Origin of the sequence: Candidatus Mycobacterium wuenschmannii (assembly GCF_030252325.1) — a bacterium.
Taxonomy (GTDB): domain Bacteria; phylum Actinomycetota; class Actinomycetes; order Mycobacteriales; family Mycobacteriaceae; genus Mycobacterium; species Mycobacterium wuenschmannii.
In genome coordinates this window covers 4965389-5079537 of record NZ_CP126981.1, presented here as the reverse complement: position 1 = coordinate 5079537, position 114149 = coordinate 4965389, and the positions used below count along the sequence as shown (strand labels likewise).

The 114149-nt window shown below is 66.8% G+C and carries 111 protein-coding genes, 1 tRNA gene and 2 pseudogenes (2 of these 114 running past the window's edge); 45 read left to right on the top strand and 69 right to left on the bottom strand.

Features of this window, described 5'->3' with window-relative positions:
- Together PT015_RS24505 and PT015_RS24500 are read right to left on the bottom strand one after the other, a co-directional pair.
- A pseudogene (locus PT015_RS24505) lies at positions 1 to 421 on the bottom strand (SDR family NAD(P)-dependent oxidoreductase); it reaches 450 nt to the left of the window's first position.
- On the bottom strand, positions 418 to 1032 hold the full coding sequence (locus PT015_RS24500; RefSeq protein WP_285187900.1) for a TetR/AcrR family transcriptional regulator: 615 nt from the start codon (positions 1030 to 1032) through the stop codon (positions 418 to 420). The pseudogene PT015_RS24505 and the gene PT015_RS24500 overlap by 4 nt, the downstream one beginning before the upstream one ends.
- A gap of 44 nt (positions 1033 to 1076) precedes the next feature.
- On the opposite strand from PT015_RS24500, the gene PT015_RS24495 reads away from it, so the two are divergent.
- Both PT015_RS24495 and PT015_RS24490 read left to right on the top strand, forming a co-directional pair.
- Entirely contained in the window at positions 1077 to 2213 is a 1137-nt protein-coding gene (locus PT015_RS24495) for a phosphotransferase family protein (protein ID WP_285187899.1), read from the top strand.
- Entirely contained in the window at positions 2214 to 3338 is a 1125-nt protein-coding gene (locus PT015_RS24490) for a hypothetical protein (RefSeq protein WP_285187897.1), read from the top strand. It abuts the gene before it with no gap.
- Here PT015_RS24490 and PT015_RS24485 read toward each other — a convergent pair.
- Positions 3335 to 4333 (bottom strand): TIGR03617 family F420-dependent LLM class oxidoreductase, encoded by a 999-nt coding sequence (locus tag PT015_RS24485; RefSeq protein ID WP_285187895.1) that lies wholly within the window; start codon positions 4331 to 4333, stop codon positions 3335 to 3337. The genes PT015_RS24490 and PT015_RS24485 overlap by 4 nt on opposite strands.
- A gap of 100 nt (positions 4334 to 4433) precedes the next feature.
- Between PT015_RS24485 and PT015_RS24480 the strand changes: the two genes are divergently transcribed.
- Positions 4434 to 5780: a flavin monoamine oxidase family protein gene (locus PT015_RS24480; protein WP_285187894.1), complete on the top strand. Its 1347-nt coding sequence runs from the start codon at positions 4434 to 4436 to the stop codon at positions 5778 to 5780.
- 9 nt (positions 5781 to 5789) lie between these two features.
- Here PT015_RS24480 and PT015_RS24475 read toward each other — a convergent pair whose 3' ends face one another.
- Entirely contained in the window at positions 5790 to 6746 is a 957-nt protein-coding gene (locus PT015_RS24475; protein ID WP_285187893.1) for an alpha/beta fold hydrolase, read from the bottom strand.
- Between the two features lie 243 nt (positions 6747 to 6989).
- Here PT015_RS24475 and aceA point away from each other — a divergent pair, with 243 nt between their 5' ends.
- Entirely contained in the window at positions 6990 to 9275 is a 2286-nt protein-coding gene (gene aceA / locus PT015_RS24470; protein WP_285187892.1) for an isocitrate lyase ICL2, read from the top strand.
- Positions 9276 to 9340: 65 nt separating this feature from the next.
- On the opposite strand, the gene PT015_RS24465 is transcribed toward aceA, so the two are convergent.
- From PT015_RS24465 to PT015_RS24455, 3 genes are read right to left on the bottom strand one after another with little or no spacing between them, the layout of a single operon-like run.
- Complete coding sequence (locus PT015_RS24465) at positions 9341 to 10240, bottom strand: NAD-dependent epimerase/dehydratase family protein (RefSeq protein ID WP_285187891.1); 900 nt, start codon at positions 10238 to 10240, stop codon at positions 9341 to 9343.
- Between the two features lie 14 nt (positions 10241 to 10254).
- Positions 10255 to 11709: a CATRA conflict system CASPASE/TPR repeat-associated protein gene (locus PT015_RS24460; RefSeq protein ID WP_285187889.1), complete on the bottom strand. Its 1455-nt coding sequence runs from the start codon at positions 11707 to 11709 to the stop codon at positions 10255 to 10257.
- A gap of 2 nt (positions 11710 to 11711) precedes the next feature.
- Positions 11712 to 12464, bottom strand: a complete 753-nt coding sequence (locus PT015_RS24455; protein ID WP_285187887.1) for a CATRA system-associated protein — start codon at positions 12462 to 12464, stop codon at positions 11712 to 11714.
- A 129-nt stretch (positions 12465 to 12593) separates the two neighbouring features.
- Between PT015_RS24455 and PT015_RS24450 the strand changes: the two genes are divergently transcribed.
- A complete protein-coding gene (locus PT015_RS24450; protein WP_285187885.1) occupies positions 12594 to 13349 on the top strand; it encodes an SDR family NAD(P)-dependent oxidoreductase in 756 nt (251 codons plus the stop codon).
- On the opposite strand, the gene PT015_RS24445 is transcribed toward PT015_RS24450, so the two are convergent.
- Positions 13346 to 15073 carry an acyl-CoA dehydrogenase family protein gene (locus PT015_RS24445; RefSeq protein ID WP_285187883.1) on the bottom strand — a complete coding sequence of 576 codons (1728 nt, stop codon included), beginning with the start codon at positions 15071 to 15073 and terminating at the stop codon, positions 13346 to 13348. The genes PT015_RS24450 and PT015_RS24445 overlap by 4 nt on opposite strands.
- Positions 15074 to 15231: 158 nt before the next feature.
- Between PT015_RS24445 and PT015_RS24440 the strand changes: the two genes are divergently transcribed.
- Positions 15232 to 15783 (top strand): hypothetical protein, encoded by a 552-nt coding sequence (locus tag PT015_RS24440; protein WP_285187881.1) that lies wholly within the window; start codon positions 15232 to 15234, stop codon positions 15781 to 15783.
- Here PT015_RS24440 and PT015_RS24435 read toward each other — a convergent pair.
- A complete protein-coding gene (locus tag PT015_RS24435; RefSeq protein ID WP_285187879.1) occupies positions 15780 to 17231 on the bottom strand; it encodes an aldehyde dehydrogenase in 1452 nt (483 codons plus the stop codon). The genes PT015_RS24440 and PT015_RS24435 overlap by 4 nt on opposite strands.
- Before the next feature lie 9 nt (positions 17232 to 17240).
- Positions 17241 to 17945 (bottom strand): SDR family NAD(P)-dependent oxidoreductase, encoded by a 705-nt coding sequence (locus tag PT015_RS24430; RefSeq protein ID WP_285187877.1) that lies wholly within the window; start codon positions 17943 to 17945, stop codon positions 17241 to 17243.
- 74 nt (positions 17946 to 18019) lie between these two features.
- Here PT015_RS24430 and PT015_RS24425 point away from each other — a divergent pair, with 74 nt between their 5' ends.
- The 5 genes from PT015_RS24425 to PT015_RS24405 all read left to right on the top strand — a co-directional run bounded on the left by PT015_RS24425 (position 18020) and on the right by PT015_RS24405 (position 22219).
- Positions 18020 to 18985 (top strand): TIGR03621 family F420-dependent LLM class oxidoreductase, encoded by a 966-nt coding sequence (locus PT015_RS24425; protein ID WP_285187876.1) that lies wholly within the window; start codon positions 18020 to 18022, stop codon positions 18983 to 18985.
- Between the two features lie 97 nt (positions 18986 to 19082).
- Positions 19083 to 19979, top strand: a complete 897-nt coding sequence (locus tag PT015_RS24420) for an enoyl-CoA hydratase/isomerase family protein (protein WP_285187875.1) — start codon at positions 19083 to 19085, stop codon at positions 19977 to 19979.
- Positions 19976 to 21277 carry an aromatic ring-hydroxylating oxygenase subunit alpha gene (locus PT015_RS24415; RefSeq protein ID WP_285187874.1) on the top strand — a complete coding sequence of 434 codons (1302 nt, stop codon included), beginning with the start codon at positions 19976 to 19978 and terminating at the stop codon, positions 21275 to 21277. Before PT015_RS24420 ends, PT015_RS24415 begins: the two co-directional genes overlap by 4 nt.
- Positions 21277 to 21603: a hypothetical protein gene (locus PT015_RS24410; protein WP_285187873.1), complete on the top strand. Its 327-nt coding sequence runs from the start codon at positions 21277 to 21279 to the stop codon at positions 21601 to 21603. Before PT015_RS24415 ends, PT015_RS24410 begins: the two co-directional genes overlap by 1 nt.
- A 61-nt stretch (positions 21604 to 21664) precedes the next feature.
- On the top strand, positions 21665 to 22219 hold the full coding sequence (locus PT015_RS24405) for a TetR/AcrR family transcriptional regulator (protein ID WP_285191265.1): 555 nt from the start codon (positions 21665 to 21667) through the stop codon (positions 22217 to 22219).
- Here the strand turns inward: PT015_RS24405 and PT015_RS24400 are convergent.
- Positions 22216 to 23418, bottom strand: coding sequence for a cytochrome P450 (locus PT015_RS24400; RefSeq protein ID WP_285187872.1), 1203 nt, complete (start codon positions 23416 to 23418; stop codon positions 22216 to 22218). The two genes, PT015_RS24405 and PT015_RS24400, sit on opposite strands and share 4 nt — an antisense overlap.
- 204 nt (positions 23419 to 23622) lie before the next feature.
- On the opposite strand from PT015_RS24400, the gene PT015_RS24395 reads away from it, so the two are divergent.
- The 5 genes from PT015_RS24395 to PT015_RS24375 all read left to right on the top strand — a co-directional run bounded on the left by PT015_RS24395 (position 23623) and on the right by PT015_RS24375 (position 26608).
- Entirely contained in the window at positions 23623 to 24018 is a 396-nt protein-coding gene (locus PT015_RS24395; RefSeq protein WP_285187871.1) for a hypothetical protein, read from the top strand.
- 64 nt (positions 24019 to 24082) lie between these two features.
- Entirely contained in the window at positions 24083 to 24799 is a 717-nt protein-coding gene (locus PT015_RS24390) for a glycoside hydrolase (protein WP_285187870.1), read from the top strand.
- A 70-nt stretch (positions 24800 to 24869) separates the two neighbouring features.
- Positions 24870 to 25121 (top strand): hypothetical protein, encoded by a 252-nt coding sequence (locus tag PT015_RS24385; RefSeq protein ID WP_285187869.1) that lies wholly within the window; start codon positions 24870 to 24872, stop codon positions 25119 to 25121.
- Positions 25122 to 25139: 18 nt separating this feature from the next.
- Positions 25140 to 25886 (top strand): glucose 1-dehydrogenase, encoded by a 747-nt coding sequence (locus PT015_RS24380; protein ID WP_285187868.1) that lies wholly within the window; start codon positions 25140 to 25142, stop codon positions 25884 to 25886.
- Positions 25883 to 26608: a chymotrypsin family serine protease gene (locus tag PT015_RS24375; RefSeq protein WP_285187867.1), complete on the top strand. Its 726-nt coding sequence runs from the start codon at positions 25883 to 25885 to the stop codon at positions 26606 to 26608. Before PT015_RS24380 ends, PT015_RS24375 begins: the two co-directional genes overlap by 4 nt.
- A gap of 6 nt (positions 26609 to 26614) precedes the next feature.
- On the opposite strand, the gene PT015_RS24370 is transcribed toward PT015_RS24375, so the two are convergent.
- From PT015_RS24370 to PT015_RS24285, 18 genes are all read right to left on the bottom strand, one after another.
- The gene (locus PT015_RS24370) at positions 26615 to 27853 is read right to left on the bottom strand and encodes a cytochrome P450 (RefSeq protein WP_285187866.1); all 1239 of its coding nucleotides are present in this window, start codon (positions 27851 to 27853) and stop codon (positions 26615 to 26617) included.
- Between the two features lie 74 nt (positions 27854 to 27927).
- Positions 27928 to 28596 carry an NUDIX domain-containing protein gene (locus PT015_RS24365; RefSeq protein ID WP_285187864.1) on the bottom strand — a complete coding sequence of 223 codons (669 nt, stop codon included), beginning with the start codon at positions 28594 to 28596 and terminating at the stop codon, positions 27928 to 27930.
- Positions 28597 to 28601: 5 nt separating this feature from the next.
- Positions 28602 to 30101 (bottom strand): nicotinate phosphoribosyltransferase, encoded by a 1500-nt coding sequence (locus PT015_RS24360; RefSeq protein WP_285187862.1) that lies wholly within the window; start codon positions 30099 to 30101, stop codon positions 28602 to 28604.
- Positions 30098 to 30994 carry a phosphoribosyltransferase family protein gene (locus PT015_RS24355; RefSeq protein WP_285187860.1) on the bottom strand — a complete coding sequence of 299 codons (897 nt, stop codon included), beginning with the start codon at positions 30992 to 30994 and terminating at the stop codon, positions 30098 to 30100. Before PT015_RS24355 ends, PT015_RS24360 begins: the two co-directional genes overlap by 4 nt.
- Before the next feature lie 72 nt (positions 30995 to 31066).
- Positions 31067 to 31294, bottom strand: a complete 228-nt coding sequence (locus PT015_RS24350; RefSeq protein WP_285187859.1) for a hypothetical protein — start codon at positions 31292 to 31294, stop codon at positions 31067 to 31069.
- 33 nt (positions 31295 to 31327) lie between these two features.
- A complete protein-coding gene (mug, locus tag PT015_RS24345; RefSeq protein WP_285187858.1) occupies positions 31328 to 31837 on the bottom strand; it encodes a G/U mismatch-specific DNA glycosylase in 510 nt (169 codons plus the stop codon).
- Between the two features lie 45 nt (positions 31838 to 31882).
- Complete coding sequence (locus PT015_RS24340; RefSeq protein ID WP_285187856.1) at positions 31883 to 32338, bottom strand: DUF5078 domain-containing protein; 456 nt, start codon at positions 32336 to 32338, stop codon at positions 31883 to 31885.
- 89 nt (positions 32339 to 32427) lie between these two features.
- Positions 32428 to 32838 (bottom strand): hypothetical protein, encoded by a 411-nt coding sequence (locus PT015_RS24335; protein WP_285187855.1) that lies wholly within the window; start codon positions 32836 to 32838, stop codon positions 32428 to 32430.
- A 140-nt stretch (positions 32839 to 32978) separates the two neighbouring features.
- Entirely contained in the window at positions 32979 to 33803 is an 825-nt protein-coding gene (locus tag PT015_RS24330; RefSeq protein WP_285187853.1) for an isocitrate lyase/PEP mutase family protein, read from the bottom strand.
- A complete protein-coding gene (locus PT015_RS24325; RefSeq protein WP_285187852.1) occupies positions 33793 to 34362 on the bottom strand; it encodes a hypothetical protein in 570 nt (189 codons plus the stop codon). Before PT015_RS24325 ends, PT015_RS24330 begins: the two co-directional genes overlap by 11 nt.
- Positions 34359 to 36632 (bottom strand): putative bifunctional diguanylate cyclase/phosphodiesterase, encoded by a 2274-nt coding sequence (locus PT015_RS24320; RefSeq protein ID WP_285187851.1) that lies wholly within the window; start codon positions 36630 to 36632, stop codon positions 34359 to 34361. Before PT015_RS24320 ends, PT015_RS24325 begins: the two co-directional genes overlap by 4 nt.
- A gap of 101 nt (positions 36633 to 36733) precedes the next feature.
- A complete protein-coding gene (locus PT015_RS24315; protein ID WP_285187850.1) occupies positions 36734 to 37537 on the bottom strand; it encodes a crotonase/enoyl-CoA hydratase family protein in 804 nt (267 codons plus the stop codon).
- A gap of 255 nt (positions 37538 to 37792) precedes the next feature.
- Positions 37793 to 38434 carry an SOUL family heme-binding protein gene (locus PT015_RS24310; protein ID WP_285187849.1) on the bottom strand — a complete coding sequence of 214 codons (642 nt, stop codon included), beginning with the start codon at positions 38432 to 38434 and terminating at the stop codon, positions 37793 to 37795.
- Between the two features lie 155 nt (positions 38435 to 38589).
- Complete coding sequence (locus PT015_RS24305; RefSeq protein WP_285187847.1) at positions 38590 to 39333, bottom strand: GAF and ANTAR domain-containing protein; 744 nt, start codon at positions 39331 to 39333, stop codon at positions 38590 to 38592.
- A gap of 390 nt (positions 39334 to 39723) precedes the next feature.
- Positions 39724 to 41151 (bottom strand): hypothetical protein, encoded by a 1428-nt coding sequence (locus PT015_RS24300; protein ID WP_285187846.1) that lies wholly within the window; start codon positions 41149 to 41151, stop codon positions 39724 to 39726.
- Between the two features lie 20 nt (positions 41152 to 41171).
- On the bottom strand, positions 41172 to 41873 hold the full coding sequence (locus PT015_RS24295) for a hypothetical protein (protein WP_285187844.1): 702 nt from the start codon (positions 41871 to 41873) through the stop codon (positions 41172 to 41174).
- A 763-nt stretch (positions 41874 to 42636) separates the two neighbouring features.
- A complete protein-coding gene (locus PT015_RS24290; protein WP_285187842.1) occupies positions 42637 to 42966 on the bottom strand; it encodes a hypothetical protein in 330 nt (109 codons plus the stop codon).
- 195 nt (positions 42967 to 43161) lie between these two features.
- A complete protein-coding gene (locus tag PT015_RS24285) occupies positions 43162 to 43665 on the bottom strand; it encodes a hypothetical protein (RefSeq protein WP_285187841.1) in 504 nt (167 codons plus the stop codon).
- Between the two features lie 30 nt (positions 43666 to 43695).
- Here PT015_RS24285 and PT015_RS24280 point away from each other — a divergent pair, with 30 nt between their 5' ends.
- Complete coding sequence (locus tag PT015_RS24280; RefSeq protein ID WP_285187839.1) at positions 43696 to 44313, top strand: hypothetical protein; 618 nt, start codon at positions 43696 to 43698, stop codon at positions 44311 to 44313.
- Positions 44310 to 45563 (top strand): DUF262 domain-containing protein, encoded by a 1254-nt coding sequence (locus PT015_RS24275; RefSeq protein ID WP_285187838.1) that lies wholly within the window; start codon positions 44310 to 44312, stop codon positions 45561 to 45563. The genes PT015_RS24280 and PT015_RS24275 overlap by 4 nt, the downstream gene beginning before the upstream one ends.
- Before the next feature lie 131 nt (positions 45564 to 45694).
- Here the strand turns inward: PT015_RS24275 and PT015_RS24270 are convergent, their stop codons facing one another.
- The 4 genes and pseudogenes from PT015_RS24270 to mobF all read right to left on the bottom strand — a co-directional run bounded on the left by PT015_RS24270 (position 45695) and on the right by mobF (position 52364).
- A complete protein-coding gene (locus tag PT015_RS24270; protein WP_285187837.1) occupies positions 45695 to 47392 on the bottom strand; it encodes an AIPR family protein in 1698 nt (565 codons plus the stop codon).
- 195 nt (positions 47393 to 47587) lie between these two features.
- Positions 47588 to 48427 (bottom strand): hypothetical protein, encoded by an 840-nt coding sequence (locus PT015_RS24265; protein ID WP_285187835.1) that lies wholly within the window; start codon positions 48425 to 48427, stop codon positions 47588 to 47590.
- Positions 48424 to 49479, bottom strand: coding sequence for a DNA adenine methylase (locus tag PT015_RS24260; protein ID WP_285187833.1), 1056 nt, complete (start codon positions 49477 to 49479; stop codon positions 48424 to 48426). Before PT015_RS24260 ends, PT015_RS24265 begins: the two co-directional genes overlap by 4 nt.
- 85 nt (positions 49480 to 49564) lie before the next feature.
- Positions 49565 to 52364, bottom strand: a pseudogene (gene mobF, locus PT015_RS24255) (MobF family relaxase).
- A 430-nt stretch (positions 52365 to 52794) separates the two neighbouring features.
- Between mobF and PT015_RS24250 the strand changes: the two are divergent.
- Both PT015_RS24250 and PT015_RS24245 read left to right on the top strand, forming a co-directional pair.
- Positions 52795 to 53025, top strand: a complete 231-nt coding sequence (locus PT015_RS24250) for a helix-turn-helix domain-containing protein (RefSeq protein WP_285187832.1) — start codon at positions 52795 to 52797, stop codon at positions 53023 to 53025.
- On the top strand, positions 53022 to 54380 hold the full coding sequence (locus PT015_RS24245) for a site-specific integrase (protein ID WP_285187831.1): 1359 nt from the start codon (positions 53022 to 53024) through the stop codon (positions 54378 to 54380). Before PT015_RS24250 ends, PT015_RS24245 begins: the two co-directional genes overlap by 4 nt.
- An 11-nt stretch (positions 54381 to 54391) precedes the next feature.
- Here PT015_RS24245 and PT015_RS24240 read toward each other — a convergent pair whose 3' ends face one another.
- The 4 genes from PT015_RS24240 to PT015_RS24225 form a co-directional block, all read right to left on the bottom strand.
- Positions 54392 to 55723, bottom strand: a complete 1332-nt coding sequence (locus tag PT015_RS24240) for a Shedu immune nuclease family protein (RefSeq protein WP_285187830.1) — start codon at positions 55721 to 55723, stop codon at positions 54392 to 54394.
- A gap of 148 nt (positions 55724 to 55871) precedes the next feature.
- A tRNA-Met gene (locus tag PT015_RS24235) sits at positions 55872 to 55945 on the bottom strand.
- Between the two features lie 60 nt (positions 55946 to 56005).
- Positions 56006 to 58975 carry a UPF0182 family protein gene (locus tag PT015_RS24230; protein WP_285187829.1) on the bottom strand — a complete coding sequence of 990 codons (2970 nt, stop codon included), beginning with the start codon at positions 58973 to 58975 and terminating at the stop codon, positions 56006 to 56008.
- A gap of 75 nt (positions 58976 to 59050) precedes the next feature.
- Positions 59051 to 60073, bottom strand: a complete 1023-nt coding sequence (locus PT015_RS24225) for a YlbL family protein (RefSeq protein ID WP_285187827.1) — start codon at positions 60071 to 60073, stop codon at positions 59051 to 59053.
- 79 nt (positions 60074 to 60152) lie between these two features.
- Here PT015_RS24225 and PT015_RS24220 point away from each other — a divergent pair, with 79 nt between their 5' ends.
- Genes PT015_RS24220 through PT015_RS24210 form a run of 3 tightly spaced genes read left to right on the top strand, consistent with a single transcriptional unit; the run spans position 60153 to position 63794 of the window.
- Complete coding sequence (locus tag PT015_RS24220) at positions 60153 to 61535, top strand: zinc-dependent metalloprotease (RefSeq protein WP_285187825.1); 1383 nt, start codon at positions 60153 to 60155, stop codon at positions 61533 to 61535.
- 35 nt (positions 61536 to 61570) lie between these two features.
- Positions 61571 to 62407 (top strand): cyclodehydratase, encoded by an 837-nt coding sequence (locus PT015_RS24215; protein WP_285187823.1) that lies wholly within the window; start codon positions 61571 to 61573, stop codon positions 62405 to 62407.
- A gap of 46 nt (positions 62408 to 62453) precedes the next feature.
- Complete coding sequence (locus PT015_RS24210; protein WP_285187821.1) at positions 62454 to 63794, top strand: macrolide-binding ATPase MABP-1; 1341 nt, start codon at positions 62454 to 62456, stop codon at positions 63792 to 63794.
- 18 nt (positions 63795 to 63812) lie between these two features.
- Here the strand turns inward: PT015_RS24210 and PT015_RS24205 are convergent, their stop codons facing one another.
- The 3 genes from PT015_RS24205 to PT015_RS24195 all read right to left on the bottom strand — a co-directional run bounded on the left by PT015_RS24205 (position 63813) and on the right by PT015_RS24195 (position 66588).
- A complete protein-coding gene (locus tag PT015_RS24205) occupies positions 63813 to 64076 on the bottom strand; it encodes a WhiB family transcriptional regulator (protein ID WP_285187819.1) in 264 nt (87 codons plus the stop codon).
- A 112-nt stretch (positions 64077 to 64188) separates the two neighbouring features.
- Positions 64189 to 64335: a hypothetical protein gene (locus PT015_RS24200; protein WP_285187817.1), complete on the bottom strand. Its 147-nt coding sequence runs from the start codon at positions 64333 to 64335 to the stop codon at positions 64189 to 64191.
- A 147-nt stretch (positions 64336 to 64482) separates the two neighbouring features.
- Positions 64483 to 66588, bottom strand: coding sequence for an ATP-dependent DNA helicase UvrD2 (locus PT015_RS24195; RefSeq protein WP_390888057.1), 2106 nt, complete (start codon positions 66586 to 66588; stop codon positions 64483 to 64485).
- 75 nt (positions 66589 to 66663) lie between these two features.
- Here PT015_RS24195 and mrx1 point away from each other — a divergent pair, with 75 nt between their 5' ends.
- A complete protein-coding gene (gene mrx1, locus PT015_RS24190; protein ID WP_285187816.1) occupies positions 66664 to 66918 on the top strand; it encodes a mycoredoxin Mrx1 in 255 nt (84 codons plus the stop codon).
- Here the strand turns inward: mrx1 and nudC are convergent.
- The gene (gene nudC, locus PT015_RS24185) at positions 66915 to 67838 is read right to left on the bottom strand and encodes an NAD(+) diphosphatase (RefSeq protein ID WP_285187815.1); all 924 of its coding nucleotides are present in this window, start codon (positions 67836 to 67838) and stop codon (positions 66915 to 66917) included. The genes mrx1 and nudC overlap by 4 nt on opposite strands.
- Positions 67839 to 67847: 9 nt before the next feature.
- Entirely contained in the window at positions 67848 to 68915 is a 1068-nt protein-coding gene (locus PT015_RS24180; RefSeq protein WP_285187813.1) for a potassium channel family protein, read from the bottom strand.
- A 39-nt stretch (positions 68916 to 68954) separates the two neighbouring features.
- Between PT015_RS24180 and PT015_RS24175 the strand changes: the two genes are divergently transcribed.
- Entirely contained in the window at positions 68955 to 69350 is a 396-nt protein-coding gene (locus PT015_RS24175; RefSeq protein ID WP_285187811.1) for a DoxX family protein, read from the top strand.
- Positions 69351 to 69508: 158 nt separating this feature from the next.
- Here PT015_RS24175 and PT015_RS24170 read toward each other — a convergent pair whose 3' ends face one another.
- Together PT015_RS24170 and PT015_RS24165 are read right to left on the bottom strand one after the other, a co-directional pair.
- Positions 69509 to 72808 (bottom strand): ATP-dependent helicase, encoded by a 3300-nt coding sequence (locus PT015_RS24170; protein ID WP_390887901.1) that lies wholly within the window; start codon positions 72806 to 72808, stop codon positions 69509 to 69511.
- On the bottom strand, positions 72805 to 75924 hold the full coding sequence (locus PT015_RS24165) for an ATP-dependent helicase (protein ID WP_285187807.1): 3120 nt from the start codon (positions 75922 to 75924) through the stop codon (positions 72805 to 72807). Before PT015_RS24165 ends, PT015_RS24170 begins: the two co-directional genes overlap by 4 nt.
- Positions 75925 to 75986: 62 nt before the next feature.
- On the opposite strand from PT015_RS24165, the gene PT015_RS24160 reads away from it, so the two are divergent.
- Positions 75987 to 76766, top strand: a complete 780-nt coding sequence (locus PT015_RS24160) for an alpha/beta fold hydrolase (protein ID WP_285187806.1) — start codon at positions 75987 to 75989, stop codon at positions 76764 to 76766.
- Positions 76767 to 76768: 2 nt separating this feature from the next.
- Positions 76769 to 77071 (top strand): MGMT family protein, encoded by a 303-nt coding sequence (locus PT015_RS24155; RefSeq protein ID WP_285187805.1) that lies wholly within the window; start codon positions 76769 to 76771, stop codon positions 77069 to 77071.
- Between the two features lie 90 nt (positions 77072 to 77161).
- Here PT015_RS24155 and PT015_RS24150 read toward each other — a convergent pair whose 3' ends face one another.
- From PT015_RS24150 to PT015_RS24140, 3 genes are all read right to left on the bottom strand, one after another.
- A complete protein-coding gene (locus tag PT015_RS24150) occupies positions 77162 to 78016 on the bottom strand; it encodes a TIGR02569 family protein (RefSeq protein WP_285187803.1) in 855 nt (284 codons plus the stop codon).
- Positions 78017 to 78085: 69 nt separating this feature from the next.
- Positions 78086 to 79243, bottom strand: a complete 1158-nt coding sequence (gene moeZ, locus PT015_RS24145) for an adenylyltransferase/sulfurtransferase MoeZ (protein ID WP_285187802.1) — start codon at positions 79241 to 79243, stop codon at positions 78086 to 78088.
- Positions 79244 to 79253: 10 nt separating this feature from the next.
- The gene (locus tag PT015_RS24140; RefSeq protein ID WP_390887900.1) at positions 79254 to 80309 is read right to left on the bottom strand and encodes a DUF3152 domain-containing protein; all 1056 of its coding nucleotides are present in this window, start codon (positions 80307 to 80309) and stop codon (positions 79254 to 79256) included.
- A 160-nt stretch (positions 80310 to 80469) separates the two neighbouring features.
- Here PT015_RS24140 and PT015_RS24135 point away from each other — a divergent pair, with 160 nt between their 5' ends.
- A complete protein-coding gene (locus PT015_RS24135; RefSeq protein ID WP_285187800.1) occupies positions 80470 to 81126 on the top strand; it encodes a TetR/AcrR family transcriptional regulator in 657 nt (218 codons plus the stop codon).
- Here PT015_RS24135 and PT015_RS24130 read toward each other — a convergent pair.
- Complete coding sequence (locus tag PT015_RS24130) at positions 81113 to 81361, bottom strand: DUF3107 domain-containing protein (protein ID WP_285187799.1); 249 nt, start codon at positions 81359 to 81361, stop codon at positions 81113 to 81115. The two genes, PT015_RS24135 and PT015_RS24130, sit on opposite strands and share 14 nt — an antisense overlap.
- A gap of 324 nt (positions 81362 to 81685) precedes the next feature.
- On the opposite strand from PT015_RS24130, the gene PT015_RS24125 reads away from it, so the two are divergent.
- Positions 81686 to 82177, top strand: coding sequence for an MmpS family transport accessory protein (locus PT015_RS24125; protein WP_285187797.1), 492 nt, complete (start codon positions 81686 to 81688; stop codon positions 82175 to 82177).
- A gap of 4 nt (positions 82178 to 82181) precedes the next feature.
- On the opposite strand, the gene PT015_RS24120 is transcribed toward PT015_RS24125, so the two are convergent.
- Complete coding sequence (locus PT015_RS24120) at positions 82182 to 82877, bottom strand: ferritin-like fold-containing protein (protein WP_285187795.1); 696 nt, start codon at positions 82875 to 82877, stop codon at positions 82182 to 82184.
- Between the two features lie 342 nt (positions 82878 to 83219).
- On the opposite strand from PT015_RS24120, the gene PT015_RS24115 reads away from it, so the two are divergent.
- Both PT015_RS24115 and PT015_RS24110 read left to right on the top strand, forming a co-directional pair.
- Entirely contained in the window at positions 83220 to 84734 is a 1515-nt protein-coding gene (locus tag PT015_RS24115; protein ID WP_390887899.1) for a DEAD/DEAH box helicase, read from the top strand.
- A 19-nt stretch (positions 84735 to 84753) separates the two neighbouring features.
- Positions 84754 to 85968, top strand: a complete 1215-nt coding sequence (locus PT015_RS24110; RefSeq protein WP_285191262.1) for an Rv3212 family protein — start codon at positions 84754 to 84756, stop codon at positions 85966 to 85968.
- A 59-nt stretch (positions 85969 to 86027) separates the two neighbouring features.
- Here PT015_RS24110 and PT015_RS24105 read toward each other — a convergent pair whose 3' ends face one another.
- On the bottom strand, positions 86028 to 86828 hold the full coding sequence (locus PT015_RS24105; protein ID WP_285187793.1) for a ParA family protein: 801 nt from the start codon (positions 86826 to 86828) through the stop codon (positions 86028 to 86030).
- Between the two features lie 222 nt (positions 86829 to 87050).
- Here PT015_RS24105 and PT015_RS24100 point away from each other — a divergent pair, with 222 nt between their 5' ends.
- Genes PT015_RS24100 through PT015_RS24090 form a run of 3 tightly spaced genes read left to right on the top strand, consistent with a single transcriptional unit; the run spans position 87051 to position 89216 of the window.
- On the top strand, positions 87051 to 87650 hold the full coding sequence (locus PT015_RS24100; protein ID WP_285187791.1) for an acid phosphatase: 600 nt from the start codon (positions 87051 to 87053) through the stop codon (positions 87648 to 87650).
- Entirely contained in the window at positions 87640 to 88737 is a 1098-nt protein-coding gene (locus PT015_RS24095) for an isochorismate synthase (RefSeq protein ID WP_285187790.1), read from the top strand. Before PT015_RS24100 ends, PT015_RS24095 begins: the two co-directional genes overlap by 11 nt.
- Positions 88734 to 89216 carry a GNAT family N-acetyltransferase gene (locus PT015_RS24090; protein WP_285187788.1) on the top strand — a complete coding sequence of 161 codons (483 nt, stop codon included), beginning with the start codon at positions 88734 to 88736 and terminating at the stop codon, positions 89214 to 89216. The genes PT015_RS24095 and PT015_RS24090 overlap by 4 nt, the downstream gene beginning before the upstream one ends.
- On the opposite strand, the gene PT015_RS24085 is transcribed toward PT015_RS24090, so the two are convergent.
- A complete protein-coding gene (locus PT015_RS24085; protein ID WP_285187787.1) occupies positions 89168 to 89599 on the bottom strand; it encodes a hypothetical protein in 432 nt (143 codons plus the stop codon). The genes PT015_RS24090 and PT015_RS24085 overlap by 49 nt on opposite strands.
- Positions 89600 to 89755: 156 nt before the next feature.
- On the opposite strand from PT015_RS24085, the gene PT015_RS24080 reads away from it, so the two are divergent.
- Together PT015_RS24080 and whiB1 are read left to right on the top strand one after the other, a co-directional pair.
- On the top strand, positions 89756 to 90724 hold the full coding sequence (locus PT015_RS24080; protein WP_285187786.1) for a diacylglycerol/lipid kinase family protein: 969 nt from the start codon (positions 89756 to 89758) through the stop codon (positions 90722 to 90724).
- Between the two features lie 262 nt (positions 90725 to 90986).
- Positions 90987 to 91241, top strand: a complete 255-nt coding sequence (whiB1, locus tag PT015_RS24075) for a transcriptional regulator WhiB1 (protein WP_285187785.1) — start codon at positions 90987 to 90989, stop codon at positions 91239 to 91241.
- Positions 91242 to 91305: 64 nt separating this feature from the next.
- On the opposite strand, the gene PT015_RS24070 is transcribed toward whiB1, so the two are convergent.
- Positions 91306 to 92820, bottom strand: a complete 1515-nt coding sequence (locus PT015_RS24070; protein ID WP_285187784.1) for a sensor histidine kinase — start codon at positions 92818 to 92820, stop codon at positions 91306 to 91308.
- Between the two features lie 29 nt (positions 92821 to 92849).
- On the bottom strand, positions 92850 to 93065 hold the full coding sequence (locus PT015_RS24065) for a biotin/lipoyl-binding carrier protein (RefSeq protein ID WP_285191261.1): 216 nt from the start codon (positions 93063 to 93065) through the stop codon (positions 92850 to 92852).
- A 339-nt stretch (positions 93066 to 93404) separates the two neighbouring features.
- Here PT015_RS24065 and PT015_RS24060 point away from each other — a divergent pair, with 339 nt between their 5' ends.
- A complete protein-coding gene (locus PT015_RS24060; protein WP_285187782.1) occupies positions 93405 to 94064 on the top strand; it encodes a hypothetical protein in 660 nt (219 codons plus the stop codon).
- Positions 94065 to 94130: 66 nt separating this feature from the next.
- Entirely contained in the window at positions 94131 to 94205 is a 75-nt protein-coding gene (locus PT015_RS24790; RefSeq protein ID WP_011728008.1) for a 50S ribosomal protein bL37, read from the top strand.
- Positions 94206 to 94269: 64 nt separating this feature from the next.
- On the opposite strand, the gene rsrA is transcribed toward PT015_RS24790, so the two are convergent.
- Together rsrA and PT015_RS24050 are read right to left on the bottom strand one after the other, a co-directional pair.
- Positions 94270 to 94545: a mycothiol system anti-sigma-R factor gene (gene rsrA / locus PT015_RS24055; protein WP_285187781.1), complete on the bottom strand. Its 276-nt coding sequence runs from the start codon at positions 94543 to 94545 to the stop codon at positions 94270 to 94272.
- Positions 94542 to 95210 carry a sigma-70 family RNA polymerase sigma factor gene (locus tag PT015_RS24050; protein WP_390888056.1) on the bottom strand — a complete coding sequence of 223 codons (669 nt, stop codon included), beginning with the start codon at positions 95208 to 95210 and terminating at the stop codon, positions 94542 to 94544. The genes rsrA and PT015_RS24050 overlap by 4 nt, the downstream gene beginning before the upstream one ends.
- Before the next feature lie 252 nt (positions 95211 to 95462).
- Between PT015_RS24050 and PT015_RS24045 the strand changes: the two genes are divergently transcribed.
- Positions 95463 to 96311 (top strand): SDR family oxidoreductase, encoded by an 849-nt coding sequence (locus tag PT015_RS24045; RefSeq protein ID WP_285187778.1) that lies wholly within the window; start codon positions 95463 to 95465, stop codon positions 96309 to 96311.
- Between the two features lie 43 nt (positions 96312 to 96354).
- Positions 96355 to 96840, top strand: coding sequence for a YbaK/EbsC family protein (locus tag PT015_RS24040; protein WP_285191260.1), 486 nt, complete (start codon positions 96355 to 96357; stop codon positions 96838 to 96840).
- Here the strand turns inward: PT015_RS24040 and PT015_RS24035 are convergent.
- The gene (locus PT015_RS24035; protein ID WP_285187777.1) at positions 96831 to 97670 is read right to left on the bottom strand and encodes an enoyl-CoA hydratase/isomerase family protein; all 840 of its coding nucleotides are present in this window, start codon (positions 97668 to 97670) and stop codon (positions 96831 to 96833) included. The two genes, PT015_RS24040 and PT015_RS24035, sit on opposite strands and share 10 nt — an antisense overlap.
- Positions 97667 to 98254, bottom strand: a complete 588-nt coding sequence (locus PT015_RS24030) for a TetR/AcrR family transcriptional regulator (RefSeq protein WP_285187776.1) — start codon at positions 98252 to 98254, stop codon at positions 97667 to 97669. The genes PT015_RS24035 and PT015_RS24030 overlap by 4 nt, the downstream gene beginning before the upstream one ends.
- A gap of 74 nt (positions 98255 to 98328) precedes the next feature.
- Here PT015_RS24030 and PT015_RS24025 point away from each other — a divergent pair, with 74 nt between their 5' ends.
- Positions 98329 to 99738, top strand: coding sequence for a phytoene desaturase family protein (locus PT015_RS24025; protein ID WP_285187775.1), 1410 nt, complete (start codon positions 98329 to 98331; stop codon positions 99736 to 99738).
- On the opposite strand, the gene PT015_RS24020 is transcribed toward PT015_RS24025, so the two are convergent.
- Both PT015_RS24020 and PT015_RS24015 read right to left on the bottom strand, forming a co-directional pair.
- Positions 99729 to 100595, bottom strand: a complete 867-nt coding sequence (locus PT015_RS24020) for a 3-hydroxyacyl-CoA dehydrogenase family protein (RefSeq protein ID WP_285187774.1) — start codon at positions 100593 to 100595, stop codon at positions 99729 to 99731. The two genes, PT015_RS24025 and PT015_RS24020, sit on opposite strands and share 10 nt — an antisense overlap.
- Entirely contained in the window at positions 100592 to 101350 is a 759-nt protein-coding gene (locus PT015_RS24015; RefSeq protein WP_285187772.1) for an SOS response-associated peptidase, read from the bottom strand. The genes PT015_RS24020 and PT015_RS24015 overlap by 4 nt, the downstream gene beginning before the upstream one ends.
- Positions 101351 to 101428: 78 nt before the next feature.
- Here PT015_RS24015 and aroA point away from each other — a divergent pair, with 78 nt between their 5' ends.
- Positions 101429 to 102709, top strand: coding sequence for a 3-phosphoshikimate 1-carboxyvinyltransferase (aroA, locus tag PT015_RS24010; RefSeq protein WP_285187771.1), 1281 nt, complete (start codon positions 101429 to 101431; stop codon positions 102707 to 102709).
- Complete coding sequence (gene rsgA, locus PT015_RS24005; RefSeq protein WP_285187769.1) at positions 102706 to 103686, top strand: ribosome small subunit-dependent GTPase A; 981 nt, start codon at positions 102706 to 102708, stop codon at positions 103684 to 103686. The genes aroA and rsgA overlap by 4 nt, the downstream gene beginning before the upstream one ends.
- On the opposite strand, the gene PT015_RS24000 is transcribed toward rsgA, so the two are convergent.
- On the bottom strand, positions 103683 to 104171 hold the full coding sequence (locus PT015_RS24000) for an SRPBCC family protein (protein ID WP_285187768.1): 489 nt from the start codon (positions 104169 to 104171) through the stop codon (positions 103683 to 103685). The genes rsgA and PT015_RS24000 overlap by 4 nt on opposite strands.
- 19 nt (positions 104172 to 104190) lie before the next feature.
- On the opposite strand from PT015_RS24000, the gene PT015_RS23995 reads away from it, so the two are divergent.
- The gene (locus PT015_RS23995; RefSeq protein WP_285187767.1) at positions 104191 to 105219 is read left to right on the top strand and encodes an LLM class flavin-dependent oxidoreductase; all 1029 of its coding nucleotides are present in this window, start codon (positions 104191 to 104193) and stop codon (positions 105217 to 105219) included.
- A gap of 66 nt (positions 105220 to 105285) precedes the next feature.
- Here the strand turns inward: PT015_RS23995 and PT015_RS23990 are convergent, their stop codons facing one another.
- The 6 genes from PT015_RS23990 to PT015_RS23965 form a co-directional block, all read right to left on the bottom strand.
- The gene (locus PT015_RS23990) at positions 105286 to 105819 is read right to left on the bottom strand and encodes a hypothetical protein (RefSeq protein ID WP_285187766.1); all 534 of its coding nucleotides are present in this window, start codon (positions 105817 to 105819) and stop codon (positions 105286 to 105288) included.
- 9 nt (positions 105820 to 105828) lie between these two features.
- Complete coding sequence (locus tag PT015_RS23985) at positions 105829 to 107115, bottom strand: fatty acid desaturase family protein (protein ID WP_285187765.1); 1287 nt, start codon at positions 107113 to 107115, stop codon at positions 105829 to 105831.
- Positions 107116 to 107199: 84 nt separating this feature from the next.
- Positions 107200 to 108351, bottom strand: a complete 1152-nt coding sequence (locus PT015_RS23980; protein ID WP_285187762.1) for a ferredoxin reductase — start codon at positions 108349 to 108351, stop codon at positions 107200 to 107202.
- 81 nt (positions 108352 to 108432) lie between these two features.
- Positions 108433 to 108948 (bottom strand): DUF6912 family protein, encoded by a 516-nt coding sequence (locus PT015_RS23975; RefSeq protein WP_285191259.1) that lies wholly within the window; start codon positions 108946 to 108948, stop codon positions 108433 to 108435.
- Positions 108949 to 108955: 7 nt separating this feature from the next.
- Complete coding sequence (ppk2, locus tag PT015_RS23970) at positions 108956 to 109783, bottom strand: polyphosphate kinase 2 (protein ID WP_285187761.1); 828 nt, start codon at positions 109781 to 109783, stop codon at positions 108956 to 108958.
- 15 nt (positions 109784 to 109798) lie between these two features.
- Positions 109799 to 111199, bottom strand: a complete 1401-nt coding sequence (locus PT015_RS23965) for a WS/DGAT/MGAT family O-acyltransferase (protein ID WP_285187760.1) — start codon at positions 111197 to 111199, stop codon at positions 109799 to 109801.
- 213 nt (positions 111200 to 111412) lie between these two features.
- Here PT015_RS23965 and PT015_RS23960 point away from each other — a divergent pair, with 213 nt between their 5' ends.
- Complete coding sequence (locus PT015_RS23960; protein ID WP_390888055.1) at positions 111413 to 111889, top strand: Rv3235 family protein; 477 nt, start codon at positions 111413 to 111415, stop codon at positions 111887 to 111889.
- Positions 111890 to 111909: 20 nt separating this feature from the next.
- Here the strand turns inward: PT015_RS23960 and PT015_RS23955 are convergent, their stop codons facing one another.
- The 3 genes in view from PT015_RS23955 to secA are tightly spaced (at most 5 nt apart) and all read right to left on the bottom strand, a layout consistent with a single transcriptional unit that may run on beyond the window.
- On the bottom strand, positions 111910 to 113049 hold the full coding sequence (locus PT015_RS23955) for a cation:proton antiporter (protein WP_285187758.1): 1140 nt from the start codon (positions 113047 to 113049) through the stop codon (positions 111910 to 111912).
- A gap of 4 nt (positions 113050 to 113053) precedes the next feature.
- Positions 113054 to 113536, bottom strand: coding sequence for a cation:proton antiporter regulatory subunit (locus tag PT015_RS23950; RefSeq protein WP_285187756.1), 483 nt, complete (start codon positions 113534 to 113536; stop codon positions 113054 to 113056).
- A 5-nt stretch (positions 113537 to 113541) separates the two neighbouring features.
- A protein-coding gene (gene secA / locus PT015_RS23945) for a preprotein translocase subunit SecA (protein ID WP_285187754.1) crosses the window boundary here: on the bottom strand, positions 113542 to 114149 show its final stretch. It continues 2194 nt past the right edge of the window; only the last 608 of its 2802 coding nucleotides appear in the window; the start codon falls outside the window, past its right edge — the gene reads right to left on this strand; the stop codon is at positions 113542 to 113544.

Here is a 114149-nt window from a genome sequence, read left to right as displayed (position 1 = left end):
GCCGAGCGGCGTACCGAGTACCGGCGGGAAGTCTGCTCTCGCGCCGCCCACGGCCGCCCGAGCCGTCTTGGGCCGCGCCTCGTCACCCGGCTTCGGCGGCCGGCCGGGGGCGGTGAACGCCGCGTTGTTGACCAGAATGGTGATCGGGCCCAACGCATCTCGGGCCTCGCCGACCAAGCGGGCAATGTCGTCGCGGTCGAGCAGGTCGGCCCGGATCGGCAACGCACGCCCGCCGGCCGCCTCGATCTCGGCGACGGTCTCTCCGATCGTGCCGGGAAAGCCTTTCGTCCCATACCTTTTCGGTGCGCCCGACCACCGCGACGGAAGCCCCCTCGGCGGCCAGCGCCAAGGCGATCTCGCGACCCAGCCCGCGGCTGGCGCCGGTGACGATCGCGGCGCGCCCGTCCAGTCGTCCGGTCATCGGCCCGACCCTACTGTCACGCCGTGCACGAGGATCGCGGTGGTCTGGTCGACCCACGCCTCGTCGAGCGGTTGATCGGGGCTGAGCAGCATGCGCAGCAACGTCGATCCGCCGATCAATTCGATCAGCCGGTCCGGGTCGACGTCCGGATGCACCTCGCCGCGGTGTACCGCCTCACCGAGTCGCACCCGCACCGCGGCGAAGAGACCCTCGAACCGCGACATCACTCGGGCATTCAACTCGGCATCGGCGCTCATGTCGGCGACCAGGCCGGGCAGCGCGGCACGCACCACCGGGGTGGTGAACACGTCGCGCGCGGCCGCGATCATCGCCCGCAGGTCGGCCGCCATTCCGCGGGTCGGTCCGACCAGTGCCGTCGGCGCTGTCGGGAAAGCCGCCTCGTGCACCAGCTCGGCCTTGCTCGACCAGCGTCGGTACAGCGCGGTCTTCGTCGTCCCCGCCCGTTCGGCAACGGCGGCAAGCGTCAAATTCGAATACCCGATGTGCACAAGCAGATCCGCCGTCGCGGCCAATATGGCAGCGTCGATACGCGGGTCCCGGGGCCGCCCGGCGCCCGAAGCCTTGTCAACCGAGGATGGGTCTGCTTTCATAACGCTACCCACCGTATCGTAATTGCCTCAGCGAAGAGGGCCCTATGCCGAATGAACCTGTGCTCGATCAAGTCGACAAGCTGCAACGCTCGAGCCGCGACAAGACCACGCTGCCGGCGGTGCTGTCGAAGTGGATGTCGACCGTGCTCGCGGACGGCGTTACGCCGGAGATCACCGTGGAGAGCGGCATCGACTCGACCGGCATGTCGTCCGAGACGATCATCCTGACCGCCCGCTGGGAGGAAGACGGCACACCGGTCACCCAGAAACTGGTGGCGCGGGTCGCGCCGACCGCCGAGGACGTGCAGGTGTTCCCGACCTACCGACTCGATCACCAATTCGACGTCATCCGCAAGGTCGGCGAGATCACCGACGTCCCGGTGCCACGCGTGCGCTGGCTGGAACCGTCCGGTGAGGTGCTCGGGACGCCGTTCTTCCTGATGGACTACGTCGAGGGTGAAGTGCCGCCGGACGTCATGCCCTACACCTTCGGCGGCAACTGGTTCGCCGACGCCCCGAACGAAAAGCAGCGCGAACTCCAGGACGCGACGGTCGAGGTGCTGGCCAAGCTGCACTCGATTCCGAACGCGGAGAAGGCCTTTGGCTTTCTCGTCGACGAACAGCACGGTGACACCGCCCTGCGCAAGCACTTCAATTGGGTGAAGTCCTGGTACGACTTCGCGGTGCCCGACATCGGCCGGTCACCGCTGCTGGAGCGGACGTTCACCTGGCTGGAGGAGAACTGGCCGACGGAGGCGGACGCCGGCACGCCGGCGCTGCTGTGGGGCGATGCACGCGTGGGCAACGTGCTGTACCGCGACTTTCACCCGGTCGCCGTGCTGGACTGGGAAATGGTGACGCTCGGCCCGCGTGAGCTCGACGTCGCGTGGATGATCTTTGCGCACATGGTCTTTCAGGAGCTGGCCGGCCTAGCGACGCTGGAAGGCCTGCCGGGTGTCATGCGCGAAGAGGACGTCCGCGACACCTACAAGCAGCTGACCGGGGTCGAGATCGGCGACCTGCATTGGTTTTACGTGTACTCGGGCGTGATGTGGGCGTGCGTGTTCATGCGCACCGGCGCACGACGGGTGCACTTCGGCGAGACCGAGAGGCCCGACAGCGTCGAATCGCTGTTCTACCACTCAGGATTGATGAAGCGTCTCATCGGAGAGGATCAGTAAATGCCGCATGCACTGGGCCCGCTCGACGAGTTCCCGGTACACCAGGTTCCCCAGCCCATCGCGTGGCCGGGTTCCTCGGACCGCAACTTCTACGACCGTTCCTACTTCAACGCCCACGACCGCACGGGCGACATCTTCGTCATCAGCGGCATCGGCTACTACCCCAACCTCGGGGTGAAGGACGCCTTCCTGCTCATCCGGCGCGGCGACACCCAGACCGCGGTGCACCTCTCCGACGCCATCGACCAGGACCGGCTGAACCAGCACGTCAACGGCTACCGCGTCGAGGTCATCGACCCGCTGCACAAGCTGCGCATCACCCTCGACGAAACCGAAGGAATCGCAGCCGATCTCACCTGGGAGGGCCTGTTCGACGTCGTCCAGGAGCAGCCGCACCTGATGCGTTCCGGCACCCGGGTGACGCTGGACGCCCAGCGCTTTGCCCAGCTCGGCAGTTGGAGCGGCCGGATCGTGGTAGACGGCAAGGAGATTCCGGTCGACCCGAAGACGTGGATCGGCAGCCGCGACCGGTCCTGGGGCATCCGGCCGATCGGTGAGGCCGAGCCCGCCGGCCGGCCCGCCGACCCGCCGTTCGAGGGCATGTGGTGGCTGTACGTGCCGATCGCCTTCCAGGACTTCGCGATCGTGCTGATCATCCAGGAGGCGCCGGACGGGTTCCGCTCGCTCAACGACTGCACCCGGATCTGGCGCGACGGCCGCGTCGAGCAGTTGGGCTGGCCGCGCGTCAAGATCCACTACCGCTCGGGCACCCGCATCCCCACCGGCGCGACGATCGACGCCACCCGGCCCGACGGCACGCCGGTGCACTTCGACGTCGAATCCAAGCTGCCGGTGCCGATTCACGTCGGTGGCGGATACGGCGGCGACTCGGACTGGCTGCACGGCGTGTGGAAGGGCGAGAAGTTCACCGAGCGGCTGACCTACGACATGAACGACCCGGCGATCATCGGGCGGTCGGGCTTCGGGGTGATCGATCACGTCGGGCGCGCGGTGTGCCGCGACGGTGACGCGGAGCCGGTCGAGGGCTGGGGCCTCTACGAGCACGGCGCGCTGGGGCGCCACGACCCGTCCGGCTTCGCAGACTGGTTAACGGTTGCGCCCTAACGCAATTCGTCGATGATCGCGGCCAGCGTCTGCAGGCCGATCGGCGCCGCCTGATACAGGCACACGGTGTCGGCAACGCCGTCGACACGGTCCCTGATGTGCCGGGCCACATCGGTGGGTGTGCCGCAGGCGGCGATGGTGTGCAGGACTTCGTCGGTGATCAGACCGCCCATGTCCGCCCAGCGGCCCTGTTTGGACAGTGCATTCAGTTCGGGTTGCAGATCCTCCCAGCCGTGCGCGGCCAGCACCGGACGATAGGCGGGCGTCGAGCCGTAGAACGCCAGCAGCGCCCGGGTCCGTGCGTGGGCCGCCTCGAGTTCGGCGTCGGATTCGCCTGCAGAGACGATGATTTCGGGCAGCACGGTGAGGTCGCCGGTGCCGCGTCCGGCGGCCTGCAGACCCTCGCGCACGATCGGCATGGTGTGCTCGTGCAGGAATCGCTTGGAGCCGAACGGCATCACCAGCAGGCCGTCGGCGTGCTCTGCGACTGCGCGGGTCAGCCGCGGCCCCAGGGCGCCGACGTAGATCGGTGGCGGGCCGTAGGGATTGGGGCCGGGGTTGAAGGTCGGCGTCATCAGCGTGTGCCGGTAGTAGTCGCCGCGAAAATCCAGGCGCTCACCGGAGTGCCAGGCCGCGAAGATGGCTCGCAACGCGGCGATCAACTCGGTCATCCGGGCCACCGGCTTGTCGAAGTCGGCGCCGAACCGCTTCTCGATCTGCGCGCGGACCTGGGTCCCCAGACCGAGAACAAACCGGCCCGAGCTCAGCAACTGATGGTCGTAGGCCTGGTGGGCCAGATGAATCGGGTTGCGCGGGAACGCGATCGCGACATTGGTCATCAGCTCGAGATCGGGGACGGTCGCCGCCAGCGTCAGCGGTGCGAACACGTCGTGCGGGCCTTCGAAGGTGGCCACGCCGCCGGCGCCGGCATCGCGAAGCTCCCGCGCGCGCTCGGCTGCGTCGGTCAGGCCATACAAAGCTGTGAAGACTTTCACCGGGCCGCCTTACGACGATGCGGGCGGTTCGACCGCCCGAGGAGGAGTGAGGCTGGAGAACCCTGACATTACGCAGCGGCGATGGGGTTGACTTAAGGGCATGCCTGATGCCACCTGGACTGCAGACGTCGTCGTCGTGGGCGCCGGTTTCGCCGGCCTCACCGCCGCCCGTGAACTGGCCCAACGCGGTCACGACGTGCTCGTTCTCGAGGGCCGTGACCGCGTCGGCGGACGCTCCTACACCGGTCAGGTCGCCGGCGTCCCGGTGGACATGGGCGGCACGTTCGTCGGCCCGACGCAGGACGCGGTGCTCAAGCTCGCCGCGGATCTGGGCATCACGACCATCCCGACCTACGACGAGGGAGCCAACCTCATCCGGTGGCGCGGCGCGGTGCGGTCCTACCGCGGCACCATCCCGCGGCTGTCGCTGGGCGGTCTGCTCGACCTCGGCCGTGTCCGTTGGCAATTCGAGCGCATCGCCAAGACCGTCCCGCTCACCGAGCCGTGGACCGCACGGCACGCCGCCCGGCTGGACAGCATGTCGCTGGGCCAGTGGTTGCGATCGGTGCGCGCCGGCAGCACGACCCGTAATCTGCTGGCCATCATGGCGCGGGTGACGTGGGGCTGCGAACCCGACGACGTGTCGATGTTGCACGCCGCCCGCTACGCCCGCGCGGCCGGTGGGCTGGACCGGATGCTGGACGTCGAGAACGGCGCCCAGCAGGACCGGTTCGCGGCCGGCACCCAGCACATCGCCGACACCGCAGCGGCCGAACTCGGCGACCGTGTGGTGCTGCAATCACCCGTCCAGCGCATCGAGTACCGCGACGGCGGTGTGACTGTCACCAGCGAAAAGGGCCGAGCAGATGCGAAATTCGTCATCGTCGCCGTGCCGCCCGAGCACTGGAGTGTCATCGAGTTCAGCCCCGCGCTGTCCGCCGAGCACGGGCAGTTGCCCGCCCGGTGGCCGCAGGGCCGGCTGAGCAAGGCCTACGTCGCCTATGCCACCCCCTTCTGGCGCGAACAGGGCTACTCCGGCGAATCGCTGTCCGACACCGGTCCGGTGTTCATCACGTTTGACGTCAGCCCGGACCCCGGTGGGCCGGGAATCCTGTTGGGATTCGTCGACTCTCGCGAGTTCGACACGCAGCCAGCGGAGCAGCGACGGGAACGTGCCCTGGATTGCTTCGCGGCGTTGTTCGGCGAGCAGGCGCGCGCGCCGATCGACTACGTCGATCATCGTTGGGGGGCAGAGGAATTCGCGCCCGGCGGTCCGACCGCAGCGGTGCCGCCCGGCGCGTGGACCCGGTTCGGGCCCTTGTTGCGACGCCCGATCGGACCGATCCACTGGGCCGGCACCGAAACCGCCGACGAGTGGACCGGCTTCCTCGACGGCGCGGTGCGTTCCGGGCAGCGTGCCGCCGACGAGGTCGCCTCGCGCTTGTAAGCGCGACGCCTATGAGCTGATGCGCCTGCTACCGGCGGTCGATGCGGCCAGTGCGCGCAGTTCGCGGTTGACCTCCATCGGCCGCTCCAGCATCGAGCAGTGACCGCCCGGCAATTCCACCAGGCCGGCTAAATTCGGTGCCGCAGCGGCGATCCGGCGCGATTGAACCATCGGCGTCAGGCGGTCCCGCTGGCTGCCGATCACCAGGGTCGGCACGGTCAGACCGCTGAGATCGATGTGCCGTCGTCCCATCGCGCTGGCGAGCGCCTTGCCGCAACCGCCACGGCCCGCAGGCGAAGTGGCACTGAACAATTCGTAGATCAACGAGCCCACGGCGCGGTCCGCGTCCGCGCCGACCGCGAGCATCGCCACCATTTCACGGCTGAGCCGCCCGACCCCTGGCGGGACCGTGAACGAACCGAACGCGTTGATCAATGTGCGCCCACCGAAGATCCGCGCCGCCGCCAGCGGCGGGGGCACCGACAGCAGTCGCACCTCGCGCAGGAGGTCACCGGTCGTGGTGTTGATCAGCGCGACGGCATCTGCGCGTGCCTGCACTCGGTGGCGGTAGTGGTCGGACCAGGCGGCGACCGCCATGCCGCCCATCGAATGCCCGGCGACGACGGCGCGCTCTCCCGGCTTCACCGTGGCGTCGAGAACCGCGTCGATGTCGGCGGCCAGGTGATTGAGGCTGTATCCACCCCGGCGCGGCCGTTCGCTACGGCCATGTCCGCGGTGGTCGAACGCGATCACGCGGTAATCCTGGGCCAGATCGGCAATTTGGTAGGCCCACACGCGAATTGCGCAGGTGATGCCGTGCGCGAGCACGATCGGATAACCGTCCTCGGGACCGAAAACTTCGGTGTGCAACCGGGTTCCGTCCGCGGATCGCACGGGCACGGTGCGACTAGGCGGCAAAGCCACGGGCAGGGACTGCTGCGCGCGGGCCGTTCGCAGAGAACTCATAGCGCTCCCCTCATGCGCGGCAACGTCGCCGCGCCCGGAGAGCGTATCCGAGCGCGCCGCCCGGTGTCTGTCGAAAACTGACCCCGACGACATTTTTCCGGTCGTCCTGGGGTTTAGCGACGCCTCCTCAGCGGTATGCCCGCTCCGGTCGCAGGGCAGACATCCGATTTTGAATCGTCGTGATACGCGGCGGTCATAGACTCTCCCCAGCAGGCAAATCGGCAACCGAGGAGCGGAGAACAGATGAGCACCATCGAGGCGGATGCAGCGACGCACACCTTCGAGAGCGACGTGGCCGAGACGCAGGCCTACATGGACAGCGCCCGCTTCGACGGCATCACCCGCCTGTATTCCGCCCGCCAGGTTGCCGAGCAGCGCGGCACGATTCCGTCGGACTACATCGTCGCCCGCGAAGCCGCCGAGGCGTTCTATCCCCGACTCCGCGAATTGTTCGCCCAGAAGAAGAGCATCACCACCTTCGGCCCGTATTCGCCCGGGCAGGCGGTGACGATGAAGCGGATGGGGATAGAAGGCATCTATCTCGGCGGTTGGGCCACCTCGGCCAAGGGCTCGATCAGCGAAGACCCCGGGCCCGACCTGGCCAGCTACCCCCTGTCCCAGGTGCCGGACGAGGCCGCCGGCCTGGTGCGGGCGCTGCTGACCGCCGACCGCAACCAGCAGTACCTGCGGTTACGGATGAGCGATGAGCAGCGCGAGCGGACACCGGCGGTCGACTACCGACCGTTCATCATCGCCGACGCCGACACCGGTCACGGTGGTGATCCGCACGTCCGCAACCTGGTCAAACGCTTCGTCGAGGCCGGCGTTCCGGGCTATCACATCGAGGACCAGCGTCCGGGCACCAAGAAGTGCGGCCACCAGGGCGGCAAGGTGCTGGTGCCGTCGGACGAGCAGATTAAGCGACTCAACACCGCGCGCTTCCAGCTCGACATCATGCGGGTGCCGGGCATTATCGTGGCCCGCACCGACGCCGAAGCCGCCAATCTGCTCGACAGCCGCGCCGACGAACGCGACCAACCGTTCCTGCTGGGGACGACGAATCTCAAGATCCCGTCGTACAAGTCGTGCTTCCTGGCGATGGTGCGACGCTTCTACGAGTCTGGGTTCACCGAGCTCAACGGGCATCTGCTCTACGCCCTGCCGGACGAGCAATACGCCGCCGCCGACGCCTGGCTGGAGCGCAACGGTGTCGTGGAGCTGATCGCGAACGCCGCGGCGTCGCCGGACCACGCGCAGAAGTCGATCGACGCCGTGTTCGACGAGATCGAGTCGAAGTTCGTCGACGCTTGGCAGCTCGACGCCGGCTTGATGACCTACGGCGAGGCCGTCGCCGAGTTGCTCGAATTCAACGCCAACGACGGCGAATCCAGCGATATGAGCGCCGACGAGTGGCGGGCGTTCGCCCAACGGGCCCCGATGTACACCGCCCAGCAGAAGGCAAAGGAGCTCGGCCTGAACGTCGCGTGGGACTGCGAGCTGGCCAAGACCCCGGAGGGTTACTACCAGATCCGTGGCGGCATCCCCTATGCGATCGCCAAATCCCTTGCCGCAGCGCCGTTTGCGGACCTGCTCTGGATGGAAACCAAGACGGCGGACCTGGTCGACGCCCGCGAGTTCGCCGAAGCCATCCACGCCGAGTACCCGGACCAGATGCTGGCCTACAACCTGTCCCCGTCGTTCAACTGGGACACCACCGGCATGACCGACGACGAAATGCGGGCGTTCCCTGAGGAACTCGGCAAGATGGGCTTCGTTTTCAACTTCATCACCTACGGCGGCCACCAGATCGACGGTGTGGCCTCCGAGGAGTTCGCGACGTCCCTGCGGCAGGAGGGCATGCTCGCGCTGGCTCGTCTGCAACGCAAGATGCGGCTGGTCGAATCCCCTTACCGCACACCGCAAACGCTGGTCGGCGGGCCGCGCAGCGACGCCGCGCTGGCCGCGTCGTCCGGTCGCACCGCCACGACTAAGGCGATGGGTGAGGGATCGACCCAGCATCAGCACCTGGTGCAGACCGAGGTGCCGAAGAAGCTGCTGGAAGAGTGGCTGGCGCTGTGGGGCGACCACTACAAGATCGGCGAGACGCTGACCGTGCGGCTGCGCCCCCGGCGCGCCGGCTCGGACGTGCTGGACCTGGGCATCTACGGTGACAACGCCGACGAGCCGCTGGCCAACGTGGTCGTCGACCCGATCAAGGACCGGCACGGGCGCAACATCCTCACGGTGCGCGACCAGAACACGTTCGCCGAGAAGATGCGGCAGAAGCGGCTGATGGACGTCATCCACCTGTGGCTGATCCACCGGTTCAAGCCGGAGATCGTCTACTACGTGACGCCGACCGAGGACAACATCTACCAGACCGAAAAGATGAAGTCGCACGGCATTTTCAGCAACGTGTACCAGGAGGTCGGCGAGATCATCGTCGCCGATGTGAACCAGCCACGGATCGACGAGCTGCTGGCATCTGATCGCGAAGCGCTGAAAAAGCTGATCGCCAAGCAGGACTAGCCGCTGCACGAGTGTGAATCTGGCGACGCTACACCGGCGTGTCGCGTCGTCAGATTCACATTCAGCTAGCCAACCAGCTCGGGATGGAACTTCGCCGCCATGCGGCGGAGTCCCTCCTGCCAGTCGACGGTGCCGGCACCGACCAGTTCGTGCATCCGCGACACGTCGGTGGGGTTGCCGCGCAACGCTTGTGGGCTTTCCTCGAACACCGGGTCCTTGCCGACTAGAGAACCGAGGTAGCGACACCAGTCCTGCAGGCTGACCGTTTGGTCGCCACACCAGTTGACCGTCGTCGCCGGCACCGACGCCGCGGCGAGCAGCTTCGGAATCGTCGCGATGATGTCGTCCTCGTGAATGGGGTTGTAACTGGCCGCATCTCCGGCGGGCACCGGGATCGGGATGCCGGCCAGCATCATCTCCATGTGATAGAACGGCCAGCCGCCGTTGTCGCCATAGGGCACGTTCAGCCGGGCGATGACCGTCGGCACCCCGAGCGCCCGGGCCATGGTCCGGGCGACCACCTCTCCGGCGATCTTCGAGATGGAGTAGGTCGGAAACAGTGGCTTGTGGTTGTCTCCCAACGCCGCCCGCTCGGTGCGCGGCTCATCGCCCGGGGGGTCGTAAACGGCGGCCGACGAGCAGTGCAGGAACGCTTGCGCACCGCGGCAGTGCGCCATCAGCAGGCCGACCGATTCGGCGTTGGCGCCGAGGTCCTTGTCCCAGTCGCCGCTCTTCGCGACGGCCAGGTTGAGCACGTAGTCGAAATCGGTTGGCAAATCACCGAACTCACCGGCGGCAAGGTTGACCGTCTCACACCGGACGCCCGCGCCCTCGAGATCCTCGCGAGCCGCGGCGTTGGTGAACCGGGCGATGCCCCACACCTCGTTGTCGGCCGCCAACGCCTTGGCGATGGGAACGGCAACCTGTCCAGTGGGGCCGGTGATCAGGATCTTGCTGCCGCGCATGGGTCTCTCCTCTGTCAGGCCGTTGACGAAATCCTACTGCTACGACCGTTCACCAAAACGGCGATCGCGCCCAACAGCGTCGCGCCGAGCACCGCCGCGGCGACGACGATCGTCAACGGCGCCGCCGCCGATACGGCGACGGCGATAACCCAGCCGATGCAGCCACCGATCACCGCGACGCCGCCGATCTCCGGCCAGCGGTAGCCGTGAATCCAGCGGAAGGCGAGCAGCGGCGCCAGTAAAGTCATCGACCCCACCAGCGCCATCACCGCCACCCGTACGGTCACGGGCGCGGTGATGTGGGTGCCCAGGGTCGTCGCCACGCTCAGCGCGCCGAGCGGAGCGGCCAGCAGGCTGGTCTGTAACACGCTGAGCCAGTTGGCCGTTCGAGCGTTCGCTGCCGACAGCTGCTGTAGGCGCAACTCGGTGAGCTTCTGCGCCTCGCCCACCCGTTCACGACACGACTGCAGATACGCGATCTCGTGACCCGCCTGGCCGTCGAGCCATTCGGCGAGTTTCTGTTCTCGGGCGAAGAACGACTGCGCGATCGCCGTCGACTCGATCTGGGCGGGCTCGTTGGCGCGCAGGTTGTGCGCGGCGATCTCCACGGTCTGGCGCAAATCGCGCAGGTGGGTGATCGAAATCAGCAGCCCGGCCGCATCGCCCTGCGCACGACCCAGCCGACTCTGCGCGTCGATCAGTTCGTCGGCCCCCGCACCGGCGGCCTCGAATCGTTGGTGCAGCGCGAACAATTCGGCGAGGCCGTCGTCCAGTGCGCGCTCCTGTCGGCGCAACTCGTCGATGTCCTGCTTGAACACGCTCGCCTCGTAGCGAAGCTTGCTGGCGTGCATGAAATAACGCACCAACTGCCCGGCGTCCTCACGGGTGCCGCTGATCGAGCACCACGACTCGGCGGTGGCAATGGCGGCGGTGGCCGCGAGTCCCACCACCCGCGATCCCCAGCCGAACTCCTTGGTCCACAACGTGATTCCCGGCTCGACCAGGGCGGAAGACTCCAGTCCCACCTCGTCGCCCAGCGCAGACGCGACCGCCTCCGGCCGGTCTGCCGCCAATTGGTCTGCGGCGCCGAGGAATACCTCGACGACACCCATCAAGTCGCCGAAGGATCCGGGATCAAATGCGGCACGCCAGCTTTCGGACAGCTCGGCCCAGCCGTCGTTGCCACTCGCACTCAATCGGACGACGATTCCCACCACGTCATGGGCGACGAAGGCGATTGCGCTGTCAGAGCCCTCGACCCCGGCCTTGCCGGCAACGACGCGGAAGAACACGTCGCCGTCCGGTAGCTCGTCAGGCAGGTCGATCGGTACGCCCGTATCGAGCGGCTGCGAGATACGGACCTGCCCCGCAGCCGCCCAGGCGGCCGTCAGACCCTCTGCGCGATAACCGGTTTCGGGTTTGAGTCGGGCGAATACCAACACATGCAGTGCCTGATCGGTGATCGCCACCGTCACCGTGTTCCGCCCTTGTCAACGAGCCGGTCGACGGTGCGATTGGCAAGCTCCACCAGCTCATTGGGCGCAAAGGTGGTCGCGGGTCGGACCGGCCATGCGACTGGTCCGCCCGCATCGACGAAATGCGCCGGCGGCGGATGGTGTCGCTGGGATCGCCGACGCACCACGATGACGACAACGGCGAGCACCACCGCAGCAGCCGCGAGCAGACCGACCGCGACGGAAGTCCCGCCACTGCTGGTCGGTTGGGTCGGCGTCTCGATCGGACTCGCCGACGTCGGGCCAGTCGGCGACGTCGCTCCCGTGTGGGACGACGACGTGGACTGCGGGTGCGGAGCGCTGCTGTGCTCTGTGGAGCTCAGCAGGCCCAGGACAGCGATCGTCACCAGCACGACGACGGCCGCTAGACCTGCGCCCAGCCATATCCGGCCGGCTCCGGCGGGTCGGGCGGGGGCCATCGGTGGCGGGGCGCCGTGAATCGGCGGCGGGGCGGGCAGTGGCGCGTCAGCAACCGGCGAGGCGCCCGTTATGGGGAAGTCCTCGCGGTAGCGCGGCGTCAGGCCGAAGCGCTGCAATTCGTCCAGCGCCGCACGCAGGGCATCGGCGTCGTTGGTGTCCACGGCAAGGTTCGTGGCGGCGAGGGTCCGTTCCACGGCCGGCCAATGCTCGGGCGGCAGCGTGACCTGACTGACGCTGCTGAGCGTCAACGCGGTCTCCTCGACCAGTTCGGCCGGCAAGCCTGCAGCCATGGCGGGATATTACGTCCGCCTCGGGTGGCTGCACACGGAAATCTCGGCTAGCTTGAAACAAACAAGTACACCGATCGGTTTACTATCGACGAACGACGAGATTCCCCGATCCGATAGGAGCGAAACACCATGTCAACCGTCCTCGTTACCGGAGCCGGCCGCGGGATCGGCCGTGCGATCACCGAAGAGTTCATCCGCCGCGGCCATCGCGTGATTGGCACCGCCCGCAAGACGGATTCGCTAGACGGGCTTGACCTCGCCCAGAAGCTGGCGCTCGACGTCACCGACGACGCGAGCGTGCGCGCCGCATTCGAGGCCGCCGGCGACGTCGACGTCGTGGTCGTCAACCCCGCCGAGATCTTCTACGCCGCGGTGGAAGCGATTCCTCTCGACGAGTTGCAACGCCTGTTCAACCTGAACACCGTCGGCGCGCTGCGCGTCGCACAAGCGGCGTTGCCGGGCATGCGGGCGCGCGGCGAGGGCAAGCTGCTGTTCATGTCGAGCGTCGCCGGGCGGGTCACGCTGCCACTCGGGGCGGCTTACGCGTCGACGAAATGGGCGCTGGAGGCGCTCGTCGAAGCCCTCGCGATCGAAGCCGGCCCGCTCGGCATCCAGCCCGGGCTGCTGCAGCCCGGCGCCGTCAGTTCGGGGGCGCTGGACAACGTGACGACCTACACGCTTCAGGACGACCCCTACGCGGGGGTGGCCGGCGACGACGAGTTGCGCGGCCTGATGATCACACCCGAGCAGGTCGCGGCGGAGATCGCCGACGCCGCCGAGAAACCGCAACTGCCGCTGCGCATTCCGATCGGTGACGCCGCCCGCGCGGTGCTGGCCGCGCGGCACGCCGCCCCGGACGACGTGCCTTTCGTCCCCGGAGGTTAAGCCCGCATCTCGTAAGCGCCGTCGTAGGCCCGCACCTGCTCCCACACCCGGTCGAACCGGTCGGAGTCGGTGGCGGGCCTGCGCACGGCCGCCAGCGCCCAATCCTGTTGCGCCGGTTTCGCGCTCGACTTCCCGTGCAGCGCCACGGCGTACTGGGAGAAGTCGCGGATCTGGACTTCGAAGATCTGGTCCACCAGGTCGTGGTCGAGCCCGATCAAGTCGGCCTGCTCGAGGATCAGCTGGCCGTAGACCACCAACGTGAACAGGTGACCGACGACGAGCAGGAAGTCGAGATCCTTCATCTGCTCGGGATCGGGCGCCGCCGTCAGCAGTAGGTCCTTGAGCGCGCGGGCCTGCTCGTAGAACACCCCGACGTTCGGAATGGCAGCGTGCTCGTCGTAAACCTTTGTCCAGTCGGCGAATTGCACCTTGGACGCACCGCGCGCCGGCCCCTGCGCCCAGAAGAACGTGTCGTCGGCCGGGTCGTTGCGGGTGCCGATCTCGGGATACTCCGCCGGGTTGAGCATGAAGTTCGGCATGAACTTCAGGATCTGCGCGACGTTGACGTGCACAGTGCCCTCGAGTCGGGGCAGCGCCCCGATCAGGCGGGCCACCTCGCAGAAGTAAGTGTTCTTCTCGAATCCCTTGGCGGCCAGCACATCCCACAGCAGCGTGACCACGGCCTCGCCCTCGGAGGTCACCTTGGATTTGGTCACCGGGTTGAACAACAGGTAGCGCCGGTCGTCGAGGCTGGCGCTGCGGAAGTAGTCGATCGCGCGATCGCTGAACAGCTTCATCGCGATGATCCGCGCGTAGGCCTCGACGAAGCTGGCCTGCACGTGCTTGAAGTCGGTGACCGGGTTGCCGTACAGGATGCGGTTGTTGGCGTGGGTGATCGCCTCGTAGAAAGCGTGCTCGCACATGCCGATCGAGCCGGAGCACAGGTTGAACTTGCCGACGTTGACGGTGTTGAGCGCGGCCGAGAATGCCTCCGGCCCGGTGCACAGGATGTCCTCTTCGTGCACCGGATAGTCGTTGAGCCGGAAGTTGCTGACGAACATCTGGCCGTGCACGACGTTGTCGATCAGCTCGTAGTTCTCGTGCGCGCTGTCGGCGACGAACCAGATGTAGCCGTCGGCGCCGTCGACGTCGGTGCGGCGGGAGAACACCGACACCATGCCGGCGACGTTGCCGTTGCCGATGTAGTACTTCTCCCCCGATGCCCGGAACACCACCCCTTCGTCGTCATCCTTCGCCGGTGTGAGCAATAGGTCGGTGTTGTAGATGTCGGCGCCGTGCTCGCGCTCCGACAGCGCGAAGGCCATCACGCCACCCGCCTCGAGTTGGGCCGCCGCCCGCTCCTTGGCTTTGATGTTGTCGCTCTGCCAGATCGGCCCGAGGCCCAGGATCGTCACCTGCTCGGCGTACCAATATGAGAGTCCGTAGAACCCGAAGATCTCGCTCAGCGCGGCGTTGCGCGAGGTGTCCCAGCGCTTGTTCGGGTCGCCGCCGCCATACTCCGACGGGGTGAGGAAGGTCGCGAAGACCTTCTCCTGCTTGATGAAGTCGAGGAAGTCCGACACCCACGTCGCCTCGAGGTCGTCGCGCAGCAGCCTGACCTTGCCGCGGCCCTCGAACCAGTCGATCACCGCTTTGAGCTGGCGTTTGGTTTCCGGGTCGAAGTGCGTCGGGTCATAGGTGTTCGGATCGAAAAGCAGTCCCATGGGCGTCGAATCTAGCTTCACGACGATGCGGGCCGCCAGCGGTCTGAGGAAGAGTGGAGCGATCGGACCTACTTTGCGGATCTCGAGAAGCTAACGATTGGGCGATCAGGCGGCGTGGGGGCAAGACAGTGCTGGTCACCCGTGTTGTCGTGGAACGCATGTCCTTTTACCTGCCAAGCACCCGACGCGTCGCCGTCGCTGCAGCGGCCTGCGGGACGCTGCTCGCGATCGGCGCACCCCTGGCCGCTGCCGACCCCACCACCGACGCCCTCGGTTTCGTCAACTCCACCGCTCGTTGCGCCGCGCCCAATACCGCGGTCGCCTTCGGCGCAACGGCCGAATCCCGGGTCGCGATCTGCAAGAGCCCGGCCGGCCAGTTCGGCTATCACGGCGTGCGGGTCAGCGACGGCGCCAAGCTGATCGCCGCCGCTACCGCCGATGCCGACGGTAGCTACGTCGCCAAACAGGACGGCGTCACCTACACGGTGAACTCCAATGCGCTGGTGGTCAGCGACGCCAGCGGGGTGATCCGCCGCGAGCCGATGACCTCGTACCACGGGCCCAAGACGACACAGGCCCCCGCCGGTACGACGCCGAACCCGGCCGCGAAACCTCAGGCTCCGGCGGCCTCGCCGTCGGCGACGGCACCGAGTCCGACGGCGCCGCTGCCGCCTCCGCTACCCGCCGAAGTCGGTGGCGGTAAGCGTTAACGCTGCGCCGCAACCGAAATCGACTGGCTCACCGTGTAACTGTCGATACCTTCGATCCCGAGTTCGCGGCCGTAGCCACTGGCCTTGACGCCGCCGAACGGTGCCGCGGGATCCATGATGTAGCCCTCGTTGACGCCGAAAGTGCCGGACCGCACCCGCGCCGCGACGCCGATTCCGCGATCGGTGTCGGCGGTGAACACCGAACCGGCAAGCCCATATTCGGTGTCGTTGGCGATCCGCAGGGCGTCGTCCTCGTCGCGGTAGGAGATGACGGTCAGCACCGGGCCGAAGATCTCCTCGCGGGCGATCCGCATGTCGTTGTTTGCCCCGCTGAACAGCGTGGGGCGCACGTACCATCCGGTGTCCAGACCGTCGGGCATCTCGGCTCCGCCGACGACCAGCCTGGCTCCCTCGCTGGCGCCCGATTCGATGTAGCCGCGCACGCGCTCTTGCTGGCGCTGAGCCACCAGCGGACCGATCTGCGTGTGGGGATCGGACGGGTCGCCGACCGACATCTCCGACATTCCCGCGGCCAGCGCGTCGACGAACTCCGCCTCGCGGGCCTCCGGCACCAGGATGCGACTCAGCGCGTTGCAGACCTGTCCGCTGTTGGCCAGGCTGGCCATCTGGATTCCCGCCGCCACCGCGGCCGGGTCCGCGTCGTCGAGCACGATGGCCGCCGACTTGCCACCCAATTCGAGACTGACCTGCTTGAGTCCCTGCGCGCAGGCGATCGCCACCTGGCGACCCGCCGCGGTGGAACCGGTGAACGACACCTTGTCGACGCCGTCGTGGCTGACGAGTTGCTCGCCGACGTCGCGACCGCCGGGCACCACGTTCAGTACGCCGGGGGGCAGGTCGGCCTCGGCGACCAGTTCCGCGAGCAACTGTGCGTCGAGCACCGACTCGGGTGCGGGCTTGAGCACCACCGTGCACCCCGCCAACAGCGCCGGCACCACCTTTGTGACGGTCAGAAACTGGGGCATGTTCCACGGCACGATCGCCGCGACGACCCCAACCGGCTGCTTGAGGATCCGAATGTCCTTGCCGTACAAGCCCGGACGGTCCTGCTGCCACGGGTAACTTCCGGCGATGCCACAAAACGCCGACATCATCATCATCGGCAGGCCGACCTGCGCCCGTTTGGCGAAGGAGATCGGCGCGCCGATCTCGGCGGAGATGAGCGCCGCCATGTCCGGTCGCCGCTCCTTGTAGACGCCGGCCAGTCGACCGATCGCCTCGATCCGCTCAGCGGGCTGCAGCCGCGGCCACGGTCCGGTGTCGAACGCAGCGCGCGCCGCCTGCACCGCACGGTCGACATCGGCCGGACCCGCACACGCCGCGCGACCGATTTCGTCCCCGCTGTGCGGGGATACGACCGTGATGACCGAATCACTCTGCGCCGCAGACCACTTGCCGTCGATGAAGAGCTGGTCCCGTTGGTACATCTGGTCCTCTCAGGTGTTGCGGCCGCCGTTGACGCCGAGGATCTGGCCGGTGATGTAGCCGGCCTCTTCGGAGATGAAGAAGGCGCATGCCGCGGCGATGTCCTCGGGCCGACCTACCCGGCGCACCGGGGTGCGGTCGATGTGGTCCTCGACGGTTCCGCCGAGTTGGTGCTTGCTCTCGGCTCCGCGCAGCATCGGGGTGTCCACGAAGCCGGGCGGCACGGCGTTGACGGTGATGCCCTTGGGCCCGTATTCCAGTGCCAGCGACTTGGTCAGGCCGTTCACCGCGGATTTCGCGGCGACATAGTGCGCCATCAACTGCTGGCCGGAGTGCGTGCTGGACGACGAGATGTTGACAATGCGCCCCCACCCCGCCTCGACCATGTCCGGCAGCACCGCCTGGGTGGTATGGAAGACGCCGTTGAGGTTGACGTCGATCACCTTGGACCATTCCGCGAAGCTGATCTTGGAGAACTTCTGGAAACCCGTCATCCCGGCCGAATTGACCAGTACCAGAACGGGACCGAGTTGTTGACGGACGGCCGCGATCGCGGCGTCGACCTGATCGCGGTCGGTGACGTCGACGACGCGGCCGAACTCGTCGTCGGATGGCGTCAGGTCGAGCACGGCCACTTGAAAGCCGTCGGCCCGAAGGCGTTTGGTGATCGCGCGACCAATACCCGAGGCACCGCCAGTGACGACCGCCGTCTTCAACCCTCGACCCACTTTCCTGAGCGACTGCCCAAACCAGTCATGCCTATCATTCCCCGTCGTTTATGGTCAAGCCCATGGACAGGCCCCCGTTTCGCTTCGCCGTGCAGGCGACCAACGCGGCAGGCGGACGCGAATGGCGCGACACCGTTCGCGAAGTCGAAGACCTCGGCTACTCAACGCTTTTCCTCGCCGACCACTACCTGGGCCCGGGACCCGCGCAGAAAGTGGCCCGCTCGCCGCGTCAGGACCTCGCACCGATCGCGGCCATGGCCGCGGCCGCCGCTGTCACCGAGACGTTGCGGATCGGCTGCCGGGTGTTCTGCATCGACTATCACGTGCCCGCCGTCCTGGCGAAGGAGACCGCGACTCTGGACCTGCTGTCCGACGGGCGCCTGGAACTGGGCATCGGCGCCGGGTGGAGTGAAACCGAATACAACGCAATGGGTTTGACGTTCGACCGGCCGGGCCGGCGGATGGAGAAGCTGGCCGAGGCAATCGGGCTGATCAAGGCGCACTGGGCCGGTGGACAGATCGAGTACGCCGGCAGGCAGGTGCAGGTCCGCGGCTACGCCGGAACCCCACGACCGGTGCAGCAGCCGCACCCGCCGATCATGATCGGCGGTGGCGGTCCGCGGATGCTGAAGTTCGCCGGTCGCGAGGCCGACATCGTCAGCATGTCCAGCGTGCCGTTCGTCGCGCGCGATGCCGACGGCCGCGACCCGCAGACCGTCGCGCGGCACCGCATGGAGGCCGTGCGGGCCGCCGCCGGCGAGCGGTTCGGCCGACTGGAGATCGAGGGCTCGCCCTACTTCACCGCGATCACCGACGATCCCGAGGGTGCGCTCGCCAAAGCGGCAGCGTCGACCGGCATTTCGGCCGATGTGCTGCGCGACCACCCCAACGTGCTGGTAGGCCCGTTGGAAACCGTTGTGGACCTGCTCTTTTCGCGACGGGAAGCGCTCGGCGTCAACTACGTCACCGTGCAGCAGTCCCAGATCAGGTCCTTCGCACCGGTCGTCGCGCAACTGACGGGCCGCTAAGCCTTGACCGCCGTGCGCGGACGGTGTAACGATGGGACGACTAATTGGGCGATCGCTCAAACACTGCGGACGCCGATACGGGGAGCGAGACGACTGAATGCCCAAGCGGACGAGATTCAGCGAGTACCAGAACAGCTACGCCAACTACCAGTTCGAACTCACCGACGATGGAATCCTGTTCATGCAGTGCCACACCAACGGCGACAGCCTGGTGTGGAGCTGGAAGGCGCACGACGAGATGTCCGACGCATTCGCCGACATCGCCGGGGACCGCGAGATCAAGGTGCTCATCCATACCGGCACCGGTGAGAACTACAACGCCAACTGGGGCCGCCTACCTAACGGCGAACCGCCCGAGCACCCCATCTATCAGGCCATGCCCGACGACCGTGGGACACATAAGCTCGACGAAAAGGCTTGGTATGCACGTCATCTCATCTTCAACGTGCTTGACGTCGATGTACCGATGATCAGTGCGGTCAACGGTCCGTGCAACATGCACTCCGAGGTGCCGATCATGGGCGATATCGTGCTGGCCTCCGAGGACGCCTACTTCCAGGACGCCTCACACTTCCCGCGTGGGCAGGTGCCCGGCGACGGTCAACACGTGATCTGGAGCGTGCTCGCGGGGCACAACCGCGCACGCTACTTCCTGCTCACGGGCCAGAAGGTCAGCGCACAGGAAGCCAAGGAGTGGGGCGTGGTCAACGAGGTGCTGCCCAAGGACAAGTTGTTGGACCGGGCCTGGGACCACGCGCGTGAGCTGATCAAGCGACCGCCGCTGACATTGCGATACACGCGGCAACTGTTCACCAACCCGCTCAAGCGGGCCTTCGTCAACGAGCTCGGCCACGGCCTGGGCCGAGAAACCTACGCGCAGCGCGTGTTCTTCCCGTTCGGTGGCGAGATGGCGCCGCTTGACAGGGCCTGGGACCAGGAGCCCTGGAGCACCGCGCCGAACGGTGCAACGGCACAAGAAGGAGCCCACTCATGACCAGCATCCAGCAGCGGTTATCGACCGGGCGCGGCAAGTTCACCACCGACTACCCCGAACTTGGCACTGCACCGGTCAATTACGAGGACTCCATCTCACCGGAGTTCTTCGCTGCCGAGCGCGAGGCAGTGTTCAAGCGAAACTGGTTGTGCGTCGGGCGAATCGAGCGACTGCCGCGCAAGGGCTCCTACTTCACCCGCGATCTGCCCGGCCGGTTGGCGTCAATCGTGATCGCCCGCGACGCAGGCGACACCGTGCATGCATTCCACAACGTCTGCGCCCACCGCGGCAACAAGGTGGTCTGGCAAGAACATCCGGGTGAGGAGTCCTCGGGTAACTGCCGGGCATTCTCCTGCAAGTACCACGGCTGGCGCTACGGGTTGGACGGCAAGGTCAACCACATCACCAACGAAGGTGAGTTCTTCAACCTCGACAAGGACTCGCTGCGGATGCCGCCGGTGCACTGCGAGGTGTGGGCTGGCTTCATCTTCGTCAACCTCGCCGAAGACCCGGCCCCGCTCCGCGAATTCCTGGGTGACGGATTGCTGGGCATCGAGGCCTATCCGTTCGACAAGATGACCCAGCACTACGGGTTCTCCACCCGGATCAACGGCAACTGGAAGCTCGCCGTCGACTCGGTGTGCGAGTGGTACCACCCGCCTTACGTGCACGGCCGCTTCATCGACCCGGACGTCGCCAAGGCCGAGATGATGGTGCCGCCGGTCGACTCGTACCACTACGACCTGTTCCGGCCGCACATGCTCACCTCGGTGCCCGGCCCGCCACCGCTGCCGGCCCGCGAACCCGGCACCGCGGGTCCGGCGCGTCAGGACCAGCGCTGGGTCTACAAGCTATTCCGCGCAGGCCTTTTCGGGCCCGACGACGTTCCGGACATCGGTATCGACGAATCTGCCGACTTCTTGAACCGCGGCGGAATCGCCTCCTGGGGCAACGACCAGTTCTGGGTGTTCCCGAACATCTCCATCCAGCTCTGGGCCCGCAACTACTACATCACCTACACCTATTGGCCCGAGACGGTCGACACGCACATCTACGAAATCGACCTGTATTTTGTGCCACCCGCCGACGCCGCCGATCGGCTGGCGCAGGAGTTGGTGGTGGACAGCACGATCGAGTTCGCCATGCAGGACGTCAACACCATCGAGGCCACCCACTCCGCGCTCAAGACTCGGGCGCAGAACACCTTTCACCTCAGCGACCAGGAGTTGCTGATCCGGCAGTTCCACACCGTCATCCGCGACACCGTCGGGGCGTACGAGTCCGCGAAGGAAGTCTGATGTCTCTGCCCCAAGGGTTTTCCGACCTCGAACCGTTCGTCGCCGACTGGGCGCTGCCGACCCGGGCGCAGCGCTACGAAGCACGGCTGTCGAAACCGTTCGACGAGCTGGTCGCGTTCTACGACGCGATCGCACCGCGCGCCGAGGAGGCCGTCGGCTATCTCAACGGACTCGACATCGACGACCTACCCGAGGACGCTGCGACGCTGCTGCACCTGCTGTATTCGATGATCCTGGTCTCCTACGCGGTCAACGTGTTCAAGCAGAACCGCATCCCGGACTCGGGTGCCGCCTTCTTCGAGATGGTCGCCGAACCCGCGGTGTGATAGGACCGAACCCGTGACCGCATCCACCAGACCCAAGGCTCGCGACACCACGACGCGCGACATGCTGATCGCCGCGACGAGCCAGATCATGGTCGAAGAGGGCTACGCCGCGGCCACCTCGCGCCGGGTCGCGGCGCAGGCCGGGGTCAAGCCCGCCCTGGTGCACTACTACTTCCCCACCATGGACGAGCTGTATCTCGCGGTGTTCCGGATCGGCGCCACGGGATACCTGGAGAGTCAGCAGAAGGCGCTCGCCTCCGACCGGCCGCTGCACGCGTTCTGGGATACCCTCGTCGCGCCCAAGGACACCCGGTTGCTGTTGGAGTTCATCGGACTTGCCAACCACCGCAAGGAAATCCGTGCGGAAATCGCGGCCTGGTCCGAACGCTGGCGCGAACAACAGATCACCGCGCTCAACTTCATCGTTCGCGAACACGACCTGGATCCCGACGACTTCCCGCCGGCCGCGCTGGCGTTCGTGATCGCCGCGATCGGCCGCACTCTGATCCTCGAAGAAGGTCTCGGCTCCAACGGCGGTCATGACGAGGCGATCGCGCTGGTGAACCGATTCCTGGATAAGTTCGAGATGCCCCAGCCGAAAGCCCGTCGCGGCTAGGGCAGGACGATCCGCAGCTTCTCCCAGCCACGCACGGTGGATGTCGATGCGAGTTGTGCCGTCTCGTAGTCGATGTCCCACTCCGGCCAGCGGTTGAGCATCTCGTCGAGCGCGACGCGGCCCTCCAACCGGGCGAGGTTCGCGCCCAGGCAGTAGTGCACGCCCTTGCCGAACGTGATGTGCGAGATGTTGTCCCGGTGGATGTTGAAGCGGTCCGGGTCGGTGTAGCGGCGGGGGTCGCGGTTCGCGGCACCGAACAGCAGGAGCATCGCGCTGCCAGCTGGAATGGTAGTGCCGTAGATCTCGAAATCCTTTGCCATCCAACGGGCTACGTGTGGGCCGGTGGGCTCGAAGCGCAGCGTCTCGTCGACGGTCCGGTTCAGTAGCGACCGATCGCGGTCGATGTCGCGGCGCTGTTCGGGGTGCTCGGCGAGCACCTTGGCCAGCCAGCCGATCAGCCGGCCCGTGGTCTCGTTGCCGGCGCCCGCGACCACCTGGGTGTAGTGCAGCACCTCTTTGCGGGTCAGCTTGCGGCGCACCCCGTTCTCGTCGTCGAACTCGACGTTGAGCAGGTTGGTCATCAGGTCGTCGGACGGGTTCTTGGACCGCCACTCGACGTAATCGGCGTAGATCCGGCCGTCGGCGATCGAGTCGGCGTTGGCGACCCTCAGCGGTGCGCCGGGCTTGGTGCGCAGGTTGGCATCGTTGGCATCGCGAACCGAGATCTGTTCGGACTCAGGGATTCCCAGCAGCATACCGATCACCCGCATCGGCATCATCGAGGCCAACTCGGCGATGATGTCGAAGCCGTCCGACCCCACCAGCGGGTCCAGACACTTGACGCAGTACTGCCGGATCTGGTCTTCGATCTCGGCCATCCGGCGCGGGGTGAACACCCGCGACATCAGCCCGCGCAGCATCGTGTGCTCCGGTGGATCCTGGAACATCATCACGCCGCGGGGCATGTCGAACTCGGACTTCACCAACTCGAGGATGTCGCTGCGACGGTTGGAGAAGACCTCCCAGTTCGACAGACCCCTCTCGACGTCGGAATGCCGTGAGATCGCCCAGAAGTCGTACTGCTCGTTGTAGTACAGCGGCGCTTCGTCGCGCAGTCGCGCATACGTCGGATACGGGTCGTTGTTGATCGCGGTGTCGTACGGGTCGTAATAGACGTCCGTCTCGGGTGCGGCAGTCATGGAACCCTCCAGCGGCACTTATTGGGCGATCGCCCAATTTTGGGCGCACGCCATGTCTAGCAGCCCCGTGCGGAGCCCGTCAAGGCCCGCGGCAGTCGCGAATAGATGCACCGCAACTGGGTATGCGTGCCAAAATCGCCGGTCGATGTGCCGGCCTAAGTACTGTGTAAAGAAGCGACCGTGCGGCGAAAGTGGGGACACACCATGAACACGACCCGGACGTTGTGTGCGTCTGCGGCGGCGGCTCTGACGCTGGCCGCCAGCCCCGCGACGGCGCATGCCGGCACTGACCCGACGTACTTCACCAACTCCGACAACAGCATGCAGGTCATCTACAGCGGTGGTGGGCTGACGACCTATGCGACTGTCGTTGACACGCACAACCCGGAAGGGTCGTTCGAGTTCTGCCACTATCACTCGCAGGGCGTGATGGGCACGGTCGCGTTTCCCTACGACGCGGACATTGGTGTCACCGGCCCGCACCCGTCGGCGCCGATCACGATCATTTTCCAGGCCATCGGCGGTCGTTACAGCGTCAACGTGACGTGCAACAACACGGGAAACTCCGCCGCGTTCTCGCCGGTGCTCCTGGTGAACTGAGCGCCGCGACACGACCTGCGCGAAGTTGCCTCCCAACGCCTGACCAGGCATTAAAGTGCTGCGGATGAGCACGAAGCGGTCATCCAACGGGCGGGGTCGGTGGTTGGCTTTCGGCGCGACCCTCGCGGTGTCCGCCGGCATGATCTACGCCCAGAGCACCGAGTCGCCGTGCTGTAGCGCGAAGCCGACGGCGTCCGCACCCAGCGCCAGCCCGGTGGCCCACGAGCAACCCGCGCCCCCGCCGGCTCAGCCGGCACCCGCACCCGCACCGGCGCCACTTCGGATGGCCAGCCCGGAGGAACTGAAGGCCCTGACCGCCGACGCACCCACCTCCGCGCAGAATTTCACGTTCGCCCTACCCGTCGGCGTCGCGCCCGAGAGCGGCTTGCAGGTCAAGACCATCTGGGCCGCGCGCGCCATCAGCCTGCTGTTTCCGCAGATCAGCACCATCGGCGGATTCCGGCAGGACGCGCTGCGGTGGCACCCCAACGGGCTGGCGATCGACGTGATGATCCCGAACCACAACTCCCCCGAGGGCATCGAACTCGGCGACCAGATCGCCGGGTATGCGCTGGCCAACGCCAAGCGCTGGGGCATCGACCACGTGATCTGGCGGCAGAAGATCTACCCCGGCCTGGGCAAGCCCAGCTGGACCGCGAATCTCGGCAACGAGACCGCCAACCATTACGACCACGTCCACATCGCCACTGACGGCGGCGGCTACCCGACCGGCCACGAGACCTACTCCATCGGGTCGATGACCCCGACGCCGCCGGCCTGATCGACTCCCGATCGGCCCCGTGGCGAGCCGGTAAGCTGGCCGAGTCAGTAACGCAGAGCAATGGAGAAACATGAAACGACCGGTTTTTCGCGCCTTCCCCGCAGCCGCTTTCGGCATCTCGGCGGCGGCGATGATCCTGGCCGCCCCGTTGGCTCACGCGACTGACGTCGAGGACAAGTGCAAGGCGGAGGGCGGGCAGTACACCCAGAGCCAGGTGAGCGCGCATTTCGGGCAGGACGCGCAGTTGCAGGAAACCTGCACAGTCGGCAACAAGTCGACGACATGGACCAACGGCGTCCAGGGACCGACCTACGGCGGCTGATCCGCCAGGCGTACTCCAGTGGGACGGGTTGACAGCAAAGTCGCGCTGATCACCGGCGGCGCCCGTGGGATGGGCGCCGAACACGCCCGGCTGCTGCTGAGCGAGGGCGCCAAGGTCGTCATCGGCGACGTACTCGACGACGAAGGTCGTTCCGTCGCAGCCGAACTCGGCGACTGCGCGCATTACGTGCATCTCGATGTCACTCAGCCGGACCAGTGGACGGCCGCGGTCGGCGAGACCGTGAGTAGGTTCGGTCGGCTCAATGTCCTGGTGAACAATGCCGGTGTGTCGGGCCGAAAGACGTTGCGCAAGTTCGAACTCGAGCGCTGGCGCCATACCCTGGACGTCAACCTGACCGGCACGTTTCTGGGCACCCAGGCCGTGGTCGACGCGATGATCGACGCCGCCGGAGGCTCGATCATCAACATCTCCTCGATCGAGGGGTTGCGCGGGGCGCCGTTCGCGCACGCCTACGTCGCCTCCAAATGGGCGGTTCGCGGGCTGACCAAATCCACTGCACTCGAGCTGGGGCGCTACAACATCCGGGTCAACTCGATTCATCCCGGGCTGGTGCGCACACCGATGACGGCGCATTTTCCCGACGACATCGTGAAGTCGGCGCTCGGCCGTCCCGCCGAGCCGATCGAGGTGTCCAACTTCGTCCTCTTCCTGGCCAGCGACGAGTCGTCGTACTCGACGGGCGCGGAATTCGTCGTCGACGGCGGCGTCACCGCGGACACCCCCCGGAAAGACCTCGAGCGTTGAGACGAGCCGCCCTCGCGACCGCGGCAATCCTGTTGTGCAGCATCGACTTTGCCTCGCCCGCGATCGCCGAGCCACCACCTGACTTCGACCTGAGCCACCACCCGTCCCCCGCACTCTCCCCCGGCGTCGGCATCGGCATCTACGACGCCGACAACCAACCCGTCGACACCTGCACGGCCGGGTGGCTCATCCATGACGGCAACGGGCAGCCCGGCCTCCTCACCGCGGGCCACTGCGACGACGGCGGCGATGTCACGTTCTTCAACCAGGCCAAGGGATTTCAGATTGTGGGGGCGTTCACCCATAAGGCCCTTGGCGGCGAGCACGGCGAGGACGAGGACATCGCCGTGCTCGGCATCGGCAATGCGACACCCGGGCCCCCGGTGCCGACCGACGCCCGGATCATCGGAGTTCGCCCGATTGTCCGACCCGTCGAGGAGACGCGACTGGTCAAGGGGCAGCAGCTGTGCCATTTCGGCCTGATCAGTGGACCACGACGCGGCGGTCCGGAATGCGGGCCGATCGTCGAACTACGGCCCACCACAGTCCGGTTCGACGCGCATGTGACCGAGGGCGACTCGGGCGGGCCGGTCTACGTCCGCAACGCCGACGGCACCGCCACCCCGGTCGGCATCACGATTCGCGACGGCGACGACGGCGGGACGGTCGCACAGCTGATCGGTCCGTGGCTGACCCGCTGGCACCTGCGCCTTGACGCCTGAGCCCGCCTAGTTGCGCCCGTAGTCCACCTGCCAGTGCTTGATCCCGTTCAGCCAGCCCGACCGCAACCGGTCCGGCGAGCCGACCGCGGTGAGGTCGGGAACCAAGTCGGCGAGCGCGTCGAACATCACCCCGATGGTCAGCCTGGCCAAGTTGGCGCCCATGCAGTAATGGGCGCCGGTGCCCCCGAAGCTCAAGTGCGGGTTGGGATCCCGCAATATGTTGAACGAGAACGGGTCGTCGAATACTTCTTCGTCGAAATTGGCCGAACGGTAGAACAACGCCAGGCGCTGGCCACGCTTGATCGGTACGCCGGCAAGGTCCACGTCACGCGACGCGGTGCGCTGGAACGCCGTGATCGGCGTTGCCCATCGGATGATCTCGTCCGCGGTGGTCGCCGGGCGGTGCGCTTTGAAGATCTCCCACTGATCGGGATTGTCGGCGAACGCCATCATCCCCTGGGTGATCGAGTTGCGAGTCGTCTCGTTGCCCGCGACCGTCAGAGTCACCATGAACAGTCCGAACTCTTCATCGGAGAGCTTGTGGCCGTCGACGTCGGCGGTGATCAGCCGCGTGACGATGTCGTCGCCGGGATGGTCCGCCTTATGGGCCGCAAGCTGCATGCCGTAGAACATCAGCTCCGCTGCCGACTCCAGGGCCGGTGCTCCGGCGAACTCGGGGTCCTCGTCGCCGACCATGTTGTTGGTCCAGTGAAACAGCTTCGATCGGTCCTCGAACGGAACCCCGATGAGTCCGGCGATCGCTTGCAGCGGCAGCTCGCTGGCAACCTGCGCAACGAAGTCTCCGGAACCGGCCGTTGCCGCCTCCGTCACGATCCGGCGAGCCCGTTCCGTCAAGTCGGCGCGCAGTAGGTCGACCGCGCGTGGGGTGAACCCGCGCGCCACGATCTTGCGCATCCGGGTGTGCTGCGGGGCGTCCATGTTGATCATCGAGAACCGGCCGGCCTCGATCTGTCCGTGGGCCGCATCTTCATCGACGTACCGCGGCACAATGCAATTCTCGGCGCTGGAATACACGTCGCTGTGCCGAGAGACCTCCCGAATATCGCGGTGTCGACTCACCACCCAGTACCCGCCGTCGGTGAAGCCGCCAACACCCGGGAGCTGCTCATTCCACCAGACGGGCGCGGAGTTCCGCAGCACCCGCAGTTCCTCGGTCGGCAGCCGACTGGCGTACACGTCGGGGTCGGTGAAATCGAACCCGTGCAGCAGTTCGTGTGTCGTCATGTGTCACTCCAACCAGCCGGGAATGTTCCAGTATCACCTTCAGGACCAACGAGTTGGAGGGCTTTTGCGCCGACTCAGGCTTCGACGACCCTGGTGAACACCAGCGCCGGCCGACCGGCTCCGGTTTCGCGCTTACGGCTGCGGTCGGCGGCCGCCTCGTACATGCCGCACCGGCGAAGCCGCGAGCCGATGGTGCTGCCACTGGAAGTCGGATCGCACGCACGAGCCAGCGCCATCACCTCACCCATCGTGGTGGTGTCGCCCACCAGCGCGTAGGTCAGCGCCGGGTCGGAGAACAACCCGGTGCCGATCTTGGCCAACGCTGCGCGGACCATCGCCGAGTGTCCGAACGGCATGTCATCGGGAAGATCCTCGACCAGCACGGCGCCGGGGGTGTCGGCGGGAACCCGGGCACCGACGACGATCGACACCGTGTGCCCTCGTTCGTCGCGACCTGGATCGCTGACGACGTCGAGAATGGCTACGCCACCGGCGATCTCGACACCGGCCTTCTCCCGGACGATGCGGTGGGCGGCCTGCTCAACCGTCTCCTGGTCCCACGCCGCCAGCAGCCCGCCCGGCAGCGTGGTCGCGCCTTGGTGCGGCCGGCTGTTACGGGTAATGAGCGCGACGCGCACCGCGTCAGCGTCCTCGGTCAACGCCACCACGTCCACCGACAGCCATGTTCCGTGGACGGGATGTTCACCGTCCCGGTAGGCGAGATTGGTTTCGCGCAGCGACATCGTCATTACGCTTTCGCGGCATGGTCGCGACGCAGATACAACTCGGTCTCGTGCCGAAGTGTTTCCCGGACATCGGCGAAGGACTGCTGCCGCAACAGCTTTCCGTTCTCGTAGACCAGCTGGAGCTCCTGGTCGGCCTCCTGCTCGGCGTCCGCGTGTTCGATCAGGTACGGGCGGCCGGCCACGTTGCGTCGCACGGCCAGCCGGCCGGTGGCGGACTTCTTCGTGCCGTCGTCGGTGACCGGGTCTTTCTGGATGTCAGAGCCGACACCGTCTATCTGGACCCAGGTTGCCTTCATCGCCATCTTGAAGGTGTCACGGGTCTGGTACTGGTAGGTGTAGCTGCCGTAGCCGAAAATGACTGCGGTAGAGGCGAATCCCTGCCGCATCAGGTTCGCGGTGATCGCATCGGCGCGTTCGTAAGTGATCGAGTCGCCGTAGATGGCGCCGACATGCGGGTCGAGATCGCGGTACCCTTTGACGTTCTCGACAGTGCCGAACTCGTGGGCGAGCAGGTTCACCACACCCCGTCGTGCCGGGCTACCCTCCGGAGCACTCGGATCACCGCACAGGATCCGCTCGGGATCCCCACTGTCGGGCCGGATCACGAGCTTGCCGTTCCGCGCCAGGATCCGATCCTTGAGTCGGGGCAGGAAGTCCGTACAGACCTGCCACAGGTCGTAGGTGTCGGAGACGATGGACAGCGTCCCATTCGGGTAGAGGTCGAGCAGTCGTTCGAATGTCTCGAACTCCGTGTCGCGGCCACCGGCGCACATGACGCTGTGTTCGGTGGCCGGGCAGGACCCCGCCACAATTCCGTTGTCTCCCGGGTAATACCGGTCGACGAACAAGACCGCCGACAGCGTGTCGGTGCCACGGAAGCTGATCAGGTGGCCGGCGCTGCTGGCCGCGGCCGCGTGGATGCCCGCCATCCCACGGCAACTGAAGTCGTGGCCCTGATAGTCGACCATGGCGGGATCGCCGGATGCCGCCGCGCGCTCGTCGAGTAACGCGCGGTTGCGCCACGCCAGGGTCGCGCTGGTGATCGGCTGCCACAACTCCGCGGACAACTCGGTCTCCAAATAGTTGGTCAGCCAGAACACCCGGGCGTCGGTGTTCTCGACGGTGAAGTACGGCACCCGCAGTGGAACCAGGGAGCCCTCACGAAATGCCTTGACGCGCAGCGGAAGGTGCCCGATCTGGTGGAGCACCCGGAAGTGGTCGGTGCCGACCTCATTGGTGCCGAGTAGTGCGGTGACGAACTGGTCGTACTCCGCAAGCACGGCGTCCAGCGCCGCCGCGTCGAGGCGGAAGAACTCATCCCACCGGTCGGTGAGCTGAGCGAGCAGCGCCTGCAGCCCGAAGAACACGGTCACCTCGACGTCCGGGATCCGGGTGCCGCGCGCGGTGAGGTTGGAGAACACCACCTCGGTGCCATTCGGATACTGCCTGCGGTGATCCAGTTTGTAGGCGTCGGTCGCCAACAAAGTCTCGAGAACGCTCATCGTCCCTCCCCGATCTCGCGCACGGCTTCGGTGATCCACGGCAGCAGCGGTGTCACCTGAATCTGGTTGTCGCGCAAGCCCGCTGCGACCGCGGAGCCGAGCGAGTCGGTCGTGTAGATACGCCGGTAGGGCTTGCGAGCTTCGGCCGAGTGGTCAGGTTTGGTGAACCCGCCGTGGGTGACCCACAGGTCGAGTTCCACCCCGTCGGGCACGGCGCCGGCCAACAGAGCGAAAGTGCCACCGCCGTCGAAGATGTCGTCGACAACGAGGTAGCGACCGGCGGCCAGGTCGGCCTCGAAGGAGTAATTCGACAGGTGCCCGGTTCGCGGATCACGATTCTTGCTCGCGACGAACACCGGCACCTTGAGTGCGGTGGCGACGTCAGTGGCCCGCCGGACCGCGCCCTTGTCGGGGCTGATGACGCCGAGGGGTCGTCCGTCCGGCAGCACTGCTCGCCCGACGATGTCCGGCATGGGCAGCAGGTGCTCGCGGATCGTCGGGTTGGCGGCCTTTAGGGCGGTCAGCCAGACGGGGCTGTGCGGGTCGACGGCGATGATGTCGGTGATGCCGGAACTGGCCGCGAAAGTCGCGTTGACGACGGCGGGGTTCGGGATGTCCTTGTCGCCGCGTGCACTGGGCAGATAGGGCAACGCGAGCGCTCGGCGCTGGTGCGGGAACAAATCCTCGGCCACGGCGGCCCATTCGCGGACCAGCGCCCAGTCGACGGCGGTGCCGTTGACCTGCAGCACCTGGACGGTGCCGGTCACCAGATCCGCTTCTGGGGTCTGCCGGACGGTCAGATCACCCATCGGATAGGCGAACACTTCCAGCGTCTGGCTCTGCAGTTGATTGTCACGTCCGAGCGCGTGGAACGTGTATCGGAGATCGAGCATTCGCCGACTCTAGCAGATTTTTCGCAAATCAGAATTAATTAATCTGCGGCGCTCAGCGAGGTCGTTGAGCAGTTACTTGATGCCGAGCTGATTGCACTCGAGCACGAAGAGCTCGCGTGGCGGGTCGGTGCCGTGGCTGTGCAGTTCTTTGCCCTCGGGCGTCGCGTAGAAGTGTTTGGCTTGGGCTTCGACGCAGCGTTCGAGCTTGCTCTGTCCGAAGTAGTGCTGGTACAGGGACCACAACAGCGCCACGACGACGACCGCGATGACGGCGACCGGTGCGAAACCACGTCTTCTCATGTTCTGCCTGAGGGTAGTCGTATGTCGTTGCCGTCACGGCAGGAGGCACTGACGCAACTCGCTGTATGCGTCGACCAGCTGCTCGAGCGAGAAGCCGATGTTCAAGCCGCTCGGGTTCGGCAGCACCCACGCCTGTGCACCCGCGAAGCCGGGCGAGTATCGGCCCCATGGGATATCGGGCCTGCCGATCATGCAGGCCAGAGCCCGTTTTCCGAGAAACGCCACCGCCCGTGGCTGGTAGCGTCGAATCTTGTCCTCGAATTCAGGCTGCGCGCAGCGGAATTCGTCGGGAGAGATCTCGCTGGCCCGCCTCGTCGGCCGCCGGACAACCGCGGTCACACCGCATCCGTAATCCAACAGGCGACGCTCGTCGGCCGGCTTCAGGCGAACATCGGTGAAGCCGGCCAAATGCAGGACCGGCCAGAACCGGTTGTTGCAGTGCGAGAAGTTGTAGCCGTCCTGCATCGCGCTTGCGGCGAGATTCAATCCACAGAAGACAACGTTCAGCTCTGGAGCAAGAATGTCCGGATCGAAATCGGCCACCTCAGCGCGTGCTTACGTGTGAAAAGCGCTGCGGCATAGCCCAAGTCAGCCCGCGAGCCAATTCCATACCGACATATCGCCACGCGGGTAGTTTTCGCACACCTCAGTCGCTTTCGCGACGACGCCTTTGTTGTGGAAGAAGATTTTGGCCCAATTACCCCAGTGGGTGGCGACCTGCTCGTAGTAGACGTTCGTGGCGGTGTCTTCGGAGTACTGACGCCGCCCCGCCGAGTCGAGCGAGAAGAACCAGTGGATCCGGTCGACCGCGGACTGCTGCACGTCAGCAGGACGATTGCTCTTGTCGCGCATGTAGCGGTCGAAGTACACCGGGCTGGTGTCGCGCGCGGCGGCTAGATACTGCTCTGCGTCGCAAGGCGTTTGGATGATGCGACGAGGAATCGGGAAGTCCTCGGTCGAGTCCGCAACTGCGGGAGCCGCTAGTGCTATGGCCGCGAACAGCAGGGGCAACAGGACTGCAGCCCGACGGAACGTATGCGCCATCGGTCCTCCATGGCTCGTGAGCGTATTCATGCTTCGAGCGAAAACCGCGGACGGCGGCGGATTATTTCCGCGCTACGAAATCGCCGAAGTCAGGCGCCCTTGTGCTCGGCGCGACCGAACGTCCACGCGGTGATCTCGTCGAGACGCACCCGCAGTTCGTCGTGGCGCGCGACGTCGCCGTCCGGATGCCGGACAGAGACCTTGGACAGGTGCACGTAATCGTGCGACCGGCAGCTGCCGTCCGGCTTCTGGCTGTCACCGCCGTTGCCGACCGGCACCGGGTGCCGGTGGTCGATGCCGACCGTCTGCAGGTAGTGGAGCACCTTCTGGTCGTAGTACCAGCAGGGTTCGATGCTGCCGGTGATGCTCGCCGAAGCAAGATAGAGCGTCACGTCGACGGCCCGGCCGGGTGACGGCGGGTTCGCCTCGACCGCGTCGATCACCAGGTGGAGCTTGTTGTCGGTCACCGTGTGCGTGATGCCGGTGTCCACTGCAGTCACGTCGACTCCCTCTTGCGTGCGATCGGCGAGTTCTTCAGCGGGAGAATAACCCAACCTGAGCCACGCCGTCGCTGGCAGATCCCGGGCGGCAGCACTGTTCACCTGCCGTTTAGGTGCTGGGCATATCGCGCGGCGGCCGGTCAGGCTCGCGGAATTTCATCGAGCAGCGAATTCACTTCGGAGAACGGCATTCCCGAGGTCGACGAGGCGATATCACCCGCCGCGAGCGCCGTCGCCGCCGCTTTCAACGCGGTTGCTACGTGGGCGTAAACCGCGGCCCCAGTGCTGATCCGTTTGACCCCCGCGGCGGACAGCTCGGCCACGGTCGGCCGCTCCGACTTGGTGCCGACGACGACGTTGACCGGTTTCGGCGCAACGGCTTTCACGATGGCCTCGACGGCCGCCAGGTCGGGCGGGTAGGGAGCGTAGAGCACGTCGGCGCCGGCTTCCGCGAAGGCGGTGAGGCGGCGAATCGTCTCGTCGAGATCGTCGCGGCCGTGGATGAAGTTGTCCGTGCGGCCGGTCAGCACGATCCGGCCCTTAGCCGCGGCGGCTGCCGCCGCGACCCGTGCGACGGCGTCGTCGAAGTCGCGGACCGGATGCGCCGGGTCACCGGAGGTGTCCTCGATTCCGATGCCCGCCAAGCCGGTGTCGATGGCAGCGGCCACCGTGTCCGCCACGTCGTCGGGCGTCTCGCCGTAGCCGTCCTCGAAGTCGCCGTTGACCGGCAGGCCCGCGACGTCGATCAGCAGCTTCGCGTGGGCGAGATGTTCGGCGGCGCTGACCGCGTGGCGGCCGTCGCGCCGCCCCAGCGTGGCCGCAAAGGCCGCCGAGGATGTCGCCAGGGCGGCAAATCCGGCCTGCTTGAACAGCAGTGCCGATATTGCGTCCCACGGGTTGGGCATGACGAACGCGTTGGGCTGAAAATGCAACGCCAGGAACCGCTCGTAGTGCTCAGAGCTCATACGGCGAGCCACCCTTCTCTCGGCGCGCGTTGCCGCTCAAGCGAATTCGGTCGGCGATCAACCCGATCGCCGCGGCGACGGCCAGGATACCGAGGCCGAACATCCACGGCGGCAACGGCGCCCACGGGCCCTTGCCGATCGTCACGCTGTGCCGCGCATCGCCGTTGTCGCCAGGATCGAGCACCGAGACGCGGTAGGCGCCCGCGGCGGGCACATCGAATGTGGCGTAGGTGTTCCACGACTCTTGGCCGACGGTGGTCGCTGCCGCGTGCGTGTTGGGGGTCAGCGGCAGCGCGGCCCCGCCGGCGACGGGTTGCACGCTGACCTGTATGCCGACCGGGATCGTCGCGCTCTCATTCTTGCCGAAGGTGCCGTGCTCTTGCACGTAGAGCCGGGCCGGGCCGGCCGGCAACGTCACGGTGACGTCGCCGGGAATCGGGACCCTGCCGAAGGCGTCGTGGCCCGGCGCGAAGAAGCCGCCCGAGAACACCCATGCGGCCGCCAAGACCGATCCGACCAGCAGTGGGATGCCCCAGCACAGGCCGCGGCCGAGGCTCATCGCGCGCCGATCAGTTGCGGGATCGCCGAGGCGTCGACGGGTTCACCGAAGAAAAATCCCTGCCCGATGTCGCAGCCGTGCTCGCGCAGCCAATCGGCGGTCTCGCCGTCTTCGATGCCCTCGGCGACGACGGTGACGCCGAGTTCGTGGGTCAGGTCGATGACGGCCCGCACGACCGCGGCGGCCCGGGCGTCGCTGGTGATCGACGAGATGAACTGGCGGTCCAGCTTGACCTCGTCGATGGGCAGGTCGTGCAGGTAGGACAGCGCCGAGAAACCGCTGCCGAAGTCGTCGATCGCAATCCGAATGCCCTGTTCGCGCAACCGGCGCAGCACCGCCGTCACCCGTTCGATGTCGTTGAGGATCAAATCCTCGGTGATCTCGACGGTCAGCAAAGACGTTGACAGACAACGACTTCGCAATGCGTCACACAGCGCGTCGGGCAACGTCGCGTCCTTGAGGTCCGGGGCGAACATGTTGACCGCGACCGCCGTTGCTACCCCTGACGTCTCCCAGCGCACCATGTCGTCGAGCGCCCGGGCCACCATGAGTTCGGTCACCTGACGCATCAGCCCGTGCCGGCGCACGAGATCCATGAACGCGTCCGGTCGCAGCACGCCCAGCTCCGGGTGCGGCCAGCGCAGTAAGGCCTCCAACCCGACGATGCGGCTCGATTGCAGCTGCAATTTCGGTTGGTAGAGCAGCTCCAGCTGAGCGTTGTCGATCGCGCGGCGCAACTCGCCCAGGAGACGAATCTGTGCGGCGCCGTCGCCGGCGGTCCGGCTGACGGCGCGATCCACCGACTCCATCGCGTCGGGCGCGGCCAGCGCCATGTCCGGGCTGAACGAGTGCATGCCCGACGAACGGGATCGCTTCGCGGCGTACATCGCGATGTCGGCGCGCTTCATCAGCGCTTCGGGTGCCAGTCCCGGCTCGTCCGCGGAGGCGACGGCGATGCCGACGCTGGGCCGCACGAGCATCCCTTCACCGTCGATGACGAACGGCTCGTCAAAGGCTTCGACGACGCGGCCGGCGACGACATAGGAGTGGTCCTCGCGCCCCTCGAGCAGAAGGGCGAACTCGTCGCCGCCGAGACGCGCGACGGTGTCGCCAGGCCGGACGCAGCCGACGATCCGTTCGCCGATGCTCACCAGAACCGTGTCCGCCACCGGGTGGCCCAGGCTGTCGTTGACGAGTTTGAAATCGTCGATGTCGATCGACACGACGGCGATCGAACGGTCGTCGCGTTGCCGCAGCATCATCGCGTGGGCCAGTCGATCGTGGAACAGCGTCCGGTTGGCGAGCCCGGTCAGCGGGTCGCGCAGAGCCTGGTCGGCGGCGGCGGCCAGCAGCCGCCGGTTCTCCCACGCCGCCACGGCTTGCCGGATCACCACCGAAACCATGATGAGTGGCACGATGATCCGCTCGAAACCCGACATGACGAGCGCGGGCCCCACGGTGCCGGCCAGCAACAGCGGCACGTACGGCAGCCAGATTGTCGACTTCGACGCGACGGCCGCCGGCCGCGGCGGCGGGGGCCGAAGACTCAGCAGTGCGGCACAGGCGAAAGCGATGGACGATGCGGCCCAGCCGAGGTCGAGCGGGGTGCCGAGATGGAAGCGCCCGCGCTCGACGAGGTTTCCGTACGCGATGTCGGTGGCGGCGACGAACGCTATCGCCGTGGTGAGCACCAAGAGCTCGCGTCGATACCGAGGTTCGGCGCGACCGATGGCAACCAGAGCGGTGCTGAGCATCACCAGGTCGCCGATCGGAAAGAGCAGCCTCAGGTCGGAGAGCTGTCGATCGTCGACGTAGTCGAGATACACGCCGTGCAGCGCGGCGATCCACATCAGCAGGAAGATGCACAGCGTCGCGGTGATGCCGTCGAGGGCGCCGCGCAGGCGTGAACCCCGGGCGGGGCCGGTCGGAAACAGGCCCACCGCCGTCGCGGTGAGCACGGTGTAAGCCACGCACAGCACGCTCATCGACGCAGGAAAAACGTTGGGCCCCAGCATAATTGCCTGGACGGTCCACACCAGATTCCCGACGACCCAGACCGCGAGCGCCACCGCCATCGTCGTCCACGCCCTGCGGGCGCGGCCCTGCGCGTTTCGGGCGGCCAGCGATGCGCAGGTCGACGCGTACGTCGCCAGCACGAGCAGCGCCAGCCCGTCGACCACGCGGACCGCCGGTTCGCCGCCCCACCGGAAGACCAGCACGAGCGCCAACGCGGCACCGGCCGCAACCGGTACGACCAGCAGCGGCGCCACGCGCGGCGCTCCTACGCTCACGGCACCAACGACCTCCCGACATCGCCGACCCGATTCTCGAAGAGTGCCAGATCAGGCGGGTGTTGGCACGATTTTGAGCCCTAAACGGGGTCGACGAAAACCGGCGGCTCCCCCGACATGCCAGCCATCACGGCAGCGAGCTGATTGGGCTTACCGATCAGGTTCGCCTGCAGTTCGGATTCGAGTTCCAGCGCGGCGGCGGCGTCGTCGCTGACCCACGTCTGGTCGTAGAGGCGCTTGGCGGCCCGCACGGCGTCGGGTGACTTCTGTGCGATCTGCTCGGCGAGTTCGAGCGCCGACGCCAGCGGGTCGTCGCTGTTCCGCGTCACCAGCCCGAGGGTCAAAGCCTCACTGCCCGAGACGATCCGGCCGCTGAACGTCAGTTCTTTCGCGACGTCGATCGGGACCAGGCGGGGCAGGGACTGCGTGATGCCCATGTCGGGAACCAGACCCCACTTGACCTCCATCACCGACAGTTTCGCCTCCGGCGCCGCGATCCTGATGTCGGCGCCCAGCGCGATCTGGATGCCGCCGCCGAAGCAGTTGCCGTGAATGGCGGCGATCACGGGGGCCGGCACCAGGGACCAGTCGTAGGCCACCCGCTGCGCGAAGTTGGCCAGCCGACCGGCGTCGCGTTCCAGCAGCACGCCGGTGCCGCGTTGGCCGGACATGAAGCTGGCGATGTCCAGGCCGGAGCAGAAGCTCTTGCCCTCACCGTGCAGCACGACCGCGCGCACCGACGCCTCGTCCGCAAGCCGCTCGGCGGCGTTGGCCAGCCCTTCGAACATGGCCTGGTCGAGCGCGTTGTGCTTGTCGGCGCGAACCATCGTCACGGTGGCCACACCGGTCGCGCCGATCTTGATCTGAACTCTGTCTTCGGACATGCCCCGGAACTTACTCCAGGCAGGTGAGGTGGCTGCGGCGGTACGGTTCGCCAACCGCAGCGCCGGGTAGCCGTCAAGGCATGTCGATACCGGACGATGCAGACAAGAACATCGGTGACAACCTGCGCCGAGCGGACAAACACGTCGCGCGCGGCGAGAGTGGCGACGCGGAGCCCGATCACGCCCCAAGCTCGAGCGGCGCCGGTGACGAAGACGACCGATCGGCTCGGGACTGATCGCTGCCGACGCCCCTCGTCATCCGCGGGTGACGGTTACCGCAATCTCGTTGCGGCGCAGGAACGGCACCGTCCATGGTGGGTCATAGAACCACGCGGCGGGAATGCCCGACGGTCGAAAGTCGGTGCCCTCCAGTGACTTCAGCAGCGCGTCCGTCTGCGATGCGACGACCTCGTGGGAGGCTCTGCCTGAAAATCGCCGCACCGCAATGGCCGCGGCCGGTACGTCAACGAGCCGTACGGCCGAATTCTCCGGCGTAGGCAGCGTTGCCAGGGTCTTGTCCGCGGGCATGAAGAACTGGATGACCCATTCACCGTTATCGTCACGCTGCTGCGCGACCGGCGCCGTCATCGCAATCTGCTCGCCTCGGACACCGCCCGGATGCTGGCCGACCGGCGCGGTCATCGCAATCTTGATGTCGCGGTCATTGCCGCCGAAGATGTATCCCGCAAGGCGACGGAATCCCTCGCTGCGCGCAGCCTCGTCGGCGCCCTCGACCGTGGTCTCGGCGGCGACGCGTGGACCGTAGGCACGGATCTCCACGCCGTTTTCCACCCGCTCAACAGTGTGCGCGGGTTCCTCGGTGCCACTGCGAATTCCAATGACCGCAGCACTCGCCTCGAGCACACTACGAACAGTTCTCACGACCATCCCGATCACGGCTGACCCCTTACCTGCGCTCGACGGACGCCTCGCATCCTCCTGAGAGCTACCCGCAGACGAGGAACCGCAATCTCACCGCGCAGGCACATCCGCCAAGCGGCAGGCCCGCAACCGGTGAATGCCCCTGCAGCGTGGAAACATTCGGCCGCGGCCTACCGGTCAGGTGTGCCGGCCAACTGCTTTTCGAATTGCTCGACCACGAACTGCGCGACCGCGCTCACCTTCAGGTTGACCTCCTGGGATGCCTTCACCATCGTCGCGAAGGCCTGCAGACCGGTGATCTTGTCGCGCGCCATCAGGATGCCCTTGGCCTGTCCGATCACGTCGCGACTGGCGATGGCCGCCTGCATCTGATCTTGGGCGGCGGCGCCGGCCAGCGCGACCGCCGCGTGCTGAGCGAAGATCTCTCCGACCACAACCGACTCGTCGCTGAACATGTTTGGGGCCGGCCCGTAGATCGTGAGCACGCCGAGCACTTCGCGTTCGACGAACAGCCGGAAGACCATCAGGCACTGCACGCCAAGGTCCGTGGCCGCCTTGACGAATCGCGGCCAGCGTTCTTCAGCACTCAGGTCGGCGATGACGAGGTTTTCTCGATCTGCTAACGCGCTCAACGCGGGACCCTCGCCGAGTTCGTCCTGCAACTCGTTCAATTTCTGGGCGACATCATCGCTGGGCACTTGCGCCAGCACGTTCTTGCCGCGCACGTGTGCGACGCCGGCCCAGCTGATCCCCGGCAGCAGCTTTACCCCGGCATCGACGATCGTCGTCAACAGGTCCGTCGAGTCGGTTTGGGCTTGCATCTGAACGGCAAGGTTGCCTAGAGCGACCGCGAGCCCGGTGGCATCCTGCGGCGAGGCCAACGGACCCTCGTGGTCGGACGGCAGTGAAGTCATGGCTACCCCCAAGGTCAGCAGAAATCGGCTGGGGCTGAACCGACGACACACAATATAGAGGCCGGCGTCGACGCTCGCACGTGACGTCGAAACGGCCCCCGGAGTGATCTCCGGGGGCCGTTTCTTCTTAGTAGCGGGGACAGGATTCGAACCTGCGACCTCTGGGTTATGAGCTACGTGCTGTAAGTTTTTCCGCGTCCGCTAGCTATCAAAAACGCAGCTCAGCGCAGATTCGATATCTCAAGTGCCCCGAGCGGTCGCAGTGATTTGAGCCGGTTTCACAGCGTTTCGTTCCCATATCGGTTCCCAGATCGGGCCGGCAGGTCTGCCCAGCGGAGCCTGATCCGTCACAGTCTTGACCGGAATCGTCTCAATAGGTGTGTCGCGCCGTCAGGAATCGGCAGCATTCTTCAGACGGCGAAGGATGTCCGATATCAGTGCATCTCGTTCGTCGCGGGTCCATTCTCGAATCTCAGGCATCGCGAGAGGTTGACCGAGCGGGTCGAGCACAGTGTCGAGGTACTCCTGACACCATGAACGCCATCCCGATGCGGCGAGCCGGTCAATGTGGTCTGGTAGCTGCTCGATGGCGCGATCCATCGCGGAGATGTACTCGCGTAGCTGCAGCCCCTCGCGCCAACGCGCGTGCTGGTCTCGCAGCACTTCTGCTCGCACATTCTGCGCGTGGAAAACGCGTGCTTGGCGTTCCGCCTCGGCCTGTAGCCGTTCACGCTCGATCGCAGCGAGTCTTTCCTGCTCCCGCCGGCGGTCGGACTGAACAGACTGTCGCTCAATCTCCCACAGGATCGCGGGTAAGAGGCTCTCAACTCGTGTTCTCTTAGCAGGAGTGTCCGACCACGTCTCACTGATCCCTGAGCGGCCGCCAGACTCCCAGATGAGCCCAACGGCAAGGGAATCCCCGACAGCGGCGTCGGGGCGCTTGACTGGCTTGCCCCACCGAGGGGGTGGCGCCTCTCGGTATTTTTGCCACACGGCGATTGTGTAGCGGTAGTCGCGAATCCGGATCGCTATGTGCCCGGCTTCTGACTGTCGATAGTGGCGGCGGCCGGGCGGATTAGCGGCGCCGACGCGGTGGCCGCGCGCGTCCGCCTCGACAGCGAGCGCTTGCAGGATGCGCAGCATTCGGCGCTGCGAGATGGTCGTCATGGTCATGAAGTCGCGCTCCCTGAGGTTCCCGAGAGCCGGATGCCAGCCAGCGATTCGTTGTGCGTCCACGACCTCAGGCGCAGGTGTCGTTAGCCAGCGGGGAGCATCCTCGAGGCGGATGACTGAGACCTCCCAACGACTACCCATCTCTACCGTTAATTGCTTGCCCTCGGGTGCGAGCTTGTGACGGTTGACAGCCGCGGCCAACACCGCATATGGCCGTCGCCCTTCTTTAGATTCACGCTGGATCTCTCCGCCGGCGGCGAGCACCTCAGCAAGCAATTGCCTTGCAGGACTTGGTGAGTGATCCTTTGACGACGCACGCGCGGGAATGTCGCGGCGTTGGTCAACGGGCCTTTCTGGAACTGCGAGTGTTATCAAGGGTGCATCGTGAGCGACCCGCGGCGCACGAGCCTTCTTGGTCCAGTGCCCTTGCGGGTAAGTGCCTTTCATCAGATAGTGCTCGCCGGCAGGCAGGGTGGCGGCGCTCCAGACCCCGCCGCGCTTCGACACCGCCACCAGGCGTCGCCAAGCTAGCGCGGCAGCCGTGGTTTTGAAGGTGAAGTCTGTCCATCGGCCGTCCGGGCAGCCGTCGCTGATCCAACGCAGAACGTCGAGTTGTCGCTGATTGAGCGGGGTATCAAAGGCCACCGTCAAATTGTCGAACGCTTTTAGCTGCCGCGCAGCCGCGCGACCTCTGTTTCGAGCTCCTCAATTCGGCGTTCGAGTGCTGCCCGCGTGGGTTTCCGCACTACTAGGGTCTGCTGGGGTTTAGAAGGTTCAGCCCGAAGGCCCACAGCCTGCGCATCGATCACTGTCGCTGGGTCGCAGCCACACTCGGCGCATTTGACTGAGCCGCTGAAGGCGGCATGCACGGTCCGATGGCTTCGATGAGCGGTCCGTTCAACCACGTGACCGCAGTAGAGGCGCAGCCGCCAGACCATCAGTTCGTGGGAAGGCGTCGGCTGCATCAACACACCAATTCGCTCCACTTGCGAAGGCGAAAGCGGCGGCATCGGACAGCATTTACCGCAATGCCTTGTCAGCGAACCCGACACACCATGGCTATGAGAACTACACGAAGAGTGCGCGGCTTTGAAACGGGACGCCTCGGCGTCGTGGCGCATTCGTTCAGCACCGGAAAGATTCATCGTGCCCTTGAAATCGAATGGTTCGCTGTCGACGTACGGGCGGCCACAACCGGGGCATGGCAACCCTGCGCGATACTGCTCGAAAGTCAACGGTGCGACATCACAGCGCAGCGAATCCCGCAGACGCTCGCGATCGTCCTGTCGGCGCCGGTCTTTCGCAGTCACCTCAAACGGCTTCGTCAGGTCACCAAGTCGCTCGTAGGCATCAAGGTCAACTGCCACCGACGGAACGTAGAAGCCTGCCGTGTCGGTGCGGTAGATCAGTCACGCACGGGAGGTAAACACCTGTCGGCCGCTCGCGGTTCGACCGTTAGATGCTCGGGAAGGCAAACCGACAACCAACGGAATACCAATCCCCTGATTCCAATGGTGCCGGTCGTTGCCGGTTCTCGTTGTCCGACAACCGAATTGACCACCTTGAGCCCCCGATAGCGACCGCGCCCCGTGGTTTCCCTGTGAGCGGCGGTGAATAAACGGCGACTGCCAGCGCATGTAGGAATGCCGGTATGAAAGCGGCTGTTCTCGGCGGCCCCCCGGTGCCTACAGAATGGCGATCTGGATAGCTAGATGAGCATTGCCTATTGCCGATGTGTCCCACGTTTTCCGATTGGCGGTCGCGTGTCGTTGACGCTCAGGGTCTTGCGCGTTAAAAGTGGCGAAGTGAGAAAGGTGGTGGCGTCGACAGCACTCTTCGCACGGCCGGTCGGGAAATCAAACACCGCTGAACAACGAGGTAGCTGGAAGGCTTCGAGGCACGGATAGATAGAGCGCCTCAAAGGACGAGCCGCCGTCCCAATCAATGCTGGCGACGAACCATCGCGGCACGCAAAACGGCCTTTCTCCGCGAAGATCGTGCCGGAGAGCAGCGTCCGGTGCTCGTCACACTGCTCTTTCTGTCCTCGTTCACGACCCTCGCAAGCCGCCAATCGCGTGCGCTAATCCGGCGCGCCGACGTCATAGACGCGCACTTGTCGGACTTAGGTGCTCAACTAGATACGAACAGGATCGACAGTCTTAACGGTGGGGCTTCTAACCCCGACCGCAGGTGACGGAAGGAGGTGATGGTGATGGCAGGAAGAAAGACAAGCGCAAAAGCCGCCAAAGCGGCTTCAAAGGTGCTGCGAGATGGCCGCACTAGTAACGCGTCGAAAACTGCCGCGGCTTCTGCACTGAGCCAGCGGGCCCCAAAGTCCGGCGCGAAGGGCAGGAAATAGCTTTGAAAGCTTCGCTGAATAGGCCGATCCTTTCCTCGCTGCCGGCTCGTTCGACAGTTGCGACGCTGGAGTCGTTTCAGCCACTCGACCCAGTCGGACATCTGTCGATTTTGGCTGCCGTACAACATTTTTGAGAATTCTCGACTAGCGGTAACTGTTTCGGCCGCCCCACTGATCTGCCGCATACGCGCCGTCTAGCGCTAATCGTTCCGCCGACGGTGGGTTAGGGATTGTCACCTGGCGCGTTTGCTGAACTACGTCGGCCCTCGAAAGTACCCGCTGCCGGCCCAACCGACTCAAATAAAAACAGGAAAATGGTCATCGCCCACGACCGAAGAGACCGACCTCGCGCACAACGAGGTGCAGAGGGGGTCAAGCTGATAGTTCGCCGATCGCCGTGGATAGACCAGCGAGCCACTCAGTTGGTAAATCTGCTCCTTACACGCTACGGCTACACCATCACCGAAGACGTCGCGCGGGAGGACATCTCGCATCAGGTTGATCTCATAGCCGAGCGGATGCGAATAGGGCAGCAAGCCGCGAAGCGCCACGTCACCGCGGAGTACATTGCTGACTTCGCTGATCACGTCGCCGACGTGATCGACCGGCATAATGACGCGGTTCGGAAAGGTGAAGTGTCCGACCTGTCTGCGAAACGACGGCAGCGTTTTCCGAAGCTGCTCGACACCGATTAGAGCCGGCATCGCTTTTTGATCGTTCGAAAGCGCAGCTCTACATATCTGACCTGTGCCGAGCGGTTGTACTGATTGAGGCGGTTTCAGGTGGCCTTCGCGCGGCACGCATGCGAAGGCTCTGGAGGACTAGTTAATGTGGTCGATGTGATGCGACCTGCGGGAAGCGCCTACCCGGGACAGCGCGAGTTGTTGGCCGCCGCTCCGGTGTTTGATTGGATTGACCGGCACTTCCTTCGTTGCGATCCTTTTGCCTTCGGGCATGCTGATTTTCAGGAGTTTGCACTTCGCTGTTCAAAAGAATTTAAGGTGGACCCTAATGGAATATTCTGCGGGGGATCTGGTGCGGTTGGGTTGTCAATAAACCCCGAGAAGATGGTCGAAGGAAACCTTAAAAGATTCAATGACAGCTCCGATCTAGACATTGCGATTATCTCCGAGATTCATTTCGAACTGGCGTGGCGAAACCTTCGTGAGCGAGCACATCCTGCGCTAAACGTACTAGAATCCGACTTTCAGCAAGCAATGAAGCAGCAAAAGAAGCGATTCTTTGACGGCGCAATTGTGACCACAAAGCTGCTGAGCTATCTAGATTTTGGTCCGGACTGGATTCCTGCAAGTACGTCATTATCCGAGCACATCGCTATAGTCTTTGACCGAGAAATAGACGTAAATTTCTGGATATATCGAGACTACTGGAGTCTGCGAAGTTACATCGCGAACGGCATATACAGGTGTAAGGAGAAAGCATTGTGACAGACGCTAGTAGTTTGTTCTTTAGCCCTCAGCTTTCGTCGGCCGCGACGGCAATGACGGTAAACCATTTTCGAAAAGCCCGGGCGAGTGAAGCGTCGGAGTTGTTATTACGTCCAGCATTTCAGCGCAACTTAGTGTGGAACGATGAACAGAAAAGTTTTCTAGTTGACTCCATCCTGCGCGGGTTACCGGTCCCTGAGCTCTATGTACAGATGGATACGTCCGCCGACGGAAACGAACGCCTGACGGTTGTGGATGGGCAGCAGAGAATATCGACCTGCCTATCTTTCACCGATGATCGGCTTAGACTTGGCACTTCCGAAGACCTCGACGCACGTTGGCAAGGCAAGCTTTTCTCGGAGCTGGAGAACGACCTAAAAGCGAAATTTCTAGGCTTCAAATTTATCGTTCGTGAACTCCCTGCGACTGCCACCGAAACCGTCTTACGCGAGATCTTCAGGCGGCTTAACCGAACCGTAGAAGCCCTGGTGCCACAGGAGCTTCGACACGCCGCGTACACCGGCCCATTTATACGACTCGTCGAGCGCGGCGGGGCCGCTGCAGCCTTGAATGATCTAGGTGTTTTCACGCCGCAGGACTACAAACGAAGAAGGAACGACGAGCTTATTGCTGAAGTGCTGATGGCTATCGATGCGAAAGCATTTCCGAATAAAAAAGATGGATTAGAGGAGCTGTTTTCTACATTCGAGCGACGAGGAGTACCTCCAGAGCGGCTATCGGAGATGACTCGACGATTCGGGCGATCTCTAAGTTTCATAGATATTTTTAGCGGACAATTGCGAAAAACGCGCTTTCGAAACAAGTCGGACTGTTATTCTCTGCTGATTTTTTTAGCACGGAGCGCCGAGCACCTCAGTGTTGACGAGGCAGCGTTCGCTCCAATAGTCGATACACTAGTTGATTTCTCAGCGCTGGTGAACGAAATAAAGCGCGAGGAGGGCCAGGGCCGAAGTATTGACAAGCTGGTGTCCGAAGCGCCCGGTTCGGATGCGCTGGCCTACCTGAGAGCCGTTGAACGGGCCGCGAGTGACCGGTTAAGCCGAGTTCGAAGGCATGACGCGCTGGAGGCCATCTTGGGTGACCGAGTCAAAGCACTGCCTATCCTGCCGCTTTCGGAAGCTGACGCGGAGTGGTATCTGGTCGAAGACCGCCTCGAGGAAATAGTGGACGAGAGCGGGGGGGACGAGGAACGCCCAAGCGGGCAGATTAGTTTTCTAGTCGACGAGTAGCCCAGAGTCCGGGCGGTGAACCGCCAGCCACCGGCCCCTACCAAGATATCTGCTCACAAGTCTTGATGACGCTGGGGATAACTCCGGCGCCCAATTCGATCTACTGGCCCTGCCAGCACGTTCCTGTCCCGTCACTGCCCACGCGCCGACTCGAGTGCGTCAATCGTCAGCGTTGCGAGACGGTCCGTTTTGCTCGCGTTCTTGAACAGGCTCGCAGTGTATCCGCCGTACTCGGCTTCGCCTTTTTCTTTCAACGTGTTCAGAACCGTGGCAGTCAATTCAGTGGCCCGAGCAAGCGTCGGGTTCCAATCTGCCGCGTGATCTTGAATCCCGGTCAGGTCCAACCGGGCGAACACCAGGTGGGCGATGAGGCGATTCCCGTGAACTGCGTAGCCCTTGGTCCGATTGTCCAAGCCCGTCCGCAGACGGTCGAGCTCTTGGTCTACGGCACGGAGAATCAGCACCGATCGCCAGACCCGCAGGTGGTTGGTCTCAGCATTGAACAGCGCCTTATACGGAGACTTGGTGGTGTCATCCCATAGACGGCTGACCTCGCGCTTCGCTTGGGTCGCAAGAGCAGCCGACTGAGCGCAGGCCAGGGCCACCGCGGCCTCGCCGAATTCACAGCCCTGGTCAGAGTCAAGGCGAGCTTCCCCGCTGCGGAATGCGTACGTGAGGTTATCGACGGCGAAGTCATCGCGCAGGCGTGCTTGCTCCGGATCGAGTCCGACGAAGTCGCGACCGCCGATGACGTTCTGCGTGTTGGTCGCGCGGGTGACCCGCTTGCCGAAGTCCTCAGCGGTCGACTCCAGGGAGATGAACCGGACCATCACGCGCACCTTGTCCAGCTCCGCCTGTTTACCCTGCCGCAGAGCTCGGGCCAGTGTCCCGACGGTCTGCGCGCCGTTGACAACGCTGACTCCCTTGACGCCGAACGTTCCCTGCCGGCGCTCAGGTCCACCGGCCGGTGCCTTGTCGATCGACTCGCAGAGCGCCGTGACGCCGTTGTTGAAGTACCAGAAGTTCTCGGGGGAATCGAGCACCGTCTCAAGCACGGAGTTGTTGACCTCCGAATTTGGCAGGACCACGCGGACATTGCGGGAGAGGAGGAAGTCACCGTGGTCTCGCAACCAGCCGGCGACCTCGGTTCCGCTCAAGTGGCCGTAGACCGCCTCGGGCGGGCCTTCCATCCGACCCCAGTCGGAGAGCTCGACGGTGAGGTCGATCTGGCTCGACTGGTTCTCGTCGACCAGCAGCTTGTAGATGAACCCCTGATTCGCGTAGCTGAATGTGGCGACCTCGGTTGGCACGTTGAGCGTTGCGACGTAATCGTCCATGTGCCCGCGCACGTTCTCTGCGACTGCGGGTGTGCCCATCGACGCGAAGATGACTTCGATGCGCAGATCGGTGTTCAGCAGGATGTCGTCCAGTTCGGCGGCGCGGTCTTTGACCTTGCCGTTGAACCGCTCCCAGTTCATCGAGACTAGGTCAGCCAGCCCCTTCTGGAACTTGATCATGTCCTCCATGGAGGCGCCTTTGGTGCCGGTGTTGGACCATTTCGACTGGACGACGTAGAGGCGAGGAGACTCCGAGTCCACATACGCGATGGCATCGATGCCGTTGTCGTCCGGACCGTCGGTCACGGACGCCGCTGCGTCCTCGTCACTGAGACCCGCCACCTTAGTCAGAACGAACGCGGCCAGCGCACGGGTGAGCTGTGCTTGCTCGACATGCTCTGCACTGTGGGCACTTAGATCGGAGACATCAATGTGCGTATAGGTGGTGTTCTTCAGCCGCCGCTTGATCTGCGCCACATGCAAGTCGCCCATGGCCGACCCCCTCGCTTCCATGTGGGGAGCTTGACCCCGACGTCTATCGGGATGCGCGGCTCGTTCGACCTTGATCTGGCGCCTGCGCGATATCGATGGTACGTAGCGGTTTTAGATCCCACTGATCCAGGCACCGCCCAGCCGACGATATTTGTCGGGGCCCGAGGCTGAGGCGGGTGCTGTCGCGCGTCGTGGTCAGAGCAGTTGGCGGAGGCGTGCGGCGGTTTCGAGGTCGGCCCGGAATTGGCTGAGATTGGCGACTGTATATAGCCCGTCGATCTGGTTGTTGACCCATAGCGCATGGATTCGGCGTAGGTCAGCCCGCCGTGATTTCCAGCCGATGCCGTCGACGACCGCCATTATGAACTGGCGAGGTTGGCGGATCAGCGCCATTCGCTCGATCTCCCCGAAGGCATCTGTTAGCTTGCTACCGGTCGAGTCAAATCCTTTGGCGGCCACGACAATTAGTGCGTTTTCAGTTTGAGGAATGACAAGGTCTGCTGGGCCTGTTTGGCCGTTCGATCCGACGAATCTGGTTCGTGTGGCGTAGGGCAGTCCGAGGTCCTGAGCGATCGCTTCGATCTTGTCTTCGATGAGGCGGCCCGCGGCGCCGGCGCGGGTCGCGGTAACGCGTGTGCCGGCGCGGGCGACGAGCACATCGGCCAGGCCGTAGCTGCGGTTGAGGTGCCGCTGGACCATCAGGACGAGGCTGAACGTGGAATCGAAGTATTCGATTAGATCCGCTGGGTGCTGCCGTGCAAGGTGGGTCGCTCCGGCGCGGTCGAACCGGTCGCGGAGGCGGTTCTTCAGCTTTTCTTGGGATAGGCCGACGATAAGTCCGAGCACGTAAGCCCAGTGTGGTTGTCGTGCAACCCAGTCCGACAACTCAGCTTTGTCGATCGTTGGCAACTCGGCCAGGCTCGACACAGCTCTGTGGATGTCCTCGGTCTCGGGAGTGACGGTCGTTGGATCGACATGAGGTGTCAAGCTTGCTAGTGAAGCGAGGTAGTCCTCGAAAGACAGCGGCGCACTCACTCGTCTCGCCCGATGAAGAGATATTCGCTGACATCCCGACGCGCGGCGGCGGCGTGGGTGCCAAAGCTGTATTTGTGATCGATGGCAATGGTTTCAACGCACGGCTTGACCTTGCCGAGTAGATCGAGGATGCGGGTCGCGTCCGGAATGGCGTTCGAGGAGTAGGACAACACGATCGCGCCTGCTCCCTGGAAGTGCTCAAATGTGCGGGCCAGAGCGTCTTCGATGGTGTGTTTGTAGGCGAACGGGGTGAAGCGCTTCTCGAGTTTTTTGGTCTTGGTGTGGTCCATGATCGTGACGCCGCGCCAGTACACGCTCAGACCTTCGAGGAAGTGGTAGCGCTTGATGTAGTCGTTGTCGTCGCTGGGTGGGGCATATGGCGGATCGAGATATACCAGATCTGGTGTCACACAGGGTATATCGAATACCTCTCCGCACCGGACAGTGTTGCGCAGCTTGTTGCTGAACACCGTGGCGTTGTAGTCGGCCGCGCGTTCGCGGAAATGTTCGCGCAAGCTGATGCGAAGGTCTCTGCGACCGTCGGCGTACCGGGTGGAGTCGGTAAAGGTGAACACGCCGCGCGGCTGTTTCCGCGCTCCCGACAAGATCAGTGCAGCGATCGCCAAGTCCCGTCGATACCCGGTCAAACGATCGATGTGTGACCACGCCGTGTCAAGAAACTTCCGGTCTTCGGGTGTGAAGTACAGCCCGTCGAAGGTGGATTGGATGAAGTCGCGATCATCAGCCGGCGGTCCGCAGATCTCGTCGATGAGGTCTGGTTCGAGTTGAACCGTCGAGTTGGCCACAGTCGCGCGGGCGATGACCGTGGGGAAAGTCAGGAAGTCGTTGGCGGTGACCTGGTAGCCCTGGGCCTTCAAAAGGTAAGAGACGACACCGGACCCCGAAAACGCGTCGACGGCTGTTGCTCCGTTGATGTCGGCGAATACGCGCTCCAGATGCGGGAGGAGGCGATACTTCGAGCCCATGTACCGGATGCGGGGAAACGTCCGAGCCTTCGCTACTACCGCCGCAGAGCTCGCAACGTTCTCCATGCGTCACAGGTTGCCATAGCGCTGTCGGTTCACAGGCCATCTCCGCACAGGTTGTGGGCGGTGTCTTTTCCGTCTCGCGAGGGGATCACAGCTCAAGACCGTCACCACGGGTGCGCTCTGCTGACATATCGCGGCCACGTGCCTCTCGCGCCACGGGATCAATCACCGTAGCCTGGGCCTGCCAGCGACGGTAAGTGGTAGCGCGGTCGCGGACCGCCACCGAACGTTTCTCGACCACGGCACGAACAGTCGATGGAAGAAGCTCGGATGCGGATTTCACTGCGACGTCGTGCGCGGTTTCCGATCGTCCGTCGTGAGCAACTATTTTGCGTAGCAGCCTGGAGGCGTAGTAACCGTCCCCACGGTCCGCAGCGCGTTCAGTTATGGCGAAGTTACGGCGGTGTTCGTCCTGGTCCGCTCGTTCGTAGAGGTAGGCGGTGTTGGTGCCGCGGCCTCGGGTGAGGGCGACGTAGGCCAGTGCGCGGGTGGCTTTTTTCGCCGAGTAGGGCGTGGGTGGTGTCGGCGGTGGCGCCTTGGGCGGAGTGCACGGTGATGGCGTAGCCGTAAGTGATGTGTTCACGGACATAGTCATTGGTGAACGCGCCGAGGGTGTGGTCGTCGAGGCGGGGGGCGACGAGTCGATTGTTGTCAGGGTTGATGTGAGTGACTTGCCAGCGCTGCCCGTTGCGCACCGGACTGTCCTCGACGGCGAGGCCGTCGCCGCCGCGCAGCGGAACAGTGGCGTCGTTGCTGCGGGTGAGGATGAGGTCGCCGACCGCGATGCGGTGGCTGCGGGCTCCGGTCACGGTGGGCGCATTGGGGTCGATGTTGTCGCGGTGGAGGCGTTCGTTGATCGCGTCGGCCGTCTCGGTGCGGTCGCACACCAGGAGTGCATCTTTGCCTGCCGCGATGTCGGCCGCGTAGCCGGCCAGGGCGTCGTTGGCCATTGTGATCTGATCCCCGCAGTGCAGGCGGTCGTGGGTGCGGTACCAGCCGATCGCGCGGCGGATTGCAGCCGGTCCCCCGTCACGCAGGGCGAGTGAGGCGGTGCGTTCGCCCGCATCACGCATCCGCCACACCGCAGAAAGATGTTGCGCCCAGGGCAGATCGGTGCAGAGTTGGGCGAACATGCCCCCGCGAGCTTTGACCGGTGCCAGCTGATATTCATCGCCGACTAGCACGGTTTTGGCTCCCGCATGGGTGGTGGCGGTCAGCAGGTGCAGCAGGTCGGTTGTGCCGACCATCGCGGCTTCATCCACCACGACGAGTGTGTGGGGGCCGAGGTCTAACTGCTTGTCACGCAACAGCTGTAGGGCTTCGGCGATGGTGTGGCCGTGGTCGCCGGCGCCTTCGCGGACCGCGACGTCGACGGCCTTGCCAGTCGGCGCCAGCACCAGCGTGGTCCCGTCGAATCGGCGGCGTGTGGCGGTGCGCAGGGCGCGCATCGATGTGGTTTTGCCCGCCCCGGCGGGCGCGGACAGGGGTTGCACCAGCCACGGTGAGCGGCCGATGTTCTCGACGGCGCGCTCCTGATCTGGCGACAGGTGCGCGGTGTCCTCCTTCTTGATCCAGAGCATGGCGCGGTCGTTGCGCGCATCCACCAGTTCAAGCACCGCGGTTTCCTCGCGCAGGATGGCGTCGAGTGTGTAGCGCTCGTGGCCTTCGCGCTGGTGTGCGGCCCGGGGTGCGGTCAGGCGCACCGCAATCTGGTCGGCTTCGGATTCGAGCAGTTCGCGGGGGGTGCGCTCGGTGTGCACCGGCAGTTGCGCGGCGAGGATTTCGATGAGGTCGGCGCGCGTGAAGGCGGCCTTATCGATGTTGTTGGCGGCGGCCAGGATGCGCGCGGTATCGAAGGGGGTGCGCGCTGATGCGCGCCGGGCTGCGCGCGCTCGGTCGAAGGCTGCGCGGTCCAGGGGCAGGCCGCGCGCATCGGTGCGCCATTGCGCGACGAGTTGGGTCCAGGCGAGTTCTTCGGGCTTGGCGGTGCGGGTGGCTTTTTGCGCGACGGCCAGCTGCGCCGCGGTCAACGGTTCCTCCACCAGGTTCAGGTGGTGGGCGGCCCACTCGCGCAGCTGAGTCGAGCGCCGCGACCAGGCGGTGATCGTGGCGCGGTCCACTCCGGCGAGCTCAGCCATCCCCGTGGAGGGGTCGACAGGTTCCCACTCCAAGCCGAGCGACTGATGTAGTCCGCGGCGCAGGGTGGCTTGATAAATGATTCCGGCCGCGCGGGTTTCGTGATACAGCGACGTCCCGTCGATCGACACCATCGCGCCGTCGGCGCGGGCCTGGCGGTTGGAGACGATGACGTGGGTGTGCAGATGCGGGTCCCCGCACCGCGACGTCTCGTGCTGATAGGCGATGGCCGCTAAACCGGGAAGGCGCACAAGGTCTTTCTCGCCTGTGTCCGCGTTGTGGATGCGGGTGTAGCCGGCATGGTCGGTGAGGTATTCCATCGCCTCGGCGATCGCGGTGGAGTGAGCATCGGCGATCGCTTTCGTCAGCACGTCGTCATCGCCGCGTAGCGCCCGCAGCAGGGAGACGCTCTTCGGTGCGCAGAACGTTAAATCGAAGCCGTGCACCCCGCGCTGCCCGAATCCGCGACCCTGCGCGCTATTCGGGGTCACGCCGTCGTCGAGCCAGCGCGATACCGCCGCGGCGTCGGCGTCACCGCCGACCCGCTGCGCGTCGGTGAGGCCCACCAACTTGGCGACTGTGTGGGTGTCGCCGGCCAGGAGCCATGTCGGGGGACGGGTTTCGTGCTCGGTGTAGTACTCCCCCAGCCCGCCACCGGCCCGCGCCGCATCCCTGCTAGCTGTCTGGGCGGTGCGGGCGGTGTCGATGTAGTAGTTGATCGACCAGCGCTTCAGCTTGGAGATTGTCAACACCTGAACCACCTACTGACGGTGACTGCGGCGGGGAGGCATCGGCGGCCACGGTTGTGGCACTTGCTGTGCCACAACCATTCTCGCACCCTTGTGCAAATGTGCCAGGCAGTATTTGGGGGGTTCTTGTAGTGGTGAGACGGGGTGATGCGTGTGAGCGGATGTGTAACGGAGTCAGTGCTTTTGGGATGTAGTGAGAAAAGTACAGGCTTTGGATTACTGCGGCGTTGGGGATAAGGCCGCAGGTGCACTCAGATCGGCCGACACGCGACTGGTAGAAGGATGAGGGAACGCTCGAAACTTCGCGCAAAAGTTCTGCACGGCATGTCACCACAGAGAATTACAGTGGTGTTAGGAGCTTCAGTGACATAGGGGCAACCGCGCCCGTAGCAATCCAAAATCGACTGGGCAACAACCTTATGCGGCGCCACCGGTGACCCGACAGGCTCTGCTCGACACGACCCCATGGAGGGTGGTGAACAAGATGGAAGACAACGTATTCAACGATCTGCCCCTTCTGCTCGCGGTGCCGCGAGCTGCGCAGCTGCTGGGCATCAGCCGGGCCGCGGCCTACCGACTGGTGGCCTCAGGAGAACTACCGGTTCGCCGACTCGGCGGCCGTGTGTACGTCCTGACAGCGGGCCTTCGTGAGCTGGCCTCATGAAAGGCTCTGTGCATCAGCGGGGTTCCAAGTGGTACTACAAATTCCGCGTTCCTCAGCGCGATCCGTCGACTGGCAAATACCCCTGGATTAGTAAGGGCGGCTTCGACACTGAACGGGAGGCCTGGAAAGCCTGCCGTGAAGCTATGCGAGAGGCCGACCGTGGACGCGTCGTGAAACCGTCGACCCGCACGGTCGCGGAATTCCTCAGCGAGTGGCTGAATGCCGTTGAGCCGGCGCTCGATGCGACGACGTGGCGCAGCTGGCATGACTACGCGCGCGCCTACGTTGTCCCGCACATCGGGGCCGAACGGCTGCAACGCATCGATGAGCCTGCCCTGTTGAAGCTGTACGCCAAATTGCTCGCCGAAGGCCGCGTCAAACGCGACAACGACACCGCAATGTACAAGTACTGGTCGGCGCGCACCGCGAAGGGTGGTGAACCTACCGCTCGGGAGGTGTCAGAGGCCTGCAACACGACTATTCACGCCTCACGGAGCGCGGTACGGCGATATCGCTCAGGCATTGTCCCCAAACCGGTTTCAACCGGTCTGGCACCCAAGACGGTCCGCAATGTGCACGCCTTTCTCCACCGCGCACTCGTAGACGCCGTTGCATGGAAATACCTCACCGACAATCCGGCCAGCAACGTCAAGCCACCTCGGCGCCCACGTACCCGCCGCCAAGTGTGGAGGCCGGAGGAGATTCGAGCCTTCCTCGCCTCGGTGCGACACGACCGCTTCGCGGCACTGTTCCTGTTGGAACTCACCACTGGCATCCGCCGTGGGCAGATCTGCGGTTTGCATTGGGATGCTGTCGATCTCGATACCGGCGAGATCGCTTTACACAACAATCGTGTGGTGATCGGCGGGCATGCCCGCGACAAGGCCGGTGGTAAGACTCACAACGCCGACAAGACGATTTCCATCGATCGCGCGACCGTGGCGGCGCTCCGCAGCTGGCGCGAGGTCCAGGACAATGAGCGCAGTCTTCTCGGAGAGTCCTACAACGCGGGCGGCTACGTGTTTACGTACCAGGACGGCCGGCCGCTGCATCCAGACTCGATCCGACAGCGATTCGACCGTCTCGCAGTCGCGGCGGGCCTGTCGCGCATCACCTTTCACGATCTTCGACACTCATATGCAACCGGCGCGCTGCGGGCAGGGGTCAGTCCGAAAATCATCAGCGAGCGCATCGGTCACGCCAACGTCGGCTTCTTCCTTGAGACTTATGCTCACGTGCTTGACAACGATGATCGCGAAGCGGCCGAGCAGGCCGCTGGGTTCTTACTCGGTGACGTGTGGAAGTCCGACAACGCCGACTCCGAAGATCGACCAGCAGCTACCGAGCTGGAGTAAAAGCGACCCTCTCAGAACGGGGCGTCGTCGCCCCACGGATCAATGCTTGAAGTTTGTGAAGTCTCCGCAGTAAGTCCAGCCTGGGCCGGTGGCTCTGATCCAGCATGATCATGGGGTTCGACGTCATGCCGAACAGATGCCTGCTCCTCGGCCAGCTTTACGTGCCACTCGGCACGGGCTATGAGTTCGTCGAATGTTATAACCTCCGGCTCGTGAAGGTTGCGCCGGAATAGCTCAAAGCTGTGCACCTTGTCGTCTACTGGGCCGCCACCGTCACCTAACAGCTGGCTCAACGATCCGACGATGAGGAACGAGCGCGGTCGCACAACGAAGGTGCCGGTGCCGGTCCGCGAGCCATCCTCGGCCGAATCCTCGATGTAGTCTCCGAGGTCGCGCACTGCCATACGCACGGTCTGCTGAACCTGCACTACCGCCCCTGCAAGCTCGTTTGAAGGCCGCCACACACCGGATCGATATTCCTCGGCCAGCAACTCCGTTCGGTGGTGCTTGATCTCAGCGAAGGCAAGCGATCGGACTAACCCATTCGTACGCAACAGCGCATCAACTCGTTTGCCGACCGTCTTGATATCGCTGCCTACCACAACTTTTTCAAGCTTGTCCTTATCCCAAGAAGTGAGCAGCTGCCCCCCGAGGCCGATCCCGAGGACCCATGGGTTCGCCTCCAACAGACGCTGCCACGCACATTCCGGCCCACCTGCGGAGTCTTTCTCGACGTCGAACACGGCATCGTCCTCAAGCCATGTTCGCATCGTCGCTACGACCTCGCGTCGGTGCTGCAGCGCGATGACGTCACGGGCATCCGCGTCGCTCTGAATGAGTGCACGAAATCGCTCTGGATCCTGTGAATATGCGCGGCCCATCGCCCCTGGGTCCGAGAAAAAATCGCGCAAAACCTGGTCATCGACGTAGACGGTGCCTTCGCCGTCGACCGGAATCGAATCCAAAGCCTTGATGAGATCGATCAACCGCGTCGACTGGTCGCGATCGAGCTCGAGCACAGGCTCCAGCCTGGTCACGTCTCCCGAGGTGGGCACTTTCTGGATCCGAATCTTGCGCACTGAGCCAGCAGATCGCGCGACATTGAGTTCGATCTGCTTGCGTCCGCCGGGTGTCGAGTAGACCACGTCAGTTGTCCATTCCCAGTCATCGTCGTCTTCCGCCGGTGACTCGTCGAAAACCTTGTGGATATAGCGCGCCTGCTGGCCGGCGTCCTGACCGAATGTCATGACGAAACTCCGGCTGGCGTAGGTACGCGTCGTCAATCGGCCAGTCGCCCAGGTGACCTCATTCGGCTCGGGCAGCTCGGCGAACGTAAAAGACACTCGCCCCACCGTCCTCCTGTAGCCCGCGCTGAGGCCGACGACTCGCAAGACGCCTCAGAGCGTATCGGTCCGCCTAATGTTCCCAAAAGTGTTCCCAAAGCGGGACGAAACGGCCCCCGGAGTGATCTCCGGGGGCCGTTTCTACTAGTAGCGGGGACAGGATTCGAACCTGCGACCTCTGGGTTATGAGCCCAGCGAGCTACCGAGCTGCTCCACCCCGCGACGGGTGAATACAAGGTTACCGAACGCGTGCAGGGCCACCAAATCGCGCGCTGACCAGCACTACTTCGCGTTGTTGTACTTGTTGATCGCGTCGTCGAGGCGCTGCAGGGCCGCGCCGTAGGAGCCGAAGTCGCCTGACTTCTGGGCGTCGCGCGCGGCACCCATCGCCGATTCGACGTCCTTGAGGGCGGCGGCCTTGGCCGGCGAGAGGCTGACGGCACCGCTCGGCGGCGGAACCGCGGCGTTGGCCGGCGGTGGACTGGCGGGTGGCTCACCCGGGGGCGAGGCGGGCGGCGGACCACCGGATTCGGTGGGCGCGATGCCGGCCGCGCTCGCGTTGGCGCCCGGTCCGAACAATCCCGTCAGCGCGTCGCCGACGGTGGGGCCGTAGCCGATCTTGTCGTTGTACATCATCGCCACCCGAATCAACCGCGGATAGGACGAGGCCACGTCGCTGGACCCGGGCGACGCGTAGACCGGCTCGACGTAGAGCAGCCCGCCCTGCGCAACCGGCAGCGTCAGCAAGTTGCCCCACTTGATCCGGTTCTGGTTGTCTCGGCCGATCACGCCAAGGTCCTGGGACACAGCGGTATCCGTGGTGATCGCGTTGTTCGCCAGCTTGGGACCGTTGACCTGCCCGGGAATCGTCAGGACGGTGATCTTGCCGTAGGTCGACGGGTCGGAACTCGCGCTGATGTAGGCGGCCAGATAGTCGCGCTTGAACCGGTTCATCGCGCTGGTCAATTGGAACGACGCCGAATCATCGCCCTTGGCAATGTTTTTCGCGACGATGTAGTACGGCGGCTGGTAGCTGCTGGCGGTTGGGTTCGGGTCCAGCGGAACGTCCCAGAAGTCCGACGTCGAGAAGAACGTCACCGGGTCGTTGACGTGATACTTGGCCAGCAGCATCCGCTGCACTTTGAACAGATCCTCGGGGTAACGCAGATGCGCGGCCAGTTCGCCGGTGATCTCGCTCTTCGGCTTCACCGTTCCCGGAAAGACTTTCATCCACGCCTGGAGCACCGGGTCGTGCTCGTCCTGCTCGTAGAGCGTGACCGTGCCGTCGTAGGCGTCGACCGTGGCCTTCACCGAGTTGCGGATGTAAGACACCTGCTTGTCGGGCGCCAACCGGTTGAACGCCACCTCGGTGGAGTCGGCGGTGGCCGACGACAGCGACGTGAGTTCGGAGTACGGGTAGTTGTCCAACGTGGTGTAGCCGTCGATGATCCACACCATGCGCTTGTTGACGACCGCCGGATAGACGCTGCTGTCCGTCGTCAGCCACGGCGCCACCGCCTCGACCCGCTGAGCCGGGTCGCGGTTGAACAGGATCTTGCTGTTGGATCCAATCACGTTGGAGAACAGGAAGTTTCGCTCGGCAAATTTAGCGGCGAACACCCCGCGCGACAGCAAGCCGCCCAGCGGCACTCCCCCACTACCGGTGTAGGTGTAGTTCTTGGTCTCGGTATTGGTCTCGTAGTCGTACTCGCGGTCTACACCGTTCTTGCCGACGATCGCGTAGTCGGCGGGCGTCGAGGCGATCACCGGCCCGAAGTAGACCCGCGGTTGATCCAGCGGCGCGGGACCGGTGGACGTCACGCCGCCGTTGGCCCCGACGACGGTGGCCTTGAACTCCGGGTAGCCGCCATTCTGGTTGGGGTCGTTGGCAATACCGCGCACCGTGTTGGCCGGTGACGCGATGAAGCCGTTGCCGTGGGTGAACACGGTATGCCGGTTGATCCAGTCCCGTTGGTTGTCGATCAGGTGGTCGGGATTGAGTTCCCGTGCGGCGACCACGTAGTCGTGCAGGTTGCCGTCGCGTTCGCGATAGCGGTCGATCGACAACTGGTCCGGGAAATAGTAGAAGTTCTTGCCCTGCTGGAACTGGGTGAACGCCGGGCTGATGATGGTCGGGTCGAGCAGGCGGATGTTGGACGTGGTGGCGCGATCCGAGGCCACCTGCTCGGCCGTCGCCTTACCGTCACCGCTGTAGTCCCGATAGGTCACCACGTCGTCGGTCAGGCCGTAGGCCTGCCGGGTCGCGGTGATGCTGCGGCTGATGTAGTCGCGTTCCTTCTGCGCCGCATTGGGTTTGACGCTGAACTGCTCGATGATCAGCGGCCACGCGGCGCCGATGACCATCGAGGACAGCAGCAACAGCACCAGGCCGATGGAGGGAATACGCAAGTCCCGCAGCACAATCGCCGAGAACACCGCCACCGCGCAGATCAGCGCGATCGCCAGCAGAATCAGCTTGGCCGGCAGCACGGCGTTGATGTCGGTGTAACCGGCACCGGTGAAAGGCTTACCCGCCCGCGTGTGGGACAGCAGTTCGTAGCGGTCCAGCCAGTAGGCGAGCGCCTTGAGTAACACCAGCGTTCCGACCAGGCTGATCAGTTGGATGCGCGCCGAGCGGCTCAGCGCACCCGTCCGCCCGGACAGCCGGATGCCACCGAAGATGTAGTGCGCCAGCAGATTCGCCGCAAACGCCAGGAATACGGCCACGAAGAAGAAGCTGAGCACCAGCCGGTAGAACGGCAGCTCGAAGGCGTAGAAGCCGAGGTCCTTGCCGAATTGCGGGTCCCGGACGCCGAAGCTGCTGCCGTGCAGGAAGAGCTGGATCCGAATCCAAAAGGTCTGCGCGACAATGCCGGCCAGCAACCCGATGGTCACGGGGACACCGACGGCGATCACCCGCAGCCTCGACATCACTACCGTGCGGTAACGCGCCACCGGGTCGCTGCCATTGCTCGGGACAAAAACCGGCCGGGTGCGGTAGGCCAGGGCCAGCCCGCCGAAGACGATGCCACCGACGAGCAACCCGATCACCACGAACACGATCAGCCGGGTCACCAGGACGGTGCTGAACACCGAGCGGTAGCCCAGCTCGCCGAACCACAGCCAATCGACGTAGGCGTCGATCAGGCGAGGCCCGACCAGCAGCAACCCGATCACGGTCAACGCGATCGCGATGAGAGTCCTGCTGCGTCGGGTCAGCTTCGGCATTCTGGCGGCGGGCCGCATCCCCACTAGCTACGCTCCCTGCTCAGTCTCGACAGTGGCAATGTCCTCGACTTTACGCATCGCCAATTTGTGCGGCTCCACTCAACAACTCGGCGGATGACCGCCGGCGGCCACGGCATGCAGGGCGTCCACCGCGCCGCCGAGGTTGTCGACCTTGATCAACTGCAGGCCCGGCACCTTGGTCGCGTTCGCCTCGTAGCAATTGCCGGCCGGCACCAGGAACACCGTCGCGCCCGCATCGTGGGCCGCGCTCATCTTGTGCCCGATGCCGCCGATCTTGCCGACCTCGCCGTCGGGCTTGATCGTGCCGGTGCCCGCGACGAACTTGGAGGCGGCGAGATCGCCCGTGGTGAGTTTGTCGATCACGGCGAGGCTGAACATCAGCCCGGCCGACGGTCCGCCCACATTGGCGAGGTTGAAGTCGACGGCGAACGGCGCCCACGGCGCGTCGGTCACCGAGACCCCGACGAAGCCGTAGTCGCCTTTGGGGTGATGACCCAGAGTGATCTTGGCGCTGCCGTTCGGCGCGTTCTTGCGGCGGAAGTCGACCGTAACCTGCTGCCCGGGCTTGGTGGTCTTCAGGAAGCCGGTGAACTGCTCCACGTCGGCCACCGGCTTGCCGTCGACCGCCTGGACGGCGTCACCGGACTGCAGCTTGCCCACCGACGGCCCGGGATCGGACACCGTCACGATCGTGACGGCCTTCGGGTACTTCAAGTAGCCCAGCGCGGCGAATTCGGCGTTGTGCTCAGACTCTTTGAAGTCGGCGTCATTGGCCTTGTCGACCTCGTCGCGGGACTGCCCGGGCGGGTAGACCAGGTCGCGCGGCATCAGTTGCTCCTGGCCGGACAGCCACAGGGTGAGCGCCTCGGCCAGGCTGAGTTCGTCGCGCTGGGACACCGTCGTCATGTCCAGGTGGCCGGTCGTCGGATGGGTCTGTGTGCCCTTGATCTCGACGACCTGCTTGCCGTCGATCTCGCCGAGCGTGTCGAACGCCGGGCCGGGGCCCAGCGACACGTACGGCACCGTCACCGCCGCGAGCAGCACACCGAAGACCACGATCGGGACCAGCGCGACCATCAGCGTCAGAATCCGCCTGTTCACGTCGCTAACACTAGACGGCAGCCGCACCCGGCCCCGTTCACTGAGAGCGTGACGCCGGGCCGCGCGTCACGCAGTGTCGGTGAGTACCGTTGTGGGCATGGCTGACCTGCCTTTCGGCTTCTCCGCGGGAGACGACCCGGACCGCGACAAGCGCCGCGAGAACGATCCCGAGTCGGGTTCGGGGTCTGCCGACCCCTTCGGACTGGGCGGCCTCGGCGGCGATTTCAACGTGGCCGACCTGGGCCAGATGTTCACCCGGCTGGGACAGATGTTCAGCGGCGCCGGCATGAGCGGGCAGTCCTCCGGCCCGGTCAACTACGAGCTGGCCCGCCAGCTGGCATCGAGCTCGATCGGGTTCGTGGCACCGATCCCGGTTGCGACCCGCGAGGCGATCGGCGACGCCGTGCACCTCGCCGATACCTGGCTCAACGGCGTGACCTCGCTGCCGGCCGGCACCACCAAGGCCGTCGCCTGGACGCCCAACGAGTGGGTGGACAACACGCTGGAGACCTGGAAGCGGCTGTGCGATCCGATGGCCCAGCAGATCGCGACGGTGTGGGCCTCCGCGCTGCCCGAGGAAGCCAAGGCCATGGCCGGCCCGCTGCTGTCGATGATGTCGCAGATGGGTGGCATGGCGTTCGGCTCGCAGCTGGGTCAGGCGCTGGCCCGGTTGTCCAAGGAAGTCCTCACCTCGACCGACATCGGTTTGCCATTGGGGCCCAAAGGAATTGCGGCGTTGCTACCCGAAGCGGTCGAGGCGTTCGCCAACGGCCTCGAACAGCCCCGCAGCGAGATCGTCACCTTCCTGGCTGCCCGCGAGGCGGCCCACCACCGGCTGTTCACGCACGTGCCCTGGCTGTCGAGCCAGCTGCTCGGCGCGGTCGAGGCCTACGCCAAGGGCATGAAGATCGACATGCAGGGCATCGAGGAACTGGCCCGCGACTTCAACCCGGCGATGATGAACGACCCCGCCGCCGTCGAACAACTGTTGGGCCAAGGGGTTTTCGAGCCCAAGGCCACCCCGGAGCAGACCCAGGCGCTCGAGCGACTCGAGACGCTGCTGGCGCTCATCGAGGGCTGGGTGCAGACCGTCGTCAACGCCGCGCTTGGCGAGCGCATTCCGGGCGCGGCCGCGCTCGGTGAGACGCTGCGTCGCCGCCGCGCCACCGGCGGACCGGCCGAGCAGACCTTCGCCACGCTGGTGGGCCTGGAACTGCGGCCCCGGAAGCTGCGCGAGGCCGCGGCGCTGTGGGACCGGCTGACCCAGGCCGTCGGGGTCGACGCCCGCGACGCGGTCTGGCAGCACCCCGACCTGTTGCCCGGCTCCGACGACCTCGACGACCCGGCCGCATTCATCGACCGCGCGCTCGGCGGCGACACCAGCGGGATCGACGAGGCCATCGCCGAATTCGAGCGGCGCGCCCGCGACGAAGACGGCGGCGCCGGCTCTGTGGATAGCTGAGGCTGCTGCGCTGAGCGGCATGGCACAGTGCCACGATGGCGCAGGCTGGCGAGCTCTACGCGCTGGATCCGGCGCTGCCGGTGCTGCTCCGCCCCGACGGCGCCGTGCAAGTTGGGTGGAGTCCGCGGCGCGCCGTGTTGATCCGGCCGCCGCGTGAGGTGACCGCCCCCGGGCTAGCAGGCCTGTTGCGGGCGATGCACGCGCCGGTGTCGATGAATGAGCTGCGACAGACGCGCAGCGGGTTGAGCGACGGCGAATTGTCCGACCTGGTCGAACAATTGGTGACCGCCGGGGTGGCCACGCGCGGCTCCCGTCAGCGCTCGACGCGGGCGGTCTCGATCCGGGTGCACGGCCGCGGACCGTTGTCCGAGCTGCTCGCCGAGGGCCTGCGGTGTTCGGGCGCGCGGATCAAACAGACCAACCAGCCACACGCCGCCGTGACGTCCGGCGACGCCGACCTGGTCGTGCTGTCGGACAACCTGGTCACTGATCCACGAACGCTGCGCGAGCTGCACGCCCAGGGCATCGCGCACCTCGCGGTGCGGGTCCGGGACGGCACCGGGCTGGTCGGCCCGCTCGTCATCCCGGGCGCCACATCGTGCCTGGAGTGCGCCGACCTGCATCGTCGGGACCGCGACGCGGCGTGGCCCGCGGTCGCCGCCCAACTGCGCGACACCGTCGGAGTGGCCGATCGGGCCACCCTGCTAGCCACCGCGGCGCTGGCGCTCAGCCAGGTCAATCGCGTGATCGGCGCGGTCCGCGGCGTTGACTCCGATCCGCCGGCCGCACTGAGCGCCACCCTCGAATTCGACGTGCATGCCGGCTCGATCGTGGCGCGACGGTGGCCACGGCATCCACTGTGTTGCTGCTGACAGCAGTTGTTTCCAGATCGATAGGGCACGCTCATGTTCATCGTGGATGATGGATGGCGTGGCAGACATCAAACGCGGAGGCGCTGCGCGCAACGCGAAGCTGGCGGGCCTGGCGGGCGGCATCGCCGGTCGCACGGCTCTCGGGTTCGGCAAGCGGCTGGCCGGTAAATCGCAGGACGAAGTCAACGCCGAGCTGATGGAGAAGGCGGCCAAACAACTCTTCACCGTGCTGGGCGAGCTCAAGGGCGGCGCGATGAAGGTCGGCCAGGCCCTGTCGGTGATGGAAGCCGCGATTCCCGAGGAATTCGGCGAGCCCTACCGCGAAGCGCTGGTCAAGCTGCAGAAGGACGCGCCACCGCTACCCGCCGACAAGGTGCACAAGGTGCTCGACGCGCAGCTGGGCACCAAGTGGCGGCAACGCTTTTCCGAATTCGACGACACCGCGGTGGCGTCGGCGAGCATCGGCCAAGTGCACAAGGGCGTATGGGCCGACGGCCGCGAAGTCGCCGTCAAGATCCAGTACCCCGGCGCCGACGAGGCGCTGCGGGCGGACCTGAAGACGTTGCGGCGCATGATCGGCGTCGTCAAGCAGCTGGCGCCCGGTGTCGACGTCGAGGGTGTCGTCGACGAGCTGATCGAGCGCACCGAGATGGAGCTCGACTACCGGCTGGAAGCCGAACATCAGCGCACATTCGCCAAGGCCTACGACGGCCACCCCGACTTCCTGGTCCCCCGCGTGGTGGCCAGCGCCCCCAAGGTCGTCATCCAGGAATGGATCGAGGGCATTCCGATGGCCGACATCATCCGTGAGGGCACCGTCGAGCAACGCGATCTGCTTGGAACCCGTTTGGCCGCATTCATTTTCGACTCGCCGCGGCGCATCGAGATGATCCACGGGGACGCGCACCCCGGCAACTTCATGCTGATGCCCGACGGCAAGATGGGTGTGATCGACTTCGGTGCCGTCGCACCGCTGCCCGGTGGTTTCCCGGTCGAACTCGGCGCGACGATCCGGTGGGCCCGCGACAAGAACTACGACATGGTGCTGCCGACCATGGAGAAGGCCGGGTTCATCCAGAAGGGCGAGCAGGTCTCGGTCAGCGACATCGACGAGATGCTGCGCCAGTACGTCGAACCCGTCGAGGTCGAGGTCTTCCACTACACGCGTAAGTGGTTGCAGCGCATGACATATCGTCAGCTGAATCAGGGCGTGTCACAGATCAAGACTGCGCGGCAGATGAATCTGCCACCGAAGCTGGCCATCCCGATGCGGGTGCTGGCCACCTCGATGGCGATCCTGTGTCAGCTGGACGCCCACGTCCCGACGCGCAAGCTGTCCGACGAACTGGTGCCCGGCTTCGCCGACCCGGATGCCGCTGCCGTCTAACGACTTTCGCCCAGCTGGCTAGGCTGCGATCTTGCGGGGGCGTCCGCGTGGGCGTTTCCGACTGACGACCGAGCCGCGGTCGAGGATCTCGCCACCCCACACTCCCCATGGCTCGGCGCGGTCCAGCGCTTCGGCCAGGCAAGCCCGCCGGATCGGGCAGTCGATGCACAACTCCTTGGCGCGCTCCAGGTCGGACGGGCTGTCGGCGAACCACAAGTCGGGGTCGCTGACATGACAGGGCAACGCCGGCTGCTGATCCTCGGGATCGAGTTCCGTCGTCATGGTCGTGCACCTGCTTCCTGGTCTGATGGATTTCGGACCGGTGGCGGGTGCTCAAACAAAAATGGCCACGGATCCTGGTGACTTCGGGTCCGTGGCCTATCGGGTGGGGTCGCTACGCGGGTAGTTCCCCGATCCACGGACGCTGGGTCTTGGCGGCGGCAATGCGCTTGAGCGCAGCCGCCGAGATGGCGTCATGGGCAGCATGGCGGGAGCCGACGACGCCGGCCGCGTATACGTCGAATACGTTCACGGTGATCATGAGGGCTCCCCTCCCTTCGTCTAGGCACGCGATATCGAGCTTCGAGGCTAGATCGTATCAGCGCTGCGCGGCAACCGATTTTCTGACCAGGGCTTATGGTGTCGACCCACTGCGCCCGGCTTCGCCGCGCTAGCGATCGCCACGGGCTTATGCCCGGCTGCGGACCAGTTCCAGCACGTCCGGGCCGAACTGCTCCAGCTTGCGGGCACCGATACCGGGGATCGCGACCAGCGCGGCGTCGTCAGTGGGCAGCAGTTCGGCGATCGCGATCAACGTGTTGTCGGTGAACACGACGTAGGCCGGGACGTTCATCTCCTTGGCGGTGCGCAGCCGCCAGTCCTTCAGCTCGAGCAGCAGCTCGTCGTCGATGTCGGCGGCGCACGTCTCGCAGCGCCGCAACATGATCGCCGCTGGGCTGGTCAGCTGGTTGTTGCAGATCCGGCAGCGCGAGGCCGGGGCGTTCTTGCGCCGCGGCTTGCTCGGCGACGGATCGACCTGCGTCTGCGGCGACAAGCCGTTGAGGAAGCGCGACGACTTGCGCCCCTGCCGTCCGCCCGGATTGCGGGCCAGCGCCCAACTGATCGCCAAATGCACTCTCGCCCTAGTGATTCCGACGTACAGCAGCCGGCGCTCCTCCTCGACGGCCTCGCTCTCGCCGCCCTTGGCCAGCGCGTGGGAGATAGGCAGCGTCCCATCGGTCAGGCCGACCAGGAACACCGCGTCCCATTCCAGCCCCTTGGCCGCGTGCAGCGACGCCAGCGTGACGCCCTGCACGACGGGTGGGTGCCGTGCGTCGGCGCGGGTCCTGAGCTCGGCTACGAGCTCCGCCATGTCCAGCGACGGCCGCTGCGCGACTTCCTCGTCGACCAGTTCAGCCAGCGCCACCAACGCTTCCCAGCGCTCTCGGGCCCGGGTTCCGGTCGGCGGCTCGGCGGTCAGGCCCAGCGGCTCGAGCAGCCCGCGGACCACCTCCGGCAGCGGCCCACCAAGCTCTGCGTTAGCCGCGCGCTGCAGCGCCAAGAGGGCCTGCCGGATCTCTTGACGGCTGAAGAAGCCTTCGCCGCCGCGGACCTGATAGGCGACGCCCGCCTCGGTCAGCGCCTCCTCGTAGACCTCGGACTGCGCGTTGATCCGGTAAAGCACCGCGATTTCCGACGGCGGCGTGCCGGCGTCGATCAGCTTGGCGATCGACTTGGCCACCGCGGCGGCCTCGGCGACCTCGTCGGGGTAGTCGCGAAAGGTCGGCTCCGGCCCGGGATCCCGCTGACCGACCAGGTGCAGCTTGCTGCCGGCCACCCGCCCGCGGGCGGCGGCGATCACGCGGTTGGCGAGTGACACCACCTGCGGCGTGGACCGGTAGTCGCGCTCGAGGCGAACCACGGTCGCGTCCGGAAAGCGGCGCGAGAAATCCAGCAGGTAGCGCGGCGAGGCGCCGGTGAACGAGTAGATGGTTTGGTTGGCGTCACCGACGACGGTGAGGTCGTCGCGGTCGCCGAGCCACGCCGACAGCACCCGCTGCTGCAGCGGTGTGACGTCCTGGTATTCGTCAACGACGAAGCAGCGGTAGCGATTTCGGAATTCCTCGGCTACCGCGGCGTCGTTCTCGATCGCGGCGGCGGTGTGCAGCAGCAGGTCGTCGAAGTCGAGCAGGGTGACCCCGTCGTTGCGGGCCTTCAGCGACTCGTAGGCGGTGTAGACCGCGGCGACCCTGGCGGCGTCCAGCGGAACATCGCGGGAGGCGGCGGCCACCGCGTCGGGGTACTGCTCCGGAGAGATCAGCGACGCCTTGGCCCATTCGATCTCGCTGGCCACGTCGCGGACGTCGTCGGTGGTCAGCTTCATCCCCGCGCTGGTGGCCCCGCGGGCGACGACCGCGAACTTGGTGTCGAGTAGCTGCCAACCGGTGTCGCCGACCACCCGCGGCCAGAAGTAGCGCAACTGCCGGTGGGCGGCGGCGTGAAACGTCATCGCCCGCACTCCGCCGACGCCGGTCTGCGCGGCGGCGCCCAGTGTCCGCAGTCGCGTTCGCATCTCGCCCGCGGCACGTTGGGTGAACGTCACCGCCAGCACCTGGCCCGCGGCGACATGCCCGGTCGCGACGAGCTGGGCGATGCGATGCGTGATCGTGCGGGTTTTGCCTGTTCCCGCGCCTGCGAGCACGCAGACCGGGCCGCGCGGAGCGAGCACGGCCTCGCGCTGTTCGTCATCGAGTTCGGCAGTCAATGAGTCTGTCTGAACACCGATCGCCGCCATGGCGTCCATCTTGGCAGTGATGGCTGACATAGGCGGTGTAGGCATACCGCCGCGGCCCTCTATGTTTGTAGGACTATGACTAACGCTTCCGTCACCATGTACAGCACGCAGTGGTGTGGTTACTGCACCCGGCTCAAGAAGGTGTTGAAGTCCGAGGGCATCGCTTACGACGAGGTCGACATCGAGCAGGATCCCGCGGCCGCGGAGTTCGTCGGCTCGGTGAACAACGGCAATCACGTGGTGCCGACGGTGAAGTTCGCCGACGGTTCGACGCTGACCAACCCCGCCGCCAAAGAGGTCAAGGCGAAGTTGGCACAGCTAGCCGGCTAACTCGCTTCTGCCCAGGACTCCACGATCACCCGAGCGATCGACACCGACCCCGGCAGCAGCAGGCGCGAATCCGAGTCGCTGCTCCAGTCGCCCAGCGCAAGCGCGGCGCGAATCTCGTCACGGGTGAACCACTCGGCCTCCGCGATCTCGCCGTCGTTGAACGCGAACGGCTCGGCGGGGTCGGCGACCGCATGAAAGCCGATCATCAGCGAGCGCGGGAACGGCCACGGCTGGCTCCCCAGGTAACGAATATCGCTGACGGTGAGCCCGATCTCTTCGCGAATCTCGCGCGCAACGCACGTCTCGAACGACTCCCCCGCCTCGACGAAACCGGCCAGCAGCGAGAACATCCGGTCCGGCCACACGGTCTGACGGGCCAGCACCGCGCGGTCACCGCCGTCGTGCACCAGGCAGATGATCGCGGGGTCGATGCGCGGGAATTCCTCGTGACCGGTGACGGGGTTGACCCGCGCCCAGCCCGCCCGGACCGGCTTGGTCGGCGAGCCGTCGATCGAGCTGAATCGGGCGCTGGCATGCCAATTCAGCAGTGCCGCAGCGGCGGAGACCAACTGTGCGCCGACGTCGTCGAAGAGCTGGCCCGCCCGCCGCAGATCGGCGACCTCGGCTTTGACGTCGTGGTCCTCGGGAGATTCCAGCGGACCGCGGACCGCCCACACGTGCCGGCCGTCATCGACGCGACCGAGAAAGACCGCATCCGCCGGGGGCTTGTCGGCAAGCTTGATTGCCTTGCCCAGCAACACTTTTCCATCGGCGACCAATACCTGGTTGCGTGAATCCAGCCGTAGTAGTGCGGCGTCCGCCCAGCCGGCCGTCGCGGCCTCGATGTCAGTGCGCACCTGATCGGCCCGATCGGCGCCGATGCGGGACAACAGCGGCACGGCCTTCAGTTCGAAATCCAAGCGAGGGACCTACTTCCCTGTGTTGCGGACGTAGAGCAGCCGGTCGCCGGCTTCGATGGCGTCGGCCTCGGGCGCGTCGACCCGCATGAGCCGGCCGGCGCGGACCACGCCGAGCACGATGTCGGGCAGATGCCGTGGCGAGCCGCCGAGTTCGGTCGGCTCGACCTCGCGTTCGGCGATGGCGAATCCGTGCGACGGCGTCAGCAGGTCGTCGATCATCTCGACGACGCTGGGAGTGGTGGTGGCCACGCCCAGCAGTCGGCCGGCGGTTTCGGACGAGACAACGACCGAGTCCGCGCCGGATTGCTTGAGCAGGTGCTGATTTTCGGCCTCGCGGATGGACGCGACGATCTTGGCGTTGGGCGCGACCTCGCGGGCGGTGAGGGTGACCAGCGTGGCGGTGTCGTCGCGGCCGGTGGCGACGATGATCGCCGACGCGTGCTGGGCCGAGGCGAGTCGCAGGACGTCGGATCGGGTGGCGTCGCCGTGCACGGTGACCAGGTCGGCCGAGGCCGCGTGGTCGAGCGCGGATTGGTCGATGTCGACGATGACAAAGTCCTTGCCGGCCGCTTCGTCACCGCACATCGCGGCAACCGCGGTCTTGCCTTTGGTGCCGTAGCCGATGACGACGGTGTGGTTGCGCACTGAACTCCTCCAACGCTGAATCTTCCAGGCCTGCCGCGACCGCTCGGTGAGGACCTGGAGGGTCGTACCGACCAACACCACCAGGAACAGGATCCGCAGCGGCGTCAGCACCACCACGCTGATCAACCGGGCGAATTCGGTGTACGGGGTCAGGTCGCCGTAGCCGACGGTGGTCAGCGACACCGTCGCGAAGTAGAGGCAGTCCAGGAAGGTCAGTTGCCCGCCGCGGACGTCGGTGTAGCCGTTGCGGCCGAGATAGACGGTGACCACCGCGGCCGCCAGGGCCAGCAGCGCGATGACGATGCGGCGCCAGATCGCCCGGATGGGACTGAGCTGGACTTCGGGGACCCGCACGACGCCGACGAGCGCGTAGCCGGGCTTGGCGGTCAGCGTCTCGTCGAGATCACGTTCGCGAGGGCTAACTTTGACCACAGCTCATCGGCTCGACCGGGCGCACGACACAATGTAACCATGACCGCGATCACTCACAGCCCGCAACGGGACGCCAGTCAGACCCTCGCCTATCGCGTCGCAGCGATGTTGTTCGGCATCGGCACCCTGCACTTTGTCGCGCCTAAGCCGTTCGACGACATCATCCCGGCCGAACTGCCCGGTAGCCCGCGGTTCTATACCTACGCGTCCGGGGTCGCCGAGTTGGCGATCGGCGCGCTGTTGGTGCCGTTGCAGACCCGGCGGTTGGCGGCGCTGGCCGCGGTCGCGCTGTTCGTCGGGGTGTTCCCGGGCAACCTCAACATGGTCCGGCTGTGGTGGGACAAGCCGTGGCCGATGCGGATCATCGCGCTGGCCCGGCTGCCGCTGCAGATTCCGATGATCACCACCGCGCTGAAGATCGCGCGTAACTCCTAGCGGCGACGATGCGGCCCGCACAGCGGGCCGCGGAGAAGCCGCTACATCAGCCTGAGCGGCGACGATGCGGCCCGCACAGCGGGCCGCGGAGAAGCCGCTACATCAGCCTGAGCGGCGACGATGCGGCCCGCACAGCGGGCTGCGGAGAAGCCGCTACATCAGCCTGAGCGGCTTGAGCGACTTGAGCCGAGCATTCCGGCCAGCTCGTCGTGGCTGGGCAATACGTCCGGGGTAACGGTCTTGCCGCCGCGCACGTAGTGAAAAGCCGTGCGCACCAAGGGCTCCGGGCAGCCGCTCAGCGCTGCCCAGGCAATTCGGTAAACGCCGAGCTGAATCGCGGCGTGCCGGGCGGCTTCGGCGCCGTGCGGCGGTTCGCCGGTCTTCCAGTCGACGACAGTCGCGCCGCCGTCGGGTTCGGCGAAGACCGCGTCGATGCGCCCGCGCACCACCGTGTCGCCGATGGCCATCTCGAAAGGCACCTCGACGGCGATCGGCGTGCGCGCGGCCCACGACGAGGCGAGGAATGCATCTTGCAGCGCCGCGAGTTCGTCGGCGTCGCGCTGGGCGATGTCGGTGTCGGCGGCACCGGGCAGGTCGGCGAGGTCGAACAACCGCTCGGCGCCGTAGAAGCGCTCCACCCAGTCGTGAAAGGCGTTCCCCAGCAGGGCATGTGGCTCCGGACGGGCCGGTAGTCGACGGGCGAGCCGCTGGGCGGCGTGTTCGGGGTCGCGGGCCAATTCGACCAGGCTGCTGACCGACAGGCCGCTGGGCAGGGTCTGCTCTGGCGGTTGCCCGGCGCGGTCGCGTTCCTGCAACAGCGCGTCGACGTCGGCCGCCCAGCCCTCGGGGTCCTCGATGGTGTCGACGGGTGTGGCCATGGCGGCGGTCACCAGGTCGGCGCCGCGCTGCACGTCGGCCCGGCGATCGCCGAGCGGGTCGACGGGCCAGTTCGCCTCGTGGACGCTGTCGCGCAACGGGTTTCGCTCGCCGTCGGGCGGGGCCGGCGCCCACTGCTCGACCACGTGACCCGGGTCGACCGACTCGTCGATGATGTCCTTGATCTCGCTCAGGAAATCCGACGGCCCCCGCGCTTTGATGCCGGTGGCGGCCCAGTGGTGACCGGACAACAGCAGCGTGTCCTCGCAGCGGGTGATGGCGACGTAGAGCAGGCGGCGCTCCTCGTCGATGCGGCGCTGCTCGAGTTGCGCCCGGTGCGCGGAGATCTTGTCCGACAACTGCTTTCGGTCCGTCACGTCGGAGGTGTCCAGGACTGGGACGCCGTGGACCCCCTTGGTCGAGCGGTCGCCGCGTAGCAGCGGCGGCAGGTCGGCGGCATCGGTGAGCCAGGTGCGGGCCTGTGCGGTGGACGGGAACAGCCCGCCGGACAGGTGCGGCACGGCGACCACCTGCCACTCCAAACCCTTTGCGGCGTGGACGGTCAACACCTGCACCCGGTTCTGCGCGACGACGACCTGCGCGGGCGCCAGGCCGTTCTCGACGACCGTGGCCGCGTCGAGGTAGGCCAGCAAGCCGACGACCGACGCGAGCGCATCGGTCGCCGCGGCCGTGCGGTCGGCGTAGCCGCTGACCACGTCGGCGAAGGCGTCGAGTTGCTCGGTGCCGGTCCAGCCGTTGCCGGGCGACGCCGCCCGCACCTCGCAGTCGACGCCGAGCAGGCGGCGCACCTCGGCGACCAGATCGGGCAGCGGGTGACCGAGATGGCTGCGCAGCAGGCTCAGTTCGTCGGCCAGCGCCGTGATGCGGCGATACCCCTCGGCCGAATAGCCTTGGGCGGGGCCGGGATCGGCAAGTGCATCGGCCAGACCGGCGGTGTCCGCCTCCGGTCCGGCCGCCTCTGCGATCGCGACGGCTGTTTGATCGCGACCCGCTGCAATCGTCCCGCCGATCGCGACGGCTCGGTGCCACAGCGCCGCGATGTCGCGCGCGCCCAGTCGCCAGCGCGGGCCGGTGAGCACCCGCATCGCGGCCGCGCCAGCCGTCGGGTCGGCGGCCAGGCGCAGCATCGCGACCACGTCGGCAACCTCGGGCACCGCGAGCAGCCCGGCCAGGCCGACGACTTCGACGGGCACCCCGCGAGCGCGCAGGGCGGCTGCGATCGGCGTTGCATCGGCGTTGCGGCGCACCAGGATTGCGGCGGTCGGCGGCGCGACGCCGTCGACCGCGGCCTGCCGGTAGCGCTGCTGTAGGTGGTCGGCGACCCAGTCGCGTTCGGCGAGGACATCGGGCAGCAGCGCGGCGCGGACCGAGCCGGGCTCGGCGTCGGGCCGCGAGCGCAACGGGCTCACCGCCACCGACCGCTGTCGCGCGTCCGCGGAGACGGCGTTGGCCACGTGCAGGGTGGTCGGTGGATTGCGCCAGCTGGTGCTCAACTCCAGCACCGGCGCCGGGCTGCCGTCGGCCATCGGGAAGTCCGTGGTGAACCGCGGCAAGTTGGTCGCCGAGGCACCACGCCAGCCGTAGATCGACTGGATCGGGTCCCCCACGGCGGTCAGCGCCAACTCGTCGTCGATGCCGCCGCCGAACAGCGAGGACAGCAGCATCCGCTGGGCATAGCCGGTGTCCTGGTACTCGTCGAGCAGCACCACCCGGTAGCGGCCGCGCAGTTGCTCGCCGACCTGCGGCACGCCCATCGCCAGCCGTGCGGCGCAGGACATCTGGCTGCCGAAGTCCATCACCTTGTCTGCCCGCATGCGCTGGTGCAGGGCGTCGATCAGCGGCACTACTTCGGCACGTTCGGCCTGGGTGGCCAACATGCGCAGCAACCACTGGCTCGGGCCGCGGTCGCGCTGGTAGCGGCCCGCGGGCAGGGTGAGCACCAGACGTTCGAGTTCGACGTGGGTATCGCGAAGCTGGTCGGTGTCGACCAGATGCTCGGCGAGTTCGCTCGACAGCCGCAGGACCATCGCTGTGACCGACGCCGGGTTCTTCTCGGTCCGCAGCGCATCCGGGTAGGAGTTGACGACGTCGAAAGCCAGCTGCCAGAGCTCGGTCTCGCTGAGCAGGCGGGTGTCCGGCTCGATTGGCTGCGCGTAGGCCGGGGTCGACAGCAGGCCGTATTCGCTCAGCAGTTGACCGGCGAAGGCGTGGTACGTGCTGACCTCCGGGGTGCCCTCGGGCTCACCGGGCTCGCCGCCGAAGACGAGGCCGGCGCCGGCCAGCCGGGCCAGTCGCGACCGCACACGGCGCAGCAGTTGACCGGCGGCCTTGCGGGTGAACGTCAGTCCGAGTACCTGTCCCGGGTCGGCGTAGCCGTTGGCGACCAGCCATACCACCCGAGCCGCCATCGTCTCGGTCTTACCGGCGCCGGCACCGGCGATCACCACCAGCGGACCCGGCGCGGCGGCGATGACCGCGGCCTGCTCTTCAGTCGGCTCGAAAAGACCCAGCGCAGTGGCCAATTCGGCTGGGGTGTAACGCGCGGGAGCCATGACCGTCATACTGCCCCCTGCCCATCGAGTCCGGTCTGCGCGGGGCAGCTCGCCCGCAGCGGGCAGTGTGAGCACCCGTCGTTGACTCGGGCGAGGAACTGCGGCCCGGCTGTCGCGTCGGCCGCACGGCGGATCGTGTCGCGCCACTGTTCGCGGGCCTCCGGAGTCAGCGGGTCCTGCTCACGCTCGGTCGCACCGCCCGATCCCGGCTTTCCGAGGTACACCAACCGGCCGCCACCCGGTTCGTCGCCGTGGTCCACCAAGCCCTCGGCCACCGCGAGCTGATAGGCCGCCAGCTGAGCGTGGCGTTGCGCGTCGTCTTTGGTGACGGGCGTCTTGCCGGTCTTGACGTCGACGATCACCAACCGGCCCGCGGCGTCGCGTTCGATGCGGTCGACCCGGCCGCGCAGCCGGACATGCCCGCCGTCGAGCCCGCCGTCGACCTCGACCTCGACGCCCACCTCGGTCAACTCGCTGCGGGTCTGCGTCCGCCACTCCAGAAACGTCTCGATCATGGTCCGGTGCCGGGCGAGTTCATTGTCTGCGTACCAACGTGATTCGAACGGCAGGTGTCGCCACGCCCGCTCGAGCGCGGCCAGCAGTTCCGGCTCTCCGCCGCCCGGCTCGGCGATCAACGCGTGCACGATCGAACCGACCGTCGAGCCGAGGTCGCGCGGGTCGGTGCCGCCGTGGCGTTCGGCCATCCAGCGCAACGGGCAGTCGGTCAGCGTCTGCAGACTCGACGGCGTCAGCGTGACGACGTGCTCCGGCTGCTCGTCGCGACTCCACATCGGCGCGGTGGTGCTGACCGCGGCCATGCCGTACCAACCGGCAGGATCGGCACCCGGCACGCCAGCGTCGGCCAGCCGGGCCAATTGCGTTGCGGCGCAATCACGCATCTCGTCGGTGACGCTGCCCTGCGGCGCGCACACCACGCCCCGCAACCGGCCGACCACCGCGTTGGTCGATAACACCCGCGGCCCGACGACCGGTTGCAACGCGGCGTCGGCGTCCCCGGTGGACCACTGCGCGATCTCGGCGAAGAACGGCGACGGCATGCTGTCCTCGTCGCCGCCACCGGCCTCCCCGTCGACGGCCGTCACCAGCAGTCGCGTCCGGGCGCGGCCCAAAGCGGCGACCAGCAGTCGCCGCTCCTCGGCGAGCAGGGGCGCCCGCATCGAGGCGTTCTCGGTCACGCCGTCGAGCACATCGAGCAGGCGTTGAGTGCCGAGCACCCCGCCCCGTGGAATCGTGTTGGGCCACAGCCCTTCCTGGAGACCGGCGACCACGACGAGGTCCCACTCGTGGCCGATCGCGGCGTGCGCGCTGAGCACCGCGACCTGCTCGGCCGCGGCGGTCTCGGTGCCGACCGCGCGCAGCTGCTCGGTGATCAAGTGATCGAGCAGGCCACGCAGCGACGCTCCGGCAGTGCGGGCGAGGTACTTGTCGGTGGCATCGAACAACGCCGTCACCGTGTCGAGGTCGCGACCGGCCTGCACGCCCGCGGTGCCGCCACGCTCGCTCGCGGTCAGCCAGCGTCGCTGCAATCCGGAGCGCTGCCAGGCCGCCCACAGCGTGTAGCGCGGGTCCTCACCGCGACGGTGCGATTCGGCCGCGGCCTCCAGCACCGCGCGTACCCGCTGCACCGGCCTGGCCTGGGCGGCGGAGAGTCGCGCCGACGATGCGCCGGCGAGCGCAGCGACCAACAGGTCACCGAATTCTTGTGCCGCTCCGGCGGTCTCGCCGCGGCGCAGCGTGCGCCGCAGCTGGCGCAACGACACCGGGTCCACCCGGCCGATCGGTCCGGTGAGCAGCGCCACCGCCTGCTCGCCGGACAGCCCGTCGGCCGTCGCGGTCAGCACGGCCAGCAACGCCTGCGCGGCAGGCTGCGCGATCAGCGGGCCGGTGAGTGCCGCGGGAGCCACGGGCACACCGGCCCGCTCCAGCGCGTGCGACAACCCCGCCGCCGCGCGCGGCACCGACCGGACCACCACCGCCATCTGCGACCACGGCACCCCGTCGACGAGGTGGGCGCGCCGCAGGTAGTCGGCGATCAACGCCGATTCCGCGGCGGTCGAGACGGCTGACTGCACCAGCACCGAGCCGGGATCGTCACCCACGCCGTCGATGTGGCCGCCGCCGGACAACCTCGCCGCGACCCCGGACACCGCGCGGGCGACGGCCGGGGCGCAGCGATGGGAGGTCGCCAGGGTGACCGACGGCGTGCCGTCGCCCAGCAGGGCCGCCGGCTCCGCGCCCCGGAAGCCGAAGACCGCCTGGTCCGGGTCACCGGCGAGCAGCGTTACGTCGGCACCGGCGGCCAGCACGCGAACCAACAGCGCGGCCTGCGGGTCGAGCTGCTGAGCGTCGTCCACCAGCAGCACACCGATCCGGGCCCGCTCGGCGGCCAGCAACTCGGCGTCGACAGCGAAGGCCTCCAGCGCGGCGCCGACCAGTTCGGCGGCGCCGACGGCCGGCGTCGTCGCCTGCGGGGCGGCCGTGCCCACCGCTGCGCGCAGCAGCATCACCTGCTCGTAGCTGCGCGCGAATCGGCCCGCCGCGGTCCATTCAGGGCGGCCCGAGAGCCGGCCCACCCGCTCCAGCTGCTGGGGGTCGACGCCGCGTTCGGCGCAGCGGGTGAGTAGCTCGCGCAACTCGGCGGCGAAGCCGTCGGTGCCCAGCGCCGCCCGCAGCTCGGCCGGCCATCCGTCGGGGCCGTCGGCGATCTCACCGGCGAGCAGTTCGGCGATGATCGCGTCCTGCTCGGCGCTGGTGACCAGCCGGGGCGGTGGGCCACCGGCGCGCTGGGCCGCCAGCCGCAGCACCGCGAAGGCGTAACTGTGCACGCTGCGCACCAGCGGCTCCCGCACGACCGCGGGGCCGGCGACAGCGGCCTGGGCGCTCAGCAGGCGAGCGGTCAATGCGCTGCGGGCCTGCGCGGAGATGCGGCCCGAACCCGTCAGCAGCAGAACCGATTCCGGGTCGGCCCCCGCACCGATCCGGGTGGCGGCCGCATCGATCAACAGCGAGCTCTTCCCGGTGCCCGGACCGCCGAGCACGCGCAGCGTCCCACGCAGGTCGGGATCGAGCGCGGCGCGGGCCTCCGGGCCCCAGTGGAACGACATAGCCGAATGACACCACGGGGGTCCGACAAGTGGCCCCGATCAGCGGCTGGCACGATCGACGCGTGACCCGACTGCACGTGCACCGCTTCGGCCCGCCCGGCCCGGTGCGACTGCTGGCTCTGCACGGGCTCACCGGGCACGGCCAACGCTGGGGGCATCTGGCAGACCGCTACCTGCCCGAGATCGCCGTTGCCGCACCGGATCTGATCGGGCACGGCCACTCGTCATGGGACGCTCCGTGGACGATCGACGCCAACGTGGCGGCGCTGACCGAACTGCTCGACAACGAGGCCGACGGACCCGTCGCGATCGTGGCGCACTCCTTCGGCAGCGCTGTCGCGATGAGTCTCGCGGCCTCCCGCCCGGACGGGGTCTCGGGCCTGCTGCTGCTCGACCCTGCCGTCGGCCTCGACGGCGCATGGATGCTCGAGATCGCCGACGCGATGCTGGGCTCCCCCGACTACACCGATGTCACCGAGGCGCGTGCGGCGAAGACGAACGGATCCTGGAAGGGTGTTGATGCGGCCGTGGTCGATGCCGAACTCGACGAACATCTCGTCATGCTGCCGGACGGCCGGTGTACCTGGCGGCTCAGCCTGCCCGCGATGATGGCCTACTGGAGTGAATTGGCGCGCGATATCGTGTTGCCGCCCCATGGAACTCACATCACGCTCGTTCAGGCTGCGCAGACGTCGCCACCCTACGTCACCGAGAAACTCGTCGGCGCTCTGCGCGAACGCCTGGGCGCCGATTTCCGGCACCTGACGTTCGACTGCGACCACATGGTGGCCGAGACCAAGCCAGCCGAGGTCGCCGCGCTGATCCGCGAACGGCTGGCCTGACCATGGCGCCGATCACCGAGGACCAGGTCGAGCGGGTGCGCGCGCTGGTCGCGTCGATCCCCGCCGGCCGGGTTTCGACCTACGGCGACATCGCCGCTGTCGCAGGGCTTTCCAGTCCGCGCATCGTCGGCTGGATCATGCGCACCGATTCGCTCGACCTGCCCTGGCACCGGGTGATCACCGCATCGGGGCGTCCCGCCAAGCATCTGACCACCAAGCAGCTGGAACTCCTGCGCGCCGAAGGGGTGCTGTCCAACGACGGCAAGGTCCCCCTTGACGAACTGCGTTTTCAGTTCCCCGACTAGAAGATTCGCCGCGCCGAGTGTGCAGCCTCTGGTCGCGAAACCGGCGTCCCCACGTTTACAACGTGCACAGTCGACGACGGTGGAGCCGGACTAGAGGATCAGCCGCACCAGCGCTGCGGTGCGGGCCAATCCCGGGAACGCCGCCGCCGTCGACCGCGGGTGCAACGCATGCACTGCGAGCCGGAACATCAACGCACGCAACAACATCTGCGGCCATTCCGGTAGCGCGTTCCAGCGATCGATCAGGCCTTCGTCGGCCTCGCCCCAGGACAAGGCATCGACCACGACGACCCCGGCCGCCCAGGACGCGGGCCGCCAGTACGGGGTGATGTCGGTGATCCCCGGCGCCGCCGCGCCGGCGAAGAGCACGGTGCCGTACAGGTCGCCATCGACCAGCTGGTTGGGGCTCTTGGTCGGACGGCGAAGTCCCGCAAGCTGATTGATCAACTCGACCGATCGCTGTCCGTCGGCGGTGGGCGCCGCGGTGCGGGCCGCGGCGGGCACCGACTGCAGCGGTCGTTCCTCCCACGCGGCCCGGTCGGCGGCGATGAACACGTCGACGTCGGCCCACGGCGCCGTCGGCCCCTGAGTCAGGAATCGCGGTCGCTCCAGCTTGCCGGTGGCCTCGTGCAGTCGCACCGCGGCCGACACCACCTCGTCGTGACGGGGCTCGGGTTGGCCGGCGACGAAAGTGTCTGCTCGCCAACCCGACACCACGTAGCGTCCGTCGGTAGAGCGGACCGGCCGGGCCAGCCGCACCCCGTCGACGAACAGCGTCTCGCGCACCCGCGCCGACCAGGAGGCTCGGGCGTTCTCGGCGACCATCGACAGCACGACTTCGCCGCACCGCCAACCGCCCTCCCAGGCGGCGCCAAGGGGAATCGGCCCGACACCGCTCAGACCGAAAGCCGACAGCACGTGCTCCGGCGGCGGGTCGACACTCACGTCGAACAGCCTAAACGGGCTCAGCGAACTCCCGGGACTAGACACGAACTCGCGGTACTGCGTGGCGGATCAGTACATGATCATGTCGGGCTGCATCTGCTGCGCCCAGGCCACGATGCCGCCCCGGAGGTGGACCACGTCGGGAAATCCGGCCGCGCGGAACGCCGTCAGCGCCTCGGCCGAACGCACCCCGGTCTTGCAATAGAGCACCGGCCGGCGATCGTGCGCCAGCGCGCTCAGGCCCTGGCCGGCGCCAATCACCGAACTCGGGATCAGCTGCGCCCCCTCGATGTGGTTGATTGCCCACTCGGCGGGCTCCCGCACATCGATCAGCGCGATCTCGTCGCCGGAATCGAGAAGATCGCGCAGCTCACGAGGGGTGATCGCGGAATCGTCGGCGACCGCGGGCGCGACGCCGCAGAACTCGTCGTAGTCGATCAACTCGGTGATGGCCGGCGTATCCGGATCCTTACGGATCGCGACGGTGCGGTAGCTCATCGCGAGCGCGTCGTACATCAGCAGCCGGCCCAGCAGCGGCTCGCCGATGCCGGTGATCAACTTGACCGCCTCGGTGCCCATCACCGACGCGATCGAGGCGCACAGCACGCCGAGCACGCCGCCCTCGGCGCATGACGGGACCAGACCCGGCGGTGGCGCCTCGGGGTACAGGTCGCGGTAGTTCAGGCCCCGGCCGGCCGGCGCGTCCTCCCAGAACACCGACGCCTGGCCCTCGAAGCGGTAGATCGAGCCCCAGACATACGGCTTGTGCGCCAGCACCGCAGCGTCGTTGACCAGGTACCGGGTGGCGAAGTTGTCGGTGCCGTCGAGGATCAGGTCGTACTGCCCGAACAGGTCGACGGCGTTGTGCCGGTCCAGCCGGACCTCGTGCAGGCGCACCGTGACCAGCGGGTTGATCGCGGCGATCGAGTCGCGCGCCGACTGGGCCTTGGACCGGCCGACGTCGGCAACGCCGTGGATGACTTGGCGTTGCAGGTTCGACGCCTCGACAACGTCGTCGTCGACGATGCCGATGGTCCCCACGCCCGCCGCCGCCAGGTAGAGCAGCGCCGGGGCCCCCAGGCCACCGGCGCCGATCACCAGCACCCGCGCGTTCTTCAGCCGCTTCTGGCCGTCGACGCCGAGATCGGGGATGACGAGGTGGCGGCTGTAGCGGGCCACCTCGTCGGGAGTCAGGTCGCCAGCAGGCTCGACGAGCGGGGAAAGCACCTCATCGAGGTTAGGCGATCGGGTACGGCCAAGGATTGAAGCGGCAGGTCTTGCCGTCGGGCTTGACGTACTCCGGATCGAATTTCGAGTTGTCGTCATCCGACGTCGAGAACGTCTGCTGCATCATGATCGGCGCGAGGCCACCCTGCTTGTCGCACGGCTCGTGGCGCAGGTAGCCGATCGCGTGGCCGACCTCGTGGTTGATCAGATATTGACGGTAGGAGCCGATGTCGCCCTGGAACGACAGCGCCCCGCGCACCCAGCGCGCCTCGTTGATGAATACCCGCGGTTCGACGCCGGCCCCGTAAGACGGGTTGTAGCAAGAGGTTTCGAGCGGGAACTCGTACCCGCAGCCCTCCCGCACGGTCATCGGCGAACTCAGCGAGATGCGGATGTCGGGCTTGGCCCGACCGGTCCCGTCGACCCGGATGAACGCGAACTGCGCGTCGTGGGTCCAACTCTTGGGGTTGCCCAGCGTCTGATCGACCATCGAGGCGAAGGCGTCGTCGCCGCCGAATGCGGTGGGATCGGCCCCGTTTTCGACCTCGACGGTGTACCGGAACACCTTCACCGCGCCCTGGCCGACCTGCGGCGTGATGCCCGGTACGACATGCCAGGACTTCTCGCCGGCCTCGGTGAAGGGACCACCGTTGGGCAGCATGCCGGTCGGCAAGCTGGCGTCGAACTGGGTGAGGCCGCGGGGTGGGGCGTCGACGATCACGGTGCCGACGGCGCCGATCTTCGGCGGACCCTGCATTGGGTGGCCGGACGCCGGCGCCGATCCGCTCGCTCCGGTGATGGTCTGATACAGCACCACTCCGGTGACGGCGACCAGCACCGGCAGCGCGTACGCCCGCCATCCGTACGTGGACACGAAGCGCCCGAGCCAACTCTGCTTGCGCCAACGACTGGGTTCACGAGTGGATCGTTCGCGTCCGGCGCCGCCCCAGGCCAGCGGATCCCGTTGGGCGCGCAAAGGCTCACGCCAGTCGTCGCGAAGAACCGGTGTCCGGTTGCCCCCGCGCCACTCGGGGTCGAAGGTCACTTTCCCAGAATGGCACAACACCTGCTAGCTGCGACTCTCGGCGCGCCAAAGACCCCCTTAACACGTTGTCGCCCCGACATACAGGGCTTGGATCACAGTTGAACAGGCGAGCGAGTAGTAGTGTCGTTGCGATCACGGCGCGCTCGTAACCAGGCGCTAGGACAAGAAGATTGAGGAATGGATGAGCGATCTCGCCAACGCCGCCGACCGGAGCGGGGTGAAGCCACGCGCCGCAGCCCGGCGCGGCAACCGCCTGCCTCGTGACGAGCGTCGGGGGCAGTTGCTCATCGCTGCCAGCGATATTTTCGTCGACCGGGGCTACCACGCCGCCGGTATGGACGAGATCGCCGAGCGTGCCGGAGTCAGCAAACCCGTTCTGTACCAACACTTTTCGAGCAAGCTCGAGCTGTACCTGGCGGTTCTGCAACGGCACGTCGAGAACCTCGTGTCCGGTGTGCGCCAGGCGCTGCGCACCACCACCGACAACCGGCAGCGGCTGCGGTCGGCCGTGCAGGCGTTCTTCGACTTCATCGAGCACGACAGCCAGGGCTACCGGCTGATCTTCGAGAATGACAACACCACCGAGCCGCAGGTCGCCGCGCAGGTCCGGGTGGCCACCGAATCGTGTGTCGACGCGGTCTACGACTTGATCAGCGCCGACTCCGGACTGGATCCGCACCGCTCGCGGATGATCGCGGTGGCGCTGGTGGCGCTCAGCGTCGACTGCGCCCGCTACTGGCTGGACTCCGACCGGCCGATCAGCAAGGACGACGCGGTCGACGGCACAGTGTTCTTTGCCTGGGGCGGCCTGTCACACGTGCCGCTCACCCGCTCTTAGCGGCGCTCGCTCCGATTCCGAAGCCGACGCGACGCGAGTCCGCGGCGCCGATCTCGACGTAGGCGATCTTCGCGGAGTTGACCAGGAAGCGGCGGCCCTTTTCGTCGGTCAGGCCCAGCACATCCGCGTCCTTGGCAAGTGCGGCGTTGACCAGCTCCTCGACTTCGCTCGGAGTCTGCGGGCTGGTGAAGACCAACTCACGCGGGCTGTCCGTGATACCGATCTTGACCTCCACGCCGGCCCCTTCCCGTTCTTCAAGTAGATGTGGCTTCGACGGCAAGGCTAGTGGACGCCGGTGGCGGGTGCCGAAACCCGGTCGCCGCCTTGCGGTTCGCCCCAGCGGGCCGTTGGCAAATCGTGACCTGACACGCGCCCTCGCGCGGGGGCGCCCGCGCGCCACATCGATAACATTTGCACCATCAGTACCACCGACTACCTGGACGAGCTCCGGGACTACGAGGACGACACCGTCGACATCTACGCCGACGGCGATGACACATCGGGTGACGAACGCTGGCGCCCGATCGCGGCCATCGCCGCGATCGTCTTCGTCCTCGCGGTGATCGCCACAGCCGTGATTGTGAACGGCGGCGACAGCGGGTCGACCTCGGCCACCGTGGTCGTCCCCCCGAGCAAAACCACGACGCCGCATCTCGTTCCGGCCCTGCCGCCCGAAACGGTCACCAGCCTGACCCCGTCGTCGCGGCCGCCCAGCCCGACGACCACCACGCCGCCGACGCAGGCCCCTGTCGCGGTCCCCACGGTCGCGCCGGACGTCGCCGCCCGCACATTCGTGTACCGGGTTACCGGCACCAAGGGACTGCTCGACCTCGTCACCGTCGTCTACACCGACGCGTCCGGCGCGCCGCAGACCGACTTCAACGTGTCGCTGCCCTGGTCGCGGACGGTCGTGCTGAACCCCGGGGTGAGCGCGCGGTCCGTCGTCGCGACCAGCGTCACCGGGCGGCTCAACTGCTCGATCGCCGACGGCGTCGGCGACAACATCGCGATCTCGACGAGCAGCACGATGATCGCGACCTGCAGCCGCTAGGGCGTCAGCTCAGGCCCAGCTCGCGGGTGCGCGCGTCATGGGTGTGTTGGAGCCGGTCGAAGAATCCCGCCAGCTGCGTCAGGCCGTCGGTCCGCGTGACCACCAGGTCGACCAGTTCGTCATGCTCGGCCAGCACGTACTGAGCCTGGGTGATCGCCTCGCCCAGCAAGCGGCGCGACCACAGGGCGAGCCGGCTGCGCTGCCGGGCGCTCTTGGTCACCGCGGCGCGCACCTCGGCGACGACGAACTGCGAATGTCCGGTCTGCGACATCGTCGAGCGGACCACATCGGCGACCTCATCCGGCAGCGAGTCGGCGACCTCGAGGTAGAAATCGGCGGCCAAGGCGTCGCCGATGTAGGTCTTGACCAGAGCCTCCAGCCAGGTGCTCGGCGTGGTCAGCCGGTGGTAGCCGTCGAGGACCGACGCGTACTTCGAGATCGCCGGCAGCACGTCGACGCCGCGGTGCTCCAACGCCTCGACGAGAAGTTCGTAGTGCGCCATCTCGGCGGCGGCCATGCTGGCCATCGAGATTCGTCCGCGCAGATCCGGCGCCATCCGCGCCTCGTCGGTGAGCCGGTAGAACGCCGCCACCTCGCCGTAGGCCAGCAAGGCGAACAATTCGTTGACGCCGGGATGGTCCGCGGGCAGCCGTGGCGGAGGCGGATCGGCCAGCTGGTCGCCCTGCGGAAGCGAAGTCATGGACCCCACTCTAGGGGTGTCGCGCGGCGACCCGCTGCGACCGGCGACGCCGCCCTTGCGATCGCCACGAGGGGTGTCCGGCGAGGGGCTGCTGTGCGTCGACGAACCGCCGCACGCCGCGCGAATCGGGGTTTGCGGCACCCACCAGCTACAATCAATCCAGGTAACGGTGGTAGATCCGTATCACCACTGCCTATGCAATGAGCGTGCATGCAGTTGGCCCGCCTCCGTGAAGTGCAGGGCCCGCGAATCGGCAACGTATTCGACTCCTCAACTGGTGCGCGCGTGATCGCAGCGATTGATAAATCGAATACGAACCCGAAAGGCATACGTGCTTCACGCATGACTCCACTCATCACATCCAACCGCGCCGCATCCGAATCCACTTTCGCCGACCTCGGCGTCCGCGACGAAATCGTCCAGGCGCTCAAGGAAAAGGGCATCGAGCACCCGTTCGCCATCCAGGAGCTCACGCTGCCGCTGGCCCTCACCGGCGACGACCTGATCGGCCAGGCCCGGACCGGCATGGGCAAGACCTTCGCCTTCGGTGTGCCGCTGCTGCAGCGGATCACCACCCTGGGCGACGACCGCCCGCTGTCCGGCATCCCCCGCGCCCTCATCGTGGTGCCCACCCGCGAGCTGTGCCTGCAGGTCTACAACGACCTCTCGACCGCCGCCAAGTACCTCAAGACCGCCGACGACGACCGCAAGCTGTCGGTCGTGTCCATCTACGGTGGCCGGCCGTACGAGCCGCAGATCGAGGCGCTGCGTGCCGGCGCCGACGTCGTGGTCGGCACTCCCGGCCGGCTGCTCGACCTGGCCCAGCAGGGCCACCTGCAACTCGGCGGCCTGGCGGTGCTGGTCCTGGATGAGGCCGACGAGATGCTCGACCTCGGCTTCTTGCCCGACATCGAGCGGATCCTGCGCCAGATCCCCGACGAGCGGCAGTCGATGCTGTTCTCGGCGACCATGCCGGACCCGATCATCACGCTGGCCCGCACGTTCATGAACCAGCCCACCCACATCCGGGCCGAGGCGCCGCATTCGTCGGCGGTGCACGACCTGACCACGCAGTTCGTCTACCGGGCCCACGCCATGGACAAGGTCGAATTGGTCAGCCGGGTGCTGCAGGCCAACGGCCGGGGCGCGACGATGATCTTCACCCGGACCAAGCGCACCGCGCAGAAGGTCGCAGACGAACTCGCCGAGCGCGGATTCGCCGTCGGCGCCGTGCACGGCGACCTCGGTCAGATCGCCCGCGAGAAGGCGCTCAAGCAGTTCCGCAACCACGACATCGACGTGCTGGTCGCCACCGACGTCGCGGCCCGCGGCATCGACATCGACGACGTCACCCACGTCATCAACTACCAGTGCCCCGACGACGAGAACACCTACGTGCACCGCATCGGCCGCACCGGCCGCGCCGGCAAGACCGGTGTCGCCGTCACGCTGGTCGATTGGGACGAACTCCCCCGCTGGACGCTGATCGACAAGGCCCTCGGCCTGAACTGCCCTGATCCGGCCGAGACCTACTCCAACTCGCCGCACATCTACGTCGAGCTGGACATCCCGAACGACATCAAGGGCTCCGTCGGCGCGCCGAAGAAGTCGCCGGTGAAGCGCACGGCGTCCAGTGGCAGCCGCAACGGGGACGAGCCGGCCGCGCCGCGCAACCGGGACCGTCAGCGCCGTCGCACCCGTGGCGGCAAGTCCGCAACGGGCCACTCGAGCGACAGCGACGGAACCTCAACGGCGACAAGCACTTCGGACTCCGCATCCGGCGAAGGTACCCGTGCGCGGCGTCGCCGTCGTCGACCCCGCAAGTCCGCGGGCGCCGCAGCCCCCGCCGCCAACTGATTCGGCGCCGCCACGCCTGATGGTCAAGCCGGAACGCCGCACCAAGGCTGATCTGCTGGCGGCGGCCGCCATTGTCACCGTGCTCGCCGTCGGCGCGGCGCTGATCTGGTTGACCAGCGACGCCCGGGCCACGCGCAGCTTGCCGGCGACCGGACCTGCGCCCAGCCCGCGCCTGGCCAGCGAAGTCCCGCACTCGCTGCGGCAACTCTGGACCGCACCGAATGCGCCCACCGACCAGCCGGTGGTCGTCGCCGGAACCGTCGTCACCGCCGACGCGCACGCCGTGTACGGCCGCGATCCGGTCAACGGTCAAGTGCGCTGGACCTATTCGCGCGATAGCGACCTGTGCGGGGTCGTCGGGGTCTACCGGTTTGCGGTGGCGGTGTACCGCGATGACCGCGGGTGCGGGCAGGTCAGCACCATCGACGGCACCACCGGTCAGCGCGGGCCCGCGCGCAGCAGCTACAGCAACCGGCAGGTGTCGCTGTCAAGCGATGGCACGACGGTGTTGTCGGCCGGTGACACCCGACTCGAGCTGTGGCGCTCGGACATGGTTCGGATGCTCTCCTACGGCGAGATCGACGCCCGGGTCAAGCCGTCGTCGAAGGGCCTGCACGCCGGTTGCCGTCTGACGTCGGCGGCGGCCAGTTCATCGGCGGTGTCGGTGTTCGAGGCTTGCGGACGACAAGCCGACCTCAGGCTCACCCTGCTGCGTCCGGCCAAGGAAGAGGACGAGCCGGATCAGCACAATCTGGCCCAGCCCGGCATCGGCGCCGACTCCGGCGCCAAGGTCCTCACGGTGTCGGAGACCAGGACGGCCGTCTACCTGCCGGCGCCGCAGCCGCGGGTCGACGTCATCGACGAGGCCGGCACGACCATCGGCAGCACGCTGCTCCCCGAGCCCCCGCTGCTGTCGAACGCGGTGACCCGACCCGGCAATCTGATCACCTGGTGGACCGGCCGTCGCGTGATGGTCTTCGACGCCTCGAATCTGACCTACCGCTACGCCGTCGGGCCGGCGGGCTCGTCGGCGCCGATCGGGCCGGCCACCCTGATGGCGGGCAAGTTGTTGGTTCCGGTCACCGGCGGCATCGCGGTGTGCGATCCGGTCACCGGCGTCGGCGAGGACTTCCTGCCGGTGCAGCGGCCCCCGAGCGACGCGCCGGTGCTGCTCGCGGTTGCGGGCTCGCAGCTGCTCGAGCAGCGCGGGGGCACTCTCGTCGCGCTCGGCTAGACGGTTCAGGCGTCGACGATGCGGGCCGGAACGGCCCGAGGAGGAGGCGGCTCCGAGAATTAGGCGTCGATCGCGAAGGTGGGCAACGCTTTGCCCGACTTCCAGTGCTTGAGCAGCGCGTGCGCCAACTCCTGATACGCGGACGCGCCCTTGTTCTTGCGTGCGGCAAGCACCGACGAACCCGACGCGCTCGCTTCGGCGAAGCGCACGGTCCGCGGGATCGGCGGCGCCAGCACCGGTAGGTCGTAACGGTCGGCGACGTCGAGCAGCACGTCGCGGGTGTGCGTGGTCCGCGGGTCGTACAGCGTCGGCAGCGCACCGAGCAGCTTGAGGTCAGGGTTGGTGATCTGCTGGACGTCGTCGACCGTTCGCAGGAACTGCCCGACCCCGCGGTGCGCCAGCGTCTCGCACTGCAGCGGCACGATGACCTCGTCGGCGGCGGTCAACCCGTTGAGCGTCAGCACGCCCAACGACGGCGGGCAGTCGATCACCACGACGTCGAATGCGCCGTCGAGTTTGTCCAGTGCGCGCTTGAGCGCGTATTCGCGGCCCGCCCGCATCAGTAGCATCGCCTCGGCGCCTGCCAGGTCGATGTTCGCCGGCAGCAGCGTCATGCCCTCGGCCGTCTCCACCAGCGCGGCGTTGGGTTCGACGTCGCCGAGCAACACCTCGTGCACCGACACCGCGAGCTTGTCCGGGTCCTGGCCGAGCGAGAACGTCAGGCAGCCCTGCGGGTCCAGGTCGATCAGCAGCACCCGCTTGCCGGCGTCGGCGATCGCCGCACCCAGCGAGGCGACGGTCGTCGTCTTGGCCACGCCACCCTTCTGGTTGGCCACCGCCAGAACTCGGGTCCCCTTCATACATCCTCTTTCTCTGCAGCATCGCTGGCGGTGGCGACCTCGCGCCGCTCCTCAGCATCGCTATCGCTCTGCATCGTCGCTGGCGGTGGTGACCTCGCGCCGCTCCTCAGCATCGCTATCGCTCTGCATCGTCGCTGGCGGTGGTGAACACCTGCCATCCAAGCATCATCACCATGGTGCCCGCGCGTGGATGGCTATGTGTGTCAGGCAGAATCGGTCGGCATGGGCGTCCGGAACCACCGCTTGGTGTTGCTGCGCCACGGCGAGACCGAGTGGTCGCTGTCCGGCCAGCACACCGGGTCCACCGAACTCGACCTCACCGACAACGGGCGCGCCCAAGCCGCTGCCGCCGCCCCCGTGCTCGCCGACCTGCATCTAGACAATCCGAAGGTGATCAGCAGCCCGCGCCATCGTGCCGTGGCGACCGCCGAACTCGCCGGGATGACCGTCGACGAGAAATCCGACCTGCTCACCGAATGGGACTACGGCTCCTACGAAGGCCTGACGAGCGACGAGATCCACGAGACCCAACCCGACTGGTCGATCTGGACGCACGGCGCGCCCGGCGGTGAATCGGTGGCGCAGGTCAGCGCGCGCGCCGACGCGGCGGTCGCCTGGGCGTTGGAGCTGATGGCCTCGCGCGACGTGGTTTTCGTCGGGCACGGCCACTTCTCCCGCGCCGTCATCACCCGCTGGGTGGAGCTGCCGCTGAGCGAGGGCAGCCGCTTCGGCATGGGCCCGGCCTCCGTCGCGGTCGGCGGCTTCGAGCATGGGATACGCCAGATCAGCGCGCTGGGCCTCCCCCGTCCCGATGACGGCTGAGCCGCCGTTCGTGGTGTGCGGACCGTCCGGCGCGCTGATCGCCGACGGTGTGCTGGCCGGCTATCGTGACGTGGCCGACGCGCAGTCCGCGCTGCGCTCTGGCGAGGCATCAATTGTGATGGGCGCGTTGCCATTTGACGTCGACGGGCCGACCGCCCTGATGGCGCCGCGTTCGGTGCAGCGGGTCGCAGCATTGCCGGATTGGCCGACCGGGCCGATGCCGGCGGTACGGGTATCTGGCATGCTGCCCGCACCCGAGGAGCATCGCGCGCGCGTTCGGCGGGCCTGTGACGAGTTGGCCGCCGCAGACAGCCCACTGCAGAAGGTGGTGCTGGCCCGCGCGCTGCGGCTGACCGCCGACGCCCCGCTGGACGCCCGAATCCTGTTGCGCCGCTTGGTCGACAATGACCCGGCCGCCTATGGCTACCTCGTCGACCTGTCGGCCGCCGGCGGTGACTATGCGGGCAGGGCGCTGGTCGGCGCCAGCCCCGAACTGCTCGTGGCCCGCGACGGCGATCGGGTGACCTGCCAGCCGTTTGCCGGGTCGGCGCCGCGGCATGCCGATCCCGACCTCGACGCGGCCGCGGGCGCCGCGCTCGCCGAGTCGGCGAAGGACCGTCACGAGCATCAGCTGGTGATCGACACTATGGCGGCGGCGCTGCGACCGCTGTGCAGCGAGCTGACGACCGCGGCGGAACCGGCGTTGAGCCGCACCGCGGCGCTGTGGCATCTCAGCACCCCGGTCGTCGGCACCCTGCGCGATACCTCCACCACCGCAATGGATTTGGCGCTGGCGGTGCACCCGACTCCCGCCGTCGGCGGGGTACCTACCGAGGCGGCCGTCGAACTGATCGGGGAACTCGAGGGCGATCGCGGCTTCTACGCCGGCGCGGTCGGCTGGTGCGACGCCAACGGCGACGGGCGCTGGGTGGTGACCCTGCGCGGCGCGCAACTGGCCGCCGACCGGCGCGGCGCGCTGGCACACGCCGGCGGCGGCATCGTCGCAGAATCCGACCCCGACGGCGAAGTCGCCGAGACCACCACCAAATTCATCACAATCCTGACGGCGCTGGGAGTCCGACCATGAGCGTGCGCATCCGACGGGCCGAACCCGGCGACGCCGCCGACATCACCGCGATGATCCACGACCTGGCGATATTCGAGCGCGCCCCCGAGCAGTGCACCGTCGTCGAAAGTCAAATCAGCTCAGCGCTTTTCGGCCCTGAACCGACGCTTCGGGCGCACGTCGCCGAGGTCGACGGCCAGGTCGCGGCGATGGCGCTGTGGTTCCTGAACTTCTCCACCTGGGACGGCGTAGCGGGCATCTACCTGGAAGACCTGTTCGTGCGTCCGGAGTTCCGCCGGCTGGGGTTGGCCCGCGGGCTACTGACCGCGCTCGCGCGGGAATGCGTCGACAACCACTACACCCGGCTGGCCTGGGCGGTGCTGAACTGGAACAGCGACGCGATCTCGCTGTACGACTCGGTCGGCGGCCAGCCGCAGAGTGAGTGGACCACCTACCGGGTCTCGGGATCGGCACTGTCGGAGCTGGCCGGGCCGTCGTAGTCGTCGCCTGACACCCAACGCAGCGCGGGCGGACTGAACAGCAGCGCCAGCACGGCCAGCGACACCGCTGCAACCGGGGCGCCGATCGCCGGGCGATGCGAGCCCGTCGACAAGTAGTAGGCCACACCGAGCAGCAACAGCTCGGCGAAGACCGCCAGCCCGCGGCCCCACCGGCGACCGCTGTAGAGCGCCCAGCCGGCGGCGAGCACCGCCCCACCGGCGAACGCGAACCATCCCGCCGTCCCGAAGACGTTGTTACCGCGTTGACCGGCTCCGCCGATCGCCCGGACCAACAGCACCACGGCGGCGACCAGACCTGCCACGCCCTGAGCGGCGACGATTGCGCCCGCACCGCGCACACTGTTCGGCGGACGGCTGATCACCAGCACAGCGTAGCCATAGGCCAGGGCCGTGGATTCCGGCGTCGACCCGCATCGCCCGGCTTCCAGCCGCGCTCGCGATCGCCGCTGGGATTTCGGCGTCGACCCGCATCGCCCGGCTTCCAGCCGCGCTCGCGATCGCCGCTAGGCTTTGGCACCATGCGCGCCGTGCTCATCGTCAACCCGACCGCGACCTCGACGACCACGGCCGGCCGCGACCTGCTGGCACACGCGCTGAAAAGTCGCCTCGAGCTGACCGTCGAGCACACCCGCCACCGCGGCCACGGCGGAGAGATCGCGCAGGCCGCGGTCCAGGACGGCGTCGACCTCGTCGTCGTGCACGGCGGCGACGGCACGGTGAGCAATGTGGTCAACGGCCTGCTCGGCAAGCCCGCCCAGCAACTGCCCACCGGCCCCATTCCGGCGCTCGCGATCGTCCCCGGCGGTTCGGCCAACGTCACGGCCCGCTCACTCGGCATCCCCCCGGGCCCGATCGACGCCACCAACCAGCTGATCTGGCTGCTCGACAAATACGGCCCGCAGAAGCAGTGGCGGCGTATCGGGCTTATCGACTGCGGCGAGCAATGGGCGGTGCTCAACGCCGGTCTGGGCGTCGACGCCGAGGCGGTGGCCAAGGTGGAGGCTCAGCGGGAGAAGGGCCGCAAGGTCACGCCGACCCGGTACATCCTCGCCGCGACGCGCGCGACCATCGCATATTCACGCAAAGCACCGCGGTTGACGGTCGACTTTCCCGGCCGCGAGCCGATCACCGGCGCCTACTTCGTGTTCGTGTCCAACTCCAGTCCGTGGACCTACGCCGACGCCCGTCCGATGTGCACCAATCCCGGAACCACGTTCGAATCCGGGCTCGGGGTGTTCGGCGTCACCAAGCTGAAGGTCATCCCGAGCCTGCGACTGGTCGGCCAGATGTTCGCCAAGAAGCCGAAAATTGCCGGTGATCAGGTCATTCGCGACGACAACGCGGATTGCGTGCGGGTCACGTGCGCCGATCCGCCCATGCCGAGCCAAATCGACGGCGACTACCTCGGATTGCGCGAAGCAATGTCATTTCGCTCGGTTCCCGACGCCCTGGATGTGGTCGCCCCGCCCGCAAAAAGGGCTCTCTGAACTGCAGCGATCGGGCAATGTGGGCAAAACCACTGGTCAAATCCGAAGGCAGTGTAGTACAACCGATTAAGGGATTTGGTAACAGATCTCTGAAGTGAGATAGCCCACGGAGCAACGAGCCACTATTGACATCTGTTGAGCCTGTGAAACGATCGAACAATCGCACTGCAACGGTACGGAAACATTTCTTGTGCCTGCGTTAACAGCCGAAGAAAATCATTCGTGCGCATCTTGCTGCGCACACAGTGAGGAGTAACGACCTATGGATTGGCGCCACACAGCGGTCTGTCGCGACGAGGACCCGGAGCTGTTCTTCCCTGTCGGGAACAGCGGACCGGCCCTCGCACAGATCGCCGACGCGAAACTGGTCTGTAACCGCTGCTCGGTAACGACCGAGTGCCTCTCGTGGGCGCTCAGCACCGGCCAGGACTCTGGCGTGTGGGGTGGAATGAGCGAGGACGAGCGACGTGCACTCAAGCGTCGCAACGCTCGGACGAAGGCTCGTACCGGAGTCTGACCCCAGTCGCCTTCAACGGTGCGGCCCTGACACTATGTCGGGGCCGCACCGTTGTGTGTGGGGCCTAATGCGTGGCCCGCGCCCGGCGGCCGATCGGCACGCGCAGCACTACGTCGGTGCCGCCCTCGTGGGCGTTTTCCATGGTCAGGGTGCCGTCGAGTTCCGCGGAGACCAGCGTCCGGACGATCTGCAGGCCGAGCCGATCGGACTGCTCGACGCTGAAGCCGTCCGGCAGTCCACGGCCGTTGTCGTGCACGATCACATCGAGCCAGCGGGCCGACCGTTCGGCGCGAATCGTCACGGACCCGCCGCGCGCCGCGGATTCGCAGGTGGCCTGGTCGAAGGCGTGCTCGATCGCGTTCTGGACGAGTTCGGTGATCACCATGACCAGCGCGGTAGCGCGGTCGGAGTCCAAGACGCCCAGCATGCCGTCCCGGTTGATCCGGATCGGGGTGTCGACCGTGGCCACGTCGTTCATGATCGGCAGGATCCGGTCGATCACCTCGTCGAGGTTGACCTCCTCGTCCACCGACATCGACAGTGCGTCGTGCACCAACGCGATCGACGACACCCGTCGCACCGATTCGATCAGCGCTTCGCGCCCCTCGGCGTTGGTCGTCCGGCGCGCCTGCAGCCGCAGCAGGGCCGCGACCGTCTGCAGGTTGTTCTTCACCCGGTGGTGGATCTCCCGGATGGTCGCGTCCTTGGACATCAGCGCCCGGTCGCGGCGTTTGATCTCGGTGACGTCGCGAACCAGCACCGCGGCGCCGGCGGCCGCGCCGTTGAGCATCAGCGGCAGCGTCCGCAGCAGCACCGCCGCGCCGCCGGCGTCGACCTCGATCCGCATGCTGGCCCCGCCGCGCAGCGAGTTGAGCACGTGTTCCGCGAGTTCGTGAGCCTCGAACGGATCGGAGATCAGTGGCCGGGTGATGGCAATCAGGTTGTGTCCCTCCAACTCTGGCGTCAGACCCATCCGGTGGTAGGCCGACAGCGCGTTGGGACTGGCGTAGGACACCACGCCACCGACGTCGAGACGAATGAAGCCGTCACCGACGCGCGGACTCGAACGGGACATCGCGAGATCGCCGACGTTGGGGAAGGTGCCCTCCGACAGCATCTGCAGCAGGTCGGCCGCGCAGGCGAGGTATGCGGTCTCCAACTGACTCGACTTCGGGGTGTCGTTGGCCGCGGTCTGGTGGGTCAGCACCGCGACCACCGCATCGCCGTAGCGCACCGGCACCGCCTCAATGTCCACGCCGGTCTGCTGCCACGAATACTGTTGGCCCGCATCACTTTCCAGGCGGATGGCGCCTGACTCGAACGCCGCCGCGATCGGCGGCATGCGGTCGGCGTCGACGACGGTTCCGACCGCGTCACGCAGCAGCACGGTGGGCGCGGTGTTCGGCCGGCACTGCGCGACGCAGACCAGCGAATCGTCCTCGCGGCGGACCCACATCAGATAGTCGGCGAATGAGAGGTCGGCGAGCAGCTGCCACTCGCCCACCACGGCGTGCAGGTGGTCGACGGCGCTGCCCGGCAGAACGGTGTGTTCGGCGAGCAGGTCACCGAGAGTGGACATCGGCGATCTCCGCTACAACGGCCGGACGGCTAGCTGATCACGGCGATGAGGTCGCCGGCCTGGATGACATCTCCGACCGCGACGCTCACCTTGCTGACCGTGCCGCCGACCTCGGCCAGCACCGGAATCTCCATCTTCATGGACTCCAACAGCACCAGGGTGTCGCCCTCGGCGATCTCGTCGCCCTCGTGGACCACGACCTCGAGCACGCTGGCCACAATCTCTGCCCGCACGTCCTCGGCCATCATCACCCCATTCGTCGGCACGCCGTTCCGAATATCGGCGTTGCTTCATCGAACCACAGTCGAATTCCCAGTTGCACTCCGAGCGCCCGACCGTGTCCGCGGCGTTACCCAAAGGCCGGTTTCTGCAGCACAAAGGTCACGATTGAGCGCTCGTTGGTCTCGGTAAGCAAACTCCAAGATCACTAAGAGAACCTATAGAGCCACTTCTGTGACGGTGTCGTGTTCGAATTGTGACATTTGGCAAGCAGAGTGTCCCAAGTGATTGGAGTGTCTGAAGCTCTTGGAGTGAAACAGTCGATATTGAGGAGTATTCCGTTGTCCGACAACATGTTTGCGCGTGTGACATCTCATGGACCGCTGACCCGAGCGGTCGCCGGATTTGGGCTGGCAGTGGCGGCATACGCCGTGGTCGGGCTCGGTGCCGGCGCAGCCGCGGCGGCCCCCCAGCAACCTTTCGCCGCTGACGACCCGATCCCCGGCCTGCCCGGCGGTGCGGGTGGCGCGGTGAACATCGCCAACTCGCTGTTCGGCTCGCTGAGCGGGCTGATGAACAACGTCATCCCCGGGGCCGGCGACCTGCTGATGCCCGCCTCCAGCGCGCTCGGCGGCGGCGGCCTGCCGGGTGGCCTGCCCGGCGGCCTCGGTGGTCTGGGCGGCCTCGGCGGCGGTGGCGGCCTACCTGGTGGGCTGCCCGGAGGCCTGCCCGGCCAGACCCTGCCGGGCCAGACCCCCGGTCTCGGCGGCTACCCCGGTGGCCTTCCGGGCCAGACGCCGGGCGGCCTGCCCGGCCAGACCCTGCCGGGCCAGACCCCGGGCCTGGGCGGCAATCCCGGGGGCACCGCTCCTGCCGGTGGGCCCGCTCCCCTGGCACCCGGGCAGGGCCCCGCTGCCGTGGGGCCGGCGCAGGCGCCGTTGACCGGACAGCCCGCCGGACAGCAGGGTCCGGTGTCGTCGGCGAGCGCCAACGGCAGCACCCTGGTGCACGTGCCGGTCGTCTAGCGGTTGGCTTACCCGGCCGACGGCATGACAGACTGATCGGTAGCAGAACCGCGAGGAGGATCAGTCATGGCCAAGCGAGGCCGGAAGAAGCGCGACCGCAAGCACAGCAAGGCCAATCACGGCAAGCGGCCCAACGCTTAACCAAACGCTCTAAACCAACAAAGACGCGGACCGTCCTACTGGCGGCCCGCGTCTTTGTCTTCGGCTAATGCTTCTGAATGATCGTGGTCTGGCTGATTTCCACCCGCAACCGCTGACGAAGGCTCTCCGGGGCCCGCTCCCCCTGGCACTTGGTGGAGATCAGCAGTTTCATCCGCTCCTCCAGCCCGTAGAACTGGAAGCAGGGTGGGCAATCGTCGAGGTGTTGCTGCAGTTTGCTCTTGGTTTCGGCGTCGCATTCACCATCGAGCAGCGACCAGACCTCGGCGAGTACCTCGGCGCATTCGGCCTTGATCGGCTCTCCAGACGAGAAGTCGTTCATGACGACACCTCTTCGGGGGTGGCGTCGCCGCGCAGGAACCCACGATCCTTCGCGACATCGCTCAACAGTTCCCGCAGTTGGCGTCGGCCGCGGTGCAGTCGCGACATCACTGTCCCGATCGGAGTGTCCATGATTTCGGCGATCTCCTTGTAGGGAAAACCTTCGACGTCGGCGTAGTAGACCGCCATCCGGAACTCTTCGGGCAGCGCCTGTAGAGCCTCTTTGATCTCGGTGTCGGGCAGCGCCTCGAGGGCCTCGACCTCGGCGGATCGCAGCCCGGTCGAAGTGTGCTCGGCGGTGGCGGCCAGCTGCCAGTCGGTGATCTCGTCGGTCGGGTACTGCGCCGGCTGACGCTGCTTCTTGCGGTAGCTGTTGATGTAGGTGTTGGTCAGGATGCGGTACAGCCACGCCTTGAGGTTGGTGCCTTCTTTGAACGACCGGAAGCCGGCGTAGGCCTTGACCATGGTTTCCTGCAGCAGGTCTTCGGCGTCGGCCGGATTGCGGGTCATCCGCAGGGCACCGCCGTAGAGCTGGTCGAGCAGCGGGATTGCGTCGCGCTCGAAGCGCGCGGTCAGGTGCGCGTCGGTCTCACTGGATGGGGTGCGCGAGCCGTCGGCATCGGCGTCTTCCACCGCGATCTCCGTCGCGCTGTCGGTATCAGCCATAGGTAACGCAGTCCCTTCTGTCGCGATACCGGTGAACAGGTCCATCAACACCGGACCCGTCTGGTATCCGGCCAACTGCTGTTCGCCCATGAGGCTTGTCGCCGTTGACACGCGATTCCCCTTTCCCAATCTAAAGGCTGCGACTGACACTGTCTGCTTTGCCTGGCTCAACAGCGGTAATGGCCGCGGTATTTCCAGGCCTATCCGGACCGCCGGTCCGGGCCGGTTGTGAGCAGCGTTACTGTGACGCTCATGTCACTCAAGGGCAAAACCATGTTCATCTCGGGCGCCAGCCGCGGAATCGGCCTGGCCATTGCGAAGCGGGCAGCGCAGGACGGCGCCAACATCGCTCTGGTCGCCAAGACTGCCGAGCCGCACCCCAAGCTGCCGGGCACCGTCTTCACCGCGGCCAAGGAGCTCGAAGAGGCCGGCGGCCAGGCGCTGCCGATCGTCGGCGACGTCCGTGACCCGGATTCGGTGGAGTCCGCCGTGGCCAAGGCCGTCGAGCAGTTCGGCGGCATCGACATCTGCGTCAACAACGCGTCGGCGATCAACCTGGGCTCGATCAGCGAGGTGCCGATGAAGCGCTTCGACCTGATGAACGGCATCCAGGTTCGCGGCACCTACGCCGTGTCACAGGCGTGCCTGCCGCACATGAAGGGCCGGGAGAACCCGCACGTCCTGACGTTGTCCCCGCCGGTGCTGCTCGGCCAGGAATGGCTGAAGCCGACGGCCTACATGATGGCGAAGTTCGGAATGACGCTGTGCGCGTTGGGTATTGCCGAGGAGATGCGCGAAGAGGGTATCGCCTCGAACACGCTGTGGCCGCGCACGCTGGTCGCGACCGCCGCGGTGCAGAACCTGCTCGGCGGCGACGAGGCGATGGGCCGGGCCCGCAAGCCGGAGATCTACTCCGACGCGGCCTACGTGATCCTGAACAAGTCGTCCAAGGAGTACACCGGCAACATGCTGCTGTGCGAGGACGTGCTGCTGGAATCCGGCGTCAGCGACCTATCGACCTACAACTGCGTGCCGGGCGGCACCCTCGGCGTCGACTTCTGGGTGGACGGCGTGAACCCGCCGGGGTACTCCGGTCCCTGAGTGATCGCAAGCGCAGCGAAGCTGGGCGCAGCGGGTCACGACCATTCCTAGTTCTAAAGCGACTCGGGCACTGGCGGTCCTGGCCGAGGCCGGCGTCGCGCACGAGGTGGTCCAGTACGACCACGACCCGGGGGAACGTTCGTTCGGCGGCGAGGCGGTTCGCGCGCTGAGCGGCGAGGTCGACCCCGGGCAGATCTACAAGACGCTGGTCATCGCGCTGGCCGACGGGTTGGCCGTGGCGATCGTGCCCGCGCTGGCGAAGCTGTCGCTGAAGGCCGCGGCCGCGGCGCTCGGCGCGGCAAAGGCCGCCATGGCCGACCAGAAGGTCGCCGAGCGGACGACGGGCTACGTGCTCGGCGCGATCTCTCCCCTAGGGCAGCGAAGCCGGTTGCCGACGGTGATCGACGCCGGCGCGCTCGGGTGGGAGCGGATGTACGTCAGCGCCGGGCGGCGCGGCTGGGACGTCGCCGTCGCGCCCGCCGACCTGGTTCGGCTGACCGACGCGGTGACCGCGGAGATTCAGGCCTGAGACTTCGCCAGCATGCCGTGCACGCTGTCGGCGAACGCGGCGGTGGTGAAGCAGGTGGGCTCGGCGAACTCCTCCATCGTCAACGCCTCGTGCCAACCGGCGTCGGCGGTGGCGCGCAGGAGCGGCTTGGTCATCGCGGCCGCATGCGACGGCATGGCCGCCACACGCGAACACCATTCGTCGGCGGCCTCGAGCAGCAGGCCGTGCTCGACGACCTGCTGAACCAGGCCAAGGCGCTGCGCCTCGTGGGCGTCGATGTGCTCGCCGCGCAGGTAATAGGCAAGCGCCCCTTGGTATCCCAGGCGTCGGGTCAGCGCCCAGCTGGTGCCGACTTCGGGAATCAGGCCGAGCTTGCCGAATGCCGGCACGATCACGGCTTGCTCGCTGGCGACCGCCACGTCGCATGACAGCGCCCAGGCCAGCCCTACTCCGGCGGCCGGTCCGTTGATGGCGGCGACGAAGATCGTGTCCGACCCGGCGATCAGCCGGGCGATGCCGCCGAACTCGCGGCGGATCCACCGCCATACGTCGGCCACGCCCTCGGGTTGGCCGAGGTTTTCGGTGGCCAGCCGCATCATCCTCAGGTCACCACCGGCGCTGAAGCCGGGGTCGCGCCCGGTGAGCACGACGCTACGCACGTCGCGATCGACCACGAGAGCCTCGAGCGCGCAACGCAATTGACGCACCAGCGGCGCCGAGAGCACATTGAGCCGGTCGGGTTCGTCGAGGGTGACGATCGCGCGGTCGCCGCGGCGTTCGACGTGTACCCGCTGCGGCGCGTCGTCGGCGTCGCCCTCGGCGACTAGTCGGGGGTAGAGCGATTCGGTCATGCGTCCTCCTCGGTAGCGTTGGCCCGCAACGTCTTCCATGCGGCGTCGGCGAATGTCTTGACGACACCCCGCGGCATGCGGGGCTCGTCGCCGGCGATCCAATACCGGCTGAACTCCTGCGCCGGGCCGAACCACAGCGCCGCGGTGACCCCGCCGTGAATCGGGCGCAACACCCCGTAGGAGTGATGCGGCCGCCACCAGTCGCGGACGTCGGCGAAGAACGCGTGATTGGACTCCCGCAGTTGCGGGCTGTCCAGCCGGTCCCCCAGCAGCAATGCGGCTTCGCCGCGGTGGTCTGTGACCCAGCGCAGGTGATGGGCGACGCCGCCGCGGATGCCGCCCTCGGCGGTGTCGTGGCGGCGCAGCATCGTCGTGAACCCCGCCTGATACTCCCTCATCACCTGGGCGTAGACGGCCGCCGCCAGCGCAGGCTTGTCCGGAAAGTGGTGGTAGAGCGCACCGACGCTGACCTCGGCGTCGCGGCGGATCTCGTCGAGGGTGGCCGCCAGGGCCCCGTCGGCGGCGAACCGGAGCCTGGCCGACTGCAGCAGTCGACCGCGCGCATCGGCGGCTGTTCGTGGCACGAGGATTACTCTAGCTGAACAGAGGAATTCTCGGTATTGCGATATTGCCGCGGGCACCGCATAGGGTTTGGGGTATGTCTCGCGCGGTCGTGGTCGGCAGCGGTCCCAATGGACTCGCCGCGGCCGTGACCCTCGCCCGGCATGGCCTGTCCGTCACGGTGCTCGAGGCGGCCGACGAGATCGGCGGCGGCACCCGCAGCGGCGAGGCCATCGTTCCCGGACTGCTGCACGACCACTGCTCGGCGATCCATCCGATGGCCGTCGGATCGGCGTTCCTGACCGGGCTCGGCCTAGAGCGCTACGGCCTGCAGTGGCGCCTACCCGAGATCGACTGCGTGCATCCGCTCGACGACGGGACAGCGGGAGTGCTGTACCGCTCGGTGCAGACCACCGCCGAGGGACTGGGCGCTGACGGCCCGCGCTGGCAGCGGCTGTTCGGCTGGCCCTCGGCGAAGTTCGACATGCTGTCCGAGGACATCATGGGCCCGCTGCTGCGCCTGCCGCATCACCCGCTGGCGTTGGCCCGCTTCGGCGCTCCGACTGTGCTGCCCGGCTCCACGCTGGCGCGGGTCTTCCGTACACCGCAGGCCCGCGCACTCTTCGGCGGCGTTGCCGCGCATGCCTTTCGGCCACTGCATCACCCGATGACCTCGGCGATCGGGCTGGGCATCCTGACCGCCGGGCATCGGCACGGCTGGGCCGTCGCTGCCGGCGGATCGCAGTCCATCGCCCGCGCCCTGGCCGCGGCGCTCGGCGAGTTCGGCGGCACCATCGAAACCGGTGTCCGCGTGACACATTCGTCGCAATTACCGGCGGCCGACGTGACAATCTTCGACCTGGCGCCCGGCGCGATCGCCGACATCCTCGGCGACCGGCTGCCGGCCCGCGTCGCCCGCGCGTACCGCCGATTCCGCCATGGCCCAGGGGCTTTCAAGGTCGACTTCGCCGTCGAGGGCGGCGTGCCGTGGACCAGCCCCGCGGCGCAGCGGGCCGGCACCGTCCACGTCGCCGGCACCTATGCCGAACTGGCCGCCGCCGAACGCGACGTAAACGCCGGCCGGATGCCCGACCGCCCGTTCGTCCTGGTCGGTCAGCAGTATCTGGCCGACCCGCAGCGGTCCGTCGGCAACGTTCACCCGGTGTGGACGTACGCCCATGTGCCCAACGGGTTTTCGGGTGATGCGACGCCAGCGATCATCGCGCAGATCGAGCGGTTCGCGCCGGGCTTCCGCGAGCGCATCGTCGGGCAGCTCGTCCGCACCCCCGAACAGTTCGCGGCACTGAACGCCAACTACGTCGGCGGCGACATCATGACCGGCGCCAAGGACATCCGCCAGTTGGCCTTCGGACCGCGAACGACATTGTCGCCGTATTCGATCGGCGTGCCCGGCATGTACATCTGTTCGGCCGCGACGCCACCGGGCCCCGGCGCGCACGGCATGTGCGGCGCCAACGCCGCAGCGGCCGCGATCGCTCAGCTGTAGCGGTAGAAGCCCTCGCCGGTCTTGAGGCCCAGCTTGCCGGCATCGACATAGGACTGCAGCAGATCCCGCGGACCCGTGGGCAGGTTCGGAAACTGTGCGACGTAGTTGTTTTCGATGTCGAGCGCCACGTCCAGCCCGACCAGGTCCATCAGTCGAAACGGCCCGGCCGGCGCGCCCAGGTTCAACGTGTACATCCCGTCGACGTCTTCGGGACGCGCCACACCCTCGGCGACCACTGCCAGCGACTCGCGCTTGATGGCCGCCCACACCCGATTGAAGATGAAGCCGGTGCATTCCTTGCGCGCCTCGAACGGGTAGACGCCGAACTCGGGAAGCACGGCGAGCAGGGTGTCGAGCACGGCGCGGTCGGTCTCGCCGTCGGACATCAGGTCGAGCCCGGTGACCTCGGGCGGCATGTAGAAGTGCGTGTTGCAGAATCGTGTTTTGTCCCTGATGTTTTCGGCCATCAGCCGCGACGGGAACGACGACGAGTTGGTCGCGAAGATGGTGTCGGGTGGGGCGGCGTTGTCGATCTCGCCCCACAGTGGGATCTTGATCTCGAGCTTCTCCGGCGCCGACTCCACCGCCAGCCATGCGCCGTCAAGTGCCTCCGCCAGCGACGTGGTCGTGACCACCGTGCCCGACTCGCCGAAGCTGCGGGTTTCGATGACCCTTGGAAGAGTCTCGGCCACATACTGTTTCGCCTCGGCCAGCTGCTCGTCACGGCGGGCGTAGATGCGCACAGTTCCGCCCCGGCTGGCGAGCATCAGCGCGATCCGCCGCCCCAGCGTCCCGGCGCCGATCACGGCGGCCGGGCGATTGCGGATCTCGTCGAAGGTGTGGCTGTAGGCGCTCACAGCAGCGTGGCCTGTTCGGGCTGCGGCTCGGCGGGCTCCAGGAGTTCGGGCCCGTTGTTGCGAATGCTGTTGACCAGCGTGGAGATTTCGCGCATCTCGATGCCGTCGATGCTCGGCGGCGCGGCCAGGAAATCGAGATCCGGCGAGGCATCGGGATCCAGCCAGCGGTCCCACTCCCCCTCGGGCACGATCAGCGGCATCCGATCGTGGATCTCGGCGAGCTCGCCGACCGCGTCGGTGGTGATGATCGTGCAACTCAGCAACGGGTTGCCCTCTTTCACTGGTTTCCAGACCGACCACAACCCCGCCATGAACAACATCTCGCCGTCGCTGCGATGCATGAAGAACGGCGTCTTGCGCGACTTCTTGCCGGCGGCGGTGTCGGCATTGGCGCGCCATTCGTAGTAGCCGTCCATCGGGATCAGGCAGCGCTTGGATTTGGCGCTGGACCGGAACGCCGGCGAGGTGGTGACCTTCTCGGCGCGGGCGTTGATCAACAGCGGGCCCTTGGACTCCGGGGCGCCGTCCGCGTCGGCCTTCGCCCACGGCGGGATCAGCCCCCAGCGCATCGACCGAACCCGCCGCGTCGGCTCGTCGTCGGGCTCGTCATGGCGACGCACCACCGTGGTGACCGTCGTCGTCGGGGCCACGTTGTAATTCGGCCCTGACGACTCCGCCTTCCTGGCCTCGTTGATCGCCTCGATCTTTTCGGCCAGCACCGCAGGGTCCGTCGTCACCGCGAATCGTCCGCACATGCCGTCCATCGTGCCCGCTCGGTTGGTCGGGCGGCGACCCGCCGCGCCTGCGATCGCCGCTAGTCCAGAATGGAGCACGTGAATACCTGGCCCGCCCCGATCGCGTCGCGGCCGGTGCACGCAACGGTGTCGGTGCCGGGCTCGAAATCGCAGACCAACCGCGCGCTGGTGCTCGCGGCGCTGGCCGCGGCGAACGGCGGCGTCTCGACCATCAGCGGCGCGCTGCGCAGCCGCGACACCGACCTGATGATCGGCGCTCTGGAAGCCCTCGGCCTGCGGGTAGCCGGGCCGGCTGACGAGCTAGAGGTCAGCGGGGCCATCGCCCCGGCGGCCGCAGCCCGCATCGACTGCGGCCTGGCCGGCACGGTGCTGCGATTCGTCCCGCCGCTGGCCGCGCTGGGCCTGTCCGAGGTGACGTTCGACGGCGACGAGCAGGCCCGTGCCCGGCCGATCGCGCCGCTGCTGGACGCGCTGCGCGGTCTCGGCGTCGACATCGACGGCGCCGACCTGCCGTTCCGGGTGCGCGGCGCGGGCAAGGTCGCCGGCGGCGCGGTCGACATCGACGCGTCGGCCTCCTCGCAGTTCGTCTCCGGCCTGCTGCTCGCCGGGCCCTCGTTCACCGACGGGCTGGAAGTACGGCACGTCGGCCCGTCCCTGCCGTCGGCGCCGCACATAGCGATGACGGTGGCGATGCTGCGCCAGGCCGGTGTCGAGGTCGACGACGCGACGGCCAACCAGTGGCGCATCCGTCCCGGGCCGGTCGCGGCGCGGCACTGGCCGATCGAGCCGGACCTGTCCAACGCCGTGCCGTTCATCGCCGCAGCGGTGGTCAGCGGCGGCGCGGTCCGCATCACCGGTTGGCCCGCCGACAGCATCCAACCCGCCGATACCATCCTGAGCATCCTCGCAAAATTGAATTGCGTTGTGACGCAAGATAGTTCGTATCTCGAAGTGCGGGGTCCGCAGTCCTATCCAGGGTTCGACGTCAACCTGCGCGACGTCGGCGAGCTGACTCCGTCGGTCGCGGTCCTCGCGGCACTGGCCGCCGACGGCTCGGTGTCGCGGCTGTCCGGCGTCGCCCACCTGCGTGGCCATGAGACCGACCGACTGGCCGCACTCAGCACCGAGATAAACCGGCTCGGCGGCAACTGCCGCGAGACCGCCGACGGGCTGGAGATCATCGCAACGCCGCTGCGCGCGGGGCTGTGGCGGTCCTACGCCGACCACCGGATGGCGACCGCGGGGGCGATCGTCGGCCTGCGCGTCGACGGAGTGCAGGTCGAGGACATCGAGACCACCGCGAAGACGCTGCCGAACTTTCCGCGGATGTGGGCCGACATGCTGGGGTCGAGCGGTTGAAACCGGAGGACTACGACGAGTCCGACGCCAAGATCCGCTCCGGGAAAGGCTCCCGGCCGCGGACCAAAACCCGCCCCGAGCACGCCGACGCAGAGTCGGCGATGGTGATCAGTGTCGATCGTGGCCGCTGGGGTTGCGCCCTCGACGGCGATGCCGAGCAACGGGTCACGGCGATGCGGGCGCGGGAGTTGGGCCGCACCCCGATCGTGGTCGGCGACGACGTGGACGTGGTCGGCGATCTCTCCGGGCGCCCGGATACGTTGGCGCGCATCGTCCGTCGCGGCGAGCGGCGAACGGTGTTGCGGCGCACCGCCGATGACACCGACCCGTACGAGCGGGTGGTCGTCGCCAACGCCGACCAGGTACTGATCGTGGTGGCGCTGGCCGATCCCCCACCGCGCACCGGGTTGGTCGACCGGACGCTGATCGCCGCCTACGTCGGCGGCCTGACACCGATACTGTGCCTCACCAAGACCGACCTCGCCCCGGCCGAACCCTTTGCCGCGCAGTTCGCCGACCTCGACCTGACCGTGATCACCGCCGGCCGCGACGACCCGCTGGACGCGGTGGCGCACCTGCTGACCGGGAAAATCACGGTGCTGCTGGGACATTCCGGGGTGGGTAAGTCGACGTTGGTGAATCGCCTTGTGCCGCAAGCGGACCGGGCCGTCGGCGAGGTAACCGACATAGGCCGGGGGCGGCATACGTCGACGCAGTCGGTGGCGCTGCCACTCGACGACGACACCTGGGTGATCGACACCCCCGGGATCCGCTCGTTCGGACTTGCCCACATCAAGCCCGACGACGTGGTGCTGGCGTTCTCCGACCTGGCCGAGGCGATCGAGGACTGCCCCCGCGGCTGTGGACACCTGGGTCCGCCCGCCGATCCCGAATGCGCACTGGACGAGTTGACCGGCCCGGCGGTGCGCCGGGTGGCCGCGGCGCGACGGCTGCTGACCGCGCTGCGGGAGAGTTAGCCCTCGACCTCGGCGCGAATGCACTCCAGGTTGGCCTGCATGTTGGTCTGCCATTCGGCCAGCCGGGTGGCGATGATTCGTGCCTCTTTGTCCGGCATGGACAGGATCGCCGGGGTCAGGCCCGACGGGCCCGGTCCCATCCGCCCCCACTGCCGGATCAGTGCGCCGTCGCTGGTCGGCTCGACCTCGAATGCCCACGTCGCACACGGGCCCTCAGGACCTTGGACGTTGTAGACCCAGCGGTGCGGGGCGTCGACCTCGACAACTTCGCACACCGTCGACCAGTCCATGGCTTCGTTCACGTTGCGCCCACGGAACCGCGCGCCCACCTCCACGCCGGTGGCGCCGTCGAGCCACTCGACGCCGCGCAGTTCCGACGAGCACTTGGTCGGCAGGTTGATGTCGGTCACCAGCGCCCACGCGGTGGGGACGTCACACTTCACGCGCTGCGTCACTTCGATGGTGGGTAGATCGCGATAGCGCATGCTGATTAGCATGCCAGCCATGCAGATCGGCGCAATGATCGAACCTCGACTGCCCGGCGCCGCCGACTTCGCGATGGCCGCCGAGCAGGCCGGCGTCTCGTCGCTGTGGATCCCCGAGGTGTGGGGCTACGACGCGCTGACCGGGCTGGCCTACCTGGCCGCCAAGACATCGTCGATCCGGCTGGGAACCTTTGTCGTGCAACTGGGTTCACGCAGCCCGGCGTTGCTGGCGACGTCGGCGCTGAGCCTGCAGGAGTTGTCGGCGGGACGTTTCCTGCTGGGTATCGGCACGTCGGGGCCGCGGGTGATGGAGGGCTGGCACGGCGTCCGCTTCCGCAAGCCGGTGCAGGCCACCCGGGAGACCATCGAGATCGTCCGCACGGTCAGCCGCGGCGAACGCCTCGAGCACGATGGCGAGGTCTACCCGCTGCCGCTGCCGGACAGTCGCGGCGCGGCGCTCAAGCCGATGGTGCGGCCGCGGCACGTCCCGGTCTACGTCGCGTCGATGGGTCCGCAGAATCTCGAACTGACCGGCGAGACGGCCGACGGGTGGCTGGGCAACGCATTCATCCCCGAGGCGGCCGAAGTGTTCCTCGGGCCGTTGCGCGACGGCGCGCACCGGGCCGGGCGAACGCTGGGTGACCTCGACCTCGTCGCACCCGTCGCTGTGGAGTTCCACGACGACCAGGCGTCGGCCGATGCGGCCGCCCGCCGACACGCCGACGGGTACGCGTTCACGATCGGCGCGATGGGCTCAGGCGGTTCCGGCGGTCAGAACTTCTACAACGACGCCTTCAGCCGGCTGGGCTACGCCGACGAGGTCAAGACCGTCGCCCGGCTCTGGCGGGAGGGCCGCCGCGACGAGGCCCGCGCCGCGGTGCCGCTGGATCTCGGTAGGCTGACGAATCTGCTTGGCGCCGAAGAGATTATCGCCGAGCGCATCGACCGCTACCGGTCGGCCGGCATCACCACGCTGCTGGCCAAACTCGACGGCGACCACGATCAGCAATTGAAAGCCCTGCAGCGATTGGTCGCGCTCGCCGGCTGACCGCGAACCCGAAGCCACGGCGGTGAATCGGCGCGAATCGCGACCCTGGCTTCTGTTTCGCGGCGACTAGAAACGCAGCATCGGGAGCGGGCGCAGCGGATGCCGCAACGCGTAGCCGGACAGTCCCTTCGCCAGAAACGCGTGAAAGCCGTTGTACGGCAACGCCTTGACGGCAGCTCGCACCGCCGCTCGCCCGACCCCCTGGGTCAGCACGCCGCGACTGACGTCGATGAGGTCGGCCTGGCGAAACGTCTCGGTGACGCGCGCATCACGAAGCGGCCGCAGCCGGTGGTGCTCGGTGACCAGCGCGCGCAACTGGTCGATGTCGGTGATCCCGTACTCGCCGGCGTAGGCCTCCGCGAGATCCGCCGACGGTCCCAGGTAGTCCCAGGTGTCCGCGGTCCAGATGCCTAGGTCGTGGGTCGCCCACGCCAGGGCCGCGGTGTCGGGCACCGAAAAGCCAAGCAGCAGTTGGTGATAGGTGAGGCTGCGGTAGACGTGATTGCCGTAGGCCGACCGGTGTTCGCCCAGCGCATCGCGGTGCCGGTCCAGCACGGCCTCGACGATCGGGTGCGCGGTGACTACATTGCCCGAGTCCACCGAGCCAGCTTATGCGGCGAGGTCGTCCCGTCCGGGCGTTTGCTCGTCCGCGGTCCGCTTATTCCGCCGCCAACCCCGCACCGCGGCGATCGCGGTCTTCAAGCCGCGGCGGCGTCCGGTCGACGGGTCGGTGCCGGTGTAGCCGGGTTCCAGTGCGGCGAACATCGACTCACTGCGGGTCTCCGGTGCATTGTCGGCGGTGTCGCGCAGGTACTTGTCCGGCAGCGACAGCTTCGCGATCGTCCGCCACGTCTTGCCGTACTGCACCAGGAAAGGCCCTGTGGTGTAAGGCAAGTCGTACTTCTCGCAGATCTGGCGGACCCGCACCGCGATCTCCTCGTACCGGTTGCTGGGCAGATCCGGAAACAGGTGGTGCTCGATCTGGTGAGACAGGCTCCCACTCATGAATCGCATGGCCGGGCCGGCGTCGATGTTGGCGCTGCCGAGCATCTGGCGAAGGTACCAGTGCCCCTTCGACTCGCCATCCATGTCGGTCTTGGTGAATTTCTCTGCGCCATCGGGGAAATGGCCGCAGAAGATGATCGCGTTGGCCCACACGTTGCGGATCAGGTTGGCCACGATGTTGGCCTTCAGCGTCGACTTGAACGACGCCCACGGCGACGCCGACGTCAGCGCCGGAAACGCCACGTAGTCCTTGAACACCTGTCCGCCGGCCTTGACCAGGAACTCGTCAACGCGCTCGCGCGCCTCGTCGTTATCCATCCGCTTCTTGACGATCTTGCCGATCTCGACGTGCTGCAGCCCGACTCCCCACTCGAAGCCGAGGGCCAGCAGCGTGTTGTAGACCAGGTTGAACAGGTTGAAGCGTTGCCACGGGTGGTCACGCGTGACGCGCAGCAGGCCGTAGCCGACGTCGTCGTCCATGCCGAGGATGTTCGTGTACTTGTGGTGCACGTAGTTGTGAGTGAACCGCCAGTGCTTGGACGACCCCGCCATGTCCCACTCCCACGACGAGGAGTGGATCTCGGGGTCGTTCATCCAGTCCCACTGGCCATGCATGACGTTGTGGCCGATCTCCATGTTCTCGACGATCTTGGCCACGCCGAGAGTCGCGGTGCCCGCCCACCAGGCGGAGCGGCGCTTGCCGAAGGCCAGCAGCAGCCGGCCGGCGACCTCGAGCGCGCGCTGCGCGGCGATGGTGCGGTGGATGTAGCGAGCGTCGCGCTCGCCTCGGGAGTCTTCAATGTCCTGCCGAATGGCGTCGAGTTCGACGCCCAGATTCTCGATGTCGGCGTCCGTCAGATGCGCAAAGACATCGAGGTCGGTGATCGCCATCGTGCTGGTTGCCTTCCTGCAGGTGGGAGTTCCTGACCTACGTTATCGTAACCTACGTCAGCGTAGGTTACTAGTCGGTAACTCTTAAACGTCGAGAGTACAGTCGCCCGAAGCGGCGGAAACGCAGGTCTGCACTCGTGTCCCGGGCTCACGCTCTTCGCCGGTGCGCAAGTCGCGGACGTGGCCCTCGGTCAGGGTTACCACGCAGGACTGGCAGATACCCATCCGGCAGCCGAACGGCATCTGTACACCCTGCTGCTCGCCGGCGTCCATCAGCGACGTCGCGGCGTCGGCTGCGACGCTCTTCCCGGTCTTGGCGAACGTGACTGTGCCGCCGGCGCCGGCCGGGGCCGCCTTCGACACGGCAAACCGCTCCAAATGCAGGCGCGTCTTGAGGCCGGCCGCGGCCCAAGACTGCTCGGCGGAGTTCAACATCGCCTCGGGCCCGCAGGCCCAGGTCTGCCGCATCCGCCAGTCCGGCACCTCGGCGTCGAGCTTCGACAGATCCAGTCGACCCTGCGTGCGCGTCGTGCGCAACTGCAGCCGGTAGCCGGGGTGCTCGTCGGCCAGTCGCTCGAGTTCCGCGCCGAACATCACGTCGTCCGCGGTGGGCGCCGAATGCAGGTGGATCACGTCGGTGATCTGATCCCGACGGACCAGAGTGCGCAACATCGACATCACCGGGGTGATGCCGGAACCGGCGGTGAGGAACAGCACGGCCGGCGGCGCCGGGTCGGGCAGCACGAAATTGCCTTGCGGGGCAGCCAGTCTCACGATCGTTCCGGGCTGAACCCCGTCGACCAGGTGACTGGACAGGAAGCCCTCGGGCATCGCCTTGACCGTGATGGTCACCGTCTTGGCGCCGCGGTGCGGGCCGGAGGTCAGCGGGCTCGACGTCAGCGAGTACGAGCGCCAGCGCCAGCGGCCGTCCATCAGCAGCCCGATGCCCATGTACTGACCCGGCTCGTAGTCGAAGCTGAATCCCCAGCCCGGCCTGATCACCAACGTCGCCGAGTCACTCGTCTCCTGGCGCACCTCGACGATGCGGCCGCGCAGTTCACGCGCCGACCACAGCGGGTTGGCGAGACGGGTGTAGTCGTCCGGCAGCAGCGGCGTCGTGATGCGGTGGGCGAGTTTGCGCAGCGCATGCCAGCCGGGATGGGTTTCCACGCCGGCAAGCGTAATGGGCTGCGTCTCGATGACGTCAGCGGCAGCGCGCGACACTTTTCTGTCCATTGGGGGAACTCCTGGCTCTCACTGGGGACAGAACCTACGGTACCGTAACCTACGGTTCCGTAGCTATCACGAAGCTGTGAGTTACAGCAGTTCCAGCAGGAACGGCAGCTCCTGAGTGGCGTACCAGGCCAGGTCGTGATCCTGGGCATCCCCAACGGTCAGCTCGGCGTCCTCGTCCCCCAGATCGGCGGCGTCGATCACCTCGATAGCGGCCTTGACCTGCGCTTCTGCGGCGGCGTTGTCGACGAACGCGGCGACCACCTCGTCGAGAGTCACCGGGCCCCCGACCCGCACCACCGCGTCGTCCAGATCTGGACGCAGTGTGACGTCGCCGACATCGGCCACCAACACCGCGCGCCGCGGCGGCAAGTCGCCGGCACTCTCCGGACCCTCTGCGGCGCCGGCCATCAGCCGCAGCGACGCCAGCGCAGCCTCGCGTAGCGCCACCTCGCCGAGCTCGTCGTCGTCACCCTCGGCGTAGGACTCGCGCAGCTTCGGGGTAACCGCGAACGCGGTGCCGCTGATCGGCCGCAGCGCGGAATCGGTGACGAGTTGCTGCAACATGGCCAGCGTCACCGGGATGTAGATCCGCATCAGGCAGCACTCACTCGGAGTCGCCGATCAACGTCGCGACGTGGTCGTCGACGTAGGTCGACAACTCGCGCGGTGGCCGCTGGTAGTCGCCGGTCTTGATCGGACGCGACGGCAGCTTCACCTTTTCCAGCTTCACCGGGTGATAGTCAATGGTGGACAACAGATGCGAGATCATGTTGAGCCGGGCGTGCTTCTTGATATCTGACTCCACCAAATACCAAGGGCTGGAAGGCTTGTCGGTGTAGGCCATCATCTCGTCGCGAGCCTTCGAATAGTCTTCCCACTTGTACAGCGATTCGAGGTCCATCGGGCTGAGTTTCCACTGCCGCACCGGGTCGTTGCGCCGGGCGCGGAAACGGCGTAACTGCTCGTCCTCGGACACCGAAAACCAGTACTTGCGCAACAGAATTCCGTCGTCGATCAGCATCTGCTCGAAAATCGGTGTCTGCTGCAGGAACAGCGCATGCTCCTGCGGAGTGCAGAAACCCATCACCTTCTCGACGCCCGCGCGGTTGTACCAGGACCGGTCGAACAGGACGATCTCGCCCTTGGTGGGCAATTTCGCGACGTACCGCTGGTAGTACCACTGCCCGCGTTCACGATCGGTCGGTGCGGGCAGTGCCTCGATACGCGCGTAGCGCGGGTTGAGGTATTCGGTGACCCGTTTGATGGTGCCGCCCTTGCCCGCTCCGTCACGACCCTCGAAGATCACCACGATGCGAATGCCTTCAGCGCGCACCCATTCCTGCAACTTCACCAATTCCGTTTGCAGCCTGAATAATTCGGCCTCATAGACCTTGTTCGACAACTTGGGCTGCTTCTTCTCCGCCTTGCTCACCATCGAATCGTAGGACTACTGAGCGGCTTCGAGCAGTTCATCGAGCGATTCGGCCAGCAGCGTCGGCAGGACGTCGACGTCGCTCATCGCGTCGCGATCGGCATTGATGCCGAAATGCAGCATGCCGTTGTACGAGGTCACGCCGATCGCCAGCACCTGATTGTTCAACAGTGGCGGCACCGCGTAGGTCTCGAGCAGCTTGGCTCCGGCGACGTACATCTGCGACTGCGTGCCGGGCGCGTTGGTGATCAACAGGTTGAACAACCGCGGCGAGAGACTGGTCGCGACGCGAGTTCCCATGGCGTGCAACGTCGGTGGCGCAAAGCCGGACAGCGTCGCAATGGTGCGCGCGTCGACCAGACTGGCCGCGGTGGGGTTGATCTCGGTGGCGTGGGCTATCTGCGAGAGCCGCACGACCGTGTTGCCCTCCCCGATCGGGAGATCCACCAGGAACGGGGCGACCTGGCTGATCGCCTGCCCCCGGTTGGAGGAGTCGAAGGCCTCGTAGATCGGCAGCGGCGCCATCGCCCGAACCGTCGCGGTCGGGTCCGGGACCTCGCCACGGGACAGCAGCCAATTGCGCAGCGCCCCGGCCACGACCGCCAGCACCACGTCGTGGACATCGCAGTTGTACCGCGACCGGATGGTGCGGTAGTCGTCGAGTCGTCCGACCGCCACCGTGTAGCGCCGGTTGCGCGACACGGTGGTGTTCAGCGGGCTGCTCGGGGCGTTGCCGCGGGCCAGCGTGCGCGCGACGTCGAACAATCGGCGGCCGGTCTCGACCACCTTGCTGGAGTTGGTCACCAGTTCCAGCAGTCCACTGTGGACGGCCCTCATCTGCTGTTGAGGACGGGTCGCCCAGTCGCCGATCGCGCCGAGCAGCAGCTGCGTGGCGCCGGGTTCGCGGTGTGGCACCCAGATGTCCTCGACGAACGCCGGTGGCCGGCGGTTGCGGTCGGCGATGACGTGGCCGAGCGCCATTGCGCCCATGCCGTTGATCAGTGCCTGGTGCGACTTGGTGTAGAGCGCCAGCCGGTTCTTGGCCAATCCCTCGACCAGATACATCTCCCACAGCGGACGCGACCGGTCCAGCGGCCGGGCGGCGAGACGGCCGATCAGCTCGTGCAGCTGCTCGTCGCTGCCCGGGGACGGCAGCGCGGAGCGCCGGACGTGATAGGTGATATCGAAGTCGTGGTCGTCGACCCACACCGGGCGGGCCAGCCGCATGGTGACCTGGCGCACCTTCTGCCGGTAGCGCGGCACCTGGGGCAGTTGGCGCTCGACGGTAGCCAGCAGCGTCTCGTAGCTGAGCCCGGCGCGGGGTGCGCGCAGGATCGACAACGAACCCACGTACAGCGGGGTCGTCGAGCTCTCCAGCTCGTAGAAGGAGGCGTCCGCAGCAGACAAACGGGTCACGTCGCCTCTTCCCTAGTTGCTCCGGTGAATCGGTCTGAAGACCAATATGCCCGAAACCGGCCCATCCTCGCCGTGGCGCACGGCACACGGCGAATACGTGGGAGCTGCCATTGTGCGATGATCCACGCACGCGGGTCGACGCAGCAGCAGCGTCTGCCACTCTCCAGCAGGCCAGCGTGTCCGGCCCTTCACCTGTCGCGGGAGAGTGCAGTGTTGCGAAGTTCCAATCCGTCCGAGCGCAGCGCCGTCGCGGTCGGCCCCGTCGTCGACTGCGAGCCGCCCGCGCTCGACGTCCGGCACTGCCGGGCGCCCTCGCCCGGCGCATTGCGCAAGCGCAATACCCATGCGCCCCAACGGTATCCCGCACCCGCCGCGCCGATGCCCCAGGCCGTGGCCTTCGCCGACGCCGCGCTGCGCCGGGTGCTGGAGGTCATCGACCGGCGCCGCCCGATCGCCCACCTCACCGGCCTGCTCGCCCGCGAACTCGTCGACTCGGTGTTGGCGGCCAACCGGATGGACGGCGCCCGCCACGGCGTCGCGGTCTTGCGCCGGGTGCGGTTGCAGCCGGTCGGCCCGGCCGCGGCGGAGGTGTTCGGCAGCTACCGCCGCGGCGAACGCTCGCACGCGATCGCCTGCCGCATCGAGCAACGGGCCGGTCGCTGGCAGGTGGTCGCGCTGCACATCGGCTAAATCAGACCTAGCCGGCCATTTCAGACCGGGCGCGGCCCGCCGCCGAACCGGGCCAGCACCGGCCCGAGCACCGCGACAACGAATACGTAAGACATCGCCACCGGCGCCAGGCCGTGGATCGCCGTCCCAGCCAGGCCGATGATGATCAGCGAGAACTCGGCGCGGGCGATCAGCGCGGTACCGGCGCGCAACTGCCCGCGTCGCGCGACACCGTCGCGGCGCGCGGCGTACATCCCCGTCGCCACCTTCGCCGCGCTGGTCACCACCGCGAGCACGATCGCCGCCGGCAGGGCCGGCGCCAGCGCGCGGGGATCGACGCCGATGCCGACGCCGAGGAAGAAGATCGCGGCGAACAGATCGCGCAGCGGGCCCAACACCTGCCTGGCCCGGCGCGCGGTGTCGCCGGTGACGGTCAGGCCGACCAGGAACGCGCCGACCGCGGCCGATGCGTGCACCTCTTCGGCCAGCGCGGCCACGATCAACGTCACACCGAGTACCCGCAGCAGCAGTTGCTCGGAATCCTGAGAGCCGACCAGCCGGCCGAAGTAGTGGCCCCACCGGTGCGAGATGACGAACGCGGTCCAGAACGCACCGACGCCAATGACCATGCCCAGCAAGGCTTTCAGCCAGGTGCCGCCGCTGACCAGCACCGCGAACACCGGCAGGTACGCCGCCATCGCGAAGTCCTCGAGCACCAGCACCGCCAGGATCGCCGGCGTCTCGCGGTTACCAACCCGGTCGAGGTCCTCGAGCAGCCGCGCGATCAGACCCGACGACGACACGTAGGTCACCCCGGCCAGCGCGAGGATCCCGATGCCCGGAAACCCCATCAGCCAGGCCGCGATCGCGCCCGGCGTCGCATTCAGCACGACATCTACCAGTGCCGACGGCACGTGCTGCTTCATGCTGGCGGCGAACTCGGCACTGGAGAACTCCAGGCCCAGGGTCAGCAGCAGAAGCACCACACCGATGGGCGCACCGGTCTTGATGAACACGCTGGCCTCGGTGACCGGCTGGATACCGCCCGTGCCAAGCCACAACCCGGCCAGCAGGTACAGCGGGATCGGCGACAGGGCGCACCTGCGGGCCAGCGCACCCAGCAACGCGAGCGCAGTGAGAACCGCGCCGAGTTGCAGGAGCAGCGGCGCCGAAATCTGCACAAGCTCAGCCTTTTTGGATGATTCGCTGCACGCCGCTGATGCCGGCTTCGGTGCCGACAACTATCAAAACGTCTGCGGCACGCAGTATTTCGGCCGGCGCCGGCGATGCGAGCACCTCGTCGTTGCGCACGATGGCCACGATCGAGGCGCCGGTGCGGGTGCGGGCCTGGGTGTCGCCCAGCGGCCGGTCCACGAAGATGCTGCCCGGCAGGATGTGCACCTGGCCGGCCTCCAACCCGGGGATCTCCTTGGTCAACTCGGTGAAGCGCTCGGCGATGCGCGGCGCACCCAGGATCTGCGCGACGGCGTCGGCCTCCTCGTCGGTGAGCCGGAACACCGGGCGGGCTTCGTCGGGATCCTTCTCGTCGTAGAGCACCACGTCGAAGTAGCCGCCGCGGCGCGCCACGATCCCGATGCGCTCGCCGTGGGCGCTGGTGAACTCGTAGCGCACGCCCATGCTGGGCAGCAGGACCTCTTTGACGTCCATGGTCGTCAGCGGCGCTTCGTCGGCTTGGCTTTGGCGTGCCTGCCCTGGCGCCGGGCCGCCTCGCGACGCTCGCGGCGGGTACCCCCACCGGCCTGCGAGTTGCCGCCGTTACCCTGCACCTGCGCCGAGCCGTCTTCGGCGGGGCCGGTGTAGGTCAGCTGCGGCGCCTCGTTGTCAATCCCCTTGGCGCGCAATGCCGGAGCGGGTTCACGGGTGCCCTCGCCCTGCTGGCCACCGGCCGCCGCGGCGGCGAACTCGGCCAGCCCCTCCGGCGCATCGACCGGCCCGACCTGCTGTTGCGGCACCGCCTCGACGGCGACGTTGAACAGGAAGCCGACGGACTCCTCCTTGAGGCCCTCGAGCATGCCGGAGAACATGTCGAAGCCCTCGCGCTGGTATTCGACCAGCGGGTCGCGTTGCGCCATCGCCCGCAGGCCGATGCCCTCCTTGAGGTAGTCCATCTCATAGAGGTGCTCGCGCCACTTGCGGTCGATCACGTTGAGCAGCACGTTGCGTTCGAGTTGACGCATCGCGCCCTCGCCGGCCAACTCCTCGAGCTCGGCTTCCCGCTTGGCGTAAGCCTTTTCACCGTCCTCGATCAACGCGTCGAGCA

Bases quoted from the DNA above. Each gene is read 5' to 3' on its own strand.
- PT015_RS24500 (WP_285187900.1), bottom strand. From the start codon at position 1,032: ATGAAAGCAGACCCATCCTCGGTTGACAAGGCTTCGGGCGCCGGGCGG.
- PT015_RS24495 (WP_285187899.1), top strand. From the start codon at position 1,077: ATGCCGAATGAACCTGTGCTCGATCAAGTCGACAAGCTGCAACGCTCG.
- PT015_RS24490 (WP_285187897.1), top strand. From the start codon at position 2,214: ATGCCGCATGCACTGGGCCCGCTCGACGAGTTCCCGGTACACCAGGTT.
- PT015_RS24480 (WP_285187894.1), top strand. From the start codon at position 4,434: ATGCCTGATGCCACCTGGACTGCAGACGTCGTCGTCGTGGGCGCCGGT.
- PT015_RS24475 (WP_285187893.1), bottom strand. From the start codon at position 6,746: ATGAGTTCTCTGCGAACGGCCCGCGCGCAGCAGTCCCTGCCCGTGGCT.
- aceA (WP_285187892.1), top strand. From the start codon at position 6,990: ATGAGCACCATCGAGGCGGATGCAGCGACGCACACCTTCGAGAGCGAC.
- PT015_RS24465 (WP_285187891.1), bottom strand. From the start codon at position 10,240: ATGCGCGGCAGCAAGATCCTGATCACCGGCCCCACTGGACAGGTTGCC.
- PT015_RS24455 (WP_285187887.1), bottom strand. From the start codon at position 12,464: ATGGCTGCAGGCTTGCCGGCCGAACTGGTCGAGGAGACCGCGTTGACG.
- PT015_RS24450 (WP_285187885.1), top strand. From the start codon at position 12,594: ATGTCAACCGTCCTCGTTACCGGAGCCGGCCGCGGGATCGGCCGTGCG.
- PT015_RS24445 (WP_285187883.1), bottom strand. From the start codon at position 15,073: ATGGGACTGCTTTTCGATCCGAACACCTATGACCCGACGCACTTCGAC.
- PT015_RS24440 (WP_285187881.1), top strand. From the start codon at position 15,232: ATGTCCTTTTACCTGCCAAGCACCCGACGCGTCGCCGTCGCTGCAGCG.
- PT015_RS24435 (WP_285187879.1), bottom strand. From the start codon at position 17,231: ATGTACCAACGGGACCAGCTCTTCATCGACGGCAAGTGGTCTGCGGCG.
- PT015_RS24425 (WP_285187876.1), top strand. From the start codon at position 18,020: ATGGACAGGCCCCCGTTTCGCTTCGCCGTGCAGGCGACCAACGCGGCA.
- PT015_RS24420 (WP_285187875.1), top strand. From the start codon at position 19,083: ATGCCCAAGCGGACGAGATTCAGCGAGTACCAGAACAGCTACGCCAAC.
- PT015_RS24415 (WP_285187874.1), top strand. From the start codon at position 19,976: ATGACCAGCATCCAGCAGCGGTTATCGACCGGGCGCGGCAAGTTCACC.
- PT015_RS24410 (WP_285187873.1), top strand. From the start codon at position 21,277: ATGTCTCTGCCCCAAGGGTTTTCCGACCTCGAACCGTTCGTCGCCGAC.
- PT015_RS24405 (WP_285191265.1), top strand. From the start codon at position 21,665: ATGCTGATCGCCGCGACGAGCCAGATCATGGTCGAAGAGGGCTACGCC.
- PT015_RS24400 (WP_285187872.1), bottom strand. From the start codon at position 23,418: ATGACTGCCGCACCCGAGACGGACGTCTATTACGACCCGTACGACACC.
- PT015_RS24395 (WP_285187871.1), top strand. From the start codon at position 23,623: ATGAACACGACCCGGACGTTGTGTGCGTCTGCGGCGGCGGCTCTGACG.
- PT015_RS24390 (WP_285187870.1), top strand. From the start codon at position 24,083: ATGAGCACGAAGCGGTCATCCAACGGGCGGGGTCGGTGGTTGGCTTTC.
- PT015_RS24385 (WP_285187869.1), top strand. From the start codon at position 24,870: ATGAAACGACCGGTTTTTCGCGCCTTCCCCGCAGCCGCTTTCGGCATC.
- PT015_RS24370 (WP_285187866.1), bottom strand. From the start codon at position 27,853: ATGACGACACACGAACTGCTGCACGGGTTCGATTTCACCGACCCCGAC.
- PT015_RS24365 (WP_285187864.1), bottom strand. From the start codon at position 28,596: ATGTCGCTGCGCGAAACCAATCTCGCCTACCGGGACGGTGAACATCCC.
- PT015_RS24360 (WP_285187862.1), bottom strand. From the start codon at position 30,101: ATGAGCGTTCTCGAGACTTTGTTGGCGACCGACGCCTACAAACTGGAT.
- PT015_RS24355 (WP_285187860.1), bottom strand. From the start codon at position 30,994: ATGCTCGATCTCCGATACACGTTCCACGCGCTCGGACGTGACAATCAA.
- PT015_RS24350 (WP_285187859.1), bottom strand. From the start codon at position 31,294: ATGAGAAGACGTGGTTTCGCACCGGTCGCCGTCATCGCGGTCGTCGTC.
- PT015_RS24340 (WP_285187856.1), bottom strand. From the start codon at position 32,338: ATGGCGCATACGTTCCGTCGGGCTGCAGTCCTGTTGCCCCTGCTGTTC.
- PT015_RS24330 (WP_285187853.1), bottom strand. From the start codon at position 33,803: ATGAGCTCTGAGCACTACGAGCGGTTCCTGGCGTTGCATTTTCAGCCC.
- PT015_RS24325 (WP_285187852.1), bottom strand. From the start codon at position 34,362: ATGAGCCTCGGCCGCGGCCTGTGCTGGGGCATCCCACTGCTGGTCGGA.
- PT015_RS24315 (WP_285187850.1), bottom strand. From the start codon at position 37,537: ATGTCCGAAGACAGAGTTCAGATCAAGATCGGCGCGACCGGTGTGGCC.
- PT015_RS24305 (WP_285187847.1), bottom strand. From the start codon at position 39,333: ATGACTTCACTGCCGTCCGACCACGAGGGTCCGTTGGCCTCGCCGCAG.
- PT015_RS24290 (WP_285187842.1), bottom strand. From the start codon at position 42,966: ATGTCCGACTGGGTCGAGTGGCTGAAACGACTCCAGCGTCGCAACTGT.
- PT015_RS24270 (WP_285187837.1), bottom strand. From the start codon at position 47,392: ATGGGCGACTTGCATGTGGCGCAGATCAAGCGGCGGCTGAAGAACACC.
- PT015_RS24260 (WP_285187833.1), bottom strand. From the start codon at position 49,479: ATGGAGAACGTTGCGAGCTCTGCGGCGGTAGTAGCGAAGGCTCGGACG.
- PT015_RS24245 (WP_285187831.1), top strand. From the start codon at position 53,022: ATGAAAGGCTCTGTGCATCAGCGGGGTTCCAAGTGGTACTACAAATTC.
- PT015_RS24215 (WP_285187823.1), top strand. From the start codon at position 61,571: ATGGCGCAGGCTGGCGAGCTCTACGCGCTGGATCCGGCGCTGCCGGTG.
- PT015_RS24210 (WP_285187821.1), top strand. From the start codon at position 62,454: ATGATGGATGGCGTGGCAGACATCAAACGCGGAGGCGCTGCGCGCAAC.
- PT015_RS24205 (WP_285187819.1), bottom strand. From the start codon at position 64,076: ATGACGACGGAACTCGATCCCGAGGATCAGCAGCCGGCGTTGCCCTGT.
- PT015_RS24200 (WP_285187817.1), bottom strand. From the start codon at position 64,335: ATGATCACCGTGAACGTATTCGACGTATACGCGGCCGGCGTCGTCGGC.
- PT015_RS24195 (WP_390888057.1), bottom strand. From the start codon at position 66,588: ATGGCGGCGATCGGTGTTCAGACAGACTCATTGACTGCCGAACTCGAT.
- mrx1 (WP_285187816.1), top strand. From the start codon at position 66,664: ATGACTAACGCTTCCGTCACCATGTACAGCACGCAGTGGTGTGGTTAC.
- PT015_RS24175 (WP_285187811.1), top strand. From the start codon at position 68,955: ATGACCGCGATCACTCACAGCCCGCAACGGGACGCCAGTCAGACCCTC.
- PT015_RS24170 (WP_390887901.1), bottom strand. From the start codon at position 72,808: ATGACGGTCATGGCTCCCGCGCGTTACACCCCAGCCGAATTGGCCACT.
- PT015_RS24165 (WP_285187807.1), bottom strand. From the start codon at position 75,924: ATGTCGTTCCACTGGGGCCCGGAGGCCCGCGCCGCGCTCGATCCCGAC.
- PT015_RS24155 (WP_285187805.1), top strand. From the start codon at position 76,769: ATGGCGCCGATCACCGAGGACCAGGTCGAGCGGGTGCGCGCGCTGGTC.
- PT015_RS24135 (WP_285187800.1), top strand. From the start codon at position 80,470: ATGAGCGATCTCGCCAACGCCGCCGACCGGAGCGGGGTGAAGCCACGC.
- PT015_RS24120 (WP_285187795.1), bottom strand. From the start codon at position 82,877: ATGACTTCGCTTCCGCAGGGCGACCAGCTGGCCGATCCGCCTCCGCCA.
- PT015_RS24115 (WP_390887899.1), top strand. From the start codon at position 83,220: ATGACTCCACTCATCACATCCAACCGCGCCGCATCCGAATCCACTTTC.
- PT015_RS24110 (WP_285191262.1), top strand. From the start codon at position 84,754: ATGGTCAAGCCGGAACGCCGCACCAAGGCTGATCTGCTGGCGGCGGCC.
- PT015_RS24105 (WP_285187793.1), bottom strand. From the start codon at position 86,828: ATGAAGGGGACCCGAGTTCTGGCGGTGGCCAACCAGAAGGGTGGCGTG.
- PT015_RS24100 (WP_285187791.1), top strand. From the start codon at position 87,051: ATGGGCGTCCGGAACCACCGCTTGGTGTTGCTGCGCCACGGCGAGACC.
- PT015_RS24095 (WP_285187790.1), top strand. From the start codon at position 87,640: ATGACGGCTGAGCCGCCGTTCGTGGTGTGCGGACCGTCCGGCGCGCTG.
- PT015_RS24090 (WP_285187788.1), top strand. From the start codon at position 88,734: ATGAGCGTGCGCATCCGACGGGCCGAACCCGGCGACGCCGCCGACATC.
- PT015_RS24080 (WP_285187786.1), top strand. From the start codon at position 89,756: ATGCGCGCCGTGCTCATCGTCAACCCGACCGCGACCTCGACGACCACG.
- whiB1 (WP_285187785.1), top strand. From the start codon at position 90,987: ATGGATTGGCGCCACACAGCGGTCTGTCGCGACGAGGACCCGGAGCTG.
- PT015_RS24070 (WP_285187784.1), bottom strand. From the start codon at position 92,820: ATGTCCACTCTCGGTGACCTGCTCGCCGAACACACCGTTCTGCCGGGC.
- PT015_RS24065 (WP_285191261.1), bottom strand. From the start codon at position 93,065: ATGGCCGAGGACGTGCGGGCAGAGATTGTGGCCAGCGTGCTCGAGGTC.
- rsrA (WP_285187781.1), bottom strand. From the start codon at position 94,545: ATGAACGACTTCTCGTCTGGAGAGCCGATCAAGGCCGAATGCGCCGAG.
- PT015_RS24050 (WP_390888056.1), bottom strand. From the start codon at position 95,210: ATGGCTGATACCGACAGCGCGACGGAGATCGCGGTGGAAGACGCCGAT.
- PT015_RS24045 (WP_285187778.1), top strand. From the start codon at position 95,463: ATGTCACTCAAGGGCAAAACCATGTTCATCTCGGGCGCCAGCCGCGGA.
- PT015_RS24035 (WP_285187777.1), bottom strand. From the start codon at position 97,670: ATGACCGAATCGCTCTACCCCCGACTAGTCGCCGAGGGCGACGCCGAC.
- PT015_RS24025 (WP_285187775.1), top strand. From the start codon at position 98,329: ATGTCTCGCGCGGTCGTGGTCGGCAGCGGTCCCAATGGACTCGCCGCG.
- PT015_RS24015 (WP_285187772.1), bottom strand. From the start codon at position 101,350: ATGTGCGGACGATTCGCGGTGACGACGGACCCTGCGGTGCTGGCCGAA.
- PT015_RS24000 (WP_285187768.1), bottom strand. From the start codon at position 104,171: ATGCGCTATCGCGATCTACCCACCATCGAAGTGACGCAGCGCGTGAAG.
- PT015_RS23995 (WP_285187767.1), top strand. From the start codon at position 104,191: ATGCAGATCGGCGCAATGATCGAACCTCGACTGCCCGGCGCCGCCGAC.
- PT015_RS23985 (WP_285187765.1), bottom strand. From the start codon at position 107,115: ATGGCGATCACCGACCTCGATGTCTTTGCGCATCTGACGGACGCCGAC.
- PT015_RS23980 (WP_285187762.1), bottom strand. From the start codon at position 108,351: ATGGACAGAAAAGTGTCGCGCGCTGCCGCTGACGTCATCGAGACGCAG.
- PT015_RS23950 (WP_285187756.1), bottom strand. From the start codon at position 113,536: ATGGACGTCAAAGAGGTCCTGCTGCCCAGCATGGGCGTGCGCTACGAG.